89 protein-coding genes and 7 pseudogenes are annotated in these 93530 nt (G+C 29.6%); 67 read left to right on the top strand and 29 right to left on the bottom strand.

The genetic code is table 11. The features are described from left to right. The first annotated feature begins 552 nt into the window (after positions 1–552). The 19 genes from KGF42_RS06135 to KGF42_RS06045 all read left to right on the top strand — a co-directional run bounded on the left by KGF42_RS06135 (position 553) and on the right by KGF42_RS06045 (position 17045). Positions 553–915: a response regulator gene (locus KGF42_RS06135; RefSeq protein WP_227825971.1), complete on the top strand. Its 363-nt coding sequence runs from the start codon at positions 553–555 to the stop codon at positions 913–915. Between the two features lie 35 nt (positions 916–950). Then, positions 951–1598, top strand: a complete 648-nt coding sequence (locus tag KGF42_RS20200) for a chemotaxis protein CheC (protein WP_311315305.1) — start codon at positions 951–953, stop codon at positions 1596–1598. Next, positions 1595–2080 (top strand): chemotaxis protein CheD, encoded by a 486-nt coding sequence (locus KGF42_RS06125; protein ID WP_227820828.1) that lies wholly within the window; start codon positions 1595–1597, stop codon positions 2078–2080. Before KGF42_RS20200 ends, KGF42_RS06125 begins: the two co-directional genes overlap by 4 nt. Positions 2081–2122: 42 nt before the next feature. Beyond that, the gene (locus tag KGF42_RS06120) at positions 2123–2641 is read left to right on the top strand and encodes a chemotaxis protein CheW (RefSeq protein WP_227820829.1); all 519 of its coding nucleotides are present in this window, start codon (positions 2123–2125) and stop codon (positions 2639–2641) included. Between the two features lie 136 nt (positions 2642–2777). Next, positions 2778–3737: a diguanylate cyclase gene (locus KGF42_RS06115; RefSeq protein ID WP_227820830.1), complete on the top strand. Its 960-nt coding sequence runs from the start codon at positions 2778–2780 to the stop codon at positions 3735–3737. Positions 3738–3762: 25 nt separating this feature from the next. After that, positions 3763–5466 (top strand): methyl-accepting chemotaxis protein, encoded by a 1704-nt coding sequence (locus tag KGF42_RS06110; RefSeq protein WP_227820831.1) that lies wholly within the window; start codon positions 3763–3765, stop codon positions 5464–5466. 56 nt (positions 5467–5522) lie between these two features. Next, positions 5523–7649 (top strand): chemotaxis protein CheA, encoded by a 2127-nt coding sequence (locus tag KGF42_RS06105; protein ID WP_227825970.1) that lies wholly within the window; start codon positions 5523–5525, stop codon positions 7647–7649. A gap of 12 nt (positions 7650–7661) precedes the next feature. Beyond that, on the top strand, positions 7662–8102 hold the full coding sequence (locus KGF42_RS06100) for a chemotaxis protein CheW (protein WP_227820833.1): 441 nt from the start codon (positions 7662–7664) through the stop codon (positions 8100–8102). A gap of 35 nt (positions 8103–8137) precedes the next feature. Continuing rightward, positions 8138–8941 (top strand): CheR family methyltransferase, encoded by an 804-nt coding sequence (locus tag KGF42_RS06095; protein ID WP_227820834.1) that lies wholly within the window; start codon positions 8138–8140, stop codon positions 8939–8941. A 39-nt stretch (positions 8942–8980) separates the two neighbouring features. Then, entirely contained in the window at positions 8981–9562 is a 582-nt protein-coding gene (locus tag KGF42_RS06090; protein ID WP_107595955.1) for a CheB methylesterase domain-containing protein, read from the top strand. 120 nt (positions 9563–9682) lie between these two features. Further along, on the top strand, positions 9683–10546 hold the full coding sequence (locus tag KGF42_RS06085) for a DUF3298 and DUF4163 domain-containing protein (RefSeq protein ID WP_227820835.1): 864 nt from the start codon (positions 9683–9685) through the stop codon (positions 10544–10546). A 66-nt stretch (positions 10547–10612) separates the two neighbouring features. After that, on the top strand, positions 10613–11602 hold the full coding sequence (locus KGF42_RS06080; RefSeq protein WP_227820836.1) for an ornithine cyclodeaminase family protein: 990 nt from the start codon (positions 10613–10615) through the stop codon (positions 11600–11602). 93 nt (positions 11603–11695) lie between these two features. After that, entirely contained in the window at positions 11696–12307 is a 612-nt protein-coding gene (locus KGF42_RS06075; protein ID WP_227820837.1) for a hypothetical protein, read from the top strand. Positions 12308–12724: 417 nt separating this feature from the next. Beyond that, positions 12725–13261 carry a hypothetical protein gene (locus KGF42_RS06070; protein WP_227825974.1) on the top strand — a complete coding sequence of 179 codons (537 nt, stop codon included), beginning with the start codon at positions 12725–12727 and terminating at the stop codon, positions 13259–13261. After that, the gene (locus KGF42_RS06065) at positions 13203–13523 is read left to right on the top strand and encodes a DUF975 family protein (protein ID WP_255650931.1); all 321 of its coding nucleotides are present in this window, start codon (positions 13203–13205) and stop codon (positions 13521–13523) included. The genes KGF42_RS06070 and KGF42_RS06065 overlap by 59 nt, the downstream gene beginning before the upstream one ends. A gap of 243 nt (positions 13524–13766) precedes the next feature. Further along, positions 13767–14126, top strand: coding sequence for a BlaI/MecI/CopY family transcriptional regulator (locus tag KGF42_RS06060; RefSeq protein WP_054272495.1), 360 nt, complete (start codon positions 13767–13769; stop codon positions 14124–14126). 10 nt (positions 14127–14136) lie between these two features. Beyond that, the gene (locus KGF42_RS06055; protein WP_227820839.1) at positions 14137–15540 is read left to right on the top strand and encodes a M56 family metallopeptidase; all 1404 of its coding nucleotides are present in this window, start codon (positions 14137–14139) and stop codon (positions 15538–15540) included. A gap of 214 nt (positions 15541–15754) precedes the next feature. Further along, on the top strand, positions 15755–16165 hold the full coding sequence (locus tag KGF42_RS06050) for a hypothetical protein (RefSeq protein WP_227820840.1): 411 nt from the start codon (positions 15755–15757) through the stop codon (positions 16163–16165). 601 nt (positions 16166–16766) lie between these two features. Beyond that, entirely contained in the window at positions 16767–17045 is a 279-nt protein-coding gene (locus tag KGF42_RS06045; RefSeq protein WP_227825969.1) for a hypothetical protein, read from the top strand. Positions 17046–17494: 449 nt separating this feature from the next. Here KGF42_RS06045 and sleC read toward each other — a convergent pair whose 3' ends face one another. Further along, positions 17495–18766 carry a spore cortex-lytic germination protein SleC gene (sleC, locus tag KGF42_RS06040; protein ID WP_054272499.1) on the bottom strand — a complete coding sequence of 424 codons (1272 nt, stop codon included), beginning with the start codon at positions 18764–18766 and terminating at the stop codon, positions 17495–17497. A 242-nt stretch (positions 18767–19008) separates the two neighbouring features. Between sleC and KGF42_RS06035 the strand changes: the two genes are divergently transcribed. The 8 genes from KGF42_RS06035 (at position 19009) to KGF42_RS06000 (ending at position 26932) form a co-directional block, all read left to right on the top strand. After that, positions 19009–19719 (top strand): PrsW family intramembrane metalloprotease, encoded by a 711-nt coding sequence (locus tag KGF42_RS06035; protein WP_227820842.1) that lies wholly within the window; start codon positions 19009–19011, stop codon positions 19717–19719. 77 nt (positions 19720–19796) lie between these two features. Further along, complete coding sequence (locus tag KGF42_RS06030; protein ID WP_227825968.1) at positions 19797–21107, top strand: RsmB/NOP family class I SAM-dependent RNA methyltransferase; 1311 nt, start codon at positions 19797–19799, stop codon at positions 21105–21107. 99 nt (positions 21108–21206) lie between these two features. After that, positions 21207–21743: a signal peptidase I gene (gene lepB / locus KGF42_RS06025; protein ID WP_227820844.1), complete on the top strand. Its 537-nt coding sequence runs from the start codon at positions 21207–21209 to the stop codon at positions 21741–21743. 164 nt (positions 21744–21907) lie between these two features. Further along, entirely contained in the window at positions 21908–22444 is a 537-nt protein-coding gene (gene lepB, locus KGF42_RS06020) for a signal peptidase I (protein ID WP_054272503.1), read from the top strand. 9 nt (positions 22445–22453) lie between these two features. Next, positions 22454–23209, top strand: coding sequence for a sugar phosphate isomerase/epimerase family protein (locus tag KGF42_RS06015; protein WP_227825967.1), 756 nt, complete (start codon positions 22454–22456; stop codon positions 23207–23209). 75 nt (positions 23210–23284) lie between these two features. Continuing rightward, positions 23285–24952, top strand: a complete 1668-nt coding sequence (locus KGF42_RS06010; RefSeq protein ID WP_227825966.1) for a nucleoside kinase — start codon at positions 23285–23287, stop codon at positions 24950–24952. Between the two features lie 389 nt (positions 24953–25341). Beyond that, the gene (gene glsA / locus KGF42_RS06005; protein WP_054272506.1) at positions 25342–26271 is read left to right on the top strand and encodes a glutaminase A; all 930 of its coding nucleotides are present in this window, start codon (positions 25342–25344) and stop codon (positions 26269–26271) included. Between the two features lie 97 nt (positions 26272–26368). Next, a complete protein-coding gene (locus KGF42_RS06000) occupies positions 26369–26932 on the top strand; it encodes a winged helix-turn-helix domain-containing protein (RefSeq protein WP_227820847.1) in 564 nt (187 codons plus the stop codon). A gap of 331 nt (positions 26933–27263) precedes the next feature. Here KGF42_RS06000 and KGF42_RS05995 read toward each other — a convergent pair whose 3' ends face one another. Both KGF42_RS05995 and KGF42_RS05990 read right to left on the bottom strand, forming a co-directional pair. Then, positions 27264–27755 carry a hypothetical protein gene (locus tag KGF42_RS05995; RefSeq protein WP_227820848.1) on the bottom strand — a complete coding sequence of 164 codons (492 nt, stop codon included), beginning with the start codon at positions 27753–27755 and terminating at the stop codon, positions 27264–27266. 140 nt (positions 27756–27895) lie between these two features. Beyond that, a pseudogene (locus KGF42_RS05990) lies at positions 27896–28943 on the bottom strand (IS1595 family transposase). 379 nt (positions 28944–29322) lie between these two features. On the opposite strand from KGF42_RS05990, the gene KGF42_RS05985 reads away from it, so the two are divergent. Both KGF42_RS05985 and KGF42_RS05980 read left to right on the top strand, forming a co-directional pair. After that, positions 29323–30159: a deoxyribonuclease IV gene (locus KGF42_RS05985; protein ID WP_227820849.1), complete on the top strand. Its 837-nt coding sequence runs from the start codon at positions 29323–29325 to the stop codon at positions 30157–30159. A gap of 252 nt (positions 30160–30411) precedes the next feature. Further along, positions 30412–31407: an aldo/keto reductase gene (locus KGF42_RS05980; RefSeq protein WP_054272509.1), complete on the top strand. Its 996-nt coding sequence runs from the start codon at positions 30412–30414 to the stop codon at positions 31405–31407. A 221-nt stretch (positions 31408–31628) separates the two neighbouring features. Here KGF42_RS05980 and KGF42_RS05975 read toward each other — a convergent pair whose 3' ends face one another. Continuing rightward, the gene (locus tag KGF42_RS05975; protein ID WP_009895581.1) at positions 31629–32033 is read right to left on the bottom strand and encodes a RusA family crossover junction endodeoxyribonuclease; all 405 of its coding nucleotides are present in this window, start codon (positions 32031–32033) and stop codon (positions 31629–31631) included. Positions 32034–32521: 488 nt separating this feature from the next. On the opposite strand from KGF42_RS05975, the gene queG reads away from it, so the two are divergent. The 12 genes from queG (at position 32522) to KGF42_RS05915 (ending at position 47533) form a co-directional block, all read left to right on the top strand. Further along, positions 32522–33436: a tRNA epoxyqueuosine(34) reductase QueG gene (gene queG / locus KGF42_RS05970; protein ID WP_227820850.1), complete on the top strand. Its 915-nt coding sequence runs from the start codon at positions 32522–32524 to the stop codon at positions 33434–33436. 105 nt (positions 33437–33541) lie between these two features. Beyond that, entirely contained in the window at positions 33542–35779 is a 2238-nt protein-coding gene (locus tag KGF42_RS05965) for an ATP-binding protein (protein WP_227825965.1), read from the top strand. 197 nt (positions 35780–35976) lie between these two features. After that, positions 35977–36642, top strand: coding sequence for an endonuclease III (nth, locus tag KGF42_RS05960; protein WP_227820852.1), 666 nt, complete (start codon positions 35977–35979; stop codon positions 36640–36642). A 212-nt stretch (positions 36643–36854) separates the two neighbouring features. Then, positions 36855–37325 carry a tRNA (uridine(34)/cytosine(34)/5-carboxymethylaminomethyluridine(34)-2'-O)-methyltransferase TrmL gene (gene trmL / locus KGF42_RS05955; RefSeq protein WP_107594122.1) on the top strand — a complete coding sequence of 157 codons (471 nt, stop codon included), beginning with the start codon at positions 36855–36857 and terminating at the stop codon, positions 37323–37325. 34 nt (positions 37326–37359) lie between these two features. Then, positions 37360–38208: a DegV family protein gene (locus KGF42_RS05950; protein ID WP_227820853.1), complete on the top strand. Its 849-nt coding sequence runs from the start codon at positions 37360–37362 to the stop codon at positions 38206–38208. Positions 38209–38581: 373 nt separating this feature from the next. Then, complete coding sequence (locus KGF42_RS05945) at positions 38582–39586, top strand: BMP family ABC transporter substrate-binding protein (RefSeq protein ID WP_227820854.1); 1005 nt, start codon at positions 38582–38584, stop codon at positions 39584–39586. Between the two features lie 125 nt (positions 39587–39711). Then, on the top strand, positions 39712–40821 hold the full coding sequence (locus tag KGF42_RS05940; RefSeq protein WP_227820855.1) for a BMP family ABC transporter substrate-binding protein: 1110 nt from the start codon (positions 39712–39714) through the stop codon (positions 40819–40821). A 389-nt stretch (positions 40822–41210) separates the two neighbouring features. Then, positions 41211–41972: a DUF6873 family GME fold protein gene (locus KGF42_RS05935; RefSeq protein WP_054272516.1), complete on the top strand. Its 762-nt coding sequence runs from the start codon at positions 41211–41213 to the stop codon at positions 41970–41972. A 2-nt stretch (positions 41973–41974) separates the two neighbouring features. Further along, entirely contained in the window at positions 41975–42793 is an 819-nt protein-coding gene (locus KGF42_RS05930) for a putative sporulation protein YtxC (RefSeq protein ID WP_054272517.1), read from the top strand. Between the two features lie 164 nt (positions 42794–42957). Next, positions 42958–43560 (top strand): DUF445 family protein, encoded by a 603-nt coding sequence (locus KGF42_RS05925; RefSeq protein ID WP_227820857.1) that lies wholly within the window; start codon positions 42958–42960, stop codon positions 43558–43560. 759 nt (positions 43561–44319) lie between these two features. Beyond that, entirely contained in the window at positions 44320–46239 is a 1920-nt protein-coding gene (gene thrS / locus KGF42_RS05920) for a threonine--tRNA ligase (RefSeq protein ID WP_227820858.1), read from the top strand. 202 nt (positions 46240–46441) lie between these two features. After that, entirely contained in the window at positions 46442–47533 is a 1092-nt protein-coding gene (locus KGF42_RS05915) for an Rpn family recombination-promoting nuclease/putative transposase (RefSeq protein ID WP_227825964.1), read from the top strand. A gap of 319 nt (positions 47534–47852) precedes the next feature. On the opposite strand, the pseudogene KGF42_RS20195 reads toward KGF42_RS05915, so the two are convergent. Then, a pseudogene (locus tag KGF42_RS20195) lies at positions 47853–48011 on the bottom strand (IS256 family transposase); the annotation flags it as partial. Positions 48012–48349: 338 nt separating this feature from the next. On the opposite strand from KGF42_RS20195, the gene KGF42_RS05910 reads away from it, so the two are divergent. After that, positions 48350–49693 carry a sensor histidine kinase gene (locus KGF42_RS05910; RefSeq protein WP_227823012.1) on the top strand — a complete coding sequence of 448 codons (1344 nt, stop codon included), beginning with the start codon at positions 48350–48352 and terminating at the stop codon, positions 49691–49693. A gap of 287 nt (positions 49694–49980) precedes the next feature. Here KGF42_RS05910 and KGF42_RS05905 read toward each other — a convergent pair whose 3' ends face one another. Next, positions 49981–50550: a hydrolase gene (locus KGF42_RS05905; RefSeq protein ID WP_107594114.1), complete on the bottom strand. Its 570-nt coding sequence runs from the start codon at positions 50548–50550 to the stop codon at positions 49981–49983. A 160-nt stretch (positions 50551–50710) separates the two neighbouring features. Continuing rightward, the gene (locus KGF42_RS05900) at positions 50711–51961 is read right to left on the bottom strand and encodes an MFS transporter (protein ID WP_227823011.1); all 1251 of its coding nucleotides are present in this window, start codon (positions 51959–51961) and stop codon (positions 50711–50713) included. 461 nt (positions 51962–52422) lie between these two features. Here KGF42_RS05900 and KGF42_RS05895 point away from each other — a divergent pair, with 461 nt between their 5' ends. From KGF42_RS05895 to KGF42_RS05885, 3 genes are all read left to right on the top strand, one after another. Then, positions 52423–53883, top strand: coding sequence for an NADP-dependent glyceraldehyde-3-phosphate dehydrogenase (locus KGF42_RS05895; protein ID WP_227823010.1), 1461 nt, complete (start codon positions 52423–52425; stop codon positions 53881–53883). Positions 53884–54251: 368 nt separating this feature from the next. After that, the gene (locus KGF42_RS05890; protein WP_107594109.1) at positions 54252–54857 is read left to right on the top strand and encodes a TetR/AcrR family transcriptional regulator; all 606 of its coding nucleotides are present in this window, start codon (positions 54252–54254) and stop codon (positions 54855–54857) included. Positions 54858–54859: 2 nt separating this feature from the next. Then, positions 54860–57427, top strand: coding sequence for a PEP/pyruvate-binding domain-containing protein (locus tag KGF42_RS05885; protein ID WP_227825963.1), 2568 nt, complete (start codon positions 54860–54862; stop codon positions 57425–57427). A gap of 254 nt (positions 57428–57681) precedes the next feature. Here the strand turns inward: KGF42_RS05885 and KGF42_RS05880 are convergent, their stop codons facing one another. The 3 genes from KGF42_RS05880 to KGF42_RS05870 form a co-directional block, all read right to left on the bottom strand. Next, complete coding sequence (locus KGF42_RS05880) at positions 57682–57996, bottom strand: PAS domain-containing protein (protein ID WP_227823006.1); 315 nt, start codon at positions 57994–57996, stop codon at positions 57682–57684. 47 nt (positions 57997–58043) lie between these two features. After that, positions 58044–58943: a GGDEF domain-containing protein gene (locus KGF42_RS05875; protein ID WP_227823005.1), complete on the bottom strand. Its 900-nt coding sequence runs from the start codon at positions 58941–58943 to the stop codon at positions 58044–58046. 331 nt (positions 58944–59274) lie between these two features. After that, positions 59275–60456 (bottom strand): GGDEF domain-containing protein, encoded by a 1182-nt coding sequence (locus KGF42_RS05870; RefSeq protein ID WP_227823004.1) that lies wholly within the window; start codon positions 60454–60456, stop codon positions 59275–59277. 530 nt (positions 60457–60986) lie between these two features. Here KGF42_RS05870 and KGF42_RS05865 point away from each other — a divergent pair. From KGF42_RS05865 to KGF42_RS05855, 3 genes and pseudogenes are all read left to right on the top strand, one after another. After that, positions 60987–62423: a GntR family transcriptional regulator gene (locus KGF42_RS05865; RefSeq protein WP_227823003.1), complete on the top strand. Its 1437-nt coding sequence runs from the start codon at positions 60987–60989 to the stop codon at positions 62421–62423. 615 nt (positions 62424–63038) lie between these two features. After that, positions 63039–63122, top strand: a pseudogene (locus KGF42_RS05860) (IS607 family transposase); the annotation flags it as partial. A gap of 7 nt (positions 63123–63129) precedes the next feature. Beyond that, positions 63130–63318 (top strand): hypothetical protein, encoded by a 189-nt coding sequence (locus tag KGF42_RS05855; protein ID WP_227825962.1) that lies wholly within the window; start codon positions 63130–63132, stop codon positions 63316–63318. 254 nt (positions 63319–63572) lie between these two features. Here the strand turns inward: KGF42_RS05855 and KGF42_RS05850 are convergent, their stop codons facing one another. After that, complete coding sequence (locus KGF42_RS05850; RefSeq protein WP_227823227.1) at positions 63573–63926, bottom strand: DUF3788 domain-containing protein; 354 nt, start codon at positions 63924–63926, stop codon at positions 63573–63575. Between the two features lie 333 nt (positions 63927–64259). Here KGF42_RS05850 and KGF42_RS05845 point away from each other — a divergent pair, with 333 nt between their 5' ends. From KGF42_RS05845 to KGF42_RS05820, 6 genes are all read left to right on the top strand, one after another. Continuing rightward, complete coding sequence (locus KGF42_RS05845; protein WP_227823228.1) at positions 64260–65573, top strand: DUF3440 domain-containing protein; 1314 nt, start codon at positions 64260–64262, stop codon at positions 65571–65573. 17 nt (positions 65574–65590) lie between these two features. Then, positions 65591–66118, top strand: a complete 528-nt coding sequence (locus tag KGF42_RS05840; RefSeq protein WP_227823229.1) for an IbrB-like domain-containing protein — start codon at positions 65591–65593, stop codon at positions 66116–66118. Between the two features lie 593 nt (positions 66119–66711). After that, on the top strand, positions 66712–66933 hold the full coding sequence (locus tag KGF42_RS05835; RefSeq protein ID WP_054272540.1) for a spore coat associated protein CotJA: 222 nt from the start codon (positions 66712–66714) through the stop codon (positions 66931–66933). Then, positions 66933–67196 carry a spore coat protein CotJB gene (locus KGF42_RS05830; RefSeq protein ID WP_227823230.1) on the top strand — a complete coding sequence of 88 codons (264 nt, stop codon included), beginning with the start codon at positions 66933–66935 and terminating at the stop codon, positions 67194–67196. The genes KGF42_RS05835 and KGF42_RS05830 overlap by 1 nt, the downstream gene beginning before the upstream one ends. Positions 67197–67256: 60 nt before the next feature. Continuing rightward, positions 67257–67829, top strand: coding sequence for a manganese catalase family protein (locus tag KGF42_RS05825; protein ID WP_054272542.1), 573 nt, complete (start codon positions 67257–67259; stop codon positions 67827–67829). Positions 67830–68121: 292 nt separating this feature from the next. Continuing rightward, positions 68122–68787, top strand: coding sequence for a chloride channel protein (locus KGF42_RS05820; protein WP_227825961.1), 666 nt, complete (start codon positions 68122–68124; stop codon positions 68785–68787). A gap of 295 nt (positions 68788–69082) precedes the next feature. On the opposite strand, the gene KGF42_RS05815 is transcribed toward KGF42_RS05820, so the two are convergent. The 7 genes from KGF42_RS05815 to KGF42_RS05785 form a co-directional block, all read right to left on the bottom strand. Further along, on the bottom strand, positions 69083–69259 hold the full coding sequence (locus KGF42_RS05815; protein ID WP_227823232.1) for a hypothetical protein: 177 nt from the start codon (positions 69257–69259) through the stop codon (positions 69083–69085). A 102-nt stretch (positions 69260–69361) separates the two neighbouring features. Then, a complete protein-coding gene (locus KGF42_RS05810) occupies positions 69362–69943 on the bottom strand; it encodes a TetR/AcrR family transcriptional regulator (RefSeq protein ID WP_227823233.1) in 582 nt (193 codons plus the stop codon). A 124-nt stretch (positions 69944–70067) separates the two neighbouring features. Then, positions 70068–70892 carry a MerR family transcriptional regulator gene (locus tag KGF42_RS05805; RefSeq protein ID WP_227823234.1) on the bottom strand — a complete coding sequence of 275 codons (825 nt, stop codon included), beginning with the start codon at positions 70890–70892 and terminating at the stop codon, positions 70068–70070. A gap of 179 nt (positions 70893–71071) precedes the next feature. Beyond that, positions 71072–71965 (bottom strand): type II CAAX prenyl endopeptidase Rce1 family protein, encoded by an 894-nt coding sequence (locus KGF42_RS05800; protein WP_227823235.1) that lies wholly within the window; start codon positions 71963–71965, stop codon positions 71072–71074. 542 nt (positions 71966–72507) lie between these two features. Then, the gene (locus KGF42_RS05795; protein ID WP_054269141.1) at positions 72508–72657 is read right to left on the bottom strand and encodes a YvrJ family protein; all 150 of its coding nucleotides are present in this window, start codon (positions 72655–72657) and stop codon (positions 72508–72510) included. Between the two features lie 12 nt (positions 72658–72669). Continuing rightward, entirely contained in the window at positions 72670–72900 is a 231-nt protein-coding gene (locus KGF42_RS05790; protein ID WP_054272552.1) for a DUF2922 domain-containing protein, read from the bottom strand. 364 nt (positions 72901–73264) lie between these two features. Further along, positions 73265–73486 (bottom strand): DUF1659 domain-containing protein, encoded by a 222-nt coding sequence (locus KGF42_RS05785; protein WP_054272553.1) that lies wholly within the window; start codon positions 73484–73486, stop codon positions 73265–73267. Between the two features lie 559 nt (positions 73487–74045). Between KGF42_RS05785 and KGF42_RS05780 the strand changes: the two genes are divergently transcribed. Next, on the top strand, positions 74046–74303 hold the full coding sequence (locus KGF42_RS05780) for a Mor transcription activator family protein (protein WP_107594624.1): 258 nt from the start codon (positions 74046–74048) through the stop codon (positions 74301–74303). Positions 74304–74752: 449 nt separating this feature from the next. Beyond that, positions 74753–75106: pseudogene (locus KGF42_RS20430) on the top strand (hypothetical protein); the annotation flags it as partial. A gap of 527 nt (positions 75107–75633) precedes the next feature. On the opposite strand, the gene KGF42_RS05770 reads toward KGF42_RS20430, so the two are convergent. The 8 genes and pseudogenes from KGF42_RS05770 to KGF42_RS05735 all read right to left on the bottom strand — a co-directional run bounded on the left by KGF42_RS05770 (position 75634) and on the right by KGF42_RS05735 (position 81762). After that, positions 75634–76938 carry a tyrosine-type recombinase/integrase gene (locus tag KGF42_RS05770; RefSeq protein WP_227825959.1) on the bottom strand — a complete coding sequence of 435 codons (1305 nt, stop codon included), beginning with the start codon at positions 76936–76938 and terminating at the stop codon, positions 75634–75636. Positions 76939–76941: 3 nt separating this feature from the next. Further along, a complete protein-coding gene (locus KGF42_RS05765; RefSeq protein ID WP_227823561.1) occupies positions 76942–77178 on the bottom strand; it encodes a helix-turn-helix domain-containing protein in 237 nt (78 codons plus the stop codon). Positions 77179–77604: 426 nt separating this feature from the next. Beyond that, positions 77605–77862 (bottom strand): helix-turn-helix domain-containing protein, encoded by a 258-nt coding sequence (locus tag KGF42_RS05760; protein ID WP_054272213.1) that lies wholly within the window; start codon positions 77860–77862, stop codon positions 77605–77607. After that, positions 77843–78282: pseudogene (locus tag KGF42_RS05755) on the bottom strand (RNA polymerase sigma factor). The gene KGF42_RS05760 and the pseudogene KGF42_RS05755 overlap by 20 nt, the downstream one beginning before the upstream one ends. Positions 78283–78808: 526 nt before the next feature. Beyond that, positions 78809–78997 (bottom strand): cysteine-rich KTR domain-containing protein, encoded by a 189-nt coding sequence (locus KGF42_RS05750; RefSeq protein WP_054272211.1) that lies wholly within the window; start codon positions 78995–78997, stop codon positions 78809–78811. Between the two features lie 5 nt (positions 78998–79002). After that, the gene (locus tag KGF42_RS05745) at positions 79003–79809 is read right to left on the bottom strand and encodes an alpha/beta fold hydrolase (protein ID WP_227825958.1); all 807 of its coding nucleotides are present in this window, start codon (positions 79807–79809) and stop codon (positions 79003–79005) included. A gap of 67 nt (positions 79810–79876) precedes the next feature. After that, on the bottom strand, positions 79877–81145 hold the full coding sequence (locus tag KGF42_RS05740; RefSeq protein WP_227822512.1) for an MFS transporter: 1269 nt from the start codon (positions 81143–81145) through the stop codon (positions 79877–79879). Between the two features lie 2 nt (positions 81146–81147). After that, on the bottom strand, positions 81148–81762 hold the full coding sequence (locus KGF42_RS05735) for a TetR/AcrR family transcriptional regulator (RefSeq protein WP_227822511.1): 615 nt from the start codon (positions 81760–81762) through the stop codon (positions 81148–81150). A gap of 215 nt (positions 81763–81977) precedes the next feature. On the opposite strand from KGF42_RS05735, the gene KGF42_RS05730 reads away from it, so the two are divergent. From KGF42_RS05730 to KGF42_RS05720, 3 genes and pseudogenes are all read left to right on the top strand, one after another. After that, entirely contained in the window at positions 81978–82331 is a 354-nt protein-coding gene (locus tag KGF42_RS05730; RefSeq protein ID WP_227822510.1) for a helix-turn-helix transcriptional regulator, read from the top strand. Positions 82332–82567: 236 nt separating this feature from the next. Further along, positions 82568–82897 (top strand): plasmid mobilization protein, encoded by a 330-nt coding sequence (locus KGF42_RS05725; protein WP_227822509.1) that lies wholly within the window; start codon positions 82568–82570, stop codon positions 82895–82897. After that, a pseudogene (locus KGF42_RS05720) lies at positions 82858–83988 on the top strand (relaxase/mobilization nuclease domain-containing protein); the annotation flags it as partial. The gene KGF42_RS05725 and the pseudogene KGF42_RS05720, both read left to right, overlap by 40 nt. Here the strand turns inward: KGF42_RS05720 and KGF42_RS05715 are convergent. Further along, positions 83947–84213 (bottom strand): annotated as a pseudogene (locus KGF42_RS05715) (helix-turn-helix domain-containing protein); the annotation flags it as partial. The pseudogenes KGF42_RS05720 and KGF42_RS05715 sit on opposite strands and share 42 nt — an antisense overlap. Positions 84214–84424: 211 nt before the next feature. Then, complete coding sequence (locus tag KGF42_RS05710; protein ID WP_227822508.1) at positions 84425–84787, bottom strand: hypothetical protein; 363 nt, start codon at positions 84785–84787, stop codon at positions 84425–84427. A gap of 373 nt (positions 84788–85160) precedes the next feature. On the opposite strand from KGF42_RS05710, the gene KGF42_RS05705 reads away from it, so the two are divergent. The 5 genes from KGF42_RS05705 to KGF42_RS05685 all read left to right on the top strand — a co-directional run bounded on the left by KGF42_RS05705 (position 85161) and on the right by KGF42_RS05685 (position 89605). Further along, positions 85161–85694 carry a conserved phage C-terminal domain-containing protein gene (locus KGF42_RS05705; RefSeq protein ID WP_227825957.1) on the top strand — a complete coding sequence of 178 codons (534 nt, stop codon included), beginning with the start codon at positions 85161–85163 and terminating at the stop codon, positions 85692–85694. 451 nt (positions 85695–86145) lie between these two features. Continuing rightward, complete coding sequence (locus KGF42_RS05700; RefSeq protein ID WP_227823522.1) at positions 86146–87447, top strand: DnaB-like helicase C-terminal domain-containing protein; 1302 nt, start codon at positions 86146–86148, stop codon at positions 87445–87447. A gap of 75 nt (positions 87448–87522) precedes the next feature. Then, positions 87523–87798 (top strand): Mor transcription activator family protein, encoded by a 276-nt coding sequence (locus KGF42_RS05695; protein WP_054272557.1) that lies wholly within the window; start codon positions 87523–87525, stop codon positions 87796–87798. Positions 87799–88800: 1002 nt separating this feature from the next. Continuing rightward, positions 88801–89031 (top strand): 4Fe-4S dicluster domain-containing protein, encoded by a 231-nt coding sequence (locus KGF42_RS05690; RefSeq protein ID WP_107594627.1) that lies wholly within the window; start codon positions 88801–88803, stop codon positions 89029–89031. Then, positions 89024–89605, top strand: a complete 582-nt coding sequence (locus KGF42_RS05685) for a 4Fe-4S binding protein (protein ID WP_227823489.1) — start codon at positions 89024–89026, stop codon at positions 89603–89605. Before KGF42_RS05690 ends, KGF42_RS05685 begins: the two co-directional genes overlap by 8 nt. Positions 89606–90028: 423 nt before the next feature. Here KGF42_RS05685 and KGF42_RS05680 read toward each other — a convergent pair whose 3' ends face one another. Beyond that, positions 90029–90706, bottom strand: a complete 678-nt coding sequence (locus tag KGF42_RS05680; protein WP_227823490.1) for a Crp/Fnr family transcriptional regulator — start codon at positions 90704–90706, stop codon at positions 90029–90031. Between the two features lie 585 nt (positions 90707–91291). Here KGF42_RS05680 and KGF42_RS05675 point away from each other — a divergent pair. The 3 genes from KGF42_RS05675 to KGF42_RS19800 all read left to right on the top strand — a co-directional run bounded on the left by KGF42_RS05675 (position 91292) and on the right by KGF42_RS19800 (position 93284). Beyond that, positions 91292–92350: a DNA alkylation repair protein gene (locus KGF42_RS05675; protein ID WP_413926996.1), complete on the top strand. Its 1059-nt coding sequence runs from the start codon at positions 91292–91294 to the stop codon at positions 92348–92350. 321 nt (positions 92351–92671) lie between these two features. After that, positions 92672–93040 (top strand): nuclear transport factor 2 family protein, encoded by a 369-nt coding sequence (locus tag KGF42_RS05670; protein WP_054272565.1) that lies wholly within the window; start codon positions 92672–92674, stop codon positions 93038–93040. Between the two features lie 115 nt (positions 93041–93155). Then, entirely contained in the window at positions 93156–93284 is a 129-nt protein-coding gene (locus KGF42_RS19800) for a hypothetical protein (protein WP_255643647.1), read from the top strand. Positions 93285–93530 lie beyond the last annotated feature (246 nt).

Genomic DNA, 93530 nt, shown 5'->3' with positions numbered 1-93530 from the left:
ATGTATAGTAGTATAAATATTTATAACTAATAAATATTTATACTACTATACATGTTTTTATATAACTAAATAGGCAAGTAACTATCTATTAGAGATTAAGTAAGTGAGCCACTAGATATTAGAGGAGTAAAAGAGCTTGCCATTAAGTATTTAAAGTAGTATAAAGGGTTATTTTCATTTTTGGTAAATTACAAACTCGATATATTATAAAAATTAATATACTGAAATGATTTTAATTAATCTGAAAATTATTTTTTATAAAAATATAAAAAGATATAAGCGATATTAATTTGATTACTTTTGACAACTTTTTATGTTTTTATACAATTATATTTTTAATAACTCGTCAAAATGCCAAACATATATTACAATAGAGATATAAGTTTTTTTATTGACAAATTGTGTTAAGATGGTTGAATATAATATGGCATAAATAATTACTTTTATTTATCAATGAAATGTATTTATTGTGTAGCGAAAAATAGTCAGATAGTATAGACAATAACTGAAAATAAAAGCATTTATTGTTGTACATATGGAGGAGTTAGTTTTATGGAAAATAAAATTTTGATAGTAGATGATGCTATTTTTATGAGGATGATGATTAAAGAAGCTCTGAGTAAAAGTGGCTATAATAATTTAGTAGAAGCAAATGATGGAGAAGAAGCTTGTAATATATTTAAAGATGAAAAGCCTGATTTAATGTTACTTGACATTACAATGCCGAAAAAAGATGGTTTAGAGGTGCTAAGAGAAGTAAAAAAGTTAGATTCAAATGCTAAGGTTGTGATGTGTTCTGCAATAGGACAAGATAATATGATTGTAGAAGCTATAAAACTTGGAGCGTTAGATTTTATAGTGAAGCCCTTTAAAACAGATACATTAGTCAAAGTTGTAAATAATGCCTTAAAATAAAAATGTAAGTATACACCTGATATAGTGAAAAGTACATAAATGAAACAATAAAGGGAGGGGTTTATATTATAAATTATTTAGAACTTGATGATGCTCATATAGATGCACTTAGAGAAATTGGTAATATAGGCTCTGGGAATGCAATTACTGCACTTGCATCCATGATAAATAGTAATATAGAAGTATTAATACCTATGGTCAAGATACTTGAATATAATGAAGCGACAAATCTGCTTGGCGGTCCAGAAAACAAAGTAGTATGTATTTTACTTGATATGAAAGGCGATATTGATGGAATGTTTATATTTTTGTTGGACGAATCAATAACTCAACTCATGTTAAGTTATCTTTTTAATAAAGAAGAAGCTCTTTTGGACGAGATTGAAGAAATTGAAATTTCAGCAATTAAAGAAATAGGAAATATAATGGCAAGCTCATATATAAATGCTATTGCATCTATGTTAAACATGACTATAAGTATATCAGTTCCAGATATATGTATTGATATGGTTGGAGCTGTCTTAAATGTACCTATGATAAGATTTTCAGATGTGGGTGATAAAGTTTTATTTATAGAAAATAAGTTTAAAATGAGTGATAATTATTTTACTAGCCACATTTTGATGATTCCAGAAATGGGCTCACTTAGAGAAATATTAGTGAGATTGGGATTAGAAGTATGAATAGAGAAATAGTAGTAAACATTGCAGATATGAAGATAGCCTATAGACCAAATGTTTTGGTTACTTATGCACTTGGTTCTTGTGTAGGAGTCTGTTTGATAGATAAAGTAGCAGGAATTGGTGGAATGTTACATGTTATGTTGCCATATAGTAAAGATGCTATCAACATTGAAAATAAGTATAAATTTGCTGATACAGGAATAAATGAACTCATTAAGTCTATGGAAAATATAGGTGCAAATAGAATATATATAAAAGCAAAAATTGCTGGGGGAGCTAAGATGTTTTTAGGAAATAGCAATTCATCAATTGCAAGTATAGGATATAGAAATGTTGAAGCAGTAAAAAAAACTCTTTTAGGACTAAATATTCCAATAGTAGCAGAGGACACAGGTATGAATTATGGAAGGACAATACGTTTTTATATTGAAACAGGCGAATTAATTGTAGATTCAATAAATAAAGGTAAAAAGAAAATATAACATAGATTTTATAGAGAATATATTTTAGGTGGGAGGTATTAAATGAGATTTCCAGATGACCCATATTTAGATTATAAGTTAGTTGATGAAGGAATTAAGTATCTAAAATTTAAAGTAGATGAGCAAGATTTTGGGATTGAACTTGAAAATGTAATAGAAATTATTGGAAATCAAGAAATTATATTTATTCCAGAACTACCTACATATTCTAAAGGTATAATAAATCTAAGAGGAAAAATTATTCCAATAATAGATATGCGTTTGAGACTTAAAAAAAATGATTTAATTATTACCAATTGTACGTATATAGTAGTAATTGAAATAAAAGATTTAGTAGTTGGATTTGTGGTTGATAAAGTTGATGAGATAATAAGTTTAGAAAAAAGTCAAATATCACTTCCACCAAGGGTTACTCTCGAATATTCAGATTATTTTGTAAGCGGTATTGGAGAATTAGATAGTAAAATAATTACTTTACTAGATTTAGAGAAACTTTTGACCGATAAAGACGAAATTTTAATAGACAAAGTAATTAATGAATATAATTGTACTATCATATAGTACAAGGGTATAACTAATAAGATTACTATAAAAATATTATGAAGGGAATATATGGAAATATAGTGGTATAATTATTAAGTACAAAAATTTTAAGCTATTAAAATTTGAATATATTATGTTTAAGAGAGGTTTGTATATGGAAAATAAGCAACAAGGAACAATTTTAGTTGTTGATGATAGTGTTTTAATGTGTGACTTAGTAGATAAAGCACTTACAAAAGATAATTTTAATGTGAAGAAAGCATTTAATGCAATAGAGGCAAAAGAGTTTCTTGAAGAATTTATACCAGACATTATTTTGCTTGATATAATTTTACCAGATAACTCTGGTTTTGATTTTTGTAAGGTCGTGAAATCTAATGTTCGCACAGCAGATATACCTATAATCTTTATAACTTCAAAAAATGCAGATACAGATATAGTAAGGGGATTTGGAGTAGGTGCAATAGATTATATGGTAAAACCTTTTAGTATGACAGAATTAAAAGCTCGTATTATGGCTCATCTTGAAGTAAAGAAATCTCAAGATAAATTAAAAAAGATAAATAAAGAACTAGAATCTTCTCTTGAAAAATTGAATAGACTCGTTGTAAGAGATTATCTTACAGGTCTTTACAATAGACGACACATAATTAATCAGCTTATGGAGCAAAGAAAAATTAATCAGTATAAGGGAACATCAATATCACTTATTCTTGGAGATATTGATGACTTTAAGGTTATTAATGATACTTATGGGCATGATGCAGGGGATTTTGTGTTGACAGTAATATCAAGTATAATAAAAAAGAATTGTAGACAAATTGACACTGTATCAAGATGGGGTGGAGAAGAGTTTTTGATAATGCTTACAAATACTTCGATAGAAGATGCTAAAGTCCTTTCAGAAAGAATTCGTAAAGAGGTAAAGGAATTTGACTTCAAGTATAAAGAAAATAAAATAAAAAGTACTATTACGTTAGGGGTAGTAGAAGTAAACTCAAATATATCCTTAGAAGAAAACATATCCTTAGCGGATAAAGCTATGTATGAGGGCAAAAGTTTAGGAAAAGATTGTAGTGTAGTAAGTACAATGAAAGGATTAAAGAAGATATAAACTTATTTTATAAAGGAGTACAAGTATGAAAAGAGAAGTAAGGCTTTCTAAATTAGCAATTCTATTGCTGATTATAATAGTATTGGCTGTTCTAGCAGGAATTTTTTCTTCTATTTCATCTTATAAAGCATTTGAAAAAGTGGAAAAAAGTATTAGTGATATGAATAATTTGAGGACTCAAAGTCAGTATATAAAAGATGCAACTAGAGAAGTAAGTGATGTATTAAGAAGATACGTTTTTACAGGTGAAAAAAAGGATAAAGATATTTATGAAAAAGAATTATATGGAAAAACAAGAGAGTCAGCTTTAAACAAGTTGGAAAGAATTGGTCTCACAAAGAGTGAGTCAAATAAAATCTTAGAAGCAAAAGAAATATCAGATTCTTTGGTTCCAACAGAACAAAGTGCTATAAAGGCAGTCGAAAGTAATGACAAGAGTACGGCTCAAAGTATAATTTTTGGTAGTGGTTATATAAACTCTCAAGAAAGAATGGATTCTTTAATAAATGAATTTCAAGAGGATATAGTTAATCGCTCAAATGCCGAAATTGTAGAAGTAAAAAAAGAATTGCAAAGTCTAATATTAAGAACAATATTTATACTTTCTCTATTGATGATACTAACAATAATAGAATATATAGTAATAAAATTAAAGATAGTGATTCCTATTAATAAAGTAGAAGAACACTTTTCAAGAATTGCATCTGGAGACTTAAGAACAAGTATAGATGTTGAAGAAAGTAAATCTGAAATAGGAATGTTGGTAGGTTCTGTTAAAAAGATGCAAAGTATGCTTTTAAATTATATAGACCTTATAGATAGTACGTTGACTAGTATTGCAAAAGGAGATTTAAGAGTAGAGATAGACCAAGAATTCATTGGAGATTTTAAATCAATTAAAAAATCTTTAGAAAGTATAATAAACTCTTTCAATAGTGATTTTTCTGAAATAAACTTATCAGCAGAGCAAGTTGCAAGTGCATCAGAACAGGTTGCAGCAGGTGCACAAGCTCTTTCACAGGGTGCTACTGAACAAGCTAGTTCAGTAGAAGAATTAGCTTCCACAATTAATGAAATATCAGATGGAATTAAGAAATGTGCAGATAGTGCTAGCCTTGCATGTGAGGTATCTGACCAATCAGCGTTACAAGTTGGTTTTGGAAGTAGATGTATGGATGATATGATGACATCAATGGGCGAAATAAGTGAAAAGTCGAGTGAAATATCAAAAATAATCAAAACAATAGATGAGATAGCATTCCAAACTAATATTCTTGCATTAAATGCAGCTGTTGAAGCAGCAAGAGCAGGTCAATATGGTAGAGGATTTGCAGTTGTAGCAGATGAAGTTAGGTCTTTGGCTGGTAAAAGTGCAAAAGCAGCTCAAAATACAGCGATTCTCATAGAAGAAGCTATTAAAACAGTAGAAAATGGTGTCAAAATTGCTAAAGAGACTGCAAATGCGTTGGATTTAGTAGTCAATGGTGTAGAAAAAACTACTAATTATATTAATGGGATTTCTTCTTCTGTACATAGTCAAGAAGTAGCAATTACACAGATTTTATCTGGAATAGAGCAAATTTCTATAGTAGTCCAAATGAACTCAGCAACAGCAGAGGAAAGTGCCGCAGCTTCAGAAGAGATGTCTGCTCAAGCACAAATTTTAAAAGAACTCGTAGAAAAATTTCATCTAAAAGAAAGTGAGATAAGAGAATCATCATGGATTTAAATTATGAAATGCTATATGGAAAATAGAAAATTATTTGTAGACCGTAGGTGATGAATATGAATTATATTGAACCGAGTATGAGACCAATGTTAGATATGTTTATATTTGAGACAAGTCTATTACTTGAACAATTAGATGAAATTATGATTCAAACAGAAAAAGAGAAAACATTTAGCCATAACAATATTAATGAAACTTTTAGAATAATGCATACGATAAAAGGTTCAGCGTCTATGATGGGGTTAGACAATATAGCTGCTCTAGCACATAGTGTAGAAGATTTGTTTTATGTCATACGTGAAGGAAAAATAGAAGTTTTAGACAATGACTTATTATTTGATTTAGTTTTTCAAGCTTTGGATTTTATAAAATGTGATATAGGTAAGTTACAATCAGGAGATTGTATATCTTCTAATTACTTTAATTTTATCAAAGGAATTGAAGACTATGTAAATACTTTAGAGTTATCAAATTCTATGAAATCAAAAGATAATATAAGTTTAGAAAGTACAGATGAGAAAGAAATTGTCGATTTAATTTTTTCATATAAAGAAGATTCTGATATAGTAAAAATAATCTTTGAACAAGGTTGTATGATGGAAAATGTAAGAGCTTTTATGCTTATTTTTGAACTTAGAGATTACTGTGAATTTCTAGAATTTTATCCTAAAGATGTAGAAACAAATGCAGAATCAGCAGAATATATTAAAAATCATGGATTTTATTTACAGTTTATTGCTAAAGATGATAGAATAATGGTTTATAGAACCATACAAGATAATATATATGTAAAAGAATATATAAATATCAGTAAAAAAGAAATAGAAATAAAAAATACATTAGATAATGATGAAGTAGAAAATAAATTAAAAGATAATAATGAGATAAGTATAAAGTATCAAAATAACTATATAAAAGAAGATGAATTACAAGAAGATATTTTAAATGAAAAAATTGACATAGAAAAAAATAATCTAAATGAAGAAAATGAACACTTGCCAATAAGTAAGCAGAGTATTATGAGTGTAAATTTAGAAAAATTAGATTTGCTTCAGAATATAGTTGGAGAAATTGTAATTATGGAATCAATGGTTGTAAATAGCGTAAATTCTACAGGTGTTGATATAGACCATTTTAATAAGGCAACAAGACAATTGCATAAACTTACAGATGAATTGCAGGATATAGTAATGTCAATGCGTATGATTCAAATTGATGGTGTATTTCAAAAAATGCACAGAATTGTACGAGATATGAATAAAAAGTTAGATAAAAATGTAGAGTTGATAACTATAGGAGCAGAGACAGAAGTAGATAAGAGTGTAATTGACAATTTAGCAGAACCCTTTATGCATCTTATAAGAAATGCTATGGACCATGCAATAGAGCCTATTGAAGAGCGTATAGCTAAAGGAAAAGAAAAAGTAGGAAAGATATTTTTATCTGCTGAAAATTTAGGTGGAGAAGCTGTGATAAGTATTTCAGATGATGGCAGAGGTCTTATGAAAGATAAGATTTTAGCAAAAGCTAAGCAACAAGGTATTCTTAAACATCAAAGCAGTGAATATACTGATGACGAGGTCAATTCTTTGATTATGACACCAGGTTTTTCTACAAAAGAATCTATAACTGAATTTTCTGGTAGAGGAGTAGGCATGGACATTGTCCGTAAAAGTATTGAAAAGGTTGGAGGCTCAATTGAAGTAAGAAGTAAACAAGATGAAGGCACAACATTTACTATAAAAATACCACTGACTCTTTCTATAGTAGAGGGTATGGAGTTTAAAGTTGGAGATTCACTATTTACTTTACCAATATCATCAATAAGGAGAACATTTAAGCTTACAGATTTAAATCAGATAATTGCAGAAAGTAATAAAACAGAGTTAATTATGATATATGGAGCATGTATTCCTATTATAAGGTTACATAAAATATATAATATTCAAACAGAGGTAACCAATTTGATGCATGGAAATATGATAATTATTGAAAATGAACGTAAAGCAGCATGTATTTTTGTTGATGAAATAATAGGAAATCAACAAGTTGTTGTAAAACCATTTCCAGTTTATTTTAACCGATTCAACATAAAAAATAATGGTTTATCAGGATGTACAATACTTGGAGATGGAAGTATAAGCTTAATTATAGATGCAGATAACATTATGGAAATATATTAGGGGATTTAAAGTATGTCTAAAGATGAAATTATCAAACAAGTATTAACATTTTATGTTAATGATGTTATTTATGGAATAGAATTAAAAAATGTGATTGAGACCATAAGATTTCAATCAATAACATATGTACCATGTCTTCCAGCGTATATAAATGGAGTTATTAATTTACGAGGAAGAATAATACCAGTTATAAATATACATATAAAATATAATCTTCCTGAAACTGATTATAACGAAAGAACATGTATAATAATTACAGAGGTTGATGAGTATCAAGTTGGAATTATTGTAGATAAAGTTGTTGATGTTATACCTATAGATAATTTAAATTTATTAGAGACAACTGATTCTAGCAACATAAATATTAATAAAGATATAAAAGAAATTGCAAAAATTGGAGATAATTCTATACTAATTTTAGATATTCAAAAGTTTTTGATTAATAGCATGTAGTTAGTTTTGACAAATTAGTAGGAGGAAGTTTTTGCATGATAAAGCTCACTGATGAAGAATTTATAATTCTTGTAAACCATATAAAAAAAGAATATGGAATTGATTTAAGTAAAAAAAGGGCATTAATTGAAGGGCGCTTATACAATACAATGATAGATAGAAAATTTAGCTCTTTTAGTCAGTACACGAATCTATTATTCAAAGATAAGACAGGAAATGAAGCTATAAACTTAGTAAATAGATTGAGTACCAATCATACATTTTTTATGAGAGAACCTCAGCATTTTGAGTTTATACATAATAGTATACTTCCTTTTTGGGAAGAAAATAATAAACTAAGAAACTTGAATATATGGAGTGCAGGCTGTTCTAGTGGAGAAGAAGCATATTCAATAGCTATGACTTTAGATGATTATTTTGGTTTTAATAGAGATTTGTGGAATATTAAAATTATAGCTACAGATATTTCAATGAACTCACTTGAAAAAGCTAAAAGAGGTATATACACAGAATCAAATGTTAACAATGTTCCTGAGCTATGGAAGAAGAAGTATTTCATAGATAACAAAGATGGAACATTTAAAGTTTGTGATAAGATTAGAAAAAGTGTAATTTTCAAGCCATTTAATTTAATGAATGATTTTTCATATCAACATTTTGATTTAATTTTTTGTAGAAATGTTATGATTTATTTTGATTTAAAAACTAGGGAAGAACTTATAAATAAATTTTATAATGTAACCAAAAAAGATAGCTTTTTGTTTGTAGGACATGCAGAGATAATTAACAGAAGTAATACTAAATATAAATATGTAAAACCTGCTATCTATAAAAAATAAAAGAGTAGTTTTGATATATGATTTTGTGGAGGCGGTAGTGTGGAACATTTTAATAATATGGTGATTGCTATAGGTGCATCTGTAGGTGGTACAGAGGCAATACTTGAAATTATAAAAGACTTACCAAAATCGACACCAGGGATTGTTGTAGTTCAACATATGCCAGCTATGTTTACTTATATGTATGCACAACGGCTTGACAAGCAGTGTATTATGAATGTAAGAGAAGCTAAAAATAATGACAGAGTCGAACAAGGAACTGTACTAATTGCACCTGGAGATTATCAGATGAAATTATGTGTAGATAAAGAAGGATATTATGTAACTTGTGAAAAAGGTGAAAAAATAAGTGGTCATTGTCCATCAGTAGATGTTTTGTTTGATTCAGTTGCAGAAGTAGCAGGTAAAAATTCAATAGGAATAATACTTACAGGTATGGGTTCTGATGGAGCAAATGGACTTTTAAAAATGAAAGAAAGTGGTTCATTTACAATTGGACAAGACGAAAATTCCTGTATAGTATATGGAATGCCAATGGTGGCTTTTGATAGGGGTTCTGTTGTGTTACAGTTACCACTTAATGAAATTTCAAACTGTTTGATAAGACATATTAATATTTAAAAACAAAAAGATTAATTTTTTACAAATAAAAATTAATCTTTTATTAAATTATATGGATAAAAACCCCTAGAAACTCCAAATATAATAAGAGAGATTTATATTTAGGAGGAAAATAATAATATGAAATTTTTTAAAGTCGATATGAAAGTTAAAGTTTTAAGATATGTATTTGTTTTAACCTTGACTATAATAGTTGTTTTGGCAATTAAACATGACTATAAATATAATAATTTAGGGAAAGATGCTTTAATTAATCTAAATAGTAATAAAGAAGCAGTGAGTGTTATGAGTAATCAATCATTACCAAAGGATACTACAAATAGTAAACAAACTTTATCAGTAAGTACAATAGGAAGTAAAACAATAGTGAAAAATGATGAATATCTAGAAAGTACTATAAATATGCCTGTAATAACAAATTCAAATAAGATTGTTGAAAGGTCTACAAATGATAAAATAAAAAATGATATATTTGAATTTTATAATAAATCATATAAAGAAGCAAAGCAGTATCTTAAGGATAATCCTGATGAGGAAAATAAGTTTGTTGCAAATGTGGATTTTGAGCTTAAAAAGAATATAGACTCTGCCCTTAGTATAAAAGTAAGATATTATACTTATAGTGGTGGAGCGCATGGATTTTATAAAGATATAGCATATAATGTGGATATGAGAACTGGAAAATTTTTAGAATTAATGGACTTATTTAAAGATAATACTAAATATAAAGAAGTTATAGATGAAGAAATTAAAAGACAAATAGCTGAACTTGAAAAAAAGGATGAAGAAAATATCGGAATATACAATTTTAAAGGTATAAAAGAAAATCAAAACTTTTATTTGCAAGATGAGAATCTAGTTATATATTTTGATTTATATGATATAACTCCATATGCAGCAGGAATCCCAGAATTTTCAATAGATAAAAAACTAATAAGCTCTATGCTAAAACCAGAGTATGTAGATTTATTTAATTTGAAATAGAAGTTTAAATTAAATGTTATGCTATAATATTTAACATAGAGACTTATTAAAATTGGGGGTATAAAAATGCTACTTTTAAAAAAAGACGACATAGAAAAAGTATTTACAATGAGAGATGCAATTGAAGCTGATAAGGAAGCTTTTAGAATTTATTGTGAAGGAAAGAGTGTAAATCCCTTGAGAACCAATATACCAGTTCCAAGTCAAGATGCTAGTATGTTATTTATGCCAGGATATGTAGAAGAATTGGGATGTGGGGGAATAAAAATTGTATCTGTATTTCCTAAAAATGCTCAAAAAGGTAAGCCAGTAATTCCAGCAACAGTACTACTATTAGATGGTGAAACTGGAGAAGTAAGTGCAGTATTGGATGGTACTTATGTAACTCAAATTCGTACTGGAGCAGCATCTGGAGCAGCTATAGATGTATTGGCTAAAAAAGATTCTAAGATTGGAGCTTTAATAGGTCTAGGAGGACAAGGTGAGCCACAACTTGAAGCTATGATAGAAGCTAGAGATTTGGATGAAGTAAGAGTTTTTAGTAGGAACAAGGAAAGTAGAGAAAAATTTGCAGAAGAAATGAATTTAAAATTAAGTAAATATAATACTAAAATATTTGCAGTTGAATCATCTGATGAAGCTATAGATAATGCAGATGTAATAGTTTTAGCTACTCCATCAAAACAACCAGTACTTAATGGAAACTTAGTAAAAAAAGGAGCTTTAGTAAGTGCAGTAGGTTCATATATGCCAGACATGCAAGAGTTGTGTCCAAATTGTTTAACTAGAGCATCTAAGATATTTTTTGAATCAACAGATGCAGTTTTATCTGAGTCAGGAGATATATTAATTCCATTAAAAGAAGGTAAGATAAGTAAAGATGATTTTAGTGGTGACTTAGGAAATGTTATAAATGGAACTATTCCTGGAAGAGAAAATGATGATGAGATAATTGTGTTTAAAACTGTCGGAATAGGTGTACAAGATGTCGTAACAGCAAAAAGAATATATGATAAAGCAAAAGAAAAAGGAGTTGGAATAGACTGGAAGTGGTAAATTTTTCAAAATTAAGTCTATAATTAGACAAAATTATGCTATAATGTTGATAAATAAATTTTTTTATTATCTTAGTTGAGGGAGGATATTTTTATGAAAGTGGTAAAAAAGTTAATATTATCTTCGATTATGGCTCTAGTTTTAGTTCTAACTATAGGGTGTTCTAATGCAGAAGAGAAAGTAAAGTCAAATTTTGAGGCTAATTTAGCTGCACTGGAAATGTATAAATATGACGAAAAGGGGATTTCTGACGCATTAACAGAAGTTGAATACAGACAGATTCAAACTTATAACAACAAGGATAAAGTTTCAATGATTACTCAATTGACACCTCTTTATGGTAAAGAAAATGCTGAAAAGATATATGACACGATTGTTAAATTAATTCAAGGTGTTGAAAAGACAGTAACAGTAGAATCTTCTAGTAAGGATAAGATAACTTTAAAAGTTGTAAGTAAAGCTTTAGATACTAGCAAAGTAATGGATGAAGCAAATAATTTAGTAAAATCTTATGTAACTGATGAAAAGAACTATAATAAAAAAGAAAAAGAAGTTCAAGATGATATGGCAAAAATGATTATAGACCTTTACAATAAGAAACCAACTAAGGAAGTTACAACTATGATTACATATACTAAAAAAGATGGTAAATGGCAACCACCTAGTAATATACAGAAATTATGTGAAGGAATATATACAATTTAATTTATTTTAAAGACACAAAAACTATCTTTTAAGCATATAATAAAATGTTTGGAAGATAGTTTATTTTATTTTTAAAATATAAATTATATTTTATAAGTGATTTATTTTATAAATAATTTATCTTGCTAAATAGTAAATAATTTATCCTATTAAATAATAAATAATTTATCTTACTAAATAATTTGTTTACTAAATAAAGTACAATTAACATAGTTTATTTTATTATTTATTGTATAATCAATCAGATTTATTTGATATATTTGGTAACATTGAATATATAAAACTAGGAATATAATTATGATATATCATGATAAAACATGGTGAATAATTGTGTGTTATATAGTCGAAAATATGATATATTAATATTATTACTATACGTTAAAAGTTTATTTATATTTTAAAAAGTTTTTTTATAAAATGAAAGGGGTGTTTTTTATTGTATCAAGGCAAGAATTAAAAAGAGCATCTAAAGCTCAATTGTCTGGAAACTGGGGTACATGTGCAATTGCTATGGCAGTATATATTGCACTTATAGTAGTAATATCAATCGTAGGATTGCCTTTTGAACCTTTGACTACTATTATAGTAGCTGTAATAGCTTTTTGCTTTGCAGCAGGATTTACATGTATGTTCTTGAAAATTACTAAAGATGAAAAGGTCAAAATAGGAGATATCTTTGTAAATGGAAGAATTTATTTAAGAAGTTTTGGGTTTTATGTGTTAGAATCAATTGCTGTTTATATTTATTCTTTCATAATCACAATTATAGGAGCATTTTTATCATTTGGAGTTTTATTTACTAGTGGAGCAATTGAATATCTATCAAGTGATAGTTATTGGAATAGGAACTATTATTTCTACTGGAATAACTCTAGTTCTTATAATACTTGTTCTTATGTTACCAGTTTATATATTGTTATTATATGTTTCTCAAGCTACTTTCTTAATTTGTGAAGATAAGGATAATATGGGCGTATTTAAAGCAATAGGTGCTAGTTTAGATATGATGAAGGGAAATGTACTTAAATTATTTGTGCTAAACCTTAGTTTTATAGGATGGTATATACTGTCAATATTTACTTTGGGAATAGGTCTGTTATGGCTAATTCCATATGTAGGAGTTACTAACTGTAATTTCTATAGACAATTATTAAAAGAAAATCCAGATGTAGAGGATGTATTATTGGATAGAGAAAAATCTTACTCTATGTATTAAGATAGTTTTACATTTAAATAAAATATAGTTTTAATTAAATATTAATAAAATATAAATTTAATTAAACATAAATTTAATTAAACATTAAAGTATAACATTGACGAAACTGTCTTTTATAAGAATTTTTTTTAAAGGCAGTTTTTGTCATAAAAAAATAAATGGTTGACACAGTATAGACTACTGTGATAGTTTTTGATTATAGTAATGACTATTGTGATAACTATATTTGAGGAGCGATTTTATATGGAGATAAAATTATTTGATTCAGAACTTAAAGTAATGGAGGTTCTATGGGAGAGAGGAGAAAGTAAGGCTGGAGAGTTAGTAAAAATTTTAAAAGAAGAAACAGGATGGAATAGAAATACTACGTATACAGTTATAAAAAAATTAGTGTCAAAAGGTGCAATAGAGAGAATTGAGCCAAATTTTGTTTGTAAAGCTTTAATAAGCAAAGAAGAAGTACAAAAGCAGGAAACAGAAACTTTAATTAATAAAATGTTTGGAGGGTCTTCAGAAAAATTTCTTTCAGCTTTTATTAATAAAGAAAATCTTTCAAGTGATGATATTACAAAACTTAAACAGATTGTCGAAAAATTAAAGTGAGGTAAGATTTATGTTCATTAAATTGTTAGAAATGAGTTTTACTTCTGGAGTATTACTTTTAATTGTTATTTTTATAAGAGCATGTTTATTTAAAAAATTACCTAAAAAGGTATTTGTATTATTATGGTTGATTGTCTTATTCAAACTTCTAGTACCAGTAAGTTTAAATTCTGGTTTTAGTATTTATAGTATAATTGAATCGACTTTTGATGTAGAATTGAGTAGTACATCAGCTGAAGATTATACTCTTAAGAAAGCTAGTGACTCTATAGGTAAAAACAATTCTGACAAGTTTGAAATAATGTCTAGTATTGAAAATATTATGATTTTGGAAATGTTGGGCATTTTGTCTTTTATAGTTACTCTTATATTTAGTATATTTTTATGCTCTAAATATATTAAAATAATTAATCTTTTTAAAACTTCAATACATATAAAAAATCATGATTTTATTAAGAAATGGATATGTGAGAATAGGTGCTTTAGAAGATTTATTGTTTGTATATCTGAATTTACTAGGACGCCACTTACCTCTGGTATTTTAAAACCACGAATTATTTTGCCAAAGCAAATGGACTATGCCAACAATCAAACTTTAAACTTCGTTTTGACTCATGAAATGGTTCATATTAACAGCTTTGATAATATGTTGAAGTTGTTCATGCTTGTAGCTCTTGTTATTCACTGGTTTAATCCCTTAGTTTGGGTGATGTTTTTTTTAGTAAATAAAGATATAGAATTTAGTTGTGATGAAAAGGTTATGAATATAGTTGGTGAAGAATATAGAGCTGATTATGCAACTACACTGATAAGTCTGGCAGAAGAGAATAACCCATTTTCAATGCCAATTTACAATGGATTTGGAAAGACAAAGATAGAAGAGAGAATAGTCAATATTATGAAATTTAAAAAGTCAACTTATGTTACTTTTTTAGTTTCAACTGTATTGATTTGTGGGACGAGTCTTGTTTTTGCAACAGGAAATAAAGAGATTAATGAAGTCGAATCTTTTGATTTAACAAAAAATGAGCAAAGTAGTAAAAATAAATTTTCATTAGATAGTAAATCAACTGATTTATATTCTCCAAAAGTAGATTCAAATATTTCTTTTGGTAAATCTAAAAGTGATGGAGATGTTTCTTTTACCACAGCAAAAATATCTGTAAAAAAAGCAAGTGAATCTGAAGGTTATTATGAAGAAACATATATAAATAAACCAAGTAACTCTAAGAGTGAAGAAGAAATATCTGTAAATGAATTAAGTAAATTTAGTGATGATAAAGATATATCTTATGCTGATTCAACAGAATATTCAATTCAGAAAAGTGGTTATGATGAGGGTAGTTTAGTCATTTTAAGAAAAGGGAATTTGTTGTCAGTTAATAAAGTGCAGTATAAAACTTCTATAAAGTAACTATAAATCTTAGTAAAACAAAGGATTTAGAATTAAAATACTATCTCAAAATAATTAAGTTTATTTTGAGATAGTATTTTTTATTATAAAATTTTATAAAATGCTTGACACAGGTGTGACTATTGTGATAGTCTAAAGATGTAGTTAATAACTATTGCAATAGTCACTATCAACTACACTACCCAAATAAATCTCTAAGAAAGGAAGAGTGATTATGAAAATAAGAAAATCCCTTATAAGCACAATGATGGCATCTGCTATAGTATTAGGAGGAACAGGAGCAGTATTTGCAAGTGGAAATGATTCATCTAATATTGCTTTACCTGAACTTAAATCTCTAATAAAATCAGGAATAACTGACCCTGCTGAATTAGAAAAGTATGGAGTTGAGCATTATACTTATGAAGAATATGCTAAACATATTCAAGAATTAAAAGACTATGCTAAAGACCCTAACGCAGTTAAAGATGTAAGTCAAAAAGACCTTGAAGAAACAATTAAGAAAATGGAACAAGAATTAGAAAAGATAAAAACTGAAGGATTAAAAATTATGAAGCCCATTACTATAGAAAATGAAGATGGGTCTCAACTTTCAATTGCTTATAATTATGCAGCAATTGACTAGTGCTAAATACAATCTCTAAGATATCTTAAAATCCTAAGTAAGCATGATTAAATACATTTGGCTACTGTGATGATACAAACATGTAGTTGATGATTATTTAAATAATTATCAACTATACTACCAAAACAACACTTAAGCTTGTTAAAATGAAGTAAGAAGAGTATTAAAAAATTTAGACAAATGTGATTAAACATATTGAGTGAGAGTAAAATCAATAAGACTCAAATAAGTAATAAAAAAGATACAGTCTAAGTTAAAAATACGTAAAATAAAAGTAAATCGAGTCAAAGTAAAAAGTATTAAACCCAATTTATAATGTTAACATTTTTTAATGTATGTTAAGAAATGTTAACATTATTTTTTTTATTCAAAATAATAATGTTAATATTCTGAAAATTCTAACGAAAATTAAATGTTATCTATTAGACTCATTAAAAGTTAAAGAAAATTATCAATTTAGTATTTTTAAGATTGGTTTAAAAAATTTTAAACTTCTTGGCATAGCAATTGCTTAATACATAAGGTAATAATATGATTTTAAATTTGTGGAGTAATTTTATTATTATTTATAAGGGGGGGAGAGCACTTGCAACTATGAAAAATGCTGGAAATAATGCATAAGGTTATGGACTGTTTTATAGATAAAAAATATGAAGTTGAAAAGGGGATTAAGGTAACACTTAAAGATGTAGTAAATATTGTGGACTGGAATGCCTACCTTGGTTTTAGTGTTTTAAAAACTATACCATTTTTCTGGATACCGTGTCATACAATTGTATTCTTGTTCCCTGCTGAATATAGAGTAATTGCTTCTGCATTTGCATCTATAGCTTTAGGTCTAATCTTAGCTTTAGCTAATAAATCTAAAGTTGCAATTTAAGTTTATTGATGAAGAAAGAAGTATCATCTAAGCTAGGAATAATCTTTTAAAATAATATTATTTATATTTTAAATAAGAAGCAGTGCTTTAAATAAGGAGTAATATTTTAAATAAGAAGTGATATTTTAAATAAGAAGTGATATTTTAAATAAGAAATAGTGTTTTAAATGAAAAGTAACCTCTTCATTAAAGTAGCATTTTATTAGACCTAAAAATAAAGATAATATTTTAAAGAAATCTAAATTGCTAAGCACTGTTTTTAAGAAGCTTAAAATCCCCCATTTAAAGTTTTAAGGTTCTAAAACAATAAGTTATAACTATAAAAATGGCTGTTAAGACTACAATACTTATAAGTAAAAATACTTATAGTATATTAGTTCATAACAGCCATTTTTATTTTAAATAAATAATTTTAGTCAATAATCTGAGTTTATAGCTTAAATCAAACCTTAAATTAAAGGATTTAAAGAAGCTATTCTAGTTGTAGCTACATAAACTCTAGATATTTCATACCATGTTTTAAAATCTACTACTCCGCTTTGAGGTAAACCAAAGATTCCTTGGAATATCCTAACAGCATTTTCTGTATCTGTTCCATATATACCATCTTCTCTCACTTTTGGTACAGCTGGATAAGAGTTAGATATAGCATTTAACTGATTTTGTATAGTTCTAACATATTGTCCAGAAGAACCAACCTGTAGTGTAGTACCAGGGAATGATACTGGTACACCACTTACTATAGGTGCTCTTTCAAATATTATTTCATCTCCATAGAAATATCTTAGTATACTTTCATAATCGTATCCTTGGTCACCTAAGTCTTTACTACCCCATTGAGTCATTTGGTCAGGACATTGAGATTTCTGTCCATCACAGTATTGTGCTAATAGTGGCTGTCTTGATGTAGGAGGTCTTTTTATAAATGTATTGAATATAGCATCTACAACTACGTTAATTGGTTCAAATAAGTTTCTATTATTTATAAATTTATGGTCGTATGCTGTTGTTGAGGTTATTGTAAAATTATATCCTTTATTTCTATACCATTCAGTGAAGACTCTATTTAAAGTAAATGATATTATAGCTATTACATTTGCATAGATTGTCTGCTCAGGCCAAGTTGAATATATTTCAGATGATGCTATATTTTTAATGTACTCTTTGAATGGAATCCAATAGTTTGGAGCTGATGAATCTTCTGGTAAACCATCATGAACTACTATAAATTCAGGCACTACAGGGTTATCTAATACAACGAAACCAGTAGGAGGTGGTAATGGTTTTAAGTTACTTTCTGGAATCTTAGGAGGATAAGTACCATATAAAGTATGTTCTCCTATGTCAAAAATCAACTCGCTTTGTCTTGAGAAAGAACGCTTACTTCTTGTTCTAGGAGACATGGGAACTCCCTGTCTTGCTTCAATTGTAGCTAACAATTGTGTTCCTTCTATGACAACTGTTTCATATCCATCTGCTATGGCTTCTACTATATACTGGCTGTAAGGTCTAACATCAGATGGCTGTAGAGAGTAATCTACATCTGGTGCTGGTAATACTAACCCAGTCACTTGACCAGATTCATTACTTCTTAGGTTTTGGTATAAAGTTGAAGAGCTTTGGCTACCATTAGACATTGAATATATATTTACTACTGCATTTTGAATGGGTCTATTGTTAGTAGCGTCGATTATGCTTACTGTTAAGAAACCATCTTGCATCAAATCACCCTTTCTTTAAATGAATTTAGTTCCCTTATATTTCAAGATATGAATATAGCTTGAGATTTGTTAAATAATATAGATATAAATTTAAATTTTTTTAAGTATTTTAGTATATTTGTATTTAAGTAATTTAAAATAATTTAATGTATATTTTAGGGTGTATTTAAAACAAAATAAGCTAAAAATAAGTAGATGATATAAATCAGAAATGAATTAAAATTTTGAAAGGAAAATAATCTATGAAGCTGGATTTATTTTTATTATCAATAGTTCCTATATTGATAGGTATGTTTTGGATAAGGTCTAAAGATAGATATTGTAGAGAACCTCTAATTCATTTAATTAAATTTTTTTTAATAGGTGCTTTTCTAAGTGTTATAATTATACTTTTAGAAAATTTACTGATAAAGGTTAATGTATTTGATGGATATTCAGAATTAATCTATGTATCATTTGTAGTTGCAGGACTTGTAGAAGAAGGTGTAAAAGCTCTGATACTAATTCCTGCACTAATCAAAGAAAAACATTTTACTGAAAAGCTAGATGGGATTATTTACTCTGTATTTTTAGCTTTGGGATTTGCAACAATTGAAAATATAGTTTATATTTTTTCTGAGAGTAGAAATCTAGCACTGCAAGTTGGTATTAATAGAGCAGTTATCTCTATACCAGCTCATGTAATGTTTGCAATTACTATGGGTTACTATATTTCTAAGTATAAATTTGAAAAAAACAAAAATAAAAGACGTGAGTATTTATTTATGGCTGTGCTACTTCCAATTTTATTACATGGAGTTTTTGATTTCATATTGATGATAGAATATAGATGGGCTATTATATTACTTATAGTTTATGTAATAATTTTGTGGAAGATAAATCTTGATAAACTTGAGAAATATATGAATCACTCTAAAAAAGTATTTTTCGGTAATCTTAAGAAAAAGAAATAAAACTTTAGAGAAAGGCATAAACAATTAAAAATAATAAATGACAAACAAGCGAAGCAGATTGAAGGGGGATTATAGATTTGACAAAGTTACCAAAAGAGTTTTTAGAAGATGTTAAAGAGATACTACAAGATGAATACGATGATTTTATAAAAAGTTATGAAGAAGATAAGACTACTGGTCTTAGAATAAATACACTAAAAATTGATAAGAAAAAACTATTCGATTTAGATTTATTTGAGTTGAGTCAAATACCATGGGCAGAAGAGGGTTTTTATTATGATGATAAAATTGATAGACCTGGTAGAAATCCACTGCATGAGGCTGGAGCATACTATTTGCAAGAGCCTTCTGCCATGAGTGTAATACCAAAGGCAGATATTAAAGAGGGTGAAAAAGTTCTCGACATGTGTGCTGCTCCTGGTGGAAAATCTACATATATACTCTCTAAACTAAATGACACAGGTCTATTGGTTTCTAATGAAATTAATGCTAGTAGAATTAAGGCTTTAGGGGAAAACCTAGAGCGATTTGGAGCGAGAAATTGTATTATAACAAATACTGATTCTAATAGCTTAAGAAAGACGTTTAATGGGTATTTTGATAAGGTAATTATAGATGCACCTTGTTCTGGGCAAGGTATGTTTAGAAAGGACGAGGTTGCCATATCAGATTGGAGTTATGCAAAGGTAGTAGAATGTCAATCCATTCAAAAAGAAATTATAAGAGATGGATATAAAATGTTAAAGAAGGATGGTATTTTAATTTACTCAACTTGTACTTTTTCAAGAGAAGAAAATGAGCATGTTATAAATGAATTTATTAGTGAATATCCATATGCAGAACTTATTGAGATGGAAAGATTATGGCCTCATAAGATAAAGGGAGAAGGACATTTTGTTGCTAAAATAAAAAAATCAGAAGAAGAAGAGTGCAATGTCAAAGAATTAAAAATAAAAAATTTAGATAAAGAAATAAAGGATTATAGGGAGTTTGAAAAGAAATTTTTAAAGGTTGATTTTTATAGTAATAAAAAAAATAAATTTTATTTAAGAGGAGAAAATTTGTACCTACTTCCTGAAATATATCCAGATACGAAAAAACTAAAAGTATTGAGATACGGTTTGCATTTAGGGGTTTTAAAGAAGAATAGATTTGAGCCTTCTCATGCACTATCTCATTATTTAAAAGTTGAAGATGTAAAAAATGTTGAAAACTTCAGTGTACAGAGTGAATCAATTCTTAAATACTTAAAAGGGGATGTTGTAAATTCTAATGAGAGTAGAGGATGGGTTTTGGTTTCGGTTGAAGGTATACCTTTAGGTTGGGGAAAAGAATCTGCTGGTGTAATTAAGAATCATTATCCTAAAGGTCTTAGAAAAGTATTTTAAACTAGTAGAAAAAAGAAGTATAATATTTATATTGTAAGTTTATGGTAGATTATTTTGCTATAGCTTGACTTATTATTTAACACAGAGGAGACGATTTTAGTGGGTGAAGCAGTTAAAAAAGAAGTTGTAGAATGGATAAAAGTGATTGTCATAGCTCTTGTTTTGGCATTTTTAATAACTCGTTTTATAGTGCCAACAATAGTCAAAGGAGAATCAATGTATCCTACACTAGTTGAACGTGATTACCTAATAGTTAATAGAATTGCGTACAAAGTAGGAGAGCCAAAATACAAAGATATAATAGTATTCAAAACCGACTTAACAGAGGAAAATGGAAAGAAAAAAGACTTAGTAAAAAGAGTTATCGGGGTTCCTGGTGACCATGTAAAAATACAAGACTCCAAGGTATATGTAAATGATAAATTGTTAGATGAGGTTTCCTATATACATAATAATCTCACTGATGGAGATATTGATATTGTAGTTCCAGAAGGAAAATTATTTGCTATGGGAGATAATAGAGAAAAAAGTTTAGATAGTAGATACGATGAGGTTGGATTGGTCGACGAGCATACCGTTTTAGGAAAAGTTCTAGTCAGATTGTATCCATTTTCTAAGATAGGGACTATTGACTAAACATATAAAATTTGGAGCAATCGCTGATTAACTGAAATCACCAGACCATGCACAATAGTTGTCTATATAAAAAGACAACACCTTATTTAGTAGACTTATCTAAAAGATAATGTTTAAGAAGCATTATCAATAAAGATAATATAACTATAAAGGAGAATTTGTGAATGAGTGAAACTATTAAAGAAGAGATTGTAGAGTGGATAAAAATAATTATTACTGCACTTTTTTTTGCATTTATTATAACTCGTTTTATAAAACCAACATTAGTAAATGGAGAATCAATGTACCCAACACTTAAATCACACGACTATTTGGTAGCAAACAGAATGACATATAAATTATCAGAACCAAAATGTGGAGATATAATGATATTTAAGACTGACTTATTACAAGAGAATGGAAGAAAAAAAGAGCTTGTAAAAAGGGTTATAGGCGTACCTGGTGACCATCTAAAGATTAAAGATTCTAAGGTTTATATAAATGGCAAGTTATTAAATGAAGTTTCATATATACATGATAATTATACTGAAGGCGATATTGATATGGTGATTCCTAAGGGAAAAGTATTTGCGATGGGAGACAATAGAGAAGTAAGTTTAGACAGTAGATATAAAGAAGTGGGATTAGTAGACGAAGAAAATATTAAAGGAAAAGTTATTTTAAGGGTATTTCCTTTTACAGATATAGGTATTTTTGAGTAGGTGATGTGTATGGCAGTTGGTATAGCATCCTTATTATTTAATATTGAGGATGCTTTAAATATTTGTAAAAGTATAAAGCAAATAACTCATTTAGAGATTGGAATTGACAATATATCTGAATGTGGAGATTTATGTAAATATAAAGATGTAATTTCTGAACTAGGATTATCTGTAGGGATACACTTTCCTATGGAGTTAAATACTTGCGAAAACATAGAATATATAAGAGATTCATGGATAAATTTTATTGAGAAGATAGAATTTGAGCTTAAAGGGTTTGATATAAGGTATTTTAACCTTCATTTGGGATATGTTATGACAAGTAGAGTTAAAAAGAATAGGGACAAATATTTAGAAAATAGTGTGGATTTTTTAGATAAATTAAATACAAATTCGTATGTATGTATAGAGAATACTTATTCAAAAGGTGGAGATTTTTCAAATATTGGAAATATATTCTACGATTTTGAATATATATTTAAGAGGATTAAAAATTCTAAGATTTGTTTTTGTTACGATACTGGACACTGTTTAATTGATGAGGATGATTATGTAAAGAACTTAAAGGATAAAATAAGACTGATACACTTAAGTGATAATGATGGTATCAATGATACACATATTGGTATAGGAAAAGGAATTTTATCTGAAGAGGGGATTAAAGAGGTCTTAAAATTAGATGCAGAATATTTAGTATTAGAAATAAATTACGAAGACATTGAAGATACTATAAGTAAATTGAATCATATTGTAGGAGAGGGTTAAATACCTCTCTTTAACTTGTTGATATGCCTCATTGATTAAAATTTATATTCATCAAAAGGAAGGAGAGATGTTGAAGTGAAAAAAATAAATTTAAAAATAGACGGAAAAGATAAGGAATATTCATTGGAAGAAAATTCACTTGGAATAAGACTGGGTGATATAGCAAAAGAATTCTGTGATGAGCATAAGGGTTATATAACACTTGCAGTTGTAGACAATAAATTGAAAGAGCTAAACTGTAGAGTGAAGAAGGATTGTGAGATAAATTTTTTAGATACTACTAACGAAGATGGAGAGAGAGTTTACTTTAGAGTCATGTCATTTGTATTTGTAATGGCTTGTAGAGAGATATTCTGGAATAGCAGAGTTACAATAGAACATTCACTATCTGATGGGCTATACTGTGAGGTTCATATAGATAGAAAACTTGAAGAAGTGGATGTTGAAAATATAAAAAACAAGATGAAAGAGATAGTAAATAACGATTATGTTATAGAGAAGATTGAAGTTACAAGAAACGAGGCCATTTCTATATTTGAAAACAATGAAATGTATGAAAAGGCAGAGCTTTTAAAATACAAAGAGTATGATAGTACTAAAGTATATAAGTGTAGAAACTATATAGACCATTTTTATGGATATATGTTACCATCAACTGGTTATATAAAATCATTTGATATTAAGCTTTACAATGGAGGTGTTATAATTTTAGGTCCTAGTGAAGAAGATAAGACTCTTCCTATGAAATTTGTACCTCAACCTAAGCTATCAAGTGTATATTATGAAGCAGAAGAATGGTCAAGACTTATGGGAATTGATAAGGTAGTATCTCTTAACAAGATAATAGAAAACAATGAGTATGGAGATATAATAAGAACTTTTGAAGCATTGCATGAAAAGAAATTATCTCAAATAGCAGACATGATAAAAGACAACAATAAGAGAGTAGTTTTAATAGCAGCTCCATCTTCATCTGGAAAAACGAGTTTTGCTCACAGATTATCAATACATCTTAGAGTGAATAATTTAAGTCCTATTTCGATTTCTTTAGATGACTATTTTATAGATAGAAAGCATACTCCTTTAGATGAATATGGAAATTATGATTTTGAATCAATTTATGCTATAGATTTAGATAAATTTAATTTAGACTTAAAGAGACTTTTAGCAGGTGAAGAAATTGATGCTATAAGATTCAATTTCAAAGAAGGTAAGAGAGAATATACTGGCAAAAAAATAAAGATAGACTCAAATCAACCAATTATATTAGAAGGTATACATGGGCTAAATCCTATTTTAACATCATCTATACCAGATGAAGATAAATTCAAGATATACATAAGCGCCCTTACTCAAATAAATTTAGATGACCATAATAGAATTCCTACTGCTGATTTGAGAATGATAAGAAGAATTGTTAGAGACTATAATTTTAGAGGATATAGTGCTGATAATACTATCTTACAATGGGCATCAGTTAGAAGAGGAGAAAAGAAGAATATATTCCCATACCAAGAAGAGGCAGATGCTATATTTAACTCTGCTTGTGTATATGAATTGGCAGTTTTAAAACGATTTGCGAAACCTTTGTTGGAAGAGATAAAAGAGGATAATCCTGCTCACATTGAAGCGACTAGATTGCTAAAGTTTTTACAGTATTTTGTTGAATTAGATGATACTTCTGATATACCAGGTATTTCAATTCTTAGGGAATTTATTGGAGGAAGTAAAATAGTTGATTAATATATGTGTGATAGGTTATTTTACAAAGATTAAATAGCATAGCAAGTAGTGTGATTAGCATATGTGAAGTATATTAAGTATTAATTGGAGAATTAAATTAATACAGATTTTAAAGTTTGAGTTGATATATAAAAAGGCTTGTTTTATACTTTTGTATGAACCAAGCTTTTTATTTTAAATTTTACTTTTCTATTTAATATTTTTGTTAACTTATGTGATTACTCTTTAAAAGAGTAAAAGTTACTAAATTATTAAACTATTTAAATTGTTTGAAAAATGAATTGATTCTTGTAGAAAATAGTTTTAAAGTATAATTTTTTTTAACACTGTTTTATTATACTATAAATCTGTGCTAAAATAGAATATATAACATAATATAAGAGGTGCCTATGAATACGTTAGATGAGACATTATTAAAAGAAATTATAAGTTCTAATAAGAAGTATACTAATTATGGACAAGTCGCTAGTTACATACCAGAATTAAAAAACGCTAGAAGAAATGATTTAGGAATTTGTATCATAGATAGCGAAAATAATCTTTATAGTGCTGGAAACTGTAGCACAAAGTTTACTATACAAAGTATTTCAAAACCTATTGTGCTTGCTATGGCACTTATGGACAATGATTGGGAAGACGTTTTTTCAAACGTTGGAATGGAGCCAAGTGGAGACCCATTTAATTCGATAATGAAACTTGAAATTAATGACACAAAAAAACCCTGTAATCCAATGATAAATGCAGGGGCTATAGTAACTACTTCTCTTATAAATGGGAGCTGTTTGGAAGAAAAAGAAGAAAGAATGCTTAGCTTTTTTAGAAAATTAGCAAAGAATGATAATATAGGAATAAATTATGATGTCTATAAGTCTGAAAAAATGACTGGTGATAGAAACAAAGCAATGGCTTACTTATTGAAAAGTGATGGATTTATCAGAGGTAATGTAGAAGATGTTTTAGACCTTTATTTTAAACAATGCTCAATTGAAATAGATTCTGTAGATTTGGCTAGAATTGGCGTAAATCTTGCTAATTATGGCGTGGATATAGAAAATGGTGAGCATTTAATGAGTGAAATGGTTTCTAGAATTGTCAAAACATTTATGATGACTTGTGGAATGTATGATGCTTCTGGGGAATTTGCTATTAAAGTTGGAATTCCTGCAAAATCTGGAGTTGGAGGTGGTATAATGGCTTCTGTGCCAGGGCGTATGGGTATTGGTGTTTATGGACCTGCACTTGACAAAAAAGGAAACAGCGTCGCAGGAGTTAAGGTTTTAGAGGAGTTGTCAAATAAGCTCAAATTAAATATTTTTTAAAATTTTAAGAAAGGATTTTTTTGACAACAACATATAATTTAATATATAATTAAATTGTAAAGAAGTATGAATTAAATAAATTTTTTAGGAGGGGTCAATGAAAGAGGTATTGGTATTACGAGATTTGGAGTGCATAAAGGCTATTGCTCATCCACGTAGAATAGATATTCTAAAAGCATTTGACAAATCGCCATTGTCAGCAAAACAATTATCTCAATTATTGGAAGAACCTCATGCAAAAATAAACTACCATATAAAAATGTTATACAAAGTTGGTATTTTAGAATTAGTTGAGGAAAAGATAAAGTCGGGGATTGTGGAAAAATACTATTATCCAAGTGCAAAAAATGTGGTTATAGGGAATAGGATACTTAATTTTTCTTTAGACAATGGGGAAGAAAAAGAAGAATTGTACATATCAAAATTTGAAAATATGAGTGAAGTTTTTTATAAGGCAGCAGAGGAAGATGTTTTAGAAAATGAAAATATAGTTGATTATCATGATATTTCTCTTACTCATGATGAATTAGTTGAACTTAGTGACACTATGAAGTCAAAGATAGATGAAATTTTAAATAAAAGACAACACAATGTTGAAGGTTCTAAGTATGATATAGCTATGGTTGTGATTCCTACACTTGAGGAAGAATGTCCTAGTTAGAACTATTAATTATGGATTAATTAAAAACATAAGATTAGAGATTGAACATCAAAATTTACTTAATAATCAAAAAATAGTTTTTGGTATGATTTGGTATGAGTAAATAATGATTTTTAATCTCTATTTTTTTGTCTCCATATACCTATTGTATTTGTAAGAGAGATATAATATATAGGCTATGTTAGCCCTCTTCGTGATAAATATGGCATAAAAACAACCACACCTTAGACTTTTCAATACATTGAATTCTAAGATGTGGTTACTTCTATAACTTACTATAAATTGTTCGTAATATATTAATATTGTGAATTTCTACACTAATTTTTCTATTTTATATACTTTCTAGTATTACCCATACAAGTTGCCTTTGTTGATTATTAGGTGTACCGTTATATGTACCGTCATACACAAAGTTTACTTTGATGTTATTTTCATTATCTACATACTTATGAGATTTTAGTCCTTGCTCTTTATCATACCAGTATTCTTTATAATTAGTTCCTAATATATCTGTAATTTGGTCAATATCTTTAAATTTATTTTCTTTACCTATTGATAAAAGATTATACTCTAAAATATTTAACCATATTTTATCTACATAATTATTGGTATTTGTTTTAATTTGCAACTCTTTAAACTCATAATTATATTCATTGTCAATCTCATCTTTTGCTTCATATTTCGATAAATCCAACGTATAGATAGATTGTCCTAATGATATATTATCTATTTTGATACTATTCAAATCTGTACCTTCTACAGATGTACAACCTATAAGCATTAATAATGCCATACTAATTATTGCTAAATATATTTTCTTCATATTGATATCCCCTATAATTTAATTAAATAAAGTTCACTTCGCATTATATAACAATTGCGAACTTGATTATATTATACAAAATATTCAATTATTTTCCAATTACAAAATGGTTTCATTGATTTGAAGTAAAGTTCCTTATTTTAGGTTAACTCAATGAATCTATTTCTAATAGTGGCTCTAGTTACATATGTATCTTTAGTAGCTACATTCACTAGCATATCTTTAATTCGGTCACCCTTTTTATTCTTCTTACTTAGTTGGAGAAATTTAAACCAAGCCAAATAAATTGTTTATATATTTTGTAGATACACCATTAAAAGGCATTAATCATCTCTTAAAGCTACTATGAAGAGCATTTATATGCTGTAAATGGTAAACACTATCTATCATTGATTTTCCTCTAGGAACTTGCTTTAATTCTATGTTCAACTTGTCTTTTATTCCTACATATGATTTATGTGAATCTACACAAAAAGTAGCCTCTTCACATATTTTATTGTCAAAGAAGTCAACTATTTGATTTGTTGTAATTCTACCATTACAAACTGCACCCATAATGATATTTCCTTTTCTATCAATTGCTGTCTCTATACAAATCTGCTCTTTTGATATTCCTCTTTTCTTCTTATCATTTTTACCTTTACCTCTTTTTCTAGGGTTTCTAGGCATTACAAATGTAGTACTTTTAGAATGATTTCCTTTAAAAGACTCTTTAATAAAGCATTCGTCAACTTCAACTATACCTTCAACTTTATCATTTTTTAATGATAGATTGATTACATCAAGTATCCTATGACGCATGTAGAAAGACGTTTTAACACCTACACCGACTTCTTCAGCACATTTTCTTATAGAAAGTCCTAATATCATTAATTCACAGTATTTTAGCCATTTATCTAAGCCTAATTTTGTATTAGAGAATGGAGACATAGTAAACTCATCAAAACTTGTGCGACAACGTTTACAGATATATCTTTGTCTTCCGTTAGATTTACCGTTTTTATTTACATCCTTACATTGACATTTTGGACATTCGTATCCCTTGGAAAATCTACTTTCTTTAACATTATCTCTAATTTCAGAAGAATTAAATAAAGTACTTAATACTTCTTGTGCTACTGAAATTAACTCTGTAAGTTCATTCTTTTTTAAATCTTTTATCATAGCTTTTATATCTATTTTTGGCATAATATTAGGTATCCTTCCTGCAAATTAATTGAAATATAGTTTATATCTAAATTATAGCCTATTTTAGATATAATTAATCACGAAGTTAGCTAACATAGCCAATATATAAAATGTATACACTATCTAAGAAGTGCTTAGATAATGTATATAAAGTATGTAAGATTATAATATTTGAAATTTATTAAAATGGGTATAATTAAACTGTAAATATTAAAAGTTAATGTAAATGGTAGAAATATATTAAAAAAGGATTTAGATTAGTGCAAAAGCACTATCAAATAGGAATATCCATCTTCAAATGTTGATTTAAGGTAGTTAAGGTGGAGTAGTTCAAAATTAAAATTGAGTACAAGTTGGAGTACAAATAAAGGAGATAAATATGATTAAATTAGGAACACATCTTTCAATAGCAAAGGGATTTGCCAAGGCAGCTGAGACAGCTGTATATATTGATGCAAATACATTTCAATTTTTTAGTAGAAACCCAAGAGGAGGAAATGCTAAAGAATTTGATGAAAAAGATATAGCTAAATTTCAAGAGATTAGAAAGACAAATAATTTTGCACCACTACTTGCACATGCTCCATATACTATGAATTTAGGTGGCACAAAGGATGATGTATACGAATTTGCAACAAGAGTGATAGATGAGGATATAAGAAGGATGGACTCATTAGGAATTGAATACATGTGCTTTCATCCAGGCAGTCATGTAGGTGGTGGAGTAGATTTTGGTATAGATAGGATAGTAAAAGGATTGAATAATGCAATTAAGGGTGATGAAAATATAACCATACTTCTTGAAACTATGTCAGGAAAAGGTACTGAAATAGGCTTTAAGTTTGAGCAATTAAAAAGTATAATAGATAAAATTGAACACAAAGAAAAAATAGGTGTGTGTCTTGATACATGTCACATTTTTTCAGCTGGTTATGATATAGTGAATGATTTGGATGGAGTCTTAGAGGAATTTGATAAGGTCATAGGTATAGACAGATTGAAAACTGTTCATCTAAATGATAGTATGATGCCATTTGGAGATAAAAAAGACAGACATGCTCCTATAGGGGAAGGGAAAATAGGATTAAAAGCATTGATTGATTTTATGGAACATCCTAGTCTAAAACACTTACCATTTTTCTTAGAAACTCCTTTTGATGATGAAGGTCACAAGAGAGAGATTAAGATGATAAAAGAAATACTATCTAGTAAATAAAACTTTATTAAAGATAAGTGAAATACTCCACCCTCAACGTAATTAGGGTGGAAATACAATAATGAAATATACCAATTTAAATTAAATGGATAGGAACAATATAAATTGTATACAAATGAACTGGATATAAAGTATGATTATATTATGAATAGTATGTAAATATATTGCAAAGATTCTCATAATTTGTTGTATAATTAAAGGTAACATATTTATATTATATAAAAATTAATTAAAAGTTAGGTGGGGAAAGATATGAGAAATTTAGGCAATACAAATATGAAAATAAAGAGAGTTGGTTTTGGGGGAATTCCTATACAAAGGATTACTCAAGATGATACTAACTTAGTTATAAATGAGTTAGAAAAACAAGGAATAAACTTTATTGACAGTGCAAGAGGGTACACAATAAGTGAGGAAGCAATTGGAATTGCTATTGAAGGAAAAAGAGATAAATTTTTCTTAGCTACTAAAAGTATGTCTAGAGATTATGATTCAATGAAGAGAGATGTTGAGATAAGTCTAAACAATTTTAAAACTGATTTTATAGATTTATATCAATTCCATAATGTTAAAGAAGAGGAATATGATAATCTTTTTAAGGATAAAATGGCTTATAGTGCCCTTTTAGAGGCAAAAGAGCAAGGTAAGATAAAGCACATTGGTATAACTAGTCACAATCTAAAGACTATAGAAAAAGCTATAGAAGATGGAAAATTTGACACTATACAATTTCCTTATAATATAGTTGAAGAGCAAGCAGATGAAGTATTTAAAAAAGCTCATGAAAAAGGCATTGGGATAATAGTAATGAAACCTCTAGCTGGAGGAGCTTTAGATAATGCTAAATTGGCTATTAAGTATATACTATCTAAAGATTATATAGATGTAGTTATACCAGGTATGGAGAGTGTTGAACAGGTTAGACAAAATGTCTCTGTACTTGAAAATCTTGTACTAGATGAAAAAGATAATAAGGAAATTGAAGAAATAAGAAATTCTTTAGGTAAAAAATTCTGTAGAAGATGTGAATATTGTATGCCTTGTGCTGTAGGAATAAATATACCATTGAGCTTTTTATGTGAAGGTTATTATACTAGATATGGATTAAAAGAGTGGGCTAAAGAAAAGTATGAGGTTATGGATGTTAAACCTACTGAGTGTATTGACTGTGGGCTTTGTGAGAGCCGATGTCCATATGAACTTCCTATAAGAGAAATGCTAAAGACTGTTGTCGAAAAGCTAGGATAGATTTTATTTATTGAAATCGGTGTAGTAAATTTACTCCGATTTCTTTTTATTGGATATAGTCTTATATACAAATATTAAATTTACATAGTTACAGGTATTATATAAATTTAATATTTGTTTAATATTTGTGTGAGGATAGATATAACACAATTATTATTGTTGTATTAGCATAGTTTCAGATACTAGAGCATCAATATAATGTCAAATAACACATGAAATCTTTATTTTTCAAAGATATTATAGGATATATCATATTTAGATACTGGATAAAGTTCAATTTCAACCCTAGGGTTATCCTTATCTATAAAATCAAATAAAAGTACTGGTTTAAGCTGTTTATCATTTTTTATTATTCCACTTTTTTCAATACCATCACAAATACTCTTTGGATAATTATGTAAATCCCCCATTCTCTTGTTTGGGAAGAATAATTTTAAGACTGTTATTAGATTTTCTTCGACAGTTTCTCCTTGATACTGTTGGTTTATAAAACCTGCAATCATGTTTTCGTATGCAAGATACTTAGAATATTTTCCCTTTGAAGGCATCCATGCTTGACCATTTATATTATGAAGCTTAAAATTAGATTTACTAATAGGTCTACCTGGAATTGTTATTTTAATCAAATTGTTCACCATCCTTATACATTATTTATTATAATCTGTATATGATTTAAAATCAAATTCTTGTTTAAAGTGTTTTTACAAAGTTACTTTGTAAACTTTTCTACTTTAGGTATGGTAATATAAGACAAGTGTTTTATCTACGAATTTTAAAATCTGCTATAATGCTATATATACCTACATTAGACCTTCATAACACTAATGAATGTAAACTTAGTGGAGAGAATAAAAATAGGACTGTATAAGTCGAGTAAAGACTTAATAATAAACATTGATGTAAATGGAATTGGATAAATTTGCTTGAATTATTTTTGTTTAGTTTTCTTAATAAACAATAATGTTAATGGAGTATTAAATATAATAAAAAATCTTCTTATTTTATTTATAGGGAGAATGTCAAAATATAATTAATAATATTTGAAGTTTTAGAGCCTAGATTAAATAAGTTAAAAAGCTTAGAAAGATTAAATAGATTAAAAAGGAATAATTTTATGAATAATAAGGAATTAAAAGAATTTTGTAATTTGATAGGATTAAAATGTGTAGGGATAGCTGGTGTAGATAAGTATGATAATCTGAAAAAGATACTTGAAGATAGACATCAAAAAGATTATTTGACTGGTATGGAAGAGGTAATCATTGAAAACAGAATTAACCCAAGAAATATAATGGAAGATGCTAATTCTATAATAGTGTGTGCATTTCCATATCATATAAATAGACAAGAAAAGAATGAAAATTCAAATTTATCAAGATATTGTCACGGTAAGGATTATCATATTGTAGTAAAGGACTTTTTACAACAAATTTGTGATTATATTTCTGAAAAAGTAATAGATTTTGAATATAAGATATTTGCTGATAATGGACCATTAGTTGACAGGTATTTAGCTTATTTATCAGGAATAGGATATTTTGGAATAAATAACAATATCATAACTGATGAATATGGTTCTTATGTATTTATAGGGTATATAGTAAATAATTATAAGTTTGAAGAAGATAAACCACTAGAAAAAAGTTGTTTTAAATGTGGTAAGTGTGTAAAATATTGTCCGGGAAATGCTATATTGGGAAATTATGATATGAATCCTAAGAAATGTTTATCATATATAACTCAAAAAAAAGGAGATTTGTCAAAGGAAGAAAAAGATGTTTTAAAGAATAGCAAAAAGATATTTGGGTGCGATATTTGTCAAGAAGTGTGTCCGCATAATGTTGAAATACCAACAACTCACATTTTGGAATTTAAAGAAAATATAATAGATTATTTGGATTATGATGAGGTACAAAATATTTCAAATAAAGAATTTAAAAGAATATATGGGGATAGAGCTTTTAGTTGGAGGGGGAAAAATATAATAAAGAGAAATATGGAAATAATTTTAGATAAGTATGATGACTAATAATAAGAGTCTGTTTCATATACTTTAATGTGTATTTACTTTAACACTTGTTGTGTAAAAGTCATATTATATCATTAAAGTTAAATATGGGGAGGTGGGGGAATATTGAAATATAATAATACATCTGAAATAAATCCACTAGATTGTATACTGGGTCAAGAAAGAGCTGTAGAAGCTATGGAGTTAGGTTTAAAAATAAATAATCCAGCATACAACATATATATATCTGGTGAATCTGGAACTGGCAAAAGTACCTATGCTTTAAAGGTTTTGAATGAATATGCATCCCAAAAAAATACGCATAAAGACTGGTGCTATATATATAATTTTGAAAACCCTAGAGAACCTATTATAGTTGAGTTAGAAAAGGGGTTTGGAAAAGAACTTAAGAAAGATATGGAGAAATTAATTGAAAGCCTTTTAGAAGATTTTAAAAATGCGTTTGAAAGTGAAAGTTTTGAAATAGAAAAAAATAAACTTTTGGACGAATATGAGATAGAAAAAGATATGCTTTTAAAACAAATCAAGAAATATGGAGAAGAAAAAGGATTTAAATTAAAACAAAGCAAAATGGGAATAGTTTTTATTCCTTTGAAAGAAGATGAAGAAGAAAGCGACGCATCTGATGAAGAGTTTTACAAAGCTAAAAGAGAACTAGAAAATATGGCAATACAGGTCGTATATAAAATTAGAAACTTAGAAGAAATAGCTGAAAAAGCAGTGTTAGAGCTTGAAGAAGAGATAGCTAAGCTTGTAGTAGAACCTCATATTAAGACACTGCGTGAAAAATATGAAAATTATGATAAAATTCAAGTTTATCTGGAAAATATAAAGAAAGACATAATAGAATATATGTACTTATTTTATTTAGATGAAGATGAATTAAAAGATAAGTATGATAAAGAACATTTTATTAAATACAAAATTAACCTATTTGTAGACAATGGAAGTTCAAAAAATAAAGAATCAGCACCTGTTGTAGTAGAGATAAATCCAAGTCCAGCAAATCTATTTGGAAAAGCAGAATATGATTATGCAAATGGAAATATAAAGACTGATTTCACGAAGTTATTATCAGGAGCATTTCATAGGGCTAATGGTGGTTATTTAGTAATTTACGCAGACCAACTACTAAAATATACAATGTCTTGGGAAATTCTTAAAAAGACTTTGCAGACAAAAAAAGTAATACTTGAAACACAGACAGCAATTAAACCAGAAAATATGCCACTAGATGTTAAATTAGTATTGATTGGAAGCCATTATATATATGATATTTTGTATAGATACGATGAAGATTTTGAAAAATATTTTAAAGTATTTGTAGATTTTGATAGCGAAATGGATAAGAATGAAAACAATGAAGAGGGAATAGCCAGATTTATAGCATCTCAATGTAATAAGAATAATTTAAGACATTTTACTAAATCAGCAGTTGAAGAGGTTGTTAAATTCAGTACTAGATTATCAGGTGATTTAGAAAAACTATCAACTAAGTTTAATAAAATAATGGAAGTTGTAATAGAAGGAAGTGCTTATGCAGAGTTTAGGGATTCAGAGTATACAGAGCAGTGCGATGTTAAAAAAGCAATAAATGAAAAGAGAAAAAGAATTAATAGAGTGGAAACACATATGGATGAATCAATTAAAAATGGCTTTACTTTAATAGAAACAGAGGGAAGAAAGGTTGGAGTAATAAATGGTCTGTCAGTCTTAAGTACAGGAGAATACTCTTTTGGTAGAGTTTCAAGGATTACAGCAACCACTAGCCCAGGAAGTAAAGGCATAGTGAATATAGAAAGAGAAGTAAATATGAGTGGCTCTATACATAACAAAGGAGTGCTTATATTAGGGGGCTATCTTTCAGAGAACTTTGCACAGGATTTACTATTGTCATTAAATGCATATGTTTGTTTTGAACAAAATTATGGTGGGATAGATGGAGATAGTGCGTCTTCTGCAGAATTATATGTATTATTATCCTCTCTTGGTGGAGTACCAATTAAACAAAATATTGCTGTTACAGGTTCTATAAATCAAAAGGGCGATATACAAGTAGTTGGTGGTATAAGTGAAAAGATAGAAGGCTTTTATTCTATATGTAAAACTAAAGGGTTAAATGGTGAGCAAGGTGTCATAATTCCTAAGAAAAATCAAAGAAATCTCGTTTTATCAGATGAAGTTAATGATGCAGTGCGAGATGGAAAATTTAAGATATATACAGTTGAAAGAGTGGAAGAAGCTATAGAGATATTGACAGATGTTAAATTTGAAGAAATAAAGAAATTAGTAAAAGAAAAATTAATATCATTCAGTAAAATACAAACTTTGTCAAAAGAATAAGTTTATTATAGAATTTACTGGGTATTTATGTATAATAAAAAGCAAGAACTTTAATAGGTTTTTGCTTTTTTTGTGAAATATATATATATTAAATTTTTATTTTGTATGTTTTATATATTGATGTTTATTTTTTGTTGATATAATTAAACTATGTATAAATAGCGTTTTATAAATTCGTATTTTAAAGGGGGATACTTATGAAAAATGTAAATCTAAAAGAGATAAATGAAAAAGATGTAAATAAGATTTTAGATGAGTTAGAAAAATTGTACCCAGATGCTAAATGTGAGTTAAATTATGGGACAGCCTTTGAGCTTTTAATAGCAACTATTTTATCAGCACAATGTACTGATGTAAGAGTAAATAAAGTTACTTCAGAATTGTTTAAAAAGTATAATACAGCAAGAGATTTTGCTGATTTGAGTATTGAGGAAATTAGTAAGGAGATAAAGAGTTGTGGTCTTTACAAAAGTAAATCTCAAAAAATAAAGGATACATCTGAACAGCTATGTGAATTATATGATGGTGAAGTACCTGATAGCTTAGAAAAGCTTATAAAACTACCTGGTGTTGGAAGAAAGACGGCGGGAGTTGTACTTAGTAATGCCTTTAATCATCCAGCAATAGCAGTAGATACTCATGTATTTAGAGTTAGTAATAGAATTGGAATAGTGGATGAGCCAAATCCTCAAAAAACAGAATTTGCACTTATGGAAGCTATACCAAAAGAAAGATGGTCACATTCACATCATGTATTAATTTTTCATGGAAGAAGAATGTGTAAAGCTAGGAATCCAGAATGTAAAAACTGCCCAATAAAAGAAGATTGTAATTATTATAAAGAACTTAATGAAACGAAATAACTTTTAGAAAGTAATTTGTGTAAGAGGAATTTTCTGATATAATAATACTTGTGAAAATGTTAGATAAAAAACTATTATATATTTAGATAAAAATTATTATATATAATGAAATAAAAATTATTATTAATATTATATAAATAGTATAATATTATTGTTATTCTGTTTATAAAATAAAATTTAATAAATAAGAGCGATACTTAGGGAGGATTAAAATGTCATTGAATATAGTATTAGTAGAACCAGAAATACCTCAAAATACAGGAAATATAATAAGAACATGTGCAGCAACAGGTTCAACTTTACATTTAGTAAAGCCACTAGGTTTTTCATTGGATGACAAACATCTAAAAAGATGTGGGCTTGACTATTGGGATATAGCTGATATACAATATTACGATAGCTTTGAAGAATTACAAGAAAAGTATCCAGACAGTAAATACTTTTTTTCTACAACAAAGGCTAAACAGTCACATTCGGATGTGAAATATGAAGAAAATTGTTTTATAGTATTTGGTAAAGAAACAAAGGGATTGCCAGAGCCTTTGTTGAAAGCAAATATGGATACTTGTATTAGAGTACCTATGTTGGATGTTGAAAAAGCTAGGTCATTAAATTTATCAAATTCAGTTGCTATTGTAGTATACGAGGCTTTAAGACAAATAGGATACCCTAATATGAGGTAGTTTAACAAGCCTAAATGAGAAAGGAGCATACTTAATGAAAAATCTAAAGATAATCTGTGACAGTTTATCGGACGTGCCAAAAGATTTGCTAGATAAATATGATATAGATATTGTTTCATTAACAGTTATATTGGAGGGAAAAGACTACAAGGATAGAATTGATATATCTGGAGATGAATTTTATAAAAGGCTTAGAGAAGAAAATGTATATCCAAAAACTTCTCAAGCTACTTATGCCCAATTTAAGGAAATTTTTGAGAAATATATAAATGAAGGTAGAGAAATACTTTATATAGCAGGTTCTGCCACAGCTACAGGGACATATCAAAGTGCTGTAATGGCAAAAAATGATGTAGAAGGTAAAATATATACATACGATTCTAACTTGCTTTGTATGGGAACTGGTTTACTTGTTATAAAAGCAGGAGAACTTGCAAGTGAAGGAAAGTCTATTGATGAAATATTGACTGTTTTAGATGAGTTAAAAGAGAAAGCTTTTGTTATATTTTCAGTAGATACACTAGAATATTTACAAAAGGGAGGAAGAATATCATCTACTAAGGCAGCAATAGGAAGTATATTAAATATAAAACCGATTCTTGAAATAAAAGATGGACTAGTTTCGCAAATATCTCAAGTAAGAGGAAAAAAGAATGTAATTTCTAAGATGATGGAATTGATAAAATCAAATTGTGGGGATGATTTATCAGACCAAATTGTGTATATAGGATATAGTGATGATTTTAAGGAAAAAGAACAATTATCTAAGGTTATGGAAGATGAATTAAGACCTAAAGAAATTAGATTTTTCCAAATTGGTGTGTGTATAGGTGCACATGCTGGTCCTGGTGTTACTGGTATCATATGTCTAAAAAATAAATAATATATTTTTGAATAGTAATTATTTATTTTTTTATTAAATTAATATAATATATTAAATATTGATATGCTAAATTGGATTTATTTTTGATAAAATTAAGTGTTGATATATTAGGTTTAGTTTTTAGGGAAGTGTGTAAATAGATAAGAATCTATTGCACACTTTTTTATAGTAAGATTTATTAAAAAAATTTCAAAATATGCTTGCAAATTGTATATAAAAAATTTATAAATAAGATGTAAAAGTAAATAAGATGTAAAAGTAAATAAGATGTAAAAGTAAATAAGATGTAAAAGTAAATAAGATGTAAAAGTAAATAAGATGTAAAAGTAAATAGGATGTAAAAATATCGTAAATGTATGAGGAGTGAAATTTAATGCGTTTCAAAAAAATATTGGTAATGATATTAACTGTAGCAATGACAGCTGGAATGTTGGTTGGATGTGACAATAATTCAAGTAATAATCCTAGTTCTAACAAAAATAATAAAAATAATATAAACAATGAAAATAATTCAAAAAAATCTGTATCTATGATACTAGATATTGAAGGAACAAATAATGAAGATATGAACAATTCAGCTTTATTAGCATTAAACAATGCTCAAAAGAAATTTAATATAGATATAAACAAAGTGGAGTCAGATGATTCATCCACTTTTGATAATAGTATAGATATCTTATGTAATGACAATTATGATTTAATTATAGCTGTAGGAGCTAGATTTGCAAAACCATTGGAGAAGATAGCAAAGAAATATCCAAAGCAACAATTTGCAATTGTAGATTATGAGTATGACAAGCAACCTTCTAATATAACTTCAATTTCTTATGAAGACAATAAATCTGGATACCTAGCTGGACTAATAGCTGGAAAGATGACTGAAAGCAATAAGGTTGGTTTTATAGGAGGAATAAAGGGTTCTAGTAGGGATAAATTTGAAGCAGGTTTTAAAGAGGGTGTTAAATTTTCTAATAGTAGTATAAAGGATATTTCAGTTGAGTATGTAGATGTTTTTAAGGATAGTAAATCAGTAGAATCTATAGCTAAAAAGATGATGGATAATGGAGTGGATATTATTTTTTCTACTACTGAAGACGATTCAAAAGCTGTAATAGATGCAGTCAGGGCAAAAAATAAAAAAGTTATAGCAACAAATAAAGACCAACATGAGTTAGCTCCAGAAAATGTTATAGGTTCTATTGTAAAAGATTTTGAGAATCCTACTTATAATTTGATACAAAGTTTTGTAAAAGGAAATTATAAAGGTGGAAAAGTTATAGAAAACACAGTTGAGTCTGGAAGTACTGGACTTGCCAAAAATAGCTCTCAAAATATTCCTCCAGATGTGTTAGAATATGTTAATAAGAATAATAAATAATCTATTATGATGGCTAAGAATACTCATAACTTTAGTCATGAGGTAAATTGGCTGTTATAATAGACATATAGAGAAAGTCATATATAGAGGTAGGTCAGACCTATCCAAGTCAGGGAGTGGATTGTGTGAAAATAAAAAGTATATTGATGGCTTGCTTTGTTATAGTATTTACAATTTTTATATTAGTTATATGTAATTTTGATTTTGGGTTTGATAAAGTAAATAGAGATAATTCTAATATAAATAGTGCTAAATCGAAACAGAGCAAGTCTAAAAGTTTACCAACTTCATCAGAGAAAGATAAATCAAATAGTAAAAATGAAGAAGAAGAGTCAGAAGATTATGATTCATATGTAAGAAAAACTGTTGGAGTATTATTAGATACTGAAAACTTAAATAATGAATCATATAATAATGATGTACTATCAGCCTTAAAAAGAGCTGATGAAGATTTTGATATTAGAATAAAACTTGAAAAGCCAAAGACTTCTAAGAAATTTAAAGAAAGTATAGAAAAGCTATATAAGTCTGAACCAGATTTGATAATAGCAGTTGGAGTTAGATTTGCAGAACCAATCAAAGAAGCTGCTACTAAATATCCAAAACAGCAATTTGCAATAGTTGATTATGCTTATAAAGTTCAACCAGCTAATGTAATCTCGGTATCATTTCAAGATAATGCTACTGGATATTTGGCAGGACTTATTGCAGGTAAAATGACTGATACTGGTAAAGTAGGTTTTATAGGAGGAATTGAGGGTTCTAGTAGAGATAAATATGAATCTGGATTTAGAAAAGGTCTTAAGACTTCAAATAAAAAAGCTGAGTTACTGGTTAAGTATTCAAATGTATTTGAAAATCCTGAATCAGCTAGAACTATTGCAAAGGAAATGAGAGATTCTGATAGAGATGTTGTATTTTCAGCAACGGAAGATGATAGTAAAAGAGCTATTCAAGTAGCAAGAGAAAATGGTGGCAAAGTTATAGCTATTAATAAAGACCAATATGATATGGCACCAGATAATGTAATGAGTTCAATTGTAAAAGATGTAGAGCAACCTGTCTATGAATTGATAAAGAATGTTATAAAGGATGGTTTTAAAGGAAAGAAGGTAATGGAATTTAAAATAAAAGATGGAGAAATTGGGTTGACTCCAAAAAGCAGTAGAAACATACCACCAGATGTTTTAGAATACATAAAAAAAGAGTATAACAAGGTGAAAGATACATATTAATTATTGATGTAGAAGATATAAAAGTGTATTTGACTAAGTTCAGATTGACTATACAAAATATATTGATTAAGTTTAGACCAACTATAAAAAGATATATTTATTAAATTCAAATTAATTATACAAAATATATTGATTAAGTTTAGACTAACTATATAAAAGGTATATTAATTAAATTCAGAGTAACTATACAAAATATACTGATTAAGTTTAGACCAACTATAAAAAGTTGTATTTATTAAATTTGGACTAACTATACAAAACTATACTAATTAAGTCAATATTAACTATATAAAAGTATAATAATAAGTGTGTGAGCAGAAAAATTCTGCTGCACACTTTATTTATATTCACATAAAAAATTTATCAAAAAAAAGAAAAAGGAGTAAAAAATGGAATTTACAAGAGAGCCATTTATACTAGATGACGATTTGTGTCTAGCTTTGGTGGACAAAAGAATTAGTTATCTAATGGAAAATGAATTAAAATTAAGAAATATAGAGATAATAAAAACAATAGAATGTAAAGAATTATATGAAAGTATAAAATATCACCCAGATATATGTATTTGTAATTTAGGAAAAGGAGATATAATTATTGCGCCGAATGTATATAATCAATACAAAGAGTTATTAAGTAGATATAAATTTAATATAATTAAGGGAGAAGCTAATTTATTAAATAGATACCCTTATGATATACCTTACAATATTGCTATAGTTGGTGACTATGCTATACACAATTTTAAGTACACTGACAAAGTAATATTAGATTATATTGAAAATAATAAACTTAAAAAGATAAATATAGAGCAGGGCTATTCTAAATGCTCAATCTGTATAGTAGATAGAACATCTATAATAACATCAGATAAAGGTATTTGGAAAAGTATGAAGAATACAGAAATAGAGTGTTTATTAATAGAAAAAGGTCATATAAATTTATTTGAGATGAATTATGGATTTATAGGTGGATGTACAGGGTTAATTTCTAAGGATAAGCTAGCTTTTTGTGGAGATGTTAAAAAACATCCTGACTATGAACGTATAAAAAGTTTTGTAGAAAGTAAAAACAAGGAGATAGTTACACTTAGCAGTGAAAATTTACTCGATATAGGTTCTATAGTTCCTCTCATGACAAGAAAGGAGCGATAACTTTGGTTGAGAAGGATAATATTTCTTCTATGAAATTTTTGAGGAATAATAATGTAAACGATAGATTAATATATACGAATGACATTGTAGAAGTAGTAATAGATTCTGCAAAGCAAGAAGTATTAAATAAAAAAATACTTAGTGGTACTAAAGCTGAACAAAGAGCTTTAAATATTGATGAAATATCAACAGAAATAACTAGTATGATAATAAGTATAATGAAAGAAAAACTTTTAAAAGAATACATTCTAAAATGCTATGGGCGTACATATCCTGAAGATAAAAATAATATATACATATATTCACTGAACATATTTGCTAAAAAAGAGATTTTTATGAGAGAAACAGTATTTACGAGGGTGAGAAATTATATAGAAGAAAATGATTTTATAAATGTAGAAGGTTTTATTAGATTTAGAATGAGAGAATTTATGAAATATATTTCTGCTATAGGTGATATTGCAGTTGAGGAGTATTTAATAAAGAAAGACCAAGATGAGTTTATAAGAGTTTTAAAATACTTTATAGATACTCAAGAAGAAAAGATAGATTTGCTTAAAGTTCATATAATGGAAGATAACACATTTATTTTATACGATAAAAATGGAAATAAAATAGATAGCATAGATGATGAAGAAATCATAAATATGGTAATAAGAGAAAATTTAAACTATGAGGACTTTTTGATAAGTACCTTATTAACTCTATGTCCTAAAAAAATAGAAATATTGGATTTATTAAATAATAATTGCTCAAAGGAAATTATAGATACTGTAGAGGCAATTTTTGAAAATAAAGTTAGTATAATTATGGAAAACTAGAATCTAAAGATATAAAACTAAAAAAATTCTTTTTAAATCGACACAAAAGACTTATAATTGTATATAAAGCTATAATATAGCTGGAGCTATTAACTATAAAAAATATTTACTTGATTAATGTAATCTAGCTGACAAATATACAATTGATAAGGAGTAATTTTATAATGGATAATTTAATTAGGATACTGATATTAGCTGTTATTGGTGGATTTATAGGTTATGTTACGAATGTAGTTGCTATAAGACTAATATTTAGACCAATAGAGCCTATTAAAATACCTATTTTAAATATAGAGATAATAGGTCTTATACCAAAGAGAAGAGCAGAAATAGCAGCGAATGTAGGAGAAATAATTCAAGAAGAATTTCTTTCTATGGACGAAATACTTGCAAATATCATTACTGACGAAGATAAGGAAGAAGTTGTAAGATACATAAAAGCAAGGATAAAAATTATAATACATGATAAAGTTTCATTTATACCGAGTGGTATAAAAAGCATGATACAAGATTATCTAGGAGAGATAATTGAGTCTGAAGTTAAGCAAAGTATAGATGAATTGAGTAAAAATATAATAAATAAAGCAAATGAACGTATAGATATACAAAAAATGGTTGAAGATAAGATTAATGAACTAGATTTATTCGAATTAGAAGAAATAATAATAAGAATAGCTAAAAAAGAATTAAAACATATAGAGATTTTAGGTCTTGTATTAGGGTTTTTAATAGGTATAGTTCAAGGAGTGGTTACTATATTTATTTAAATATATGACAATTAGCATTTATTTAAGTATATGGTACTTATTGACTGCATTTAAATATGAGCTGTATTAATTATTAACTATGTTAAGTATTGACTATGTTAATTATTAATTATATTAATTATTGATTGTATTAATTATATTGTATTAATTATTGATTGTATTTAAGTATACAAAACCTAAAAAGTGTACAAAAATTAGAAGTTAGTTTTAATAAAAATTAGTTTTAGCATTTGTCTAGTCATATCTATCATGCATGTAGATACGTTTTAAAAATTTGAAATTGATGAAAATATTATAGTATTACTATCAATCAAAAGATTAATTTAATATAAAAATATAGGAATATTGGTTTATAGCTGATTAGGGTGAAAAATAATGGGTAATTATTATATTACATTAATGTTGATTGATGTATAACTATCTGTTATAATGAAAATATATTAAAAATCATAGTGTTGAAGAGGAAGAGTAGATTAGAAACCATTCTCAGAGAATTTGGGTCTATGGCTGAGAGCCCATGTAACAGGTCTATTTGAAAACTACCTTGGAGCTGAGTTTATTAGCAGTATTTGTATTTATAATTTATATATACTATATGTGAAAGTGCTCGGGTGACGACCTTATAGTCATCAAGAGGGTCGTATACACTTGTATACACCAACTTGGGTGGAACCACGAATTAATATCGTCCCAAATATACTTGGGACGATTTTTTATTACAAAAAATCTAAAAATTATTTAAATAAGGAGGAAAAAACAATGATTAAAGTTGCTTTAAAAGATGGCTCAATAAAAGAATTTGAAAATGCTGTTTCTGTTATGGATGTAGCTAAATCCATTAGTGAGGGATTAGCTAGAAATGTGGTAGCAGCGTCTGTGAACGGAGAGGTTGTAGGTCTGGACCACATTATAGATACTGATTGCGACTTAAATTTATTTAAGTTTGAAGATAAAGAAGGTAAGGAAGTTTTTAGACATACATCAGCACATATATTAGCTCAAGCTATAAAAAGACTTTACCCAGAAGCAAAACTTGCTATAGGACCAAGTATAGAAAATGGATTCTACTATGATATAGATTTAGACCATAGATTAGTTCCAGAAGATTTAGAAAAAATAGAAGCTGAAATGAAAAAAATAGCTAAAGAAGATTTAAAAATAGAAAGATTTGAACTTCCTAGAAATGAAGCTTTAGAGCTTATGAAAGAACAAGGAGAAGACTATAAGGTAGAACTTATATCTGACTTACCTGAAAGTGAAATAATATCTTTCTATAAGCAAGGTGATTTTACTGATTTATGTAGAGGACCACATTTACCATCTACTAAAAAAGTTAAAGCTGTTAAATTACAAAGTGTAGCAGGTGCATACTGGCGTGGCGACGAAAAAAATAAGATGCTTCAAAGAATCTATGGAACTTCTTTTGAGAAAAACAAAGACTTAGAAGAGCATTTACATTTATTAGAAGAAGCCAAAAAGAGAGACCACAGAAAATTAGGTAAAGAATTAGGATTATTTATGATACCTGAAGAAGGTCCAGGATTTCCTATGTTCTTACCAAAGGGTATGGAACTTAAAAATGAATTATTAAAATTCTGGAGAGAAATACACAGAAAAGCTGGATATATTGAGATAGAATCTCCAATTATATTAAATAGAAAATTATGGGAGACTTCAGGTCACTGGTATCATTACAAAGAAAATATGTATACAGTTAAAATAGATGATGAAGATTATGCTATAAAACCTATGAACTGTCCTGGTGGATTAATTTATTATAATTCTCAATTACATTCATATAGAGATTTCCCAATGAGAGTTGCAGAGCTTGGTAGAGTTCATAGACATGAGTTATCTGGTGCGTTACAAGGATTAATGAGAGTTAGAGCATTTACTCAAGACGATTCACATATATTCATGTTACCAGAGCAAATTAAGGACGAAATAAAAGGAGTAGCTAACCTAATAGATGGTATCTACAAAACTTTTGGATTTGAATATAACCTAGAGTTATCTACAAGACCAGAGAATTCTATGGGAAGCGAAGAAGAGTGGGAAGCAGCAGAAAATGGATTAAGAGAAGCTTTAGAAGAGTTAGGTCTACCATATACTATAAATGAAGGTGATGGGGCATTCTATGGACCTAAGATAGACTTCCACCTAAAAGACTGTTTAGGAAGAACTTGGCAATGTGGTACTATCCAATTAGATATGCAACTTCCAAGACAATTTGATAACACTTATATTGGACAAGATGGTGAAAAACATAGACCAGTTATGATTCATAGAGTTGCTTTTGGTAGTATAGAAAGATTTATAGGTATATTAATAGAACATTATGCTGGCAAATTCCCAGTTTGGTTATCTCCAACTCAAGTTAAGATACTTCCTATATCTGATAAATTTATGGATTATGCAAATGAAGTTAAGAAAGAGTTATTTGATAAGGGTATAAGAGTTGAACTAGATGATAGAGCTGAAAAAATTGGATTTAAGATAAGAGAAGCTCAGCTTGAAAAAGTTCCATACATGTTAATAGTAGGTGAAAAAGAAGTAGCTGATAATAGTGTTTCTGTTAGATCAAGAGATAAAGGTGAAATAGGTAGTATTAAATTAGATGAATTTATAGCTAGTATTTCAAAAGAGATTGAATCAAGAGAAAGTATTATTCAAAACTAATATATAAGATATTAATAGATAAGATGAATTTAATCAATATGTTTATATAGTGATTAAATTTATAAAAAGATGAGTATAATTAGAGGTACAGTTAATCATATTTTTATGATAATGTACCTCTAGTTTTTTGTGTGGTAGATTTATTAATAAATAGTGAATCAGTTTAATGTCAAGAAATGATGAATACAAAAGAGGTGTTGAAATGATAGAAAAATTAGAAGAAAAATCTAACATTATTAAAACATCAAAAGAGTATAAGAGAACTATAATTGAAGAAAAGGATAGAGAATGGACCAAAAAATTAAATGACATACTTAGTAGAAGTGATTTTTCTAATGACGAGTTAGATAAAATCAAGGAGTTAATTCCAACAGAGATTTTGACTAGTGAAAATGTTGGTGAAGTTGTGACTGAAGATGGATATGCTAAGCCTGAGTATGATGAGGTATTTAAATCATTGTTCACTTTAGATAATGATTACGATTTACTTGTAAATTTTATAAATGATATTCTCAAAGATGCTCCATATGCTAATAGGAATATCAAACCGTTTACTAAAATAAAAAGAATAATTAGAGTTGAAACTGACCCAACAATTAATTACATTGGAGAGAAAAGACCTAGACTTGATATTTTGGCTGAAGATGAAGAAAGTAATCATATAAATATTGAGATGCAAAGAGCTCTTGAGAGTGATTATTTGGAAAGAGCTGAATATTATCTTAGTCGTGTACATGGTAGAAAGTTAAAAGAAGGTAAAGAATATAAAGAAATTGGAAAAACTCTTGGAATACATATACTAAATCATGTAAAATATAATCACATAGAAGATTATGTAAATTGTATGAGATTAACAATGGATGGACATCCAGATATTTATTCTAGTAAAACTGCATTATATTTTATAGAGCTTCCAAAAATTCATAAATCTAATTATATAGTAAATAGAATTATACTGTGGGGAAAACTTATTAGTAATCCTTCTAGTTTGGATGTAAGGGTTGTAGCTAAGAATGATTCTATTATTAAAAGAGCACTTGATAGATTAAAAGAATTAGGTAGCAATGAAGAATATTTATTAAATCTGAAAAGAGGTGCTTACATTATGAATAAAAGTAGAAATTTTAAAGAAGAGATTGAAAGAGAAACAGAAACAAGAGTTGCAAAAGAAAAAGATTATAAAATAATTATAATGTTGAAAAAAAATGGTTTTAAATTAGATGATATATTAAACAAATTTAATGATTTTGACTTAAGCGAAGATGAGATAAAAGAAGTTTATGAAAATAATTGATGTATAAATAAAAGGTGAACTTACGTAAGTTCACTGAATCTGGAAATATTTATGTGTATTCTTTGAATAAAAATTTATTTTTTAAGTGATAATTAAGTATTTATTGATAAGGCTATGAGTATGGAAATATTCATGTGTGTTCTTTAAATAAAAATTTATTTTTTAAGTGATAATTAGGTATTTATTGATAAGGCTATGGTTGTAAAAATCATAGCCTTATTTTAATATTTTTCTATTTTTACAAAAATTATTACCTATTTAAGAAAATTTCTTGATTTTTTGAAATATTTCTTTCTTAATTTATAGTTAAATTTCTTTCTTAAAAATAAATACTTAAATGAGCTAAAATTTGAGTCCAACTTCTAATTTTCTGAGTACATTTTTCAGAAATATCTATAGTTGTTAAGTATAATGATTTGTGCAGAGAACCATCTGAAGGAAAAATAGACTTTGATTTAGTAACTTTTCTTAATAATCTATTGTAACTTTGACATACTTCGCCTATCAAGATATATCGTATGAAAAAAGATTTTATTGTAATTTTTATAGGATTTTATATGAAAATAATATAAGAGTTTTATGAATAATATATTTTATATTTACTTATAGATAAATTTATATAGTTATTAATGAAAAAAGCGATATAACGTTTGGCTCAATTTAGTAAATTTAGTGATATAATTAAAAAAGAAAAGAAATATGGACTTATTTGGAATAATTTTGACAATCTATTTACTACACATGTAGAGTCGTATATAATTAAATTATACGTAAAATATAAAAAAATAATTTATTAATACATTAGGAGAAAGTATTATGATAAAGTCAAGCTTATTTTGGAATATTTTCATTGTGATACCCTTTATGATAGAATGGTTTCTTTGTAAGAAAATGCTAGACTATACAAGTGAGAAAAAGATTTCTAATAGAAAAATAAACCTGTATATAGTAGGGATTGTTGTTTTTGCTAATATAGTTTATTTTTTTGATGTACATCCAAATATAAGAGTAATTATATCTGTGATAATTACTATTGTATTTTACAAAATCTCATATGATGTGAGGATTATGAAGTCTGTATTAATATCTCTAATCTACTGGATGTTACTAATTGCTACAGATGCCTTAAGTATATCTTTAACAGTTTGGTTTAATTCTATAGATAACATGAGCAAGATGGTGACAGGAGATATATACAGGATTGAGTCTATTGTATTGGGAAAGATACTTTTGATTTTAACTTTGTTTTTGTATAGAGCACTAAAGATAAAATGGAATATAGAAATAAATAAAAAGTCATTATTTTATATAATTATCCCCATAGTCGCTAATATAGCATCTTTTTTTGTCATTTTTAAATACATATTTAATTCAGAATCAGGAAGATTAATTCATAATTGTCAATTCATTATGATTTCTGTTGTATTACTTATATCAAGTATAATCTTAATTTTAATTGCTAAGAAATTACAGCAATATAATACTTTAGTTGTAGAAAATAATATGATTAAAAATATTTTGAAATGTGAGAATGAGTATTATGAAGATATAGAAAAGAAATATTTAAAAACTAGATTATTAAATCATGATATGAAAAATCATATATTGTGTATAAATGCCATGGTTAAAAAAGGAATTGATGTTACTTCATATTTAAATAATTTACAAGTGGAAGTCCAGAGTAATGAGTTATTATTTAATACTGGTAATTTTATATTAGACACCATATTAAGTGAAAAGAAAGAAATCTGTGATAAAAATAATATAGAACTAAAAATAGGAATAAATTTTAGTTGTTGTGAAGCTATTGAATTAGTTGATGTATGTCATATATTTTCAAATATTTTAGATAATGCAATTGAAGCATGTAATAAAATTGATAATGGTAATAGAGCAATTTGTATTAAAGGTGATGTTATGCAAAATTTTTATCTAATAAGAGTGGAAAATACTAAGGTCAATAAAGTCATTACTAATAAAAATGGAGATATTATGACAGATAAAAAAGGTTCTCTTCATGGGCTTGGAATAAAAAGTATAAAAAACGCTGTAAATAAGTATGGTGGCAATGTTGTAATTGAATATGATAATAAAAAGTTTATAGTTAAAATTGCTATACCACTCAGAAATGTGAAGAAAGCAGTCAATCATGTAATTTAATGTATGTAATGAAATCCTATAATGACATGTTCAGATTGAAATTATTTATTATTTATGAGAAATTTTTAAAGTCAGAGGGTTTATACTTATTATAAATTATATATTATTTGTTGTACTTATTACAGATTTTACATATAATGAGTTTGAAGTATTAAGTAGTGAGTTTGAAGTATTAAGTAATGAGTTCAAAATTTTAAGATTTTTATTGTGCAAAATATAAAAAGAAGTTGCATCAAAAGGAGAAATGCTCTTCAAAGATGTAACTTCTATGGTATATGTATGAGGGGCTATATTGCCATTTCTGGAATTAAGCTTCTCATAGCTTCTATAGTTGTTTGGATAAGTTTATCAAGTTCCCAGCCAAGCATCTCTGCACCGCTTCTTATAACATCTCGAGAACAGCCAGCAGCAAATGACTTATCTTTAAATTTCTTTTTAACAGATTTTAATTCTAAATCAGAAACACTTTTTGAAGGACGCATTATTGCAGCTGCACCAATTAAACCAGTAAGTTCATCTACAGCAAACAATACTTTCTCCATGAATTGTTCTGGCTTAACATCTGAACCAGTTAATCCATATCCATGACTTACAGTAGAATCTATTATTGATTTATCTAAATCAAGCTCTGTCATTAGTTCTCTTTGTTTAACACAATGTTCATCAGGATACATTTCAAAATCTAAGTCATGTAAAAGTCCAACGATTTCCCAAAATTCTACTCTTTCAGGGTCATACTCCTTTGCATAGTATCTCATAACACCAGAGACAATTTGAGCATGTCTTATATGAAATTCTTCCTTATTGTATTTTTTTAATATTTCCCATGCTTGTTCTAAAGTTGGCATGTAACTCATTTTTATCACTCCTCTAGCTGAATATTTTGAATTTTTATAAAGTTTATTTTTTATTGATTATATCAATCAATTTCCAAAACGTCAACACACTGATACACAATTTTGTATTTGAATTCAGAAATTAGTGAAAATTAAATTTTTATATCTGAATTCTTTGTATTTAAAGCTTTTCGTTCCTTAATGTTATCTTTGATACAAATGCTATAAGTAACGTAATAAATCCAACTCCTAGTATAATAATGTACACTCTATCTGATAATAAATCAAAAAGTTTACCATACATAACCTGACCAAGGGGCATTGCAATTGCTGTTCCTGCAAAAAGAATTGACATTACCTTTCCTAAGAGTTCATTTGGAGTTTTTAATTGTGTGATTGTTATAACATATATTGAGGCAAGAGTAGTTGTAAAAAATATTAGCATAGAGGAAACAATAAAGATTAAAAACGGAACTGGAAATCCTGTATTTAACATAAATGGATAGACTGAAAATGCCATTGGTATAAACATAAGTGCACATATTATAAAGGAAATATGCAAATTAGTGATTTTTAGGTATTTTGAGAAAACACCTATGCTCACAGCAGCTATTAGTGAACTAAAAGAGATTGCCCCTTCTGCTAGACCGTATAAGAAGTTACTAGCTCCCATAGTTATTTTTACTATATAGGGGATGCCTACGATTAACATAGAGCTTAAAAATAAATTTATTGCTATGGCTAAAAAAAGTATTTTTAATATAAACCTATTTTCTTTGCACATATGAATAATACCAACTTTTATATCAGTAAATATAGTTTTTATAATATTGCTAGTTTGCTCTTGTTTAATAAAAGGAATTTGTATAAATATCTCCATAATTGCAGATATAAAGAAACTTATACAACTGATAACTACAATTGCATTAATCCCAACTATACCATACAAAACACCTCCCAATACAGGTCCTGCGATATTTGTAAGGGATGCAACTCCTGCTACAATACCATTTGCATTCATTAAATGTTCACTATCGACTAACATGGGTGTACTTGACTGAACTGTTGGTTGGTACATTGTGCTTATAACTGATAATATGGTCATAATAATTCCTACAAGCAATATTGAGCCACTATTATTAAATAAAAAGATTACTAAGACTAACACTGTAATACTACTTGAAAAATCAAAAATAACCATTAAGTTTCTTCTATTGAATATATCAGCAATAGCTCCACCAATAGGGGAGAATATTATAATTGGGATTGAAGATACTGCTAGTATAGTAGCAAATATTTCTGCTTTGCCAGTTATATCAAGTATGTATAAAGACAAAGCAAATTTAAGTATTGATGCACCAAATAATGATATTATTTGACCTAATACCATCAAGTTAAAATTTTTATTAAAAGTCTTCAAGGATTTTACCATATATACACCTACCTATCTAAGATTATTAAAACATTTACAATAATTGTTGTAATAGCAATTACTATAAGGATTTTTTTAATTTTAATACCTAATATTATTAGAAATATAGAAACTATTGTAGACAACATAGAGTAAAGCGACATGATATAACTACTAGGGTCTACAAGTTTTGTGTGATATTCAGTTTATCATTTATTCTGTAAACTATATCTTTTATTTTTATATTAATTCACTCATATTAACCTTCCTTAGATATAGAGGAATATTTATGAGACTTGTATTAAAATTTGATTTGAATAAGTTTCAAGCGAGCATGTTATCAAAATAGAAAAATGTAGAAAAAACGTTAACTCTAAAAAATTTTTCTAGGTAAACGTTTATAAGAAAAAGAAATGTTTACATAACGAATAAATGGCTATAATTTAAATACACAAAGTTATATCAGAGAGAGGAATAAAAATATGTTTAATGAACTTAGAACAAAAGAAAATGTATATAAAAATTTAATAAATGGAAAATGGGTAGAATCTAATTCAAGAAAACCAATAGAAATTTACTCACCAATAGATAATTCTCTTGTTGGTAAAGTACAATCTATGACAAAACATGAAGTAGATGAAGTTATCCAAAATACAAAAGAGAGTATAAAGGTATGGGCTGAAATGCCTGTATACAAGAGAGCTAATATATTTCATAAGGCTGCTGATTTACTGTTAGAAAATATAGATGAAATAGCTAATATACTGGTACTTGAAATAGCCAAAGACATAAAATCTGCAAGGGCAGAGGTTGAGAGAACAGCAGATTTTTTAAGATATACAGCAGATGTAGGAAAAAATATGGAAGGTGAAGCTATTAGTGGCGATAACTTTCCTGGTGGAACAAGAAATAAGATGTCATATGTATCGAGAGTTCCATTAGGTACTGTTTTAGCTATATCTCCTTTTAATTATCCTGTAAATTTATCAATGTCAAAGATTGCACCAGCACTTATTGGTGGAAATGCAGTTGTATTAAAACCTGCTACACAAGGGGCTATTAGTGCACTTCATGTAGTAGAAATTATGAGAAAAGCTGGGATACCAGATGGAGTACTTAATACTATTACAGGTAGGGGTAGTGAGATAGGGGATTATGTTGTAACACATAAAGGAATTAATTTTATTAACTTTACTGGTAGTACTGAAGTTGGTCAGCATATATCTAAAATATCTGGAATGGTGCCATTATTATTGGAACTTGGTGGAAAAGATGCAGCTATAGTATTAGAAGATGCAGACTTAGATTTTGCAGCTAAAAATATAGTATCTGGAGCATATTCATATTCAGGGCAAAGATGTACAGCAGTAAAGAGAATTCTAGTACAAGAGAGTGTAGCTGACAAATTAGTGGAAAAAATAAAGCCATTAGTAGAGAAGTTGACAATTGGAAATCCAATGGATGAAGTAGTTATCACACCTCTTATAGATAATAAAGCAACCGATTTTGTTCAAGGGTTAGTTGATGACGCATTACATAAAGGAGCAAAGTTAATAACAGGTAATGTTAGAAAAAATAATTTATTCTATCCAACGTTGTTAGATAATGTAAATGTTGATATGAAGATTGCTTGGGAAGAACCATTTGGCCCAGTACTTCCAATTATAAGAGTTAAAGATATGAATCAAGCAATTGAAATTGCTAACCAATCAGAGTATGGGCTTCAATCATCAGTATTTACAAGTGATATTGATAGGGCGTTTTATATAGCTGATAAACTTGAAGTTGGTACTGTTCAAATAAATAATAAGACTGAAAGAGGTCCAGACCACTTCCCATTTTTAGGTGTAAAGGCATCTGGTATGGGAACTCAAGGTGTTAAGTATTCAATTGAGGCTATGACTAGACCTAAGGCAGTAGTGGTAAATGTTAGAGAGTTGTAATAAATAGAGATAAAGAATAATAGAAATAAAAAATAAAGGAGTTGTCTTAAATTTGATTTTTTGTAATTGAATTTTAAGTTCAACTCCTTTTTGAATTTTTATATGCTATTTCTTAGTAATTATTTTTTAATAAATATCTTAAACTTTGAGATTGATGAAATTTGAACATGATAAATATCTTAAATTTATAGTCTTGTTTTCTAATGATGAAGCCTATTTCTACTTAAATAGAGCAATTTCTAAAATGAACATTTTTATCTCGAGTACCATATACAATGGAAAAAATTAACCTTGACAAGTGACCGATGGTCGCTGTATGATAAATAAAAAAGAAACGACCAGTGGTCGCTAAAAGGAGGTATCGCCTTATGCCAAAAGGAATTGTGCTTACACCCGAACAACAAGCAGAACGCCGAGAAAAAATAGTTGCTGTTGCTTTGAGTCTCATGGCTGAAAATGGATTCAAAAAAACATCAATGAGAGAAATTGCAGTTTTAGCCAACATGGGAAAGTCAAGTCTATACGATTTTTTCAAAACGAAAGACGAGATTGTTGTATACGCAGTTGAGAAAGAAATAGAAAAAACTATCCAACAAGTTCATAGGATTATTGATGGTGAACCTTCGCCACAACAGTGCCTTAGAAAAATCATGCTTAATCATCTTAGATTTCCAGAGCAGTATAGAACTGTACTGATGTGGTTAAATACAGAATCTGATTATTTAGAAGAAGAGTATCGAAAGAGACTTAAAGATGCTCGTTATGCATATCAAGATATTATAAAATCGGTAATTGATAATGGTGTGACCACAGGTATCTTTCGCAAAACGGATACCGCTCTTGTGACACGTTTGTTAATTAACTCCATGTTATCAATCAGCTACACGTCCCGACCATCAGATAGTTCGGAAAAAATGTTGGATGAAACAATGAATATATTTCTGCACGGGATTATGAATGATGGAGGTGAATGATTATGATTTATTATGTCTTGCCACTGGAACATAAACAAGCAACCATTGAAATTGTTGGTGGAAAAGGAATGTCTTTATCAAAACTATTGACAGCAGGCATCCCTGTGCCAGACGGTTTTCATGTTACGACTGCTTCATACCAGATTTTTGTTGAGACGAACCATATTCAGTCTCGAATTAATAAACTGCTAGATGGTATTGATTCCAATAATACCAGCCAACTTGAAGATGTATCTAAGAAAATAGGGGTGCTTTTCCATAATGGAGAAATGCCACAGGAAGTGTCGGACGCAATTAAAACGGCTTATGCCGGATTAGGGAACATATCGGTGGCTGTCCGTTCATCTGCGACTGCTGAAGATTTACCTGACGCTTCTTTTGCAGGTCAGCAGGAAACTTATCTTAACATACAAGGTGAAGATAAAGTTATTGACGCTGTAAAGAGATGCTGGGCTTCCTTATGGACAGCTCGTGCTATTGCTTATCGTGTGAAGAATAATATAAAGCACGAGATTGTCGCACTTGCTGTTGTAGTACAAAAGCTTGCATTTTCCGATTCATCTGGTATTATGTTTACGTTAAACCCAATCAATGGTAGACGTAGCGAAATGATTATTAACGCTGCATGGGGGCTTGGTGAAGCGGTGGTTTCTAGCTTAGTTACACCCGATACAATCGTAGTGGATAAGGACTCCGAACGAATTATATCGTATGAAGTGGCAAATAAAGAGATTATGACGGTTCGTACTTCAGAAGGAACAGAAGAAACCATGGTTCCTGAAAGGTTAAGAAAAAAATATGCTCTTACTCGTAATCAGGTAATGCAACTGATACAGCTTGGAAAGAAAATTGAGAAGTATTATCAAATGCCTATGGATGTAGAGTGGGCACTGGAAAAAGATAAATTGTACATTGTTCAGGCTCGTCCAATTACTGTTCTGCCACCGGAATGGGTATTGCCAGAACAGGATGTTGTATACACAAAGGGAAGTTTGGCAGAACACTTACCAAATCCTGTTACACCTTTGTTCGCCACGCTAGGTCTTGAAATCGTAAACCGTGCATCGGAGCTTTTATGGATAGATATGTTTGGTAAAAGTGCGAAAAAACTACTGCCAAAAAACGGGGCATACACGGTTATTAATGGATATGTTTATCTTTCTGCTAAATCAAAGCCACTTTTGATTGCTATCAAATCCCTTTCCCCACGCTCTTTACGTAGGACACTTATGAACAGCGTTGCACGCTGGGAAACGGCACGAAAAGGATATGAGGATGCTATTAAACAATGGGAAGAAAAGCCCCTGCATACGATGAACGCCCATCAAATTATGGAGGGTATTCAGACAATATTTTATGCCGCATGTATTTATTTCACAAGGATTCAGCTTACGTTGCCTGCTGCTTCTATCAGTGAAACATTATTTACAAAATTATTTCAAGGAGCAGTTCGCCGTGCTGGTATAACGGATACTTCCGTTTTCCTGCTTGGGTTTGATACGATTGCTCTGCAATCGGAAAAGGAGTTGTGGGGTCTTTCAGAATGGGTAAAGCAAAATAACAGCATCAACCTTTATCTGCAAAACAGTCCTGCAATAAAGATAGCAGAAGATTTCATGTCTTCAGTTGTGCCTGTTGGAGTTTCACAGGAAGTATGGATAGAATGGAAAAATCGAATCAATAAGTACTTTAAAGAGTTTGGTCGTACTGCTTATGAATTTGATTTTGCGTATTCCACACCACAGGAGACACTTACAACAACTTTTGAATCCGTAAAAACATTTGTGGAAGGAAAAGGGGAAAGTCCTTTTTTACGCCAGACCACGTTTGAAAAGCGTAGAAAACATGCAGAAGAAGAGATTTTACAACACATAGGTGGATTGCGTAAAAAACTATTTTTTAAGTTGCTCCATTGGGCGCAGGAAACCTCTCCTATGCGTGAAAATGCTATTTATTTGATGGGAATGGGGCATCCTCTGATTCGCTGTATGTTTCAGGAAATCTCAGAACGATTCATACGAGGAGGAGCTATTTCACATTTAGATGATATTTATTGGCTCACAAAATCGGAATTGGAGGCACTTATAGAACAGTTGGATAAAAATAAGTCTCTATCTGATATGAACGGGTTAATACCTGTTCGAAAATCTGAACTTAAAAAATACATGGGTTATGTGTCACCATCCAAGTTGCCAGAGAAAAACAAAAAAACTATATCACAAGCACTACAGAAGCAGAAAGATGGGAAAATTGTGTTGACGGGCATTGGTACCAGTACTGGTGTTGTGACGGCTCCAGCTTGTGTACTGAATAGTCCAGCAGATTTTGAAAGCTTTCAACCTGGAAGTGTTTTGGTTGCAGTTACCACAACTCCAGCATGGACACCATTATTTTCATCTGCAAGTGCGATTGTAACGGACATTGGTGGTCCTCTTAGCCATTCAAGCATTGTCGCACGTGAATATGGCATCCCAGCCGTTATGGCTACACACATTGCCACACGAACTATTAAGAGCGGACAAATGATAACGGTGGACGGGTTGGCAGGTACGGTGACGTTTGATGAGTAAAAAGCCTATTTTCGCTTTGAAGCTTTCAACCTTTGTGATTGCGTTAGCGGAAGTAGTAATACTTAAAGTTTTTAGATTTCATAATACTACTAATACCCACCGAACAGCAGTAAGAAAAACCATAGCTTGGTGGGTATTTTCTTATGTAAAAGTTTGTTCTATTTTAATCATCATTTGTTCTGTAATATCAACCATAACAGAATATGAAATAGGGTATCCATCAACTATTTCTCCTGTTAAAAATCCAAATAACTTTATCCAAAGTTTTTTCCACTGCGATGTTTCATACGACAAACAGAATCATATTTTTTTGCTCCAGTAGAAAACGTTTTTACTACAATATCTACAAGTTCATTCCAATCTTCTGGATTATCCTTGTAAAAAAGGTCACATTGATTATGAAATAGAGTTTCGTATTCTTCTTTTGTATAACCAAACATTTCATAATATCGGTCATTAGCCCAAACAACAGTAAAGTGTTCATCTAATAGGTGTTTACTAACGCTTACATCTAGTGCATTCATTAATAAACTATATTCAATATTTGCAAAATCTGTACTTTTTGACATTCCTAGGACTCCCTTATAACATATATTTTATAGAATATCTAAATTACCTAGTTTAAAGTAGATTTATTTTTAAGCTTATTTTCATACATCAAAGAATCTGCCTCTGATATTAAAGTTTCAATATCAGATATTCCATCCCACTCAACTAACCCATAGCTTATGGAAAGAGCATAAGGATACTCGTAAGTATTACTTAAATTTGATAATTCATAATTGATATTAATCATTATTTTTTCTGCTTCTATACAACTTGTATTCTGTAAAAGGAATACAAATTCATCTCCACCATACCTAAATAGTAAGGAATTTTCTATATTTATAAGTTTTTTTACTATTTGTGCAGTAGTGGATATGTATTTATCACCAAATTGATGTCCAAATTTATCATTTACAAGTTTTAAGCTGTTTAAATCAGCAAAACATAAAGTAAATTTGTAGTGATTTGATGTCCATTCTGATAATTTTTGGTTTACAAAAGGTCTATTGTAGAAGCCTGTCAGTAAATCTGTATATACAATATCATTCAATTTATTAATTTCATATTCTGTTTTTAAGCTTTCTACATATTCTATTTGGTTTTTACTATCGTAACTTTTTATTTGAGTAATTCTAAAGCTATATCTTTCTGCAATATAGTTACCTACCAAAACTATTATGGCAGACTTGATTCCATATAATTTTGAAATCAAGACATTTTCAACAGTATAATATATTGATAGACTCAAACATAGATACAAGTACATTACAAACATAAGGCTCAATAAAAAAATCAGATTTTTTTTGTCTTCTAAAACTGTTTCAAAGCTAATCTGATTATTTTTATGATTTTTATAACAGAAATATAGCCCTGTAACTATAAAACTAAATGATATAGAAAACATTCTGTAAATATTTGTAATAGAATTACTATCAAATAAATATGCTGGCATGTCTAATACTATTGACATTAAAGACCTAAAAAATATGTTTATTGCTAAACTAATGATAGAGCAGTTTAGTGAATAAAAAAGGTTTTTTATGATGGGGAGTTTGTAAGTTATTTTAATTTGTATGAATAAAACCAACATAAAAATTGTCCAATTTGTAATTAGATGTAATCTTAAATAAGTACAAATAATAAAGATTAAATAATTAAATAGAGAATATATAACGTATACTTTATATTTGTTTTTAGATTTACTAATCACAATGTCTAGATATTTAAAAAAATTATAATGATAAAGATAATAAGATGAAAAACATAGTAAAATTATAAGTAAGCTTATATACATATCCATTTTAGTTACTGTTCCTTCTATGATTATTTTGTTTATCAGTGTACATTCTAACATCTGCAATATTAATAATTTCTTCTATAGTCATTTTATTTTCGCTAGGAACTTCCACAATACCATAGCTAAAAGATATCTTATTATCCATAATTTTACGTATTTTCTCCATAAATTCTTTTGTTGTGTTTTCATTAGATTTAGGCATAATAACTATAAACTCATCTCCTCCTATTCTAGCAAATATATCGTCTGTTCTTAAATTTTCAATAACTATACTTGAGAAGTTAATAATATAATTATCTCCAGCTAAATGTCCATATGTATCATTTATTGTCTTTAATTTGTCCAAATCGATATATACCAATGAAAATAATAAGCTATTATCAATGTAAGACTGTATTTTTTCAAAAGCAAATTTTCGAGTATATGCTGATGTTAATTCGTCAATGTTAGCTTTTTTCTTTAATAAATTGACTTTTAATAACTGTTCTTGCTTTATCATTTCTAGTCTATTATGTTCTTTTTCTAAATAAATGTTTTTTTCAATGGAATATATATGATTGATGAATATAATCAGTTGTAAGGTTAATAATAAGTTACTTCCAATTATAAAATAGGAAGTTAGAGAACTTGGTGGTGAAAATGTAACCTGTACACTATCAAATAATATATAGCCTAAAGTGAACCAAATAAACTTTAAAAATAGACTGAATTCTATTTGATTTTTAGTTATTATGTAAATGTGCTCTTTTAGTTTATCTATAGAGTACCATAAGATAAAATCTAAAATAGAAGCAATTAAAATGCTAGTTAACTTATAGGTCCTATTTATAAACATAGTATCTAGACTTGTATTTTCAACAAGAGATATTATACTTAGAGTAATAAGGTGTAAAATACAAAAACTTATTACTGCTATATTAGGAATAAAACGATTGCTATTAGATTTTTTTTTGTTCATTAAAAGCAATTTGTGACTTACTATGTAAAACAATATATAAAATAGTGGTAATGGTAATTCTGTAAACATTATTGTCAAAAAAGTTAATGGTTTTACTATAAATATGTATTTATAGTTCTTATGTACAGCTATACTCTTGTTTCCAAAAGATGCTACCTTGTATATGTAGATATTGCAGAGTTCAATTATTAATATAATAGTTATGATTAAAAAAATATGGTATTTCATAGTATATCCTCTTTTAAAATGATATTGTATTTACTTAAAATGGAGTAAATTTTATATACTCGATTTTACATCTTTTCTTTAGGTACATATAAAGAGCTTATATGGATACCTTCTTTTTTATTGTATATATTTTGTGCTAGATAGAGTTTAAAGAGTATCCCTATAATTTTATATAGCAAGTATCATAATTATATATTTTAAGTATCATATGATTTATTGTGTAAAATTAAGTAAAGTTATTCTATTAGCAAACATAAATAATATCTAAAAAAAAATATATATTCATTGAAGTTTTAAAACACTTAAAATTGTTCTAATTAATTTACTACAATAACATGTTAATTTATTATAGTCATATATAATATGCTATTTTACTGTATTATGGTATTATAAAACTTAGACCATATATATAAATGGTTTATATTAATTATAGATTATGAAGAAAAAATAAGCAACTACTTTAATTTGTTAAATAAAAATAAATCTAGTTTATGAAAGGCAATAAATCTAATTTATCAAAGAGGAAAAATATGAAAAAAAAACCACAATATCTAATTATTTTTGAACATATAATTCAACAAATTTACACTGGTAAGATTACTGTTGGAGATAGACTTGATTCCATCCAAAATATGTCCAAAGAGTATATGGTATCAAGAAATACTATAAAAAAAGTAATAAAAATGTTGTCAGAAAAGGGATTTATAGAAACAAAGGTTGGGTGTAGACCAGTTTTAATCAACAACACTAAAAAATCAATAGAATCTGAATTATCATATGAGAGGATTTTGCAAGTATCAGAGATGTATCAGATTTTTAGCTTGATATTTCCTTCTATCGCTGTGTACAATATCAAAAGATTTACAACTAAAGATTTTCAAGAATTACATGAGATTACTGATTGTATAACAGAGGATAGTTCTGACTATTTTGTTTTTAGAAAACAGAGGATAAAATATATAGAGAAACTAATAAGTAAAACAAATAATTCTCTTATTAAATATTTTTGTGATATTATTCAGTATGATGCTATGATTTCAAAAATGGTTTATAGTGTCGATAACTTGGATGACTGTTATGTAGATTTTTTTAGTAATAAGTATATAGAACAAATAAGAAAAATTTATTCATATGCACTGAATGGGGATTTCATTAAATTCAAGGAGTCATTAACCTGTATGTATGAAAACTGCAGAGAATCTACACTTAAGATGATAAAAAATTATGTTCCAGAAGGTAGATATGCAAATAATTTTAATTCTGTATCATTAGAAAATAGTTATTTATATGATTTAATTGTTTCAGATATAATTTGTCAGGTTTTTGAAGGAAGTCTTAAAATAGGAGATTGTCTGCCATCAATTACTTCGGTAATTAATAAATATAGTGTATCTCTTCCAACAGTTAGAAATGCGTATAATAAATTAAATGAATGGGGAATTGCTAAAACGATTAATGGCAAGGGAACGTATATAACCCTTTTTTCTGAGTATGATGATTATTATATAAAGACAGAAGAAGGGTCTAAAAGATTGAATTTGCTTTTAGATGCTATAGAATTTGTTACGATTACTCTTGAGGATGTAGTCCTTTTATTAAAGGAGAAGATAGATTACATAGATGTTGAGGATATAGAAGCTCACTTAAGATATTTACAAAATAATTTTGAAGAGTGTAAGGTTTATCCCGACTTTGTTTTACTTTGTAAGATAGTAGATTATACACAAATTTACGTATTGCAAGAAACATTTTTGCATTTAAAACAATATATGATATTTGGAATTTATTTAGAGAGATTCTTTCGTAAAGAGTATAATGAAATTTTGAAAACACGTTTTGATGTATGTTTGGAGATACTTGTGTATTTAAAAAAAGGTGATGTTGAAAATTTTGCAGAAGCTTTTTCAAATATTTTTAAGAATTCTTTACAAAGGTTGAAAAATGTTATATTTGTATTAAAAGAGTGATATTTGAGTATAATTAAGAGCAATATAAAAAATAATAAAGTTTTTATGTGATTTTAAATAAATTAAGTTAAGTAATGGATATTTTCTAAGTATAATAAGTGAAAATATCCATTATTCTATTTATCAAATTTTAAGAACAAGGTGTATATCGTATTGTAGAATAATCTTATTATCTGTAAAATTTAGGTTGTTTCACAAATATTTTTACTTAATCAATCTTAACTAAATTTTGTAATAGAAATATTTCATTATTAAATAAGGTTTTTATAATCATAATAATAAGTAATAGATAATTAAACTATTTTTAATTAATGGTTGAGCATAAGTTTAAAATATATAAATTGATATACTTATTTTAATGAATTTTTTGAATGTTTTACTCTAATAGAATTACTAATTTTTTGAAATATATTATAGAAAATTGTTTTAAAATATTGTTTTTATTGATTATTTATCCAGTTATGCATTTTTATCGACCAGTTACACAGAATATATTGAATATTAAGAAAATTAGTACTACTATATGGATAAATAAATATATACATAAAGGAGGTTTTTTATATGAGTCTTTTTGTTGGTGGATGGTCAAAATTTAGGGCTGTCGAAGAAGAAGATTTAAAAGATGATTTGAAAAGTCAAGTGGAGTTTCTTAGACAATATGCAAATGCTAAAGGAATAATAGTAGATGAAGTTATGGAGAAGAACTATGAATAAAAACAACAATTCGGTTATTATATGTATGTTTGTAGGTATGATACTTGGAGTGGCTATAGGTTGTGCTATGGGTATTTCTAAAGGAAATGTAGGTATCCAAATGTGTTATGGTTTAGTTTTTGGAATGATAATTGGCATATGTATAGGGACTGTTATCAAAAATTCCAATAAAAAAGAATAAACAAATTTGGATTTATCGGTTTGTTTAGTTACTCCTTAATTGTGATAAAATTTTTTACTTATCTGTAAAAAATCAGATAAGATATATTAGTAGATACTTTTTATATTTTTTTAGTATGGCAAGAATTGAATTTATATATACTACATTTAAATGACAAAAAATAAAAGTTAATTTTGTTTAGGTGGAGCTTTTTTTGCTCTTATATACTGAATAATGTCAAGTAAGTCTGCATCTTCTAAAATACGATACTTAATCTAACCTCCATTATTGCCACAAGGATAACGATTGACCCAAAGTTCTTTAGCTTTTGGTGTTAAAGCAACTAGTATTTTTTCTACTGATGGAACTTGCCTATCGCCTATCTGAATCATAACAGTAAATGCACCTTTTTCAAAAAAAGCATAAAATAAATGAAAAGATTTATGGCTATATTTGTAACCCCAACCATAATTATTTCCAAAAGGAAATCGAAGTTCTCTTGATAAATTATATTGAGTTTCCAGGTAAGTTTCCAACTTACACAAGCGTGCATATCCATCTTTACCTATGTATTCTATTATTTGAGACAAGCAAGGTTTATTGCTTTTATCAAGCATACGTTCATACATTAAAATTTACCTCCGTTTTTACTTTTGAGTATAGCAAAGTAATTATGACAATAGTATGTCAAGTTTTTATGTTTTATTAGACTAATATGTAAATATAAAGTAGTTAGTCTTGGATTATAGAAAAATATGATATTTATATATATTGGAAAAAAATGTAAAATAATGATAAAATATAGTTTATAATACAAAAGTATAATTATATTATAATTATACGTGTTTAGTTGGATTTGTGTATTTAAATAATGTATAATTTATGCTGATTACTGCTAAAAAAGCATAATAATATTGCATTGTAAGGTTTTATAAACTTCTAATTGAAAGGGGAGAATTCAAATGGATAAGAGATATTTAGAATCCGATGTATTTGAAGCTTTTCAAGAAAGACTTTCTTATCTTTTCAATGAATTTGATTATATCTATGTATCTTTTAGCGGAGGAAAAGATAGTGGTTTACTGCTAAATTTAGTTTTGGATTATAAGAGAAAGAATAATATAAGTTCCAAAATAGGAGTATTTCATCAAGATTTTGAGGCTCAATATAGTATGACTACTGAATATGTTGAAAAAGTATTTGAGGATAATATTGAAGATATTGAACCATATTGGGTGTGTTTACCAATGGCTACAAGAACTGCTGTAGGAAATTATGAAATGTTTTGGTATCCATGGGATGATGAGAAAGAAGATTTATGGGTAAGAGAAATGCCAGTCAAAGAATACATAATAAATCAAAAAAATAATCCTTTTACTTACTATAAATATAAAATGAGACAAGAAAGTTTGGCAAAACAATTTGGTAGGTGGATTAGAGATATACACGAAGGTGCAAAAGTTGTTTGCTTATTAGGAACGAGAGCATCAGAATCTCTACAACGTTATTGTTCTATTGTAAATAAACAGCATGGATATAAAGGAAAGTGCTGGATAACGAAGGAATTTAAAAATGTCTGGACAGCATCACCTATATATGATTGGGAGATAGAAGATGTCTGGCTAGCCAACTATAAATTTAACTATGATTACAATAAAATTTATGATTTATTCTATAAAGCTGGAGTAGCTCCAAGAAAAATGAGAGTAGCATCACCTTTTAATGATTCAGCTAAAGAGAGTTTAAATTTATATAGGGTATTAGACCCAAAGGTATGGGTGAAATTGGTTGCTAGAGTACAAGGAGCTAATTTTACTTCTATTTATGGAAAAACAAAAGCGATGGGATATCGTAGTGTTAAGTTACCATATGGGCATACCTGGAAAAGTTTTACCTATTTTTTGCTTGATACCTTACCTGAAAATATAAGAAATAGCTATATTAAAAAATTTTCAACATCTATTGATTTTTGGCATAATACAGGAGGTGGTTTGCCAGAAATCGTTATACATGAATTGATGAGAAAAGGTTATAAAATAGAGTTAAATGGAGTTTCAAATCATACAAAAGATAAAAAGAGTAGGGTCATATTTTTGGATGATATACCTGATGATACAGATGATATTAAATTTACCAAAGATATACCAAGTTGGAAAAGAATGTGTTATTGTATTTTAAAAAATGACCATATGTGTAAGTTTATGGGATTTGGTCCTACAAAAGAACAAAAAGTTAGAACAGAATATATTAAGAAAAAATATGAAAAAATCCATTAGATAGGAGTTAAGATACTATGGAATATAAAAGTCCTGTATATGGAATCATCGCAGTACCAATTGAAAAAATAGAATCTAACGACTATAATCCAAATGCAGTAGCCCCACCAGAAATGCAGTTGTTGTACAAAAGTATAAAAGAAGATGGTTATACAATGCCAATTGTTTGTTATTATAATCAGGAAAAAGACAAGTATGTTATTGTAGATGGTTTTCATCGTTATAGAATAATGCTTGAAAATGAGGATATATATGATAGAGAAAATGGACTTCTTCCTGTTTCAGTAATTGATAAATCTATTGAAGAAAGAATGGCAAGTACTATTCGACACAATCGTGCAAGGGGTTCTCATAATGTAGATTTAATGAGCAAAATTATAACTGAACTTTGTGAAATTGGAAAATCTGATGAATGGATATCAAAGCATCTCGGTATGGAAATTGATGAAATTCTTAGGTTGAAGCAAATAACTGGATTAGCTTATTTATTTAAAGATAAAGAGTTTGGTAATGCATGGATTCCTTTTGGTTCTGATATAGAATAAGAAAATTAAAGAGATTTATTAAAAGAAAAATATATATTAAAATAAAAAGAAAATCAAAAATATATATTAAAAATGAATGCTTTTAATATTATGTATAAATATAGAGAAAAGAGTAGGAAAAATATCCTATTCTTTTTTTATTTTTGTATAGCTATTAAGAGAATTTATAAATGTACAAGTATTGAGAAGCTATATGAATATAGAGGTGTTAAGGCTATATTTTTAAATTAAATTAAATAATATAACTTAAAATATTTTAATATCAATTTATTAATAAGCAAAAATAGTATTAAATTGTATATTTATATTGATTTAGATAAAATACAATCACATTTTATCTAAAAATGAATAATATATAGTAAATAGTAATTAAGTAATAAAAAATTGTATAAACTCTATATTAATTATTTCAAATAGATATTTATAAAAGATTAGTTTAATTACACCAATTTTTAAGAATAACATAAGAACAAAAAAGATACTCATTTAATTTTATTAGAGGTCTATTAAAACTACTGCTTATAATATAGAATCAGTATACAATTTTTAAAACAATACTATTTCAAAATTCTAAAAATTAAGGAGGATAATTAATGGGATATTTAAAAGATGATAGACAAGATTATTGTTGTGAATTTGCTAGACCATACATTAATCGTCAAATTTACAATGACACATACAATCCAAAAACAGCATTAAAAAGAGGTACTTTATTTCCTGAACTCGATTTAATAGAGTCAAATAACTATAATGATTGGCTATATGCAAATCCTAAAAACAGAGTTAGAGCTAAAAAAGGGGGTAACATGTACTAATGTCATTAAATAGAAGAGAGCTTTTAGAGAAAATTTCAGAATATCAATTTGCTTGTATAGAATTAAATTTATATTTAGACAATAATCCAAAGGATAAGAAGGCACTTGATTCATACAACAGATACTGCGATAAATTTACACAAGCTGTATGTGATTATGAGTCTAGATATGGAGCATTAACTAATTTTGGGTATGAATCAAGTGAATATCCTTGGTCATGGATATCTGAACCTTGGCCATGGGATAAATCATTTTATAAATAAAATTATACAATATTAAAATTAAATTTATTATTAATATATATTAAGGAGGAGTAAGATAATATGTGGATTTATCAAAAAACACTGGAACATCCAGTTAACATAAGACAAGCAGACCCTAGAATGGCAAAATATATCATGACTCAGTTGGGAGGACCTAATGGTGAGCTGGCAGCTGCAACTAGATATCTTCAACAAAGATATACTATGCCAACTGGAAAATCTCGCGCACTTTTAACTGATATAGGTACAGAAGAAATGGCTCATGTTGAGATAATTTCTTCAATGTTATATCAATTAATAGGTAATTGTACTCCAGAAGAACTTAAAGCTGCTGGGCTTGGAAGTAATTATGCTACTTTTGGACATGGTCTTCAGCCAGTAGATTCTAATGGAGTAAACTTTACTACAAGTTATATTAATGTCTTTGGCGATTCGGTAACGGATTTACATGAGGATATGGCTGCTGAACAAAAAGCATTGGCTACGTACTATCAATTAATAAATTTAACTGATGACCCTGATTTAAAAGATATATTGAAATTCTTAGGTCAAAGGGAAGTAGTACACTATCAAAGATTTGGTGAAGCACTAATGGATGTTTACGAATTTACAGAGTGTAAACATCAGTTCTAATAAAACAGTAAAAATAAGAGGTAAAGGCTTAAATAGATTGCCTTTATCTCTTATTTTTTGTTATTCAAATGGATTATTTTGTTACTTAAATTTGTCAGTAAAAACAAGTAACTATATGAATAATAATTATATAAATTGTGGAGTATTAGTATAAATTAAGTGTCTACTGCTAGCGAAACACTTTTGTAAGTAATAGGGCAATACATAGAAAGTATCAATAGTAGAGACCTTACAGGAAAATCAGTTTGTAAGGATATTTTGATTGCATGTAATGAGGGTGGAGTTAAATCAAGTGAGATTGATTATATTAATCTTTTCTTTATATAAGAAGATTCCTAAAATCGGTACATTTGGAAAACTGTTGATTCCATTTATAATGGCTGGTATTCTTGGGTTTGTAATGCCCGAAGTGTTGGGAAGTGGACACAATTTAGTTGAAGCACTTACAAGTAATGAATATATTTTTGGAATGGTTGTTTTGATTTTTGTTATACGTTTTATATTTTCGGCTGTCAGTTTTGGGTCAGGTGCACCAGGGGGAATCTTTTTTCCACTGCTTGTTTTAGGAGCGTTTATGGGTGGAATATTTGGAATGGTAGGCGTTAAAGTTTTTGGAATGAATCCAGATTATGTCAATAATTTTGTACTTTTGGCTATGGCAGGATATTTTACAGCTATTGTGCGTGCCCCTTTGACTGGAATTATATTGATTTTTGAAATGACAGGTTCTGTTAGTCAAATGCTTTCACTATCAGTAATTTCGATTGTGGCATATATTGTGGCTACACTTATGAAATCTAAACCTATTTATGAAAGTCTTCTTGAGAGGTTACTTGAGAAAAATGGAGAACCTGCACCTAAAGATAGGGGAGAGGTTATTATTATAGTTAAATTGATTGTATTAGTGGAAGTATTTGGAAGATTGTTTATAGGTATTTGTTATCGTAAAGTAAGGTGATTTAGAATAAAAGTAAAAGGTTATAAAGCAATGAGTACTGTATTATAGAAAAGAGGACAAGAGTTTTAGAGTGAAAGTAAAAGTGTAAATAAGTATTTTAAAATATACTAAAAAACAAGAGAAATACTTTTAAGACAGTAATAAATAGTCAAATATTTCTATACCATAGTAAATAATTATCATAAAAAAGATATTATTATAATAAAGAAAATATAATGGTAAGGAAGTTATTATAACAGATACATTATTATAATAAAGAAAGTATAATAGTAAAGAAGTTATCATAAAAAAGATATTAATTTTTTACTAAAAAAGCTATCACAATCAACAACGAAAAAGCGATTGAAAGTATTGAAAAAGTAAAGTGAGAATTTGAGTCATTATTACGATTATTAAGTTTTATCCATAAACCACATATAATTGTACACAATAATAAAATTGCTGATATTACTCCTATAAATGTAAAAAACATTAAAACTCCCCCTTATTTAATGTAAGTGTCTTTTAGTCAATGAAAATATTTTCATCCATTACTAGGGAATAACAGAGATGTACATTAAAAATAAATACATTACTATTTTGTAATATCTAATAAAAGTAAATCTAATTGAAAGTCTATTAAACTATTTCTCTGTTCAACATTCTTAATATCAATACCGCTATACTTAAAAAAAGCATCAGAGCGAAGAAAAAGTAACTGAATAAATGAAGTTATTTGATATGCAATAGTCCTGTATTCAGATTCAGTTTTTTTATTGTCCTGATTTTCATAATGAGCCTTAACCAAAGGTAGTATTTCAAATGGATAAACAATTTCTTCTTGTATTAATATGTAGGGTACAGAAACCTTTATAAATTGACTATATTCTCCTATAAAATCAAAAAATGCAATTAGTATTTCCCTTAATTGCTGTTTAGGTGCTAAATTTTTAGTATCGTGTGTAGCCTTATATTCATTCATATGATGCTTTAAAAATTTTTTAATAGAAGTATTAATCAACTCTTCTTTAGATTTAAAATAATAATTAATCATAGCTAAATTTACATTTGCTTTAGCTACAATTTCTCTAGCTGTAATACTTGAAATATCTCTATGTGAAGATAGTAACTGGATTGTGGCATTAATTAGTTGTTCTTTTGTTGAATCTACTCTCATAATTTTTCCCCTCAAAAATTTCTTCATAAAAAATTAAACGTGTTTAATACACGTTTAGATACTATCATGAAAATTTTAAGATGTCAATGGGTGGTTGGTACTTAGACATTTAGTTACAAATATATTAAACCTTTATAAGAGGTATCTGAATTTCTGTAAGATAATTTTCAGGATTTGTTTCATTATGCTCGCCTTTATGACCAATTTGCCTATTTATACCTGACATTTTATAATCACTATTTTTATCCAACCAATAACAAAAGGACTCATATGCACCAGCTATATTTTCATATGGACCATACACCATAGTGCATGCCATTATATCAACTTCTTCTGTCTCATGATATATAAATTCAGACTTATTCTTTCCAAGCTTCTTTACGACAATTCCAACTTCAATATCTACACCATTATCTCTAACTTCTTCGTCATGGTAAAATGCTATATTATTGTTGGATTGACGTGATACTTCTATATGTTCTTTTTTAACAAAATCATATAACTTCTCCCAGAGGATGCCTTCAGAGTAGTAGTCTGGTATTATTTCTCTAAGTGATATGATTTTATAACTTGGAATCTTCTTAAAGACAACATTGTAATGAATCTCATTTTTATCACAGTTTATGGCTTCTATAAGCTTATCAATTTTATTTATTCTCTGTTGTTCTTGTTTTATTTCATTTTGTATTTCATTCTTTTTTCGATTTAATTCTTTAATTACAAATTCATCATCCCAATTATGTATGATATTTGCTATTTCTGAAACACTAAATTTTGAATCTCTCAATAAGACAATTCTTTGTAAAGTTGAAATTTGTTCAACCGAGTATAGCCGATGACCTGTATATTTATCTATTTCTGCAGGTTTTAGAATACCGAGTTCATCATAATAACGTAACATACGAATAGAAACCTGTGTCAATTTTGAAACTTCTCCAATTTTAAACATTAAAATATAACCTCCTTTTCGCTTATAATCAGTATATATTTTGTTTTTGTATACTTCAAGCATTTAGGGAAGTACGTTTATATTACAGTTATTACTATAAACTATGGAGAGTAAACTGCATTTGATTCATAGTTGTATCAAATTACAGATTATTTTAAATTTTATGGCCCATATTAAAATTAATATTCTAGCTCAAATTCAAAATTATCTGACTTTATCTGCTCAATTTCAGAGTTTACCTTCTGTTTAAATTTATTAGAAGAAATTATATATGCAAGAAATATCAAACCAAATATTATTTGTACATATTGAGCTATTACACATAATTTAATAGGGTAGTGTAAAATCAATTGAACATTGAAGAAGAAGTACATCATATGAGTAAATCCAGCTGCTAAAATACTTCTATTTGTATTGATATATACAAAGTTAATGATAAAGTTTAAAAGTACAATGTTTGGTATAAATAAAAATGCGTCAAATAGAGAATATTGTGCTAAATTATATGGTATTTGATTAGGTGTAAAATATGACCCTAAGTACCAAACTCCACAAACAAGCCCTAAAATAATTGAAGAACCTGTAAATCCAAATCTGACTAACAATTTATCAATAGCATATCCTCTCCATCCAAATTCTTGACTAAGTATACTTGATATAAAACTTGCGAATAAAATAAAAGCTATTTGAGAGGGTTTATACATTGCTATATGTACCCAATCTATATCAGAAGTTTTTATATTAAAGTAATTTCCTATTGTTAAAGAAACAATAAAAGTTAAAGCAAAAAATAATATTGTTAATAATGGCCATTTTATGCCCATTTCTCTAAAGCTTAGGTATCTATAAATGAAATCCTGTTTTGCACTTTGTGGGTAGACTGTAGAGATAAAAAGTAGACCTACAATAGCTGGTGACGTATATGCAAGATAAAATATGATTTCTCCAAGTATAGTGCCTGTAATTCCAAATAATACAGGTGTAAGACTGAATATCCAGTTAAGTAATAGAGTAAATATAAAGAAATAGGTTAAGTGTTTATTTGTATTAAAAGGGGTGTTATATAGTTGCATTTTTTTACTATCCTTTCGTTTTATAATAGAATTTTAATTTATCTAATCGTTTGCTTCTTATGTATTAAGTTTTCATTTAACATTAGTCATTATTTGTTATAATATGTTATTTTTTGTATTTTGACTATCTATTTATAAATTAAATATAATTAGTTAGTATTTACTATTGAATTATATTATTTTATTTTGATTATTAAATAGGTCAATAAATGTACAATTAGTGATATTAATAAATTACTTTAGATTTTTATTAAATGTTTAGCTTTTCTCTAATATTTTTTATGTAACAACGTCATCTCATTTTATTACTGTCATTAGAATAGCATTATATCTTATTGAGTCCAACTAGATGCGTTCTAAATTTCAAATTATGTATAGTGAAATTCAAAAATTAAACAGTGAAATTCAAATTTGAGGTGATAAAATTCAAAAAATACTATGGATATTTGGAAATATAATCCAAATATCCTAGTATTTTTCATAGAATATATCTAATTATTTTACAAATAGACCTATTTTATGATTTACATAGATTGTCAAATTTACTTCTTAAATACCAAAATATTTTTGGATAGTGTATCAATACTGTTAGATAAAGTGTTTAATTTACCCTCGATTCTAACCAATAAATACATAGATAGAGCTATGGGAAAACCAACATTGGTTATTAACAGTTGTAAACTATCATCCATGAAATTAGCCTCCTATTCTATAACTAAGTCGTAAGGAGTGGTATTTGTTTCTACAACCTTAGCTTCAACAGCAGAAGCAAGGTCGAATCCTCCAACTGAAAAAATATTTTTAGATACTATCAAATCCATAACAGATTTTATATTTTCTTCAGTTAAGTTATCTTTTGGATTTTCTATAGAAAAAGAAACTTGCTTATCCTTTACATTTTTAAAACTCATGACTAATTTTTTCTTAATCTCCATACAGTTACCTCCGATATAATAATTTATATTTTAAATTGTTAATATTAATTGTTGCTATCAATTTGTTGATTTTAATTGTTGTTAGTATAGTAAATGCCTTGATATTATTTCAGTTAGCTTAAATTGAGTGTGACAGCACTTGCAATAGCTAACATGTGTAAGTTGAAATATATTTGACATATTAATCTTTAAAGTATCAATGTATCAAAGCTATAATATTGAATTTATAAACTATATTGAATTTATCACTTAATATTGAAGTTATAACATATAAAATCTATAGCACATTGAGTCATTATATAATTTAACACTTTATATAAAGAGTAGATTTCTTATTTTTGAAGTAGACTATATTCAAAAGTTATTATTTAGATAGAGATGTACTATCTAATTTTAAAATATCTACAATAGGATTTTCTTGAAGACTTGCTATTGCCTCTGCAACAGCATAAACATCATCATTCAATGCTTCTGCCTTTACATTTGCGAATGACTTACTTTTAATAACCGCCTTACCCTTATCATCAAAACCAGCATCCAATTTTAGTTTTATACTAGATAAATTTTTTGTTGAAACAACTGCCATAAAATTACCTCCTAAAAATTTAATTTCAAAGATTTGTCGACTTTCTTTGTTAACTATAATACTATCATCTAAGATAATATCGGAGTTAAACCATAATTTCTTAAGATTTTTTGTGTAAATTTTTATAGAAAAAATTTTCATATGTGTATAATGAGGTAACTTATAAGTTATTTATGGAAATATGTTTTTAGTATTTAAAAACAGTGTTTGTGTATTTTCATGTTAGTTGAGCTATTTTTGAGTAGGGTTTTATATGTATAGAGTTAAATGTTAGGTGTTAAAGTTTATGTTAAAAAAATTATTAAATTTAATCTGTAAATAAAAAAGTTAAAAGTCCAATATTAACATTTTACCTTTAAAGCATTAAAATCTTTATTAAAGCTAACAAAGTTATTAGGTTATGAAAAATTTTATTAAATTTAATACAGTTATAAGACTAAAAAAATCTATATTGGGAAAGTTCATTTTGTAATACCCTCATAAAGATAGTTTAGTAAATAATTCATTAAATAAAAACTTTGTTAAGGTTGTAAAAAAATTTAAAAGGGGAGTGTAGTTTATGAAAATAAAATTGGAAGATATACCAGTTCAGTTTCATGCAATGGTAGAAATAGTGGGGATTGATAAGTTTATAGAAGTCACTAAGATGTATGGAGGGACAAATACTTATATACCTACATATAAGGGGATTTTTAGATATGCTAGAAATAGAGAAATAGTAAAACAGTTTAATGGAGTCAACTACAATGAATTGGCTGTTAGATATTGTATGTGTGTAAGTAATATTAAGCGAATACTCAATGAAAATAGTATATAAACATAATGCAAAGTGTCTTATAAAATGTAAGTGTAAAAGTAGAAAAGACGTTTTGTAAAGTTTTTTCAGACAAATTAACTAAATTTATTACTTATTAATTTAAATACATTGTATATTCTATAAAAGAATTTGTTAGATACTGGAGATATATTGAGAATACAAAAAAATAGTCGAAAATATTTGTTAGCTAAAAAATAGATAAAATGATACAATTGCTTGTATAAAGGGGAAAAAACAATAAATAAACTATATAAATAAAGAAATATAAATTAATATGACATAATATATTTATAAAATTAAGAATATAAATAGATATTTTAAGGAATTAGCTGTTAAATTAGAAAAGATTAAAATAAATATATATTTATATTTAAACTATTGTGTTGTTTATATAAAAATAATAACTATCGAGTTATTAGCAATTATTAGTAGAAATGGGGGAAATAGATATGAATAATGGATTTTATAAATTGAATTCAGTGGTATTGGGCTTTGACATAAGAAATGATATTAACAAAATAAGATTTAATCATTATATAATGAGAAAGGAAAATGTACAAAGACTCCAAGGGACTCTGCCAAGAGGACAATTTTATATGGCAGTGAGGAGAGCTGCCACAGATTTACAACTTTCTATTTCTACTATAAGCAGGCTTGTAAGAGAGTTTTTGGATTTAGGGATAATAAGATTGGTATCTAAGGGCGTAAAAGGTAATCGTTCTGTATATAGTTATGTAAGTATAGAGTTTAATGGAAGTTTATTTGATGATAGCAAGTGTATAGAGCTTGATTGTGTAGGTAATAGAGATTATGTTGGTAATGATATAAAGCTTGATTGTGTAGATAATAGAGATTCTGTTGGTAATGATATAGAGCTTGATTGTGTAGGTAATAGAGATTCTGTTGGTAATGATATAGAGCTTGATTGTGTAGATAAAGGTGAATTTGTTGATAACAGTAGTGATGTAGAGTTTGGTTGTAATAGTAAAGATAATTCATTTGATTGCGATATGAATGTAGAACTTGAGTATCGTAGTAATGAGCATTTGTCTAATGATAATTATGACGTAGAACGTAGTTATAACAATTTCCATAACAGAGGTACTATAAAAAATAGTAGAATATTTCTCTCTCGCACAAGATGATTTTAGGTCGGTTGAGGGATTAGAAAACGCCGGAAACCCGCATAAACACTACGTTTTTGCGCGTTCTCGGCGTTTCTATTATCGCCTGTGTTGGTGGTGCTTTTTCGGTGAATGGTGCCCAAATGGTGCCCAAATCCCACGAGGGGTTATAAAAGGCTGCAAGAAGCAGTAAAGAGATAAGGCGGTTAAAGCTCCATTTCACTGCTCTTTTTCTTTGCCGCGCTTTTTGCTTTTTTCGGCTCGGCTTCCTTTGCCTTTGCCGGGTCAGCCTGTTTGACAGCCCCATGATAAGCGTCCAGGACTTCTTTTTTGCGTTCAAGCCGCACGTCCACATAACGGGCGGTAACAGCTTCAAAGTTCATAGACAGCCCAAGCGATACGCCGATACCCGCAAGCGTGTGTCCCAACACTTCGCCTACGGTGTAGAAGTCGCCCGTCAGTTGGTGCATATTCGTAGCCGCCGTATGGCGTAAATCATGGAAACGGATATGCGGCAACTCTAAATCTTCAAGCAGCTTGCCAAACTGTGAAGATACCCACGACGCGGCGATAGGCGCACCGTCCGGCTTCGCTACAACAAGGTCGTTGTCATAGTAAGGTTTCTCGTCCTTTTCTGCCTGTTCGCGCTGTGTTTCCTGCATGGCAAACTGTTTGAGGAAGAACGGGCGGGCAAGCTCTGTGATAGGCAGCGTTCGCCCGTTGGATTTCGGCGGTGCCATTTCCTCAATGACTTTTGTTTTCGGCGGCACCTTAAAAGGTAGCTGTTCGGAAACGTCAAAGGTGTTGTTTTCCAAGTCAACATTGCGCCAACGCAAGCCCAAGATTTCAGAACGGCGCATACCGTAAAGCCCGCCTAAAATAACGGGCATTTCCCAAACAGTACCCTCTACGCGCTGCATGAGGTCTTTCACCTGTTCCGGCGTGTAAGGGTCGGGCGTCTTGTCGCTCTTTCCAAACTTCGTAAGCGTGTCCTTTGCCGCGTTGGTTTCAATGTAACGGTATTTTCGGGCATGGCTCAACGCCACGCTCAAAACACGCTTTGCCCCGGCTGCGGTGGACGGTTTCAAGCCCTTGTCGATAATCTGCTGAAACATCTTGTCTACCATAGCGGGGGTAAGTTGATTGAGGGCAACACCGCCGATATATGGATTGATATAGTTTGCAATCGTCCTTTTGTACCCGTCATAGGTTGAGGGGCGCAAGTTCACTCTGGCGTAGCCCTCCACCCAATCGTTAAGGTAGCTTGCAACGGTCTGTTTCCGCTGTGAAGTGATTGAAGCGATTTGCCCCGGATTTTGGAGCTTCGTTTTTACTTCGGCTTCATGCTGTATCGCTTCCTTTCTGGTGGCAAAGCCCTTTTTTGCATAGGATTTCTTTTTCCCGTCCGGGGCGGTGTACTTTATATTCACGTCGTAAACTGTACCGGGTCGCCCGGTCAGTACGCCGTTGCTGTCTCGTTTATTTTTGACTTGCCTTGTTGATACCGCCATAGCTTAACCTCCCTGTCCTGCCGGAGGATTTGCTTTTCGCTTTGCTCTGTGGTACCAATCCCAAATAGCAGCGTCAGCAATCAAACGGCGGTTTCCATTCTGTATATATTCAAGCTCGCCGCTATCCATAAGCTCGCGCAATTTGTTTTCCCCAATGCCGCTAATCCTGCTCATTTGCTCAACGGTCTTTAACATAGGGAATACGGGGATAGCGGGGCTTGTCATTTCCTTTTTTGCCATAGGAATACCCCCTTTCGTAAAATGGCTAAAAGGTCAATTACGAAAAAAGGCTTTAATCGGGCGGCTGTTAGCACAACCTCGCGGGAGTTTCACCCCTGCTCATTTAAGGCAGCTTTACCCATTGCCTGCGACGCTCTGAACGCTCGGACTGTGGCTGTAAAGGCTTGTCTACCCTCAATGCGTGTCGTCGCCCACAAGCTGCTAACTTGCTTCCCGGCGTTGGTGTTGGTCGCTCGGCTTTTCCCCGTAGGGGAAAAGCGTCATGGCGCACCCGCCGTATGGCTCGGCGCAAAAAGGACGTACCCGATTTGCCCTATACTGCGTCGCCGTTATCTTGCGTCGCTTTCTTTGACAAGGTGCTTACGGGGCTGCTGCGGATTGACGCGAAACGGAAAAGGGGTTAAGACGTTTCGCTATCGGGTGCAGTTATTCAGCCCGAAATGTGAGGATTGCCCTCATCAGCTTTGCTTGCAGCCTTTGGCGAATATCCTCGTCCACGCCGAAATAGGCGTTGCCGCGCTCGTCGTAGAGCTTTCGCATAGAAAGACTGGCTATGTAGCCGCTGAAATGCTGCAAGACAATTTTCATAGCGTCCGGGTCGCCCTTTGTCGCTGCCACAATGACAGGATAAGGAACAAGGGCGATTTCCGGGCAGTCGGTTTGTTTACCATTCGTTCCATTCATCAGCGTGTTCCTCCAAGTATCTTTTTAGATGTTCAAAAGAGCTTGTCCGTCTGTACTGTATTGTGCTGCGCGACGTGTCGAATAGCTTTCCAATCTCAACGTCGGTCAAGCCCTCAAAATAGTACAGCATGATAGCTTTTCTCTTTTCCTCCGGCAACGTGCGGATTGCGTCAAGCAGCAGCTTCGGCGTGATTTTCTTTCCTGCCTGTTGATAGCCCGGTTCGGCTTCTTCCCCTTGAAAATACTTGTCAAGGGTGTAAAGCTGCCGTTCCTCATGCAAGGCAAGGTCGGAAAAGTTACCTCCTTTGCTCTGTGCCGCCGGATTTCATCATGGGCGTTGCAGGCTTCGTTATGCAGCACCCGTTTACAGAAACTTTGAAAGATACATTGCTTCTGAAACTCCATGCGATTAGGTTCCATGTTCTCACCTCCTTTCGTGCCGAAAGGTAGGTAGTACCTCCCCTTTTCGCGTGATAATACAGGCGATTTTTTCAAACGCCGAATGGCGGCAAAACTTTTTTGAAAAAATCCCCCAAAAACGCAAAATGCGCCCGTCCGCAAAACGCGGACAGACGCAAAGGAATTATCAGAAGTATTTAGATGATTTGATAGTTCATACTCATGGGCGAAATATCCCAACGGCGGGGTATAGCTTTTTTTGAGCGTAGACTGTTGAAAAGATTAGATAAAGTAAAAACGGACATAGCGATACCTCCTTGATACCGCCATATCCTTAAAAAAGGGCGACCTTAATACACCCTCCGTAAATCCAATTTTGAAAAAGGAAAACGGCGGCTTTGATTATTCAAAACCGCCGCTGTTTTGTTCGGGTGTGTCCATACCGACAAGCAACGGTTTTATCTGTTGCAATTTGTCAGCAATCGCATAGTAGAAGCAGTTATCTGAAAAGAAAAGAGCCGATAACCATGAGGAACATTCTCATAGGTTATCGGCTCTGCGTCTTTGCGTCTGGCTCTTTGATAACTGACATATTGAATTGTTGTATGTTTATTAATGTTTCCTGTTTGCACTTTGGACAAAACAAGGGATAGTTAAGTAAAATTGTATCTTCTCGTATTCGATTTCTGGTTTTATTCCCGCAAATAGGGCAGCGAAGCCATTCTAATTTCATCATTCTAATTACCTGTTTAGAAAACTTATAACACGCTTATTAAAGTCTTTTGCTTCCTCATACACGGCGTGTCCAAGACCTTTGTAGATGAACAATTCGCTATCCTTAATCTTATCGGCTAATTCAATAGAAGCAGCTACACCAACAATTTTATCGTCATCTCCCCCAATTACCAAAGTAGGGCATACAATATTACCTAATTTTTCGTATGTGTTATGTTGAACGCAAGAGGTCGCCTGTATAAGAAACCGATTATAACTTTTGGGCTTGCCTATTCTCCCAAGTAAGGGATAAAGCAAACGATATTTTTTCAAGTAATTCTCCGAATAAGACTTTTCGGCTGTGTCAATCATTAGACCTTTGTGATTTCCTTGTTCTGCCAACTTAATCATATTTGTGATAACTGCTTGTACGCCGCTATTCTGCTTCGATAACGTAACTGTTAGTACCAGCTTATCGACTAAATCAGGATAATCAATCGCAAGATATTGGGCTATCATTCCGCCTTGAGAAACGCCTAAAACTTTTGCTTTAGTGATACCAAGAATTTTCATGGCTGTTGCCTGGTCTTTCGCCATATCTCTTGTAGAATAGCCCTCATTTAAATGATTTTTTCTGCTGAAAATATATACTTTGTAATCTTTTGCATACAAACGATATATCATAGCCATAGGTATAGCCATTCCTTTAACTGTGGTTAATCCATCACCCAATCCGGGAAGTATGATTAAAATGTCGTTTCCTTTTCCAAAAGAGATATAGTCCATATCTGTATCGTCAATGCCGACACTTCCGCTTTTTGCTCTCCAAAACATAACTGTTGCCTCCTTTTATTTCAAAAGTATTGTTCTTAATTTTATATACATCCTGTTTACAAACTGTCTATTCCTCGTCATTTTTCAAAACACGGTATGCAACAAATGCCAGAGCTAACAAGGTAAAAGATATTAGCAATATAGGTAAATAGGTCTGCGTTTGAAATGATTCAAGTATATTACCATATACAACTTGTCCTATCGGTGTTGTGCAATGAGCTACGGCCATAATAATTGCCATTACTTTACCCAAATTTTCATTTGATGTTTTTTTCTGCACTTTACTGATAACAAAGATGGACAGCAAAGTCAGTATAAAAGAAATTGGTATCACCCCGAACATGAAAAGCGAAAAAGCGGGATAATAGCCGAAGTTTACAACGAACGGCATAAGTGATAAGGCAACGGGTACTAACAATAGAGCGGTAGCAATGAGCCAACGGTATGTTAATTTCATTTTGAGCGACTTTGTAAAAAAGCCGATTGTCAGTGCCCCTAAAATAGCGGCAAAATTTATTAAGCCCATACCTACGCCGTACATAACGTCTGTGCTTTGCATTGTCACTCGCAAAATAATGGGAGTTCCGACAAAGATAACAGGGGATAGAATAAGGTTAATCAATGCCGCCAATATCATAGCTTTGAGAATAAATGGCTCCTTTATCGCATAGACAAAACCCTCTTTCATATCGGTAAAAATTGTTTTTATGATATTCCATTTCTGCTGCCGTTTTATAAACGGTATCTTGATAAAAATCTCCATGACTGCGGATAAAGAGAATGCAATACCACTGATGATAACAAGTGCATTAACGCCCATCATGTGATAGAAAAGTCCTCCTATAACGGGAGCGGTAACATCAGATAATGCTTGAACAGCCGTAACTATCCCGTTTGCGCTTTCTATTTTGTTTTCTTGTATCAGCAAAGGAACGCTTGCGCTCACTGCCGGGGTATACATGGAACTTATGATAGAAAGTGAAATCATAACTGCTCCAATTACAATAATAGAGGGATTTCCCGTTGACATCAGCAGGAATAAGAGAACAACAATGAAACTGCTGCTGAAATCATAAATTACCATTAAGTTACGCCGATTAAAGCGGTCTGCGATTGCCCCTCCAATCGGCATTAGCATGCGTGGGATATTGGAGATTGCGAATATGGTGGCAAACAAATCCGCACGTCCTGTTATATCCAACACATAAAGAGATAGGGCAAACCGCAGAAGTGACGAGCCTAAAATAGATATGGTCTGTCCTAAAATGATAAGATTAAAGTCTTTTGAATAACACTTATCGCCAAACAATCTTTTTTTGTCCAATTTTACAACCATATTTATATCCCGCTTTTCAAGGAGGTTACGGGTTTATCTTTACAAAAGTAATTTATAATTGCTTCCACCAAAATATCCAGCACCGCTCTTTTGGCTGATTTTGATTTAGGAATTTGATTTGTACAAGCAAATTGTAAGGCATTTAACATTCCGGTTAAAATTTCAATATTTTCATCACTTGCGTCAATATCACAAGCAGCAAGAATTGTCCTGTTAATATCTATTGTGCGCTTCTCTACTGAACGCGAAACTTCTGGCGGCAGTTTTCGCATAATATATGAAATATCCATTTCTGGCAAATAAAAAACGATACTGTCATCTTTCAAATATACCTCATATAAAATTTTGCGAACTTTTGTCCTTAAATCGAAATCTTGAGAAGCAATAAATAAAATTTCATCAACAATGTGTTGCTCCTCAAATTGTATAACATCCCAAAGCAATTCTTCCCTTGAATGGTAAAAGGAATAAAATGTACCTTTTGCAATGTGAACCCCTTTGGCAATATCCTCAACAGATACTTGTTTGATACCTTTACGCTTTAGAAGCTCTGCGCCAACCTCCAACATTGACGCTTGAATTGCAGAGCGTTCATGCTCACTAAATATTTTTGGCATATTGTTCCTCTCCTTAAATAACCGAAAATAATTATTCAGTATATATAGACTATTATATTCATTTCAGAGATTTTGTCAATCCCTATCAAAGAAAAGTGACAAATATCCAAAATGGGAAACCAATAATAATGTGTTCTATTTTGGCTAACCCTATGAATTGTGTAGACATATCCTGCGGACAATAGGAACTATACAATATAAGAGGGTGAATTGATATGGCAAAAAGACCAGTACCACTATATGACTTTGCAGCTTTCGGGCAAGCGATAAAAGAAGCTCGGACGGGCAGGAATGAGAGCCGCAAGAAAGTAAGCGATGAGATGAACATTTCCCCGCGCTACCTTGCGAACATTGAGAACAAAGGACAACAGCCGAGCCTGCAAATCTTTTATGAGCTTGTAACCCGTTACAGCATATCCGTAGACCAATTCTTTTTCCCGGACAAGACAGCCGGGAAAAGCACCGGGCGGCGGCAGCTCGACACGCTGCTTGACGGTATGAGCGATAAGGGCATACGTATTGTAACCGCAACGGCGAAAGAGATTGCAGAAGTCGAACAAGAAAACTGAATAGGCAGGAAAGAGCGTTGCAGTCTTGAATGAGGATTGCAGCGTTTTTCTTTTGTCTTGCTTTGGCAAAATGGAAATTCCGTTGTAGTAGGAGTAAGGGAGAAAGTTTCGTAGCAAGCATAGGAAGCGGGTACCCACTTCCGTATTTTCGCCCTCCCGCGCTGCGGCGCGTCGGTTGAAAATGGCTTGTTGGAAAGTGTCCCAAACCCTCTAAAAATGGAAAGGAGCGTCAGAGCATGGACGGACGGAAAAGGACGGTGCAAATCAAGTTTCGCGTTACAGAAGATGAACGCGATTTAATCCTTGAAAAAATGAAGCTCATACCCACCCGGAACATGGCGGCATATCTGCGTAAAATCGCAATAGACGGGTATATCATACAGGTAGACCATAGCGACATAAAGGCAATGACAGCGGAAATACAGAAAATCGGGGTCAACGTCAATCAGATAGCGCGGCGCGTTAATTCGACGGGCAGCGTCTACCAAGAGGACATAGAGGAAATCAAGGGGGTGCTGAATGAGATATGGCGGTTACAAAGATTAAGCCTATTAAAAGCACGTTGAGTAAAGCCCTTGACTATATCCAAAACCCGGACAAGACGGACGGAAAAATGCTTGTGTCCTCTTTTGGCTGCTCCGCTGAAACGGCAGATATTGAGTTCGGATTTACTTTGTCGCAAGCGTTGGATAAGGGAAACAACCTCGCCCACCACCTCATGCAATCCTTTGAGCCGGGGGAAGTGGATTATCAGACCGCCCATGAAATCGGGCGGCAGCTTGCCGACGCTGTAACAAAGGGGCAGTATGAATACGTCCTGACGACGCACATAGACAAGGGGCATATCCATAATCATGTGCTTTTCTGCGCCGTCAACTTCGTAGACCACCATAAGTATAATTCCAATAAGCGCACCTATTACGGTATACGGAACATCAGCGACAAGCTGTGCCGGGAACATGGCTTATCCGTCGTCGTTCCCGGTAAGGGCAGCAAGGGAAAAAGTTATGCGGAGTACCAGGCTGAAAGGACGGGTACGAGTTGGAAAGGCAAGCTCAAAATCGCCGTTGATACACTTATTCCCCAAGCGTCTACCTTTGAGGAATTGCTAACGCTGCTGCAAACGGCGGGTTATGAGATAAAGCAGGGAAAATACATATCGTGCCGCGCACCGGGGCAGGAACGCTTTACCCGCCTAAAGACGCTCGGCGCGGACTATACAGAGGAAGCCTTAACGGAACGGATAAGCGGCAAGCGCACCCGCACCACCAAAGCCCCGAAACAGGAGCGCGGCGGTATCTCCCTTGTCATTGACATTCAAAACAGTATCAAGGCACAAGAGAGCCGGGGCTATGAGCAATGGGCGAAAATCCACAATCTAAAACAGGCGGCAAAGACGCTTAATTTCTTAACGGAACATCAGATAGAGCAGTACGCCGATTTGACCGCCAAGATAGCGGAAATCGGGGCGGCAAACGAACAGACCGCCGACGCGCTCAAAGGCGCGGAAAAGCGGCTTGCGGATATGGCGGTACTTATCAAGAACATTACCACATACCAAAAGACAAAGCCCGCCTATGACGCATACCGGGCGGCAAAGGATAAAGGGCAGTACCGCGCCGCGCAAGCGTCCTTTCTCGTCGCGCTCCCGGCTGCGGACAATATACCCGGCTCGTTCAAGCTCCCGTACCGCTTCGCGGATAGCGTCGATTTTCTCCCGGTTGATGTGGGATAGCCCCGCAAGGGTATAGTCCCAATCCTCCGGCAAGGACAGCATTTGCGACAAAAGCCCTTTCGCCTTTAGGGTCAGCTCCTTATTGCGTAAGTGGTGGTTGCTCATTACGGTATAGCCCTTGTTTCGCTCCACGCGGAAAACTGCCATAGCTTCATCACTCCTTTGCTGTGGATTTGTTACGCGGTAGAAGCGCGATTTTGAGGGAAAAGGTATATTTCCCTTGCCTTGTCAAAACCGCGCCCGCAAAGCCGCATGATACAAGGCTTCTATTGGCTCTACTGCGTAACGTGAGGGCATGAAAAAAGCGGCGTTCCTTTTCTCCCCTGTGGGGATTGAGAAACGCCGCCTGTGCGGGTCGTTATTCTTTTTCATCAGCGATAATGTCCTGCATGACTTCGCCAAAGTCTGCCGTAAAGGAAAAGATGAAATATTCCAAAACGTCGGGGTCTGCGTCCATCGGCTCGGCTTCCTCGGTGAAGCGCAAGCCCATAAGCCCGTAAAGCAGCTTAATGATTTTGAACAGCTTGCCCCGGTCGGCGGGGGTGTTCATGGTAACGAGTACGTCCGTCAGGCGGTTTACGGTTTCCATGTCGCCGCCCGTCGTTACCCATACCATTTCTGCGAATGGCTGCGTGATTGCCCCGGCGACAAGGTTTATCTTATCCTTGCTGATTTCGCCGGACGGGGTTATAATACCCTTGTCTAAAAGTACGTTATTCATGTCGTCCTCCTTTATTTTGTGGTGCTAAAATGGTGCCCGGTCTTACAAAAACACCTTGTACGGAGATACGGCAAGATAAATGAAGATATGCGGAAAACCTTGATTTTTAGCCATTTTCTCATGGTGTCATAAACATTTATGAGGGCTTGTAAGAAGATTTCCGTCTATCAAATCAATAAAAAATAAATCCATTTCAAATGTTAACACTATCAAAAAATACATCAATGAATCTTTTGATGTAAGAAAATCAAGAGGAGAAAATTCTAATTCGCAATCAGAGTCAATAAATCTAAACTTTAATGATACATACAATGACATATATAAAAGAACGAATAATGGTATAGAAAATAATCAAACTAAAAATGCTACGAAATTGAGCAATAGTAAATTGTCTAATGATACAGGTATGACAAATAAAAAGAATGATTTTAATCATACTCATTACATGCAAAAAGGGACTAAATCTGTAACAAAGAAAAAAGAATCCTTAAATAAATTTAATAAAAAAAATATACAGCAAAGTATCATAAATATGCTAAATAAAAAATCAGGTAAGAATTTTAAAATCAATTCTCCAATAAGTATAAAACTTATCAATGAGAGGCTAAAGGAGGGCTATGTCTTAGAAGATTTCTACAAAGTTATTGAGGTAAAAGTGGCTAAGTGGAAAAATACCATAATGGAAATGTATATAAGACCAGAAACCTTATTTAGCTATAAGTTTGAATCCTATGTAAATGAAAATATATCTATGAAAAGTCAAAGTAATGTTCACCAGTGTAAAGAAGGCACTAGTAATGATAGTAGTAATTATATACATTCTGATTATACAACGTATGATGACAGTATGCGTGAGAGAAAAAAATATGAAAATGTAAGATATTGGAATCCGATATGTGAAATTTAATTAGTCTAAGAATGTATTTATGATAAATAAGATATTAATAGCAAATGGTGAACTATAGCAAATGATATATCAATAACTAGTAGTGAATTATAGTGAACGATATATCAATAATTGATAGTAAGTTATATTAAATAAGATATTACTATCGGGTAGTAAATTATAGTGAACGATATATTAATAATTGGTAGTGAATTATATCAAATAAGATATTACTATCATGTGGTAAATTATGTAAAACAATATATCGATAACTAGTAGTGAATCATAATAAACAATGTATCAGAATAAATAGTATATTAATAATTCGTAGTATATTAATAATTCGTAGTATATCATGACGAATAATATAGTCATAATTAATAGTGAATCATAACAAATAATGTATTTATAATTGATAATGTATTTAAAAATCAAAATACAAAAACTTATGAGGAAAGAGAGATTAATTTATATGGGTAAATCAAAAGATGTTGAAATAGAAATGTCTATTTTAGGCACAATTCTTTTAGACAATAAATTAAGCTATAAGCTAGATGAATTAAATGAAAATATGTTTATGAATGATATATGTCTTGAGATATTTAAAATTATGAAAGAACTTAAAAAAGAAAATATAGTAATTGATGTGGCTACTGTGAAATCAAAGATAGATAAAAAATCTCTGTTAATAAAAACGAGTGATGTGACTAGTATAATTACTTGGGGTCAGAATTTTGGGCTTGATGGTCATATTAAAATTTTAAAAGAAAATTTAGCTAGAAGAAGCATAAATCAAAACTGCCAAAACCTTTTACACAGTCTAAACCTTGGAGAAAATATCGATACTTGTATTTACAAGTTTGAAAGTAATATAAAACAGATTTTGGATAAGGATACTGATGAAGATGACGATGTAAATAGTATAGCAGGAAAGGTACTCGATTTTTTAGAAAATAAAAAAGATATTGGATTTAAATTTGGTATAAAATTACTTGATACTACTATAGGAGGTCTTTTTAAAGGGGAGCTAACTACAATAGCAGCTAAATCAGGGGTTGGGAAGACTGCTTTGGCACTTCAAATAATGTTAAATTCATTTAAACAAGGTAAAAAGACTTTATTTATAAGTAGAGAAATGACCAGCGAGCAAGTATTTATGAGAAATATATGCAGAGTAACTGGTGTAAGTACAAGGAATATGAAATCTAAAGAGATAAATGAAAATGATTGGAAACTTATTGTAAATGCAATAGGTGATTTAAGTGAAAATAACTTAATTTATATCAATGATAAGATAGCTACAATTAGTGCAATTAGAAAGAGGATAAGGCAGGTAAAGCCAGATTTATTAATAGTAGATTATGTGCAACTCCTTACATCTCAGAAAAGTATGGATAAAAGAGAAAGGGAGGTAGCTACTTTTTCAAGAGAACTTAAAAATATGACTTTAGATTTTAATATACCCGTAATTCAATTAAGTCAGTTAAATGATGAAATGAAAGATTCAAGACCTTATGGAGATAGACCTATGAGGGATAGCAAAGCCATCTACCACGATAGCAACAATGTGGTTTATATACATCAATTAAAAGGGAGTGATTATGAAGAAGCAGTGAAGGATATTGGAGAAAGTGAGGAGGCAGTTAGAGCATCAGAATACAGGGGAATTAAGATGGTTGATTTAATAGTTGCGAAGTGTAGAGATGGACAGACTAGGCATAAGCATTTTTGTTACTTTGGGGATAAGTTACATTTTCAAGAACTAAATTATTAGGTCAATAAAATAGTAATAACAAGCTTATTAAAAGTCAAGAAATAGCAAATAGATTATAAAATATGAGGTGAAAATATGTTGGAATTAACAAAAATTATAGAATTACTTGAAGAGCACAAGATAGAGGTAAGTATTCCAAAGGAGTTACATAAGTACAGTTTATTGGAATACCTTGAATTGTGTCAACAAAGTGGGGGAACATATTTTTATATTAAGACATTGGAAGGGGCTTTAAAAGAGGCTAGAAATGAGCTTATGATTAAATTATTTAATGGAAAAAATTATATGGAGTTAGCGAGAATGTTTGATATGAGTGTTATTAATGTCAGGCATATTGTTAGAAAAAAATAGATATTTTTTGGATAATACAAGTATGATATATTTATGAAATAGAAGTTATTATAGTTGAAATAAAATTGTGGTCAGTAGATTAAAGTTGTGTATAAGTTTAAGATTATAGAGGAGTATAGGTGTGACTAACAGCATGATTTTGTGAATAAAATTGAGGGTATATATGAGCTAAATGTGTGGTTAATAAGGTAAGACTGTGTATAAGATTATGAGTATGTAAAAGATTAGGTTATAATTAATAATGTAAAGTTGTGTGTTTAGTTAAGATTATATAAGAATTTAATAGATTAAACTATACTAATAAGGTAAAGTCATGTGTTTAGTTAAAGCTTACTATAAAATCTTGATACGTGATTAATGATGCAATATGTGAATAAAGTTAAGATTATAATAGATTTAAATTGTGACTAATAGAGTAAGATTGTGAATAAAGTTAAGATTATAATAGGTTTAAATTGTGATTAATAGAGTAAGATTGTGAATAAAGTTAAAATTATAATAGGTTTAAATTGTGATTAATAGAGTAAGATTGTGAATAAAGATAAACTTCTATATGAGCTTAACTTGTGATTAATAGAGTAAGGTGTAAATAAAGATAAACTTCTATATGAGTTTAACTTGTGATTAATAGAGTAAGGTGTAAATAAAGATAAACTTCTATATGAGTTTAATTTGTGATTAATAAAATAAGATTGTGAATAAAGTTATAGTTTTAGATGGGTCTAACCTGTGATTAGTAGAATACGATTATATATAAAATTATAGAGCTGTATAAGAAAATATTATAGATATATTAAATATTAGATAATAAATATTTATATAAATACACAAAAGAGAAGGCGATATGAAGTTAAATTTAATGACTTCATATCGTTTTTTATTTGAAATTTCTCTGTATCTAGAGTGTGATTTTTAATATTGAAATTTTATGTGATTAAGTCACAGATAAAAAGTAAGTATCCTGATATAATTCTTATAGATTAATAATATAGGGAGGTTATTATGTCTAATAAAAAAAAGAAGTATGCAAATATTTTAGAAAATGAGTGTGTAGCTTGTGGAAGCTGTATAAAAGCATGTCCAAGGGGTGCTATTTCAGTTCCCTATGGAACTAGTGCAAAAATTGATATAGACTTATGTGTTGGGTGTGGTATTTGTAAAAAGATATGTCCAGCATCTGTAATTGAGATTATAACAATATTAAAAGAGGAAGAAGGTAAGTGTCATGAATAATAAAAAACATTGGTATGACTATTTATGGATTTTTTCTTCAATATATTTGATATTGGGATTTGGAAATATTATTTTCGCTTGGATTGGATTAATTTGTTTCTTTGTTCCAATAATTATTTCTATTGTCAAGGGAAATAAAGCGTATTGTAATAAGTATTGTGGAAGAGGGCAACTGTTTAATTTGCTTGGAAATAAATTAAAGCTGTCAAGAAATAAAGATATTCCTAAATTTATTAGAAGTAAGTGGTTTAGATATGGTTTTTTGACATTTTTTATGGTGATGTTTGCCAACATGCTTTTTTCAACTTATTTAGTATTTGAAGGAAGTAGAAATTTTAAAGAAGTAGTGACTTTGTTGTGGACTATAAAAATGCCTTGGCAATGGGCATATCATGGGACTTTAGTTTCACCTTGGGTGGTACAGTTTGCATTTGGTTTTTATAGTGTTATGCTTACATCAACTGTTCTTGGATTGATTACTATGATGTTGTTTAAACCTCGTTCATGGTGTGTTTATTGCCCTATGGGTACTATGACCCAGATGATATGTAAGGCAAAGAGTAAGTCTGTATAGATAGAGTTTGTGTGAAATAAACTTGTTTATACTTCTTTTTGATGATTTATTTTCTATCTTACTAGGTCTATATAAGTACACTATATGAAACGGTTATACTTTATCTATATAAATATAGTATAATTGTTTTATATAGTGTATTTTAAAATTCAACTATAAGTATTAGAGTATAAAAAGGAGATTCATATGATGAAACGAGATATTTACTCAGTACAGTTAGATTATATGTTAGCATAATGTACTGAGTAAAATGTTAAATTAATTTGCTAACAAATAGAACTGTACTGCTAAAAACTTTAGGTTTTATTAACTTGAAATGATTAATAATTATTACATTAAATTTTAAAAAATAAGGAAACATTTTATCTATAAAATTATTCTAAGTTAATAAAGTAAAATAAATAAGGATAGGTGTACAGCCTCTTATACTGTCAAAGAACGAAGTTTATCTTTATCCAATACTTTTATTCCACCACGAGATAAAGACACAATGCCTTCCCTAGCAAAATACTTTAACATTCTTGATACAACCTCTCTAGCACTACCCATATACTTAGCAATTTGCTCATGAGTCATATTTATAGTACTACTGCCATTTTTAGCTATCTCATCAATTAAAAAAGATGCCAAACGCTTATCAAAACTCATAAAGAGAATTTGTTGCATTGCCCACATAACATCAGAAAAACGTTCAGTAGCTAATCTATATGAAAATAACTCTGCATGAACATTTTCTGTAGATAATTTTGCAAAAACAGACGAACTAATCTGTATAATATCGCAGTCTGTTTCAGCATCTATATAGACATCAAAAGTTATTGTTTTTAGAATACAAGAAGCTGATAAAATACATACATCTCCATTATCAAGACGGAAGAGTGTAACCTCACGACCTTCATCTGAGAGTATGTATGTTCGTATTGTTCCAGACTTTATAATCAAGATACCAATACAGTCACTATCACCACAATGTATTGGATTTCCTTTTTTATAATGGGAGATGTTTGCTGAAGAGATTAATAAGTCTTTTTGCAAGTCAGTGAGTTCATCCCAAAAAGGCAAACTGTGTGTAAGTATATCAATATCATTTTGTGAAATCATACAATATCTCCTTTCTTAAGGTGTTATAATCCAATGATACAAGTGAATGGATAAAATAACAAGTAGTTTGTTAATAGGATTATTTAATCAGATATTAATAGTATGATTTTTGTAGAAAAAATATGATAATATCTATATTCTTTACTATTAATAAGAAAATTATATAAGCAGGGAAGTTAACTTAATCATTGGCAAAAGCTATTATAGTTAATAATAGGATATTGGAAAAATAATTAATAATGAGATATTGGAAAAAATGTAACGAATGTATACAAACTGAAAAGTATATTTTAAATAAATCATACTTAACTAACATAGAATATTAAAATTTATAAGGATAAATATAAGTTGGCAATGTATAGAAATAAAAGACAATATAGTTATGATAAATGACTTTATAAAGATAAGTATAAATTAGCAATCTTAATATGGGAAAATAATTATATATAAAAAACAAAGATAAGATTACTGTATTTTATTAGAAAGATTTAGCAATATGACACACTGTTGTCGTGTCATCTGATATATGATTAATAAATCAAACACAAAAGGAGAGATTTTTATATGCCAGATTTACTAAAAAACATGTTTAATCACGAGTCACTTCGTAAGGCTGCATTAGCTATCCAATCAGTTTACAGTTCATTTCAAGTGGACGAGTTCATAAACTCGACAATGGATGAAACCTGGAATAATTTAGAGTTAAAAGCCAGATGTCGAAAAATAAGTACGAATTTGGGAATGTATTTACCAAAAGACTACAAGGAAGCTCTTTCTATTCTTGAAAAATCAGTCAGGGGTTTTCCATTTGCTTTTTTCTTTCCAGATTTTGTTGAAGTTTATGGTCAGGATGACGTAAATTGGGATTTATCTATAAGTACATTAGAAAGAAATACTGAATATTGGTCTTCTGAATTTGCTGTGAGAGCATTTATCATAAAAGATGAAGAGCGTATGATGGCACAGATGCGTGAATGGTCTAAGCATAAAAACGAACATGTACGAAGACTTGCAAGTGAAGGCTGTCGTCCTCAGTTGCCATGGGGAAAAGCAATAGCCAAATTTAAAAAAGACCCTACACCTGTTTTGCCTATATTAGAGGAAGTTAAAACAGATACATCGACATATGTACAAAAGAGTGTTGCTAATAATCTAAACGATATTTCAAAAACACATCCAGATTTAGTTACAAATATAGCAAAAGATTGGTATGGTAAAAACAAATCTACCAACTGGATTGTAAAGCATGGTTGCAGAACTCTACTAAAAAAAGGTAATCGTGAGGTATTGGCTCTTTTTGGATATGATGATACTACTTCGACAAATATTCAAGACTTTACCTTAGAAACAACGTCTATTTCTATTGGAGATGATTTAACTTTTTCATTTAAGATTTTGGCAAAAAAAGCGACAAAAATAAGGCTTGAATACGGAATTGATTATGTGAAATCCAGTGGAAAAAGGAATAGGAAGATATTTAAAATATCGGAAGTTTCATTAAAAGAAAATGAGAAAAAGTTATACATGAAAAAGCACTCATTTGCAGATGTAAGTGTAAGGAGACATTATCCAGGTATCCACTCGATTACTATTATTGTTAATGGGATAGAACAAGGTAAACTTAATTTTGAATTAGGTGTATAATTTTACTAACAGAATAATCTATATCAGATACTTTGCTAAACTTATATAATATATTTTACTAAATCTATATTAAGTAGTTTACTACTTGTTTACTGAATTTAAATACAAAGAAATACAGGTGCTAATCCCTGCCCATTAAAGGAATATGAGCATAACACAAAAGTAGAACTTATCAATTCTGTTACGGGTACAGTAAAATCCGTAGAATCACAATTAGCAGATGAAGTGTAAAAAATAAGTTACTGGTGATTTTAGTTGCTAGTGATATTGAATAGTTATACAATAGCCATATAAATTAGAATTTGTAGAGGAGAAATGTAAATGAATGTATATAGTTTTTGGAATGACACTTTGGCACAAGATGCTGTTAAGATAAGAAAATATTTTCATGAAGATGCTTATATTAATTGGCATGATACAAATGAGCATTTTACTTTAGAAGAATTTATCATTGCAAATTGTGAGTATCCTGATAAATGGGATGGTAAAGTAGAAAAGGTGCTAGAATTTGGAAATTTAGTAATTACAGTGACACATGTTTATGCAGTAAATAAACCACTATCATTTCATGTCGTTTCATTTATTAATCTTGAAGATGATAAGATTATTTCTATTGATGAATATTGGGGAGAGGATGACAATGTGCCACAGTGGAGATTAGATAAACATATAGGAAAGCCAATAAAATAACGTTTGTTCTGTTTTATAACTAGAATTTTGATAATATTTGATATTTTGATTTATGATTGGTCAACATAGTCGTTAGTGTAATAATTTAAAAGTGAGAATTTGGAGTGTGAACATTATGGAAGAAAAATATATCTTATCTGAACGAGGAAAAATATATTATTGGATAAAAGAAAGCAATAGTGTGCTTGCAAAGAACTTAATTTTTTTACCAGGACTAACAGCAAATCATCATCTTTTTGATTAAAAAATAGCTACGCACACTCGTGACTTTAGTCATGAGTTAGTAGCTAAAATAGTCAGCATATAGGGAAACCTATATGTAGAGATAGGATAGAACCTATCCAATACTACTTGAATTGCTGGAAACCCCTAAAGCTAACCAAACTAAAACATAAGGATGAAATAAACCTAAGTGTGAAAGTTACGAAAGTAGAAAAAATTGGTTAGATGGTATAAGGTTAAACCCTAAGTACTTTAAAATGGGCAATCA

Origin of the sequence: Clostridioides sp. ZZV15-6383, assembly GCF_020657735.1 — a bacterium.
Lineage (GTDB): Bacteria > Bacillota > Clostridia > Peptostreptococcales > Peptostreptococcaceae > Clostridioides > Clostridioides difficile_D.
Note: the sequence above shows the minus strand (reverse complement) of the source record. Positions and strands in the feature narration are given on the sequence as shown.

Excerpts from the sequence above, each read along its gene's own strand:
- KGF42_RS06135 (WP_227825971.1), top strand. The coding sequence starts at position 553 with ATGGAAAATAAAATTTTGATAGTAGATGATGCTATTTTTATGAGGATG.
- KGF42_RS06125 (WP_227820828.1), top strand. The coding sequence starts at position 1,595 with ATGAATAGAGAAATAGTAGTAAACATTGCAGATATGAAGATAGCCTAT.
- KGF42_RS06120 (WP_227820829.1), top strand. The coding sequence starts at position 2,123 with ATGAGATTTCCAGATGACCCATATTTAGATTATAAGTTAGTTGATGAA.
- KGF42_RS06115 (WP_227820830.1), top strand. The coding sequence starts at position 2,778 with ATGGAAAATAAGCAACAAGGAACAATTTTAGTTGTTGATGATAGTGTT.
- KGF42_RS06110 (WP_227820831.1), top strand. The coding sequence starts at position 3,763 with ATGAAAAGAGAAGTAAGGCTTTCTAAATTAGCAATTCTATTGCTGATT.
- KGF42_RS06105 (WP_227825970.1), top strand. The coding sequence starts at position 5,523 with ATGAATTATATTGAACCGAGTATGAGACCAATGTTAGATATGTTTATA.
- KGF42_RS06100 (WP_227820833.1), top strand. The coding sequence starts at position 7,662 with ATGTCTAAAGATGAAATTATCAAACAAGTATTAACATTTTATGTTAAT.
- KGF42_RS06095 (WP_227820834.1), top strand. The coding sequence starts at position 8,138 with ATGATAAAGCTCACTGATGAAGAATTTATAATTCTTGTAAACCATATA.
- KGF42_RS06085 (WP_227820835.1), top strand. The coding sequence starts at position 9,683 with ATGAAATTTTTTAAAGTCGATATGAAAGTTAAAGTTTTAAGATATGTA.
- KGF42_RS06080 (WP_227820836.1), top strand. The coding sequence starts at position 10,613 with ATGCTACTTTTAAAAAAAGACGACATAGAAAAAGTATTTACAATGAGA.
- KGF42_RS06075 (WP_227820837.1), top strand. The coding sequence starts at position 11,696 with ATGAAAGTGGTAAAAAAGTTAATATTATCTTCGATTATGGCTCTAGTT.
- KGF42_RS06070 (WP_227825974.1), top strand. The coding sequence starts at position 12,725 with ATGAAAGGGGTGTTTTTTATTGTATCAAGGCAAGAATTAAAAAGAGCA.
- KGF42_RS06065 (WP_255650931.1), top strand. The coding sequence starts at position 13,203 with ATGTTACCAGTTTATATATTGTTATTATATGTTTCTCAAGCTACTTTC.
- KGF42_RS06060 (WP_054272495.1), top strand. The coding sequence starts at position 13,767 with ATGGAGATAAAATTATTTGATTCAGAACTTAAAGTAATGGAGGTTCTA.
- KGF42_RS06055 (WP_227820839.1), top strand. The coding sequence starts at position 14,137 with ATGTTCATTAAATTGTTAGAAATGAGTTTTACTTCTGGAGTATTACTT.
- KGF42_RS06050 (WP_227820840.1), top strand. The coding sequence starts at position 15,755 with ATGAAAATAAGAAAATCCCTTATAAGCACAATGATGGCATCTGCTATA.
- KGF42_RS06045 (WP_227825969.1), top strand. The coding sequence starts at position 16,767 with ATGCTGGAAATAATGCATAAGGTTATGGACTGTTTTATAGATAAAAAA.
- sleC (WP_054272499.1), bottom strand. The coding sequence starts at position 18,766 with ATGCAAGATGGTTTCTTAACAGTAAGCATAATCGACGCTACTAACAAT.
- KGF42_RS06035 (WP_227820842.1), top strand. The coding sequence starts at position 19,009 with ATGAAGCTGGATTTATTTTTATTATCAATAGTTCCTATATTGATAGGT.
- lepB (WP_054272503.1), top strand. The coding sequence starts at position 21,908 with ATGAGTGAAACTATTAAAGAAGAGATTGTAGAGTGGATAAAAATAATT.
- KGF42_RS06015 (WP_227825967.1), top strand. The coding sequence starts at position 22,454 with ATGGCAGTTGGTATAGCATCCTTATTATTTAATATTGAGGATGCTTTA.
- glsA (WP_054272506.1), top strand. The coding sequence starts at position 25,342 with ATGAATACGTTAGATGAGACATTATTAAAAGAAATTATAAGTTCTAAT.
- KGF42_RS06000 (WP_227820847.1), top strand. The coding sequence starts at position 26,369 with ATGAAAGAGGTATTGGTATTACGAGATTTGGAGTGCATAAAGGCTATT.
- KGF42_RS05995 (WP_227820848.1), bottom strand. The coding sequence starts at position 27,755 with ATGAAGAAAATATATTTAGCAATAATTAGTATGGCATTATTAATGCTT.
- KGF42_RS05985 (WP_227820849.1), top strand. The coding sequence starts at position 29,323 with ATGATTAAATTAGGAACACATCTTTCAATAGCAAAGGGATTTGCCAAG.
- KGF42_RS05980 (WP_054272509.1), top strand. The coding sequence starts at position 30,412 with ATGAGAAATTTAGGCAATACAAATATGAAAATAAAGAGAGTTGGTTTT.
- queG (WP_227820850.1), top strand. The coding sequence starts at position 32,522 with ATGAATAATAAGGAATTAAAAGAATTTTGTAATTTGATAGGATTAAAA.
- nth (WP_227820852.1), top strand. The coding sequence starts at position 35,977 with ATGAAAAATGTAAATCTAAAAGAGATAAATGAAAAAGATGTAAATAAG.
- trmL (WP_107594122.1), top strand. The coding sequence starts at position 36,855 with ATGTCATTGAATATAGTATTAGTAGAACCAGAAATACCTCAAAATACA.
- KGF42_RS05950 (WP_227820853.1), top strand. The coding sequence starts at position 37,360 with ATGAAAAATCTAAAGATAATCTGTGACAGTTTATCGGACGTGCCAAAA.
- KGF42_RS05945 (WP_227820854.1), top strand. The coding sequence starts at position 38,582 with ATGCGTTTCAAAAAAATATTGGTAATGATATTAACTGTAGCAATGACA.
- KGF42_RS05935 (WP_054272516.1), top strand. The coding sequence starts at position 41,211 with ATGGAATTTACAAGAGAGCCATTTATACTAGATGACGATTTGTGTCTA.
- KGF42_RS05925 (WP_227820857.1), top strand. The coding sequence starts at position 42,958 with ATGGATAATTTAATTAGGATACTGATATTAGCTGTTATTGGTGGATTT.
- thrS (WP_227820858.1), top strand. The coding sequence starts at position 44,320 with ATGATTAAAGTTGCTTTAAAAGATGGCTCAATAAAAGAATTTGAAAAT.
- KGF42_RS05915 (WP_227825964.1), top strand. The coding sequence starts at position 46,442 with ATGATAGAAAAATTAGAAGAAAAATCTAACATTATTAAAACATCAAAA.
- KGF42_RS05910 (WP_227823012.1), top strand. The coding sequence starts at position 48,350 with ATGATAAAGTCAAGCTTATTTTGGAATATTTTCATTGTGATACCCTTT.
- KGF42_RS05905 (WP_107594114.1), bottom strand. The coding sequence starts at position 50,550 with ATGAGTTACATGCCAACTTTAGAACAAGCATGGGAAATATTAAAAAAA.
- KGF42_RS05900 (WP_227823011.1), bottom strand. The coding sequence starts at position 51,961 with ATGGTAAAATCCTTGAAGACTTTTAATAAAAATTTTAACTTGATGGTA.
- KGF42_RS05895 (WP_227823010.1), top strand. The coding sequence starts at position 52,423 with ATGTTTAATGAACTTAGAACAAAAGAAAATGTATATAAAAATTTAATA.
- KGF42_RS05890 (WP_107594109.1), top strand. The coding sequence starts at position 54,252 with ATGCCAAAAGGAATTGTGCTTACACCCGAACAACAAGCAGAACGCCGA.
- KGF42_RS05885 (WP_227825963.1), top strand. The coding sequence starts at position 54,860 with ATGATTTATTATGTCTTGCCACTGGAACATAAACAAGCAACCATTGAA.
- KGF42_RS05880 (WP_227823006.1), bottom strand. The coding sequence starts at position 57,996 with ATGTCAAAAAGTACAGATTTTGCAAATATTGAATATAGTTTATTAATG.
- KGF42_RS05875 (WP_227823005.1), bottom strand. The coding sequence starts at position 58,943 with ATGTCAATAGTATTAGACATGCCAGCATATTTATTTGATAGTAATTCT.
- KGF42_RS05870 (WP_227823004.1), bottom strand. The coding sequence starts at position 60,456 with ATGAAATACCATATTTTTTTAATCATAACTATTATATTAATAATTGAA.
- KGF42_RS05865 (WP_227823003.1), top strand. The coding sequence starts at position 60,987 with ATGAAAAAAAAACCACAATATCTAATTATTTTTGAACATATAATTCAA.
- KGF42_RS05855 (WP_227825962.1), top strand. The coding sequence starts at position 63,130 with ATGAATAAAAACAACAATTCGGTTATTATATGTATGTTTGTAGGTATG.
- KGF42_RS05850 (WP_227823227.1), bottom strand. The coding sequence starts at position 63,926 with ATGTATGAACGTATGCTTGATAAAAGCAATAAACCTTGCTTGTCTCAA.
- KGF42_RS05845 (WP_227823228.1), top strand. The coding sequence starts at position 64,260 with ATGGATAAGAGATATTTAGAATCCGATGTATTTGAAGCTTTTCAAGAA.
- KGF42_RS05840 (WP_227823229.1), top strand. The coding sequence starts at position 65,591 with ATGGAATATAAAAGTCCTGTATATGGAATCATCGCAGTACCAATTGAA.
- KGF42_RS05835 (WP_054272540.1), top strand. The coding sequence starts at position 66,712 with ATGGGATATTTAAAAGATGATAGACAAGATTATTGTTGTGAATTTGCT.
- KGF42_RS05830 (WP_227823230.1), top strand. The coding sequence starts at position 66,933 with ATGTCATTAAATAGAAGAGAGCTTTTAGAGAAAATTTCAGAATATCAA.
- KGF42_RS05825 (WP_054272542.1), top strand. The coding sequence starts at position 67,257 with ATGTGGATTTATCAAAAAACACTGGAACATCCAGTTAACATAAGACAA.
- KGF42_RS05815 (WP_227823232.1), bottom strand. The coding sequence starts at position 69,259 with ATGTTTTTTACATTTATAGGAGTAATATCAGCAATTTTATTATTGTGT.
- KGF42_RS05810 (WP_227823233.1), bottom strand. The coding sequence starts at position 69,943 with ATGAGAGTAGATTCAACAAAAGAACAACTAATTAATGCCACAATCCAG.
- KGF42_RS05805 (WP_227823234.1), bottom strand. The coding sequence starts at position 70,892 with ATGTTTAAAATTGGAGAAGTTTCAAAATTGACACAGGTTTCTATTCGT.
- KGF42_RS05800 (WP_227823235.1), bottom strand. The coding sequence starts at position 71,965 with ATGCAACTATATAACACCCCTTTTAATACAAATAAACACTTAACCTAT.
- KGF42_RS05795 (WP_054269141.1), bottom strand. The coding sequence starts at position 72,657 with ATGGATGATAGTTTACAACTGTTAATAACCAATGTTGGTTTTCCCATA.
- KGF42_RS05790 (WP_054272552.1), bottom strand. The coding sequence starts at position 72,900 with ATGGAGATTAAGAAAAAATTAGTCATGAGTTTTAAAAATGTAAAGGAT.
- KGF42_RS05785 (WP_054272553.1), bottom strand. The coding sequence starts at position 73,486 with ATGGCAGTTGTTTCAACAAAAAATTTATCTAGTATAAAACTAAAATTG.
- KGF42_RS05780 (WP_107594624.1), top strand. The coding sequence starts at position 74,046 with ATGAAAATAAAATTGGAAGATATACCAGTTCAGTTTCATGCAATGGTA.
- KGF42_RS05770 (WP_227825959.1), bottom strand. The coding sequence starts at position 76,938 with ATGGCGGTATCAACAAGGCAAGTCAAAAATAAACGAGACAGCAACGGC.
- KGF42_RS05765 (WP_227823561.1), bottom strand. The coding sequence starts at position 77,178 with ATGGCAAAAAAGGAAATGACAAGCCCCGCTATCCCCGTATTCCCTATG.
- KGF42_RS05760 (WP_054272213.1), bottom strand. The coding sequence starts at position 77,862 with ATGAATGGAACGAATGGTAAACAAACCGACTGCCCGGAAATCGCCCTT.
- KGF42_RS05750 (WP_054272211.1), bottom strand. The coding sequence starts at position 78,997 with ATGATGAAATTAGAATGGCTTCGCTGCCCTATTTGCGGGAATAAAACC.
- KGF42_RS05745 (WP_227825958.1), bottom strand. The coding sequence starts at position 79,809 with ATGTTTTGGAGAGCAAAAAGCGGAAGTGTCGGCATTGACGATACAGAT.
- KGF42_RS05740 (WP_227822512.1), bottom strand. The coding sequence starts at position 81,145 with ATGGTTGTAAAATTGGACAAAAAAAGATTGTTTGGCGATAAGTGTTAT.
- KGF42_RS05735 (WP_227822511.1), bottom strand. The coding sequence starts at position 81,762 with ATGCCAAAAATATTTAGTGAGCATGAACGCTCTGCAATTCAAGCGTCA.
- KGF42_RS05730 (WP_227822510.1), top strand. The coding sequence starts at position 81,978 with ATGGCAAAAAGACCAGTACCACTATATGACTTTGCAGCTTTCGGGCAA.
- KGF42_RS05725 (WP_227822509.1), top strand. The coding sequence starts at position 82,568 with ATGGACGGACGGAAAAGGACGGTGCAAATCAAGTTTCGCGTTACAGAA.
- KGF42_RS05710 (WP_227822508.1), bottom strand. The coding sequence starts at position 84,787 with ATGAATAACGTACTTTTAGACAAGGGTATTATAACCCCGTCCGGCGAA.
- KGF42_RS05700 (WP_227823522.1), top strand. The coding sequence starts at position 86,146 with ATGGGTAAATCAAAAGATGTTGAAATAGAAATGTCTATTTTAGGCACA.
- KGF42_RS05695 (WP_054272557.1), top strand. The coding sequence starts at position 87,523 with ATGTTGGAATTAACAAAAATTATAGAATTACTTGAAGAGCACAAGATA.
- KGF42_RS05690 (WP_107594627.1), top strand. The coding sequence starts at position 88,801 with ATGTCTAATAAAAAAAAGAAGTATGCAAATATTTTAGAAAATGAGTGT.
- KGF42_RS05685 (WP_227823489.1), top strand. The coding sequence starts at position 89,024 with ATGAATAATAAAAAACATTGGTATGACTATTTATGGATTTTTTCTTCA.
- KGF42_RS05680 (WP_227823490.1), bottom strand. The coding sequence starts at position 90,706 with ATGATTTCACAAAATGATATTGATATACTTACACACAGTTTGCCTTTT.
- KGF42_RS05675 (WP_413926996.1), top strand. The coding sequence starts at position 91,292 with ATGTTTAATCACGAGTCACTTCGTAAGGCTGCATTAGCTATCCAATCA.
- KGF42_RS05670 (WP_054272565.1), top strand. The coding sequence starts at position 92,672 with ATGAATGTATATAGTTTTTGGAATGACACTTTGGCACAAGATGCTGTT.
- KGF42_RS19800 (WP_255643647.1), top strand. The coding sequence starts at position 93,156 with ATGGAAGAAAAATATATCTTATCTGAACGAGGAAAAATATATTATTGG.